Source organism: Streptomyces sp. NPDC002138 (assembly GCF_040296485.1).
Taxonomy (GTDB): domain Bacteria; phylum Actinomycetota; class Actinomycetes; order Streptomycetales; family Streptomycetaceae; genus Streptomyces.
Map to the genome: position 1 here is coordinate 1 of NZ_JBEOXE010000020.1, position 110,402 is coordinate 110,402.

Consider the following 110,402-nt stretch of genomic DNA (forward strand, 5'->3'; position numbering starts at 1 on the left):
CCCGGGCGGGGCCGGCGGCCCGCGCCGCCGCCGTCGTGCGCCCGGCCAGCCAGAGGGCGTCGGCCAGCTCCTCGGCGGACGGGTCGAGCCCGGCGGCGCGCAGCAGCGCGGCCAGCTCACGGATCGCGGGCGGCGGCGGACCGGGGGCGGCGGCGGTCACGGGGCCCTACCTCGAGCGGTCGAGCCGTTGGATGAGCAGGTCGGCGAGGTCCTCCCGGGTGGGCGGCGCCGCGTAGTGGGTGAGGTAGATGGCGTTCAGGAGCTGGTCGGCGGCGACGAGCTCGCTCTGGGAGCGGCTGAGGAACTCCCGGATGAGGTCGGCGCCGAGCGTGGCCGCCTCCTCGCCCAGATGGGCCCTGACCATGGTGGCGAGCCGCTTCTCGCCGGGCGGGCCGAGCTTGAGCTGGATGCAGCGGCGCAGCAGGGCGGCGGGGAAGTCCCGTTCGCCGTTGCTGGTCAGGATGATGAAGGGGAAGGCCCGGCAGCGGACCCGGCCGTCCCGGACGGCGGCCTTCGCGCCGTCGTCGGTCAGCACCCGCACCTCGGGTTCGCGGTCGGCGACCCGCTCCAGCTCGGGGAGCGCGAACTCGCCCTCCTCCAGCACGTTCAGGAGGTCGTTGGGCAGGTCGATGTCGCTCTTGTCCAGCTCGTCGATGAGCAGCACCCGCGGCCGGTCGGTGGGCAGCAGCGCGGTCCCGAGGGGGCCGAGCCGGATGTACTTGCCGATCCCGGGCGCCCCGCCGGGCTCCGCGCCCCCGGCGGCGATCTGTACGTCCTGCAGCCGGGCGATGGCGTCGTAGCGGTAGAGGCCCTCCTGGAGCACGGTCCGCGAGACCACGGGCCAGCGCAGCACGCGGCCGAGCTTCAGCTCGTGCGCGACGGCGTGCGCGAGCGTGGACTTGCCGGTGCCGGGATATCCGGTCACCAGCAGGGGCCGCCGCAGGTACAACGCGGCGTTGATGGCTTCGAGTTCCTCCGGCTCGGGCCGGTGCAGCGCGGCGGCGTGCCGGTGGGCACCGAGCCGCCGGGTGGCCGCGCTGTCGGCGGCCGCGGCCGCTTCCCCCGGATCGATGACGGGTCCGCCGTCGAAGTCCCGCCAGGGCGGCGGGTCGGGCAGCGCGTCGATCCCGTCGTGGGGCTCGCCGATCCCCCGGTAGATGAGCCACTCGTCATTCATGGCCGCTCGCCGCCTTCACTGGTCGCTCCCCGCGTTCATGGCCGCTCCCCGCTCCCGTTCCCGCGCGCCGCGCCGGCCGCGGCGCGCGCACTCCCCGGGGCCCACTCCCCGGCGCGCACCACCGCCCGCCCGACCCCGCCCGCTCACAGGTCCCCCTGCAGCGGCTCGTCGTCCGGCAGGGGTCGGCCCGGGTCGTCCCAGACCAGCCCGAGCCCCGCGGCCCAGTACGCGTCGGGGTCCCGCCCGTGCGCCCGCCCCCGCAGGGACTGGAGCCGCAGCGCCAGCACCCCGGCGCGCCCGGCGTCGGCGAGCTCCTCGCGCAGCCCGCGGTGGAACGGCGCGCACGGCAGCGCCGGGTCCGCCGGGGGCCGCCGACACAGCACGACCCCGTACCCGGCGCGGTGGGCCAGGTGCAGCGACCCGAGGGTGGGGTCCGCCTTCGTGGTCCGGCAGTGCACCGGCACGGTGTTGTCGGGCTGCCCGTCGAGCCAGGCGTACGTCGGGGTGCGTCCCCGCCCCCGGTCGCAGTCGGCCCGTTCGTCGAGCAGCGGTCCCGCCTGTACGCGCGCCCAGCGGTCGGCCCTGCGGTGGCCGGTCTCGGGGTCGGGCGGCCCGTCCTCGGGCGGGTGGCGCAGCACCACGGGCCGCTGGGTGCCCAGCGGGGCCGTGCCGCTCACCACCCACTCGTCCACGGGCAGGCCGAACAGCTCGGGGGCGACGACGGCCTCCAGCAGCGCGGCCCCCTCGTGCGTGTCGCAGCGCCGGAAGGCCTCGGCGAGCGGGGCCCGCAGCAGCTCGGGCAGGGCGGCGAGGGTGGCCCGCTCCCCCGCGTCGACCGGGCTCACGTGCTCCGGCCCGAGGAAGACGGAGACCCGCCAGTCGTAGACGTCCTCCCAGCAGTGCGCCCACACCTCCAGCAGCACCGAGGGGCCGGGCGGCAGGACCTCGGCGGCGCGGGCGGGCCCGATCCGCACGGCCTGCCCGGCGGCGGCCAGCCGGCCGCGCTCGCGCGCGGCCTCGCGCTCGGCCAGGCCCCGCTCGTGGCGCTCGCCCAGCTCCCGGCGCAGGGGCCGCCAGAGCCGCTCGGCGGTGGCCCGGACCCAGTCCCAGAGCTCCTCGTCGGCGCCGGGGGCGGGCGGCTCGCGGTGTTCGGCCACGCTCACGTCGGTGGCGTAGCGCAGCATCGCGGCGGCCTCGCTGACCCCGCCGGGCGGGTCGTAGAGCAGGCCGAGCCCGTCGCGCCAGCTCAGCGGCGCCAGCGGGCCGGGGTCCGGCTCCTCGCCGCGGGCCGCCTCGACCAGGACCCGTACGGCCTCGGAGGAGCCGGGCGGGGGCAGCTCGGCGAGTAACCCGCACAGGGTGGTGCGCTCGCCGGGCGTGAGGCGCTGGCGGCCGCCGTAGGGGTCGGGATCGGGGCGCGGGAGTTCGTCGTGCACGTCGGTCCAGGTGCGGCGGTTGTCGACATCGCTGAGGTGCTGGTCGTAGTGGTGCAGGTCGTGGGCCTGCATCACCCGGCGGTAGAGCCCGATCCGGCTCTTGGCGGCCATCGGCAGGGTCCGCAGCTGGACGACGGAGACGGCGAGCCCGCCGCCGCCGCGCCCGCGGGCCTTGACCACGCCGACGACCTCGCCGCGGGCCAGGTCCACGACGGGGCCGCCGGACATGCCGTGCTCGATGTCGTCCTCGGCGCCGAGCCGGATGGCGGCGCCGTTGCCCGCGGTGCCGCGCAGCCGGGTGGTGCGGCCGGTGATCTCGGGGGTGCCGAGGTCCTCGGTGCAGCCGAAGTAGGCGACCTCGTCGAAGCGGGGCCTGGCCCGGTCGGTGAGCCAGACGCAGGCGTGGGAGACGGGAGCCAGGACGCGGACGAGCGCCAGGTCGGGCAGCTCCCACAGGCCCGGCCCGGCCGGGCGGCGCCGCTCCAGGCGCTCGGGCAGGACGCACTCCACGCGCCCGGCGACGGTGCCGGTGGCGCCGTCCCCGCCGGAGGAAAAGGTGATGCCGACCTCCCGGCCCGCCAGCCGCATGCCGCCGCCCCCTTCCCCCACCACGTGCGCGCACGTCAGGACCCAGCCGGGAGCGATGAAGAACCCGCTCCCCCACGTGGCACCGGTCCCGGGGTCCTCATACCCGCTCGGCGGGGCGTGGACGCGCACGGTCGCGGCCTGGACGAGGGGCTCGAGGAGCTCGAAGGCGCGCGCGGAGTCGCCCGTGCGCCCGTCCGCCATCCCCCGCCCCCGGTCCCGGTGAATCAGCACCCAGCAGCAACCAACGACTGCGCCCGCCAAGCGTGTTGAGGTAATCAAGGCTATCCCCGGCCGCTGTCCGGCGGGAGGTGTCCGGCCGACGCGGATTATCCTGGCCGGTAACTACCCCCCTTTCACGCACGGAGCCTGTCTTGTACTTCACCGATCGCGGCATCGAGGAGCTGGAGAAGCGGCGCGGCTCGGAGGAGGTCACCTTCGAGTGGCTCGCCGAGCAGCTCCGGACCTTCGTGGACCTCAACCCGGACTTCGAGGTCCCGGTCGAGCGGCTGGCCACCTGGCTGGCCCGGCTCGACGACGAGGACGAGTAGGACGAGTAGGACGAGCGGGACGGCCCCCGCCGCGTACGCCGAAGGCCCCGCCGGATCGTTCCGGCGGGGCCTTCGGCGTGTGTGCTCGGTCGGGTGACCGCGTCCTCAGGCGAGGCGCGCCACTCCGTCCGCGCGGGCCGCGGCGGCGACGGCCGCGGTGACGGCCTCGGCGACGCGCTCGTCGAACGGCGACGGGATCACGTAGTCGGCGGCCAGCTCGTCACCGACGACACCGGCGATGGCGTCGGCGGCGGCGATCTTCATGTTCTCGGTGATCCGGGTGGCCCGGACCTTGAGGGCGCCCGCGAAGATGCCGGGGAACGCCAGCACGTTGTTGATCTGGTTCGGGAAGTCCGAGCGGCCCGTGGCCACGACCGCCGCGTACTTGTGCGCGACGTCGGGGTGGACCTCCGGGTTCGGGTTGGCCATGGCGAAGACGAAGCAGTCCTTCGCCATCGTCGCCACCGCGGCCTCGGGGACCGTACCGCCGGAGACGCCGATGAAGACGTCCGCGCCGACGAGGGCGTCCTCCAGGGATCCCGTCAGGCCGCTCTTGTTGGTGAGGCCCGCGATCTCCGCCTTGACGTCCGTCAGGTCGGAGCGGTCGGCGGAGACGACACCCTTGCGGTCGGTGACGCAGACGTCACCGATGCCCGCGTCCACCAGGATCTTGGCGATGGCGATGCCCGCCGCGCCCGCGCCCGAGATCACGGCGCGCAGGTCCGCGAGGGTGCGGCCCGTCAGCTTGGCGGAGTTGCGCAGGGCGGCCAGCGACACGATGGCGGTGCCGTGCTGGTCGTCGTGGAAGATCGGGATGTCCAGGGCTTCCTGGAGCCGGCGCTCGATCTCGAAGCACCGGGGGGCGGAGATGTCCTCCAGGTTCACCCCGCCGAAGGACGGCGCGAGGCGGATCACGGTCTCGATGATCTCGTCCGTGTCCTTGGTGGCGAGCGCGATCGGGACCGCGTCGACACCGCCGAACTGCTTGAAGAGGATGGCCTTGCCCTCCATCACGGGGAGGGAGGCTTCCGGCCCGATGTCACCGAGTCCGAGCACGGCCGTACCGTCGGTGACGACGGCGACCACGTTGGACTTCCAGGTGTACTCGTTCACGAGGTCGGGCTGCTCGGCGATGGCCGTGCACACCTTGGCCACGCCGGGCGTGTATGCGAGGGACAGGTCGTCCTTGTCCCGGACGGGGACGGTGGCCACGATGGCCATCTTGCCGCCCCGGTGGAGCGCGAACACCGCATCCGGGTTGTTGTCCGTAACGCTGTCGCTGCGAGGATTGACGATCTCCGCTGCCACTTTCTTGACCCCTTAAGTCTTTGAATCGTTGAGGGTGACCACTCCTGGTTAAGGGGTGGGCGGGCACCGCGTCCGTACTCCGCATCGACGGTTGGCCCGTCTCCGCGAAGGGGAGGTTCGTACGCGCGGGCGCGCCGCACGCGCGCCCTGAGCCCCGGATGAGGGGTGTAAGGATCTGTTCTACCCGAAGAACGCTCACCCAGACGAGTCGATTCCTGCTCGACCATAAGCTTCTTGTCCTGGTTTTGGCGAAAAGTCCAAGAGTCTGTGTCCAGTACCCGAGACGGGCCGCAAAAACTCCGGTAAAGAGGCTCCCGCACGGCGCATAGTCCTGCCGCGACAGCCCATACCCGCAGTGATGTTGGGTTCCCGGGGTCGCCCGTTATGCGATTTTGACCTGATGGGCAGCCTGAATGCGTCAGTCCGAATGGCAAGATGCCGTAATCACACAAGGTCGCGACACTCGAAGCTGCGTGCCGGACCGCCATCGGATGCTTTCCACCCCTGTCGGAGGAACCAGCTCATGACCGCAAGCACCACCCGCCGCACGACTGCCGCCCGGTCCCGTATCGCCGCGGTCGGCGCGATCGCGGTCGCCGGCGCCCTGATCCTCACCGGCTGCGGCGACCAGACCGACAAGGGCTCCGACACGGGCGGCAAGACGAGCAGCGCCCCGCTGTTCTCGAAGCTCCCGAAGAAGATCCAGGACGCGGGCGTGATCAAGGTCGGCACGGACGCCACCTACGCTCCGATGGAGTTCAAGCAGGGCGAGAAGATCGTCGGTGTCGACCCCGACATCGCCGAGGCCCTCGGCAAGCAGCTCGGCGTGAAGTTCGAGTTCACCTCCGGCACCTTCGCCACGCTGCTGGGCGGTCTGCCCACCGGCCGCACCGACGTCGTCATGTCCTCCATGAGCGACACCAAGGCCCGCCAGCAGGGTCTCGACGACAAGGGCCAGAAGACCGGTAACGGTGTCGACTTCGTCGACTACTTCACCGCCTCGACCGGCATCCTGGTCAAGAAGGGCAACCCCGAGGGCATCAAGACCCTCGACGACCTGTGCGGCAAGAAGCTCGCCGTCCAGCGCGGCACGACGTACGAGCAGTCCGCGAAGGACCAGAGCGCCAAGTGTGAGAAGGACGGCAAGGCGAAGCTCTCCATCGAGGCCTTCGACACCGACGCCGAGGCCCAGACCCGCGTGAAGGCCGGCGGCGCCGTCGCCGACCTGAACGACTCCCCGGTCGCCGCGTACATCGCGCAGACCGCCGGCGGCGGCAACGACTTCGAGGCCGTCGCCAACCCGGGCGACGCCGGCCTCTTCGGCATCGCCATCGACAAGAAGAACACCGAGCTGCGCGACGCCCTGTCCGCCGCCGTCGACGCCACCATCAAGGACGGCAGCTACAAGGCCGCCCTCGACAAGTGGAACGCGGCCTCCGGCGCCGTTACCAAGGCCCAGGTCAACGCAGGTCAGTGACCCCCACGCAGCACTGAAGGGCAGTCACTGTGACTGACAAGCTCGAAAAGGTCCCCGGACCGGCGGCCACCCCGCCGGCCGGGTCCGTACCTCCCGAAATGATCCGCGCCATCCCCGTCCGGCATTACGGACGCTGGGTCAGCGGAGTCATCGCGCTCGTCCTGTTCGGCGCGATCATCTACGCCTTCTCCCAGGGCAACGTGCGCTGGCAGACCGTCCCCGAGAAGCTCTTCGACGCGAGCATCCTCAGCGGTCTGTGGCACACGGTCCTGATCAGCGTCGCGGCCATGGCGCTCGGTCTGGTCCTGGGCGTCGCCTTCGCGGTGATGCGGCTCTCGAAGAACCCGGTGACCAGCACCATCTCCTGGTTCTACATCTGGTTCTTCCGCGGCACCCCGGTCTACGTCCAGCTGCTCATCTGGTTCAACCTCGCCCTGATCTTCCCGATCCTGAACCTCGGGTTCTACAAGGACGAGATGACCCAGGTCATGACCCCCTTCCTGGCCGCCCTGCTGGGTCTCGGCCTCAACGAGGGCGCGTACATGGCGGAGATCGTCCGGGCTGGCATCCAGTCGGTCGACGAGGGCCAGTCGGAGGCCTCGCACGCGCTGGGCATGACCCGTACGCAGACCATGCGCCGGGTCGTGCTGCCGCAGGCGATGCGCGTGATCGTGCCGCCGACGGGCAACGAGTTCATCAACATGCTCAAGACCTCGTCGCTGGTCGTCGCCGTGCAGTACGCCGACCTGCTGCGGGCCGCTCAGGACATCGCGGCCACCTCGTTCGCGGTGATGGAGATGTTCATCGTCGCGTCGATCTGGTACCTCGCCCTGACCAGCGTGTTCAGCGTCGGCCAGTACTACCTGGAGCGCCGTTTCGCGCGCGGCTCGCTGCGCAGCCTGCCGCCGACGCCGTTCCAGCGGCTGCGCTCCAACCTGAACATGTTCCGCCGTACGGAGGTGGCGAAGTGACCGCCCAGCCGATGGTCAAAGCCGAGGCCGTGCACAAGTCCTACGGCGCCGCCCACATCCTGCGGGGCATCGACCTCGAGGTCGCTCCGCGGGAGGTGTTCTGCCTGGTCGGCCCGTCCGGCTCCGGCAAGTCCACCTTCCTGCGGTGCATCAACCACCTGGAGCAGGTCAACGCCGGCCGGCTCTACGTGGACGGCCAGCTGGTGGGGTACCGCCAGAAGGGCGACAAGCTCTACGAGCTGAAGGACAGCGAGGTCGCGGCCCAGCGCCGGGACATCGGCATGGTCTTCCAGCGCTTCAACCTGTTCCCGCACATGACGGCCATAGAGAACGTCATGGAAGCCCCCGTCATGGTCAAGGGCGAGAGCAAGGCGGTCGCGCGGGCGCGCGCCGTCAAGCTGCTCGACCGGGTGGGCCTGGGCGACAAGGGCGGGAACTACCCTTCGCAGCTCTCCGGCGGCCAGCAGCAGCGCGTGGCGATCGCCCGCGCGCTGGCCATGGAGCCGAAGCTGATGCTCTTCGACGAGCCCACCTCGGCGCTCGACCCGGAGCTCGTCGGTGACGTCCTCGACGTCATGCGGGACCTGGCCGAGTCGGGCATGACCATGATCGTGGTCACCCACGAGATGGGCTTCGCCCGCGAGGTCGGCGACAGCCTGGTGTTCATGGACGGCGGCGTGGTCGTCGAGGCGGGCAACCCGCGCGACGTCCTCGGCAACCCGCAGCACGACCGGACGAAGGCGTTCCTGTCCAAGGTGCTGTAGCCGCGGACGCGACGCGAAGAGGGGCGGTACGGGGATCCCCCGTACCGCCCCTCTCGCCGTCCCCCCGGGTCTCCCCTATTTCCCGCTCGAGTTCCCGCTCGATTTCCTACTTCAGTCCTAGGACCAGGGCGTCGGACGGGGAGCGCCAGACCGTACGGGCCTCCGAGAAGCCCGCCTCGCGCAGGGTGCGGGCGTGCCAGGCGTCGTCCGGGGTGTCGCCGTCGGCGTGCTCGCCGTAGATCTCGTACCGCTTCTTCGTGGGCTCGGCGAGCAGCGGGTCGGCGGCGGCCAGGGCCCACCAGTCGGCCCAGTCGAGCACTCCCTCGGCGCGGGCCCGGTCCATGCCCGCGTGGCGGTGGGCCCGCTCGGCGGCGTTGATCAGCGGGGTCGTGGGGTCGGGCATGTGGTCGGCGTTCATGAAGACGCCGCCGGTGCGCACCAGGGGCGCGAGCTGCCCGTAGAGCACGGCGAGGCGCGGGCTGTGCAGCCAGTGCAGGGCGGTGGCCGTGAGGACGGCGTCGTAGCTGTCGTACGGGAGCCGCGCGGCCCAGTCGGGGTCCTTGAGGTCCGCGGTGACGAAGGTGACCCGGTCGTCGCCCGCGAAGTGGCCCTCGGCGATGGTCAACAGGGCGGGGTCGAGATCGACGCCCGTACTGATGGCGTCCGGGAACCGTTTGAGGACGCGGTCCGTGATACTTCCCGTACCGCACGCCAGATCGAGCACCCGGGGCGCCGCGCCGACGACCGCCTCGACCATGTCCAGCATGACCCGGAAGCGTTCCTCGCGGTCGGGCATGTACCACTCCTGCTGGCGGTCCCAGCTGTCCTGCCAGGCCTGCCAGTCCGTTCCGGTCGCCGCGTCCGTCATCCCGAAGCCTCCATACGCCCGTCCGTAATACCCTTAATACCGAAGCGGCCGTTACCGAACGGCACACCCGCAGACTAATCCGCAGCCGTAAGGACTACAAGTGGAACTGGCCCATTACTCGGACCACGCCGTGCGCCTGGTCAACACCGAGGAGCCGGCCCGCAACACGGACTCGCTGACCTCCGTGGACGCGGCGCGGGCCCTGTTCGGCGCCAGCACACAGGCCGCCCGCCGGGTCACCGACGCGGACGTCACCCGCTTCCGCAACGTCCGCGGACGGCTGCGCTCGGTCTTCGAGGCGGCGGACTCCGGCGACCACGTCCTGGCGGTGGACCTGCTCAACTCGCTGCTGATGGAGTTCCCGGTGAGCCCGCAGATCTCCGGGCACGAGCTGCTCGGCCCGGACGGCGCGCCGAACTGGCACATGCACCTCGCCGACCATCCGTCCAACGCCTCGGCCGGGTACGCCGCGATCGCCTCCATGGGTCTGGCCTTCCACCTCACGGAGTACGGCGCCGACCGGCTGGGCCTGTGCCAGGCGCTGCCGTGCCGCAACGCCTACCTCGACACCTCCACCAACCGGTCCCGGCGCTACTGCTCGGACCGCTGCGCCACCCGCGCGAACGTGGCCGCCTACCGGGCCCGCAAGCGCGAGGAGGCGGACGGGTCCGCGAAGAGCGGGCGCACCGCGCGGGCCAGCCAGGACGCCCGGGCCGCCAGCGAGGTCTGACCGGGAGCGGGCGGTCGCAGGCGCAGCCGCCCGACGCCCAGCACGAGTTCGTCGGGCACCGCGCCGTAGTCCTCGCTGTCCCCGCTCTCGTTGAAACCGTTGTCCCCGAGCACCCACCAGCCGCCCGCGCGCCGCTCGGCGGCGCGCTTGACGACCAGCAGGTCCTGCTGGAGCGGATGGCGCAGCACCACGATGTCACCGGGGCGCACCCGGCCCCCGTAGTGGACGAGCACCTGGTCGCCCGAGTCCAGGGTGGGGGCCATCGAGGGCCCGTACACCTCCACCATCCCGATCCGCACGCGCATGTGACACCTTCCCGCTTCGTCCGTACGTTCGCTCACCGCCCCCATCGTGACGCTGGACTTTTGTCCTAAGCCCACGGGGCCGCCCGCGAAATCCGCTTTCTCACGGAGTAATCTCCCCCTTGAGAAGACGATCACGAGGAGGACCCACCCCCATGCTTTCCCGCTTCTTCGCTCCCAAGGTCAAGGTCAGCGCGCACTGCGACCTGCCGTGCGGCGTCTACGACCCCGCCCAGGCCCGCATCGAGGCCGAGTCCGTCAAGGCCGTGCAGGAGAAGTACCAGGCCAACGACGACGCCGACTTCCGCGCCCGCGCCATCACCATCAAGGAGCAGCGCGCGGAGCTCGCCAAGCACCACGTTTCGGTGCTGTGGAGCGACTACTTCAAGCCGCCGCACTTCGAGAAGTACCCGCAGCTGCACGCGCTGGTCAACGACACCCTGAAGGCCCTCTCGGCCGCCAAGGCGTCGAACGACCCGGCGACCGGCCAGAAGGCCCTCGAGCTGATCGCGGAGATCGACCGCATTTTCTGGGAGACCAAGGCCGCCTGATCACCCAGGTGATCAGCCGGACCCACCCGGTCCACGCACAGAGGGGCCCGGTCGCATGCCGCGACCGGGCCCCTCTGCGTACGCCCCTTGCAGCCCTCCCGACCCCCGTGCCGGGAGGGCTGCATGGTGGTGCATGGCCAGAATCGTACCCTGGTTTCTGGCCTGCCCTTGACGTTCCGGTTCCCCCCTGAGAGCGGGCAAGGGGGCTGTACGCACGGGTAATTGACGATCGAACAAAGGATTCCGCTCACCGGCCGCCGGGCGGCCCGGGAGGCGGCCCCGGAGACCGACCGCGAGGCGGACCGCACCCGCGCGCCGGGGCGGGACCGGAGCCGCGGCGGGGCCGGTCCCGACGTGATCCGATAGACAGGCCGGGAGTGCCGGGAGCTCTGGCGGCGGCGACCTACCGAGCGGTAGCGTCTGGCCGCATGTTCGCTGCCTATGCCGCCCGTATCGACCGTGACCAGCCGCTGAGCGGCCTCGAGCTGGGCGAGCGCCCGGCGCCCGAGGCCCGCCCCGGCTGGGTGACCGTGAACGTCAAGGCCGCCTCCCTCAACCACCACGACCTGTGGTCCCTGCGCGGGGTGGGTCTCGGCCAGGAAAAACTCCCGATGATCCTCGGCTGCGACGCGGCCGGGACCGACCAGGACGGCAACGAGGTCGTCCTGCACTCCGTGATCGGCCAGAGCGGCCACGGGGTGGGCCCGGACGAGCCGCGCTCGATCCTGACCGAGCGCTACCAGGGCACCTTCGCCGAGCAGGTCACCGTCCCGGCCTGGAACGTCCTGCGCAAGCCCGCGCAGCTGTCCTTCGAGGAGGCCGCCTGCCTGCCGACGGCCTGGCTCACCGCCTACCGGATGCTGTTCACCAACGCCGGGGTGCGGCCCGGGGACTCGGTCCTCGTGCAGGGCGCGGGCGGCGGGGTCGCGACCGCCGCGATCGTGCTCGGCAAGGCCGCCGGTCTGCGGGTGTTCGCGACCAGCCGGGACGCGGCGAAGCGCGAGCGCGCGGTGGAGCTGGGCGCGGTCGAGGCGTACGAGCCCGGGGCGCGGCTGCCCGCGCGCGTGGACGCGGTGATCGAGACGGTGGGCGCGGCGACCTGGTCGCACTCGGTGAAGTCCCTGCGCCCGGGCGGCACGCTGGTGATCTCGGGCGCGACCAGCGGCGACCGGCCGGCGCACGCGGAACTGACCCGGATCTTCTTCCTGGAGCTGAACATCGTCGGCTCGACGATGGGCACGAAGGACGAGCTGGAGGACCTGCTGGCGTTCTGCGCGGCCACGGGGGTGCGCCCGGTCATCGACGAGGTGCTGCCGCTGGACCGGGCGCGGGAGGGCTTCGCGAAGCTGGAGTCGGGTGAGCTGTTCGGCAAGGTGGTGCTGACGGTCTGACGTCTGACGGGCCGACGGGTCGCTCCCCCTCCCCCCTCCCCGGCCCTCCGGATGTCAATGTGGGTTGACAGCCCTCCCCCGTCAACCTAAATTGACAGCATGACGGAAGCAACCGATCTCGCCGAGCGGGCCGGTGACCGTGACCCGCGCGTGGGTCTGCGGGCCGTGGCCGCCCTCCGCAGGCTGCTGGAGCAGCTGGAGGCCGTACAGGTACGCAGCGCGCGCCACCAGGGGTGGTCCTGGCAGGACATCGCGGCCGAGCTGGGCGTCAGCCGGCAGGCCGTGCACAAGAAGCACGGGAGGCTCTGATGTTCGAAAGGTTCACGGACGACGCGCGTGAGACGGTCACGGGCGCGGTCACCGAAGCGCGGCGCTGCGGCGCCGGCGCGGTGACCGAGGAGCACCTGCTGCTGGCCCTGCTGGAGCTGGGCACCCTCGACCCGCTGGGCGTGGACCGGGGTTCGGCCGTGGCCGCCCTGGCCGAGGCCCGGCGCCGGGGCGGCATGTCGAAGGCGGACGAGGAGGCCCTGGCGGGCCTCGGCATCGACCTGTCCGAGATCCTCGCCCGGGTCGAGGAGAGCCACGGCGAGGGCGCGCTGGCCACGGCGGCCGCCCGCCCGCGGGCCGGCGGCCGCGTCCGCTTCGCACCGGGCGCGAAGAAGACCCTGGAGCGGTCGCTCCGCATCGCCCTGGGCGGCCGGGAGAAGACCATCACCCGGACCCACCTCCTCCTGGCCCTGCTCACCGCCCCGGGCCCGGTGGCGGACGTCCTCACCGCACACGGCGTCACCTACGCCCGCGTGGAGGAGTCCACCCGCACCGCCTGACGGGCACACACCCCGACCGGGCCGCGCACCGCACCCCAGTGCCGCCCACCCCAGCCTCGCCGGCGTGTGAGGCGCGGGGTCCGGGGCGGAGCCCCAGGGGATCCGCTCCGCCGGGACCCGCCGCCTCACCCCCACTAGCGCGGCGCGCGGACCGTGGTGGTGATGCGGGACGCGGCCGTGGCCAGGTCGGCGCGGATCTCCTCCAGCTGGGCAGCGCTCAGCCCGTGGTCACGGGCCGCGTCCCGCACCTCGTCGCGGAAGCGGTCGAGCAGCCGGTCGAGGTCGCGCGCCGGGTCCCCGGTGGGGTGGAGGTCCTCGGCCCAGCCGGAGGGCGCGGACCGCTCCCTCGCGTCCCTGGCGCCGTCATGGGTCGCGGCGGAGCCGAGCCAGACACCCGCCAGACTGCCGATCTTGTCGGTGAAGTCGGACAGCCCCTCGCGGACCCCGGACTTCGCGAACTGGTCCTGCAGCTGGCTCGCGATCCGCTGGACCTCTTCGCGGGCCCGGTCCTGGGCCTCCTTCGCCTGGCGACGGGCCTGCTGGGCCTCCTCGCGGGCCCGGCGGCTCTCGTCCTTCGCCCGGCGGGCCTGCTCCTTCCACTCCTGGCGGGCCCGGCGCAGCTCCTCCTTGGCCAGCCGCCAGGTCTCGTCCTCCACCCGCGTGCCGGACGCGGAGGCGGCCGCCGCCGCCCGCATCTCGCGGCGCAGGTCACCCGCGGCGCCCCGGACGTCGTCGCGCATCTCCGCGGCCAGCTCGGAGACCGAGTCGCGGATCTCCAGCTCCAGGTCGGCGAGTTCACCGCTGCGGTCGGCCAGCTCGGCGCGGCCCGCCTCGGTGATCGAGTACACCTTGCGCCCGCCCTCGGTGGCGTGCGTGACGAGCCCCTCGGCCTCCAGCTTGGCCAGCCGCGGGTACACGGTGCCCGCCGAGGGCGCGTAGAGCCCCTGGAAGCGCTCCTCCAGCAGGCGGATCACCTCGTACCCGTGCCGCGGGGCCTCGTCGAGCAGCTTCAGCAAATACAGCCGCAGGCGGCCGTGGGCGAAGACGGGCGGCATGTCAGAGCACCTTCTTGTCGAGCTCGAGGGGGGCGGACGGGGCGGCCGCCTCGCTCGGTTCGCGGCGCAGCAGCGCGATCGAACCGGAGACGGTCGTGGCCCGCAGCGTGCCGGTCCCGGCCCCGAGGGTGCCGGTGATGCGCTTCGCGCCCAGCTGGCCGGAGACCCGCAGGTCCTCGAAGGCGTTGGAGACCCCGCCGGTGGCGGTGTTGGCCTCGACGCGAGCGTCCGTGGGGTGCGGGAGCCGGATCGCGACCTGGCCGGAGACCGAGTTGAGCGCGATGTCCACCGGCTGCGGGGCGCTCTGGTCCGGGTCCAGGTCCAGGAGCATGTCGCCGCTGACCGAGTCGGCCCGGACGCTGCCGCCCGCGCCCTCGACCACGGTCAGACCGCCGGAGACGGAGTGGAAGCCGAGGGTGCCGCTGAGGGCCTGCGCCTCCACGCTGCCGGACACGGTGTGCGCCTTGACGGCCCCGGACAGCCCCACCAGCGTGGCGTCGCCGGAGACGCCGTTGACATCGGTCGTCCCCGCGATGCCCGAGACGAAGGCCGTGGCGCTGACGGTGGCCACCTGCACCCGGGTGGCGGCGGGCAGGGTCAGCGAGATGACGGCGCTGCGCTCCCAGGCCTTGGCGCCGCCGGCGGATCCGGAGCCCGTCCAGGCCTTCCACGGCTTGGAGTCGAACCACTTGCGCAGGTTCTGCGAGCCGTTCCAGGGCAGGTCCTCGTAGGAGATGGTCAGGGTGTCGCCCTCCTGCACCACGTGCAGGGGCGGACCGCTGACCTCGCTGACCTCCAGCTGCGCCGGACCCTCCGCCGCGACGACGTTCACCGTGCCGCCCACGACGCGGACGCGGAGCTCGGCGACCGGCTCCTCGAAGGTGAGCTGCTGGGGTTCGGCGATGGACCAGGTCGTCTGGTGTGCCATGGTGCTGATCCTCCTCGGGCGAGCGCGTGGGTGCCGGGGTTCGGCGTGACGCAACATATCGCGTCTTCTGAGTAACACGATATATCGCGGATATCGGAAGTCAAGCGACTCCGTCGACCCTCGCGCGCCCGAGCGTCACTTTGTGATGGTTAGGGCGGTAGGAGCGATTTGCCTTAGCGTGAGGGCATGTCGATCTCCGAGACCACGGCGGGCGGACTGCTGCTCTGCCGCGCCGAGCCCACCGCCGTCCGACCCGCCGCCGCCCACATCCTGCGCGAGCGCCTGCTGCTCGCCCCGGCGGGCGAGTGGACCTCCCTGGTCCCCGAGGGCGCGCCGTGGGCCGGGGCGGAGGAGTCCGTGGACGAGGTGCTGGCCGGCTGGACCTCGGCGCTGGCGATCGGCGCCAACTGGCCGGTGCTGGGCCTGTGGTGGGAGTCCGGGGAGAGCGGCTTCGCCCTCGCGTCCGGTCCGCGTCGGCCCGTCTCCTACGGGTGGGCGGCGGACGGGACGCCGCTGGGCGACCCGGACACCATGCGGACGCTCACCGCGCGCCTCGGCCTGGACCCCGTGCTCGACCTGGAGGAGCTGGAGCGGCTCACCCGGCCCGACGAGGCCGCCGACGGCGGGACCCGGCTGCTGGGGCTGATCGCGCTCCTCGCCCGGGCCGGGCTGGCACTGCCCGCCGGCCTCTCCCCCGGCGAGCCCGCCGACCGGCTGCGGCAGGCCGCGCGGGTCGCCCCGGGCGCGGGTGCCGTGGAGTGGTCCGGCTGGCGCGACGCGGTGCGGGCCGAGCTCGACGAGGTGGAGGGCGGGCCGCTGGGCCCCTGGCTGCGCGGGCCCCGCGCCCGGTGCGCGGGCGCCGCCCAGGTCGCCGCCGGAGCCCCCCTGATGCTGTGGGCGGCCCGCCGCCGCAGCCCCGGCTGGCTGGCCGCGGGCGCGCTCCTGGTCACCCACGGGGCGCTGGGCCTCGCGTACGACCGGGCCCGCGACCACGGCCGGGCCGAGCGGGACCGCGCCCGGGCGTGAGGCCCGGGGCCCCGGCCCTCACCCCGCAGCCCGCAGCCCGCAGCCCGCCCGGCGGTCCCGGCGGACTGAAGAATCGTTACGCCGCCTCCGCGCCCGGCTCCGTGTCCGTGTCCGTATCCGGGCCCGGACCCACGCCCCCACCCATGCCCGCGCCCGCGCCCGCGTCCGCGTCCAGCAGGGGGCTCTCGTGGTGGTGCAGCCAGGCGCGGTACGGCGGGGTGCCGAGGGCCGCCTCGCGGTAGGCCGCGCGCAGGTCGTCGTACACCTCCGCGTGCGCCCCGGGGCGGGTGGCCAGCAGGAGGCGCACGGCGAGCGGGTCCCCGTACAGCGGCCGGATCGCCATGTCATCGCGCGGGCCGGACGTCGGCTGGCAGGGCGCGACCGCCTCGCCGGAGACGATCAGGGAGGCGGCGGTGTGGTAGTCGGCGTGGAGTACCGCGGGGCGCAGTCCGGCGCCCGCGAGGACCCGGCGGAGACCGTCCCACTCGCCGTCGACCGACGGGTCCACCGTCCACCGGTCGGCGGCGAACTCCCGTAACTCCACGACCGGTCGGCGCGCCGCGGGGTGGTCCCGGGCCATCGAGACGAACTGCGGCTCGCGCTCCATCAGCACGTGCACCTCCAGCCCCGGCGGCACCCGCAGCGGGAAGCCCTCCACCTCGTGCACGAAGGCCACGTCAAGCCGTCCCGAAGCCACCATCCGCAGCAGCGCGTTGGCCGAGACGTCCACCACGAGCGAGGTCTCCGTGTCCGGCAGCCGCCGGTGCAGCCTGCGCAGCCAGCCCGGCAGCGCGCGGCTGGCGGTGGAGCCGATCCGCAGCCGCGGCCCGTGCGCGAGCGCCCTCGCCTCGGCCACCAGGGCCGCCATCTCCTCCAGCAGGGGGCGGGCCCGGCCGAGTACTGTCCGCCCGAAGGGGGTGGGGCGGCACCCGGTGCGTTCGCGCAGGAACAGCTCGCCGTCCAGGGCGCGTTCGATCCGGCGCAGCTGGGTCGTCAGGGAGGGCTGGCTCACCCCGAGCTGCCGCGCCGCCTTGTGCAGACTGCCGGCGTCGGCGATGGCGCACAGCGCGCGCAAGTGCCTCACCTCGAGCTCCATGTCCCGAGAGTAGGGCGGTCCCCGTGGACCGCACCAGCCACTGATAGCCCCCCGAATCCCGCCATTCTCACGGAAGTTGCCCTGCCGAAAACTCGCCGATAGCCCCGCGCTATCGGCCCCTGACATCATCCGCGACCCGCTCCGGCTCCCGCAGAATCCGGTAACCGAACCACCAACCCCCCACACCGGATGAGCAGGAGCACCCCACATGCGCCACTCCCGAAGGACCGCGCTCGCCTCCGTCGTCGGACTCGGCATGACCGCCGCGCTCGGCATCCTCCCCGTCGCCACCGCCAGCGCCGCCCCGGCCGCCGTCCCCACCGGCAGCCCCGCCTCGTACGCCGCGTACGAGGGCTCGCAGGAGAACGCCGCCGCGAACCGCGCCTTCTTCGAGGCCGTGCAGCGCTCGGTCGCCGAACAGCGCGCCGCGAACCCGGGCCTGAAGGCGGTCACGGTCACCTACAACACCCGCAGCGCGCCCAGCTTCCGCAGCCAGATATCCCGCTCCACCCAGATCTGGAACTCCTCGGTGTCCAACGTCAAGCTGCAGGAGGTGTCCTCGGGCGGGAACTTCGCCTACTACGAGGGCAGCGACTCGCGCGGCTCGTACGCCAGCACCGACGGGCACGGCCGGGGGTACATCTTCCTCGACTACGCGCAGAACCAGCAGTACAACTCGACCCGCGTGACGGCCCACGAGACCGGGCACGTCCTCGGCCTCCCGGACCACTACTCGGGGCCGTGCAGCGAGCTGATGTCCGGCGGCGGGCCCGGCACGTCCTGCCAGAACACCAACCCGAACTCCGCCGAGCGCGCCCGCGTGAACCAGCTGTGGGCCAACGGCCTCGTCGCCTCGGGCCTCGGCACCAAGGGCTGATCAGGCCCGGCCGCACGGGGGGCGGCCCGGGCTCCCGCCAGGAGCCCGGGCCGTCCGCGGCCTCCGGTTTCCACCGCGCCCGCATCTCACGCCCGACCGCGTACGACGCGCCGGCCCGGCCCCGCCGCGGGCCGTGACCCCGGTCAGCGCGGCTTGCGCCACATCGGCCACATCAGGGGGCCGTCCGGCAGGCGTACCGGCGTCCCCGTGAACTCCCAGCCGAGCCGCTCGTAGAGCCGCATGCTCCGCTCGCTGCTCGCCTCCAGGTACGCGGGGACGCCGTCCCGGTCGCAGCGTTCCAGCACCGGGCGCATCAACTCGCTGCCCAGCCCCTCCCCCTGACGGTCCGGCGAGACCGCGATCATCAGCAGGTACTCGTGCTCCTCGGCGGTGGGGTGCACCTCGCCCATGAGCCGGCCCACCAGCTCGCACCGCTCGTTGTCCGGGTCCGCGACCTCCCGCATGCGCGCCGGGACCTCGTCCTCGCCCTCGGGCTCCCCGGCCGGGATCCGCAGCCACAGCGCCGCCGCCGAGCCGTCCGCCGCGCGGTCGATCCGGCCCTCGGCCAGGGCCACGTCGACGAAGACGCCGAGGAACTTTCCGTGGACGGCGCGCCGGTGCTCGGGATCCGGGAAGACCCAGCTGCTCACCGGGTCGTCGAAGAAGGCCGCGTCGAGCAGCCGCGCCACCGCGTCCCGGTCCGCCGCGCCGCCGGTCCGTATCTCCATGACCCCATCCGCACCCATCAGCCTCACCCTTCGTCACGCGTAACAGCCTTGCGCGATCCTAGAGTTGGCCCGGACGTGCGGAAAGGCCGGTTCCGGCACCTTGCGGGTACCGGAACCGGCCGTCTCGCCCCCTCGCCCCCTCTCCCCCGTCTCCCCCGTCTCCCCCCGGGGCCGACGCGCCTCAGCGCGCCTCAGCGCGCCTCAGCGCGCCTCAGCGCGCCTCAGCGCGCCTCAGCGCGTCCTGCGGGTCACGAACTCGGCCAGTGCCAGCAGCCCGTCCGCCGCTCCGGGGTCCGGCACGGCCCGCGCGAGCTGCTGCACGGCCCGTCCCATCCGGTCGGCGGCATGGGCCTGCGCCCAGTCCCGCCCGCCGGCCCGTTCCACCGCGTCCGCCGCCCGGCGTACGTCGCCGATCTCCATCGGCCCCGCGTACAGGGCGGCCAGCTCCGCGCCCGCCCCGGTGCCCGAGGTGAGCGCGGCCACGACCGGCAGGGACTTCTTGCGCGCCCGCAGATCGGCGCCCGCGGCCTTCCCCGTGTGCTCCGGGTCCCCCCAGATGCCGATCAGGTCGTCGATCAGCTGGAAGGCCAGCCCGGCCTCGCGGCCGAAGGCGTCCATCGCGTCGACCTCCTCGGGCCCGGCCCCGGCGTACAGCGCGCCGAGCGCGCAGGCGCACCCGAGCAGCGCCCCGGTCTTGGCCATCGCCATGGACAGGCACTCGTCCAGCGAAACGTCTTCGCGACGCTCGAAGGCGATGTCCGCCTGCTGTCCGCCGCACAGCTCGATGACACAGGCCGCGAGCCGGGCCGAGGCCCGGGCCGAGGCCGGATGGGCATCCTCCGCGAGCTGCTGGAGCGCCAGCGCCATCATCGCGTCCCCGGAGATGATCGCCTCCGGTATCCCGAACACGCTCCAGGCCGTGGCTCTGCCACGCCTGCGCACGTCCTCGTCGATCACGTCGTCGTGCAACAGCGTGAAGTTGTGGGCCAGTTCCACGGCGACCGCCGCCGGCACGGCGTCCTCACCGCGCCCGCCGAGCGCCTGGGCGGACGCGAGGACCAGGGCGGGCCGGATGGCCTTGCCCGCCTGGCCCGCGGCCGGGGTCCCGTCTGCCTGCTCCCAGCCGAAGTGGTACATGGCCACGCGCCGCATCGGACCGGGCAGGCTCTCGACCGTACGGCGCAGTCGCGGGTTGACCGTTTCTCTTGTCCTGGCCAGCAGGACGGCGGCCTCCTGGCCCGGATCGGCCGGAGGCTCGCCGCGGACGGGAACCCCGTCGCCGACCGGCCGTTCCTCGGTGGCCGTCATGCCGTCGTCTCCCCCGGCCGCCCGCTCAGCGCCAGCGCCCGATCTCGACGTTCTCCAGCACACCGAGGGCGTCCGGCACCAGGACGGCCGCCGAGAAGTAGGCGGTGACCAGGTAGGAGATGATCGCCTGCTCGCTGATCCCCATGAAGCGGACCGACAGGCTCGGCTCGATCTCGTCCGGGATGCCGGGCTGGTGCAGGCCGATCACACCGCCGTCGTCCTCGCCGGTGCGCATGCAGAGGATGGAGGTCGTACGGGCCTCACTGACCGGGATCTTGCTGCTCGGGAAGATCGGCACCCCGCGCCAGGACGGCACCCGGTGACCGCCGATGTCGATCGACTCGGGGTACAGGCCGCGCTTGTTGCACTCGCGGCCGAAGGCGGCGATGGCCTTGGGGTGCGCGAGGAACATCTTGGAGCCGCGCCGCATGCTGAGCAGCTGGTCCATGTCGTCCGGGCTGGGCGCGCCGTCGTGCGGCTGGATGCGCTGGTCGTACTCGGCGTTGTGGAGCAGGCCGAAGTCGCGGTTGTTGAGCATCTCGAATTCCTGGCGCTCGCGCAGCGCCTCGACCGTGAGCCGCAACTGCTCCTCGGTCTGGTTCATCGGCTGGTTGTAGAGGTCCGCGACGCGGGTGTGCACGCGCAGGACGGTCTGGGCGATGCTCAGCTCGTACTCGCGGGGCCTGGCCTCGTAGTCCACGAAGGTGCCGGGCAGGACGGCCTCGCCGCTGTGACCGGCGGAGAGGTCGATGGCGGCCTCGCCGTGCTTGTTGGTCTCGTGGGCCGGCTGGGAGCGTACGTGCTCCACGTGCGCCCGGAGGGAGTCCACCCGGTCGGCGAGCAGCTGGAAGTCCTGGCGGGTCAGGACGAGCACGGTGCCGGAGGTGGCGGTGCGGGCGGTGTACTCCCAGATGGCCTCCTCGTCGACGAGGGCGCCCTCGCCGAAGTACGCGCCGTCGGCGACCGTGCGCAGGACGGCGTCCTCGCCGTAGGGGCCCGGGCCGATCTGGTCGATCCGGCCGTGGGCGAGCAGGAACACCTTGTCCGCGGGGTTGCCGAAGGAGGTCAGCTCCTGGCCGGCCTCGAAGTCGACCTGGTTGCAGCGCTGGGCGAGTTCGGTGAGGACGTCGATGTCCTCGTACGCGCGCAGCAGGGGCAGCTCGCCCAGCTCGGCCGGGATCACCTGGACCTGGGTCCCGGTCTTGATGAACTCCACGCGGCCGTCGCCGACGGTGTAGGTGAGGCGGCGGTTCACCCGGTAGGTGCCACCCTGCACCGACACCCACGGCAGCATCTTCAGCAGCCACCGCGAGGTGATCTCCTGCATCTGCGGCTTGGACTTGGTGGTGGTTGCCAAGTTCCGCGCGGCTGCTGTCGCGAGACTGCGCTGCGGCTGCTGAGGCTGGGCCTCGGACTCGGAACCTGCCTGGACCGACATGTGTTTCCCTTTCGATCACTCCATGGGTCTGCAGTGGCAGCCTTTCAGCACGGTGCGTGGTGAGACCATTACACAAAAGGGTGGGACTACTCCGTCCGAGGGATGGGCACTCTCTTGGGTTCACCCGAGTCCCAGGGGTCTCGGCGACCCCGTGCGTTCCGGCCGTTAACTTGCCTTAGAGATGCAACTTTTCTAGAGTCGAGCGCATGCGGCTCACCCGATTCACCGACCTGGCCCTGCGCGTCCTGATGCGCCTCGCCGTCGAGGAGGCGGACCTCCCCACCACCCGCGAGGTGGCGGGCGCCATGGAGGTGCCGTACACGCACACCGCCAAGGTGGTCGCGAAACTCCAGCACCTGGGCCTGGTCGAGGCCCGGCGCGGCCGCGGCGGCGGGCTGGCGCTCACCGCCGCCGGGCGCCGGGCGTCGGTCGGCGGGCTCGTCCGCGAGCTGGAGGGGGCGGGGGACGTCGTCGACTGCGACGGCACCACCCCCTGCCCGCTGCGCTCCGCGTGCATCCTGCGCGGCGCGCTGCGTGGGGCCCAGGAGGCGTTCTTCGCCGCACTGGACCCGCTGACGGTGGAGAGCCTGGTGGCGGCCCCGACCGGGCCGCTCCTGCTGGGCATCGGGACCACCCGAACGAGTTGACGCGCGACGGGGCCGCTCGAGGACACCCGAGGGGCACCCGGCGGCCGCGCGCCCTTTAATGCGATTACTAGATACCATTTTCCATTACCACGCGAGGTGCACAGGTGCTTTCCGAGAAGTCGACCGCGACCGTCCGCGCCACCCTTCCCGCCGTCGGGGCGGCCATCGGTGACATCACGGAGCTCTTCTACACGAAGCTGTTCGAGGCCCACCCGGAGCTGCTCCGCGACCTCTTCAACCGCGGCAACCAGGCCGCCGGCCTGCAGAAGCAGGCGCTCGCCGGCTCCATCGCCGCCTTCGCCGCGCACCTGATGGAGCGCCCGGACACCCGCCCCGACGTGATGCTGCACCGCATCGCCCACAAGCACGCCTCGCTCGGCGTCACCCGCGCGCAGTACCCGGTCGTCCGCACCCACCTCTTCGCGGCCATCGCAGAGGTGCTGGGCGAAGCCGTCACCCCCGAGGTGGCGGAGGCCTGGGACGAGGTCTACTGGCTGATGGCGAACGCCCTCGTCGCGATCGAGGAGCGCCTGTACGAGGGCGCGCGGGTCGCCGCCGGTGACGTCTGGCGCGAGTGGACGGTCACGGACCGGACCGAGGAGACGGCGGACTGCGCCACCTTCCGCCTCGCCCCCGCCGACGGCGCCCCCGCCCCGGACTTCGCGCCCGGCCAGTACGTCTCCGTCCAGGTCACCCTGGCCGACGGCGCGCGCCAGATCCGCCAGTACAGCCTCTCCAGCGCCCCCGGCTCGCCCGTGCGCGCGATCACCGTCAAGCGGGTGCACGGCCCGGCGGCCGCGGGCCCCGACGGCGAGGTCTCCGGCCACCTGCACGCCCACGTCCGCCCCGGCGACCGGCTGCGCGTCTCGGTCCCGTACGGCGACCTGGTCCTGCGGGACACCACGGCGCCGCTCCTGCTCGCCTCGGCGGGGATCGGCTGCACCCCGATGCTGTCGATGCTGGAGCACCTCGCCGACACCGGGCACGACGGCCCCGTCACCGTCGTCCACGCCGACCGCTCCCCCGCCGACCACGCCCTGGCCGCCGACCACCGGGCGCTCGCGGGCAAGCTCGCGGGCCCCGAGGCCCTGTTCTGGTACGAGGAGGCGCCCGAGCCGGGTGACCGTGCGGGCCGGGTCGACCTGACCGACGTACACGTCGCGCCCGGCACGCGGGTGTACCTGTGCGGTCCGCTGCCCTTCATGCGGGCGGTGCGCGAGCAGCTGCTCGCCAAGGGCGTGGCGGCCGCCGACCTCCACTACGAGGTGTTCGGCCCGGACCTGTGGCTGGCCGCGGGGTGACGCCCGGGGCGGGTGGGGCGGGCGGGTCGCGCGGGGCCGGCGGGACCGGTGGCCGGATCCGCTCGTACGGCGCTCGCACACCGTACGAGCGCCATAGCCAGGGCGGGAGCGCCTCCGCTACACCCGTTGCGTAATCGGACGGATACGCAAGGTGACCGTCCACGCACGGGAAGGAGGCGCTCATGTCCGCACCCATGTCCGCCGATCGTTTCCTCGCGGCACTCCGGGCCGAGGAACTGACCGTCGTCGAAGTCGGGTCCTGGCGCACCCACAACCGCAACCACAAGGGCCCCTGGGGCCCGGTCAACGGCGTGATGATCCATCACACGGTCACCCGCGGCGCGGACTACACCGTCGAGATCTGCCGCGACGGCTACAGCGAACTCCCGGGCCCGCTGTGCCACGGGGTCATCACCAAGGACGGCGAGGTCCACCTCGTCGGCTACGGCCGGGCCAACCACGCGGGCGCGGGCGACGCGGACGTCCTGGCCGCCGTGGTGGCGGAGAAGGCCCTGCCGCCGGACCGCCAGGCGAACACGGACGGCAACAGGCACTTCTACGGCTTCGAGTGCGAGAACCTCGGCGACGGCGAGGACCCCTGGCCCGAGGCCCAGCTCGACGCCATCGCCCGCGCCGCGGCGGCGATCTGCCGCTTCCACGGCTGGACGGCCCGCTCGGTGATCGGCCACCTGGAATGGCAACCGGGCAAGATCGACCCGAAGGGCTTCACGATGTCGTCGATGCGCGAGCGCGTAGCCGAACGCCTCAAGTCCGACGCCTGAGAACCACCGCCCGGACCACCCGCCGGGGCCGCGGGGCCACCCGCCCGCCCCGCGCCCCCGGCGGCCACAATGGGCGGGTGGACCCTTCCGTGAACCCTGACCTGCTGCTTCGGCCCCGGCCGGCCTCGCCGTTGTGGGAGGTGGAGGACGGGCGGTTCGGGCGGTGCGGGGTGCGGTTGCTGCTCAAGCGGGACGACCTGGTCCATCCCGAGCTGCCCGAGAGTAAACCCACTGGTGTTTGCGGGCCTGACCAGCAGAAATAATCGGTTTGGCCCGTGATCACCCCAACCTAGGGTGGCTCTCATGGGCATAGCGACCGACCCGGCCAAGTTGTGTGACCTCTACCTGCGCCGCAGCACCTTGCAGGACAACAAGGACACCTTGAAGGCGCACGAACGCGACCTCAGGGACCGGGCGCAGCGGGAAGGACTGATCGTCCGGGAGGTCTGGACAGACGAGGCGTCGGCCTTCAAGGCCGGCGTCACGCGCGAGAAGTTCGACAAGGCCATTGCCGCCGTGGTCGCTGGCGAGGTCCGCCACCTCCTGGTGTGGAAGCTGGACCGCCTGAGCCGCCGGGGCATGCGGCAGGTGGGCGACGTACTCGACACCTTCGAGAGCCGCGACGCCCGGCTGGTCGCACACATGGACGGCCTGGACAGCTCCGTACCGCAGCACCGTGGACTGTTCGCGTGGCTGGCCGAACAGGCGCGCGCCGAGTCGTACAACACCAGCGTGCGGACCCGGACGACGAAGGCGGAGAAGAAGCGCCAAGGTGCGTGGCCAGGCGGTCAGCCGCCCTACGGGCTGCGGGTCCGGAAGGGCCGGACAACCACGGAGCACCACCCCAAGGAGTACGCCACATCCCGCCGTATCGCGGACCTCCTGCTGTCCGCCGAGTCCGCCAGCGCGATAGCGGAGAAGCTGAACGCCGACGGTCTCATGACCCGACGGGGCGGCAAGTGGCGCTCCTCCACGATCACGCAGCTCGCCCACTCCCCCGCGTGGGCCGGCCTGATGCCCACGCATGACCGGTACACGGACGACCAAGGCCGGGAACGGTGGCGTGCGACGCAGGAACCCATGCTGGGCGAGGACGGACAGCCCGTCAGCGTGGGCGAGGGAGTCATCACGTCCGGCGAGCGGGCACGCATCCAGGCCGCCCTGAGGCTGCGCACGTCCGAGTCCATGGCGAACGGACGCCGAGGCAAGCCGGCGGCACAGTCGCTTCTGTCGGGACTTCTCAAGTGCGGGCGCTGCGGCGGCAACATGGTCAAGGGCGGACCGTCGTACCGCTGCTACCGGCGGATCAACCTGGGCAAGAGCACCTGCCAAGGTATGTCCGTCCTGGTCGACGCTGCGGACGACGCCATGACCCACGCGTTCATCTCGCGCGTCTCCGCGCTGCCTGATGACGACGACCTCCTGGTGGACCTCGCCATCCGCTGGTTGGCCGTGGAGGACCCGGAGAAGGACGTCCGCCGCACGGAACTCACGCTCGCCGTGGACGACGCCCAAGCCCGCTTGGACAGCCTGGACGAAGCGCACTTCGTACAGGGCCGCTTCAAGGGCCCGAAGGGACAGCAGCGCTACGACCAACTACGGGACGCGATCACCGCTCAGTTCGACGCGCTGGAAACAGAACTGGCCGAACTGACGCGCGCCATCGACATAACGGTCCTGCGAGAGGGCGAGATGCTGCACCAAGCGTGGATGGCAGCAGACCAGGAACGCGCCCGCATGCTGCTGCGCGTGATCCTCCACTCCGTAGCGCTCCTCCCATCCCGAGGCCAGGGCTGCAAGGACCCGGTTCTCACGCGCTTCAGGTTCCACTGGGTAGGCGAGGAACCTCAGCCCGTATAAGCCGCCCGACAGGGCCTCAGAGGGCCCTCTGAGGCGTCCGCACTGCCTGCTGCCGGAAAGGCCCTCTACATCGGATAGTTCGCCCCTCCTGCGTGCAGCGACGGGCACGGCCACCCCTGGCCGGAGTGACGAAGTGACGGAATGACGCACAGCGCCGGTTACCTCTTATGTATAGATTTTTTCGTCGCCATGCATGGAACAGAACTAAACGTCATTCCGTCACTTCGTCACTCATGGCGTTCAGAGGCTGTGGCCACCTGCCGCCCCCGCACCCTTCGCCGACACCGGCACGGCTGCTTCCCGGCATCCCCGGCCACACTCGCCGGGGCCACCCCCAGCAAGAGCCGACCTCTACTCCATACCGGCGAGGATCTCAGCGACAGGAAGATGACAGTGTCCCGTCTGGCTCGCATGCTCCTTCTTGCGCCGGATTAGATCATCGAGGCGGATACGGCGCTCCAGGACGGCCATGAAGTCACCGCCCTCCATCGTGATGAAGGGCGTGCTGTACCCGTACACGTCGAGAGCGTCCGAGGTGAATCCACCCACGCTGACATAGAGCCCCAGCGTGTTCTTTCCCTTCCGCTCGATGTTCGCCTTGAACACATCAAGCATGGGACGCCCTATCCTCCCCTGACACCACTTCGCCTCGATCACGTAGTGGTCGGTGTTGAAGGTGAAGGCTCCGTCGACCTGTTCGTGTTCCATCACGTAGGAGGCACGCGGTTCCATGTCGTACAGACGGAACAGATCGTTGATGAAGCCTTCAAAGTCTCGCCCCCTCTGATGAGGGTCCGGCATGGCGTGCATCTCGATGAAGCGCTGCCTGAGCGCATCGTGGTCGCCGGCGAAGGCGCGGTCACCTTCGGAGCGTTGCGCACGAGCGATGATCTCAGCGGCGATCCTCTCGTGGTCCCTGATCGACCTCTGCTGACCACTGGTCCAGCGCCGCAGCTCCTCCACAGCCGCAGTTGCCCGGGCGACCAAGACTTCCCGGTCAACCTGCTGCTCCAGATTGGGAAAGCGGTCCATCTCAGCAACGTCGAGCATCAGCTCGATCGCCAGGTCCGCATACCGACCTTCATTGGCACGGAGGTAGTCGACCAGCAGCCCGGCTGTCTCCCGCTTCGTTACGCTGAAATCGAGCTGCGCTAGTAGCTCGCTGTACTTGGCCAGCATGCCGCGCAGATATCGCTGGAACGGAGGCTTGTTCCAGAACACGACCGCCAATGCGTCCGCCAATGCGTTGTACGCGCTGGGGTTGATGACCTTGCCTGTAGCGCCGGACTGCTGCTGCACCGGAGCCCCCCTTCACCTCGACACAGAACGTGACTGCCTCAGTACGTTAGCGGCAGGCACCCCTCTCCCACAGGCGGATGGCGACACAACGTCCGCGCGAAGATGGGTCCCAGAAACGATGGTTTGTGAGACGGCCGCACTGACGCCCCCTGCCGCCCCGATCGACGTTCAAAACCCGTCTCAAAACCTGCCGGAAACCCATGGTGTTGTGAGACGGGTTTTGAGACGATGTGGTCATGGACGCGAACACGGGGCACCTCATCGGATACGCAAGGGTCAGCACGGATGATCAGGAAGCGCAGTTGCAGCACGACGCGCTGACGGCAGCGGGCTGCACTCGGGTCTTCACGGACAAGGCGAGCGGGAAGAACACGGAGCGTCCGGAGCTTGCCGCCGTTCTCGACTACGTGCGCCCCGGGGACACGCTGTGCGTGTGGAAGCTGGACCGGTTCGCTCGCTCGCTGATCGACCTGGTGAACATGGTGGACGCTCTCGCTGCCCGGGGAGTTGGCTTCAAGGTGCTGACGGGTGCGCTGGCGTCCATCGATCCGAACACACCGGACGGGCGGCTCATGCTCCAGGTGGTGGGCGCCATGGCGGAGTTCGAGCGCAGCCTGATCAAAGACCGGACCCGCGCGGGTTTGGACGCTGCCAGGGCGCAGGGGCGTGTGGGCGGCCGTCCGGCGGTGATGGATGCTGACAAGCTCGCTGCGGCCAAGGCCCGCAAGGCCAAGGGGGAGAGCGTAACGGCCATCGCGAAGGCCCTCGGGGTCTCCCGCGCGACGCTGTACCGGGCGCTGAGCGAAGCCGAGTAACCGGATCGTTCGTACCTGAGAGGCCGTCTGCCCCGCTGCGGGTGGGCGGTCCTTCTGCTGTCTGGGCGGGGCGGGGCTGCACTTCCGCACTCACGGGGAGGTCGGCAGGTGCGGTGAAGTGGTGGTTCTTTGGATTTTTGGGATTCCCCTAAGAAACATATGAGGGAAACGGGAAACGGCGTACAACCACCGCTTCACCGCACCCGGGAGGGAGGGCGCAGCGAAAGTTCAGCGCACATACCTTCCGGCGATCCCGGCCCCAGCACGAAGTACGCGGGCTGGGTGTAGGCCCGTTTTTGGGCTGCCCCCTGCGGCCTGGCCAGCAGCAACGTGCACCACGCCTCCCGAGAACGGGCCCCGTAAGGGCCCCTGAACCCCTACCAAGTGGCTGTCAGCGCATGGTTAGCCGAGGTATGGCGCGGGACGGCGCTCCAAGAAGTGTTGGAGGCGGAGGCGTTGAGTGTGGTGCATGGGCAGTGCGTCGAGATCCGCCGGCGCCACGAATCGCAGTTCCGTGCTCTCGTTCGAGAGGGACAGTTCTCCGCCGGTGATGCGGGCCGTGAAGCAGACGTTGAACTGTCGCCTGACCTCGCCGTCGGTGTACTCGATGATGTGCCGGGGGTCCGTGTACGTGCCGACCAGTCCCGTGATCTCCACGTCGAGGCCGGTCTCCTCCTTGACCTCGCGGACGGCCGTGCCGGGCAGTGAGTCGCCCAGGTCCATCCCTCCGCCGGGCAGCGCCCACAGGTCGTTGTCCGTGCGCCGTTGCAGCAGGATGCGGCCCTCGCCGTCGGTGACCACCGCCGAGGCGGCCACGACCATGCTGTTCGGCTCCGGAGCGTGGGGATCGTCGTAGTACTCGGTCCGGGCCATCCGGTCATGCCTCCACAGGGTGGGCTGTCTCCCACACGGCATTGAAGCTGTCCGCGTAGGTGTCGAACATGCCGCCGGAGTCCTGGCGGCGAAGGTGCCACACGGGCGCACCGTACGCGTTCACACCCCAGACGTGGGCATTGACCAACACCTGATCATCAGCCCGGTACAAGCTGTTGTAGAGCGTCGTGCCGTGTGTCCGAAGCTCGATGCCCGGCACGCTCGCCAACGGCCGGTAGTGCAAGAGAGCGAGGCGACAGCGGGATTCGATGCCATGCCCGAACTTCTCTTCCTGTCCTCGCTGCTGGACGTTCTCGCTGTCCGCGTCGCCGACTGCGATGCGTACCGCGCACCCGTCGGCAGCACGCTCCCGCAGGAGATCGTTCAGCCGGGGATACGCCTCGTGCAGGAACACCGCCGCGTAGACCAGGACGTCGATGCGCTCGCGCGCTGCCGCAAGGAGATCCACGAACACGGATACGGGAAGGTCTGCCCGCTGGTCGTACAGAGCGACCAGTTCCGGACTGACGGCCCGCGCTGCCCGTGCTTGCCGGAGCGCCGGCCACAGGGCGTGGATGTCCTCGCCCAACGTCTCCGCCGCCTTGAGTGCGGTTGCCCGGCGTGGGGTGCGCCCGAGGTTCACCCAGCGTTCCACGCTCTTCGGGTCCACGCCGGTCACGCTGGCCAATGAGGCATGAGTCCAGCCGCCGGATGCCATGACAGCCCTTAACCGCTCGTTCTGCATGGGGACGTTCTACAGGCTGTGGGACGTCCCGAAGTGCCGAACGTACGAGGTTCCCCCGTCCTGATCATCGGCGGGACGATCGCGGCACCAGCGGACGGTGAAGGGGTTTTCGGTATGGCGCCGGGATTGTGGCAACAAGTCGAACAGCGGCATCCGTTCCCCGTGCCCGACCCCGATCCAGCAGACCCTGACTGCGACGTGTGCGGGGCACTGGTCGCTCAGCGCACTGAGTGCTACCGGCGCCGGGACCTCTCGGGGGTCGTGGACTGCAACGTGGAGATCCGCCAGCACCCGCACACGGAGGTGAGTCGATGACCCGCGCCGTGCTCCGCTACGTCCCCCACACGATCCGGCACGCCCCCGAAGGTGGGGTGACGTACGAGGCGTTTTGCGTCGCCCAAGGCTGTGGAGCCGAGTCCGGCGCTCACGACGAACAGGCGGACGCGCAGGACTGGGCGCTCCGGCACGCCGGGCGGACGGGGCACGACCTGTTCAGGCGGGTGTTCACGGATCACGCGCGCGTCACCCGCCAGACGTAGACCCCGGCCCGCTGGGCGACGGCGATCAGGACAGTCCAGCGCGCCGGCTCCGGCCCCGCTCACACCACCCGAATGGCGTGGGCGGGGCTCTGACGTGCGACGGCACGGGCAGGAGCGCCCCACAATGGACGGGTGAATCGCCCCGCGAACGTTGACGTGCTCTTGCAGCCACGCCCGCCGTCCCCGTTGCAGGAGATCCGTGACGACAGGTTCGAGCGGTACGGCGTCCGCTTGCTACTGAAGCGGGATGACCTGATCCACACCAACGTCCCGTGGGACACGGACATACTTGGACCAGTGGACCTGTACCCTCCCGGCAACAAGTGGCGCAAGCTCGCGCCGAACCTGCGGGCCGCGGTGGCCGGGGGGTACGGGTCGCTCGTGACCTTCGGCGGGGCGTACTCGAACCACCTGCGGGCCACCGCCGCCGCCGGGCGGCTCGTCGGGATGGCGACCATCGGGGTGGTCCGCGGCGACGAGCTGGCCGCGCGCCCGCTGAACGCGTCCCTGGCCCGGTGCGCGGCGGACGGCATGCGGCTGCACTTCGTGACCCGGGCGGCGTACCGGCGCAAGGCGGAGCCGGAGGTACGGGACGCGCTGCTGGCCGAGGCCGGCGCCGTGGGGGCGTACGTCGTCCCCGAGGGCGGCAGCAACGCCCTCGCGCTGGCGGGCTGCGAGGAGCTGGGCTGCGAGCTGCGGGGGCTGACCGACGTGGCGGCCGTGGCGTGCGGGACGGGCGGGACCCTGGCGGGGCTGGCGGCCGGGCTCGCCCCGGAGCAGCGGGCGCTCGGGGTTCCGGTGCTGCGCGGCGGGTTCCTGGGCGCGGAGATACGTTCCCTCCAGGCGGCGGCGTACGGCGGTCCGCGCGGGGACTGGAGCCTGGCCGAGGAGTTCCACCACGGGGGCTACGGCAAGGTCCCGCCCGAGCTGGACGCCTTCGCGGCCGACTTCGAGGACCGGCACGCGGTCCCCGTCGAGCGGGTCTACGTCGCCAAGCTGCTGTGGGCGCTGACCGAGCTCGCGGCGCGGGGCGCCTTCCCCCCGGCCACCCGCCTGACGGCCGTCGTCACGGGCCGCCCCTGACCGCGCGGGCCGGGCCCGGAAGCGGCGCTCACACCGTGTCCTCGCGGTACGCCGCCGCCTCCTCCAGGTCCAGGCGCCGCAGCAGCGCCCGCAGCATCTCGTCGTCGATGCGCCGCTGGTCGCGCAGGGTGACGAAGACCTCCCGCTCGGCCGCGATCATCTCCCGCGACAGGCGCCGGTAGACGTCGTCCGCCGACTCCCCCGTCACCGCGTTGACCTCGCCGAGCCGCTCCCAGACCGCGTTGCGGCGGCGCTCCAGCACCGTCCGCAGCCGTTCGGCCAGCGGCGGCGGCAGCGCGTTCGACGGCTCGTCCAGCAGCTCGGCCAGCCGCTCCTCCGCCGCCCGCGAGGCCTCGCTCTGGGCCTGGGCCTCCGCGAGGGTCTCGGCGTGCGCGTCCCGCGCCGGCAGCCGCAGCAGGCGGATCAGCGGCGGCAGGGTCAGGCCCTGCACCACCAGCGTGCCGATCACCGTCGTGAAGGTCAGGAACAGGATCAGGTTCCGGTGCGGCACCCAGACCGGCACGGAGAACGCGATGGCCAGCGACACCACCCCCCGCATCCCGGCCCACCCCACGACCACGGGCGCCTTCCAGTTCGTATCCGGTTCCCGCCCGCGGATCCGCTCCGACAGCACCCTCGGCAGGAAGGTGGCCGGGAAGACCCAGGCGAACCGCGCCACGACCACCGCGAGGAACACCGCGAGCGCGTACCAGGCCGCGTGCAGGCCCTCGTACTCCGCCAGCCCCTTGAGGACCACCGGCAGCTGGAGCCCGATCAGCGCGAAGACGACCGACTCCAGCACGAAGGCGACCACCTTCCACACCGCCTCCTCTTGCAGCCGGGTGGCGAAGTCGACCTGCCAGTTCCGGTGTCCCAGGTACAGGCCGACGACCACCACGGCGAGCACTCCGGAGGCGTGCACCCGCTCGGCCGCCGCGTACGCGACGAACGGGATCAGCAGCGAGAGCGTGTTCTGCAGCAGCGGCTCCCGCAGCCGGGTCCGCAGGTGGTGGATCGGCACCATCAGCACCAGGCCGACCCCGATCCCGCCCACCGAGGCCAGCAGGAACTCCGTGACGCCCTCGGCCCAGCCCGCGCCGACGCCGACGACCGCGGCCAGGGCCACCTTGTAGGCGGTGATCGCGGTGGCGTCGTTGACCAGGGACTCACCCTGAAGGATGGTCGTGATCCGGTTCGGCAGCCCGAGCCGCCGCGCGATCGCCGTGGCCGCCACCGCGTCCGGCGGGGCGATCACCGCGCCCAGCACCAGCGCCACGGGCAGCGAGAGGCCGGGTACGACCAGGTAGGCGGCGTAGCCCACGGCCACCGTCGCGAAGAGCACGTACCCCACCGACAGCAGCGCGACCGGCCGGATGTTGGCCCGCAGGTCCAGGTACGAGCTGTCCACGGCCGCGGTGTGCAGCAGCGGCGGGAGCAGCAGCGGCAGCACGATGTGCGGGTCGAGGGCGTACGGCGGCACGCCCGGGAGGTAGGCGGCGATCAGCCCGGCCGCGACGAGCAGCAGCGGCGCCGGTACCGGTGTCCGGCGGGCCAGCCCGGCCACGGCGGCGCTCCCCGCCACCAGTGCCACCAGGGGCAATACCTCCATCGAAGATCCATTCTGAGTCGTCGCGCGCCCGCACCGTCGTCGTACGCTGGCCATCATGAGCGAGTGCACGCACGTTCCGGAATTGCCGCGCCCCGAGCCCGCCCCACATGCCCCGACCTGCCCGGAATGCGAGGCGCTCGGCAGCCACCCGGTGCAGCTGCGGATGTGCCTGGAGTGCGGGTGGGTGGCCTGCTGCGATTCCTCCCCCCACCGGCACGCCACGGCGCACCACGAGAGCACCGGCCATCCGGTCATGCGGAGCTTCGAGCCGGGTGAGAGCTGGCGCTGGTGTTTCGTGGACGGTTCGATCGTCTGAGGAGGGGTAGGTCAACCCTCCGCCGCTTCCCCCGATTTGGGCCCGCAGACCCCTAGGCACTGTGCGTACCTATTGGCCTACCATCAGTCACTGGCCGTAGGCGGGGGCGCTCCGGGAGTGCTCCGCTGCCGGTCCGCGAGGGGTGCCGCGACACAATCGCCCGGATCGCGATAGCGTCACCGGCGAACACAGCTCGTACCACCTTGGAGGTGAGGGTGTCCCAGATCGCAGGCGAGCCCGGGACCCAGGACTTCGTGGAAGTCCGGCTGCCGGCTGCGGGTGCCTACCTGTCGGTGCTGCGTACGGCCACGGCCGGACTCGCGGCACGTTTGGACTTCACCCTCGACGAGATCGAGGACCTCCGCATCGCGGTGGACGAAGCCTGCGCGATCCTGCTCCAGCAGGCCGTGCCAGGATCCGTCCTCAGCTGCGTCTTCCGCTTGGTGGAAGGCTCGCTGGAGGTGACCGTGTCGGCGCCGACCACGGACGGGCGCGCGCCGGAGCGCGACACGTTCGCGTGGACGGTGCTGTCGGCCCTGGCCGGCAAGGTCGAGGCCACGGTCGAGGAGGACCGCACGGTCAGCATCAGCCTTTACAAACAGCGCGGCGCGGGACCAGGCCCGGCGTGAGCGGCGGGGAGACCCCTGTACGGGGCGGGGAACGGCCCCGAGTGCGGCACGAGGTCGACGGCGGCATCCCGGAGCAGCAGAACGCCCGGCCGCACCCGGCCGAGGCGGATGCGGAAGACGGCTTTTCGGACTCGGCGGAGCGACGGGCGGGCCCTATGAGCGAGACCCAGCAGGACGAGCCACAGCAGAACGGGCCACAGGCGGGCGCGCCGCACGCGGACGGGCCGCGGGAGGCCGCCCCGGCGGTGGACGCCGCCGCGGTGGACGCCGCTGCGGCGGACTCCGCCGCGGTGGACGCCGCCGCGCCGGACGTGGCATCGGCCGGGATCACGGCGGCCGACCTCTCGGACATCGTGGCGGAGCCCGAGGAGGTACGGGAGGTCCGCGACACGCGCGACCCGCGCGACCGCAGCGCCGCCCGCGCCCTCTTCGTCCAACTCCGCACCCTCCCGGAGGGTTCCCCGGAGCGGGCGGAGCTGCGCAACCGGCTGGTCCGGATGCACCTGCCCCTGGTCGAGCACCTGGCGCGGCGCTTCCGCAACCGCGGGGAGCCGCTGGACGACCTGACCCAGGTGGCGACGATCGGCCTGATCAAGTCGGTGGACCGGTTCGACCCGGAGCGGGGGGTCGAGTTCTCGACGTACGCCACGCCGACGGTGGTCGGCGAGATCAAGCGGCACTTCCGTGACAAGGGATGGGCGGTACGGGTCCCCCGCCGCCTCCAGGAGCTGCGCCTGGCCCTGACCACGGCCACCGCGGAGCTGTCGCAGCAGCACCAGCGCTCGCCCACCGTGCACGAACTGGCGGAGCGCCTCGGGATCTCCGAGGAGGACGTGCTGGAGGGCCTGGAGTCCGCCAACGCCTACAGCACGCTCTCGCTCGACGTCCCGGACACGGACGACGAGTCCCCGGCGGTCGCGGACACGCTGGGCTCGGAGGACGAGGCGCTGGAGGGCGTCGAGTACCGCGAGTCCCTCAAGCCGCTGCTGGAGGGGCTGCCGCCCCGGGAGAAGCGGATCCTGCTGCTTCGGTTCTTCGGCAACATGACCCAGTCGCAGATCGCCCAGGAGGTCGGCATCTCCCAGATGCACGTGTCCCGGCTGCTGGCCCGCACCCTGGCCCAGCTCCGCGAAAAGCTCCTCGTCGAGGAGTGAGCGCGGGACCGCTCGCGCGCAGGACCGCGCCGGGGCCGTACGTCGCTCAGGCGTACGTCGCTCAGGCGGCGTCGCGCGGCCCGATACCCAGGGCCTCCGTCGTCGCCGGGTTGAGCAGGAGCGCACCGACGGCCACCGCCGTCAGCACCAGCGCCACCCCGGCGGCCATCATCGCGCCGCCGGTGTTGAACAGCGTCCACGCCACCGGCAGCGCCATCAGCTGGGTGATCAGCGCCGGGCCGCGGCTCCAGCGGCGGCCCAGGCGCAGACCACGGGCCGCGATCAGCGGCAGCGCCGCGAGGGCCAGCAGGGTGATCCCGCCGGTTTCGGCCTGCCGCGGGGAGTCCGGGTCTCCGGCGATGCCCACGAACAGCATGTAGACACCGAGCCCGGCCAGGGCCAGGCCCTCCAGCGCGGTGAGCGCGGCGGCGGCGGTCAGCCGGCCGGACGGGGTGGCGGCGGGCGGTCCGGCGGCGGGGGTCTGCTTCGTACTCACCCCAGCAGGGTAGCCGCGCGCCGCCCACCCCCGACGGGACGGTCCCGACCGGGCAGTGCGGTGAGCATTACTGGGGGTGGGTAGTCTGCTGCTCATGCGTGCACTTCTCGTGGCCAACCCAGCAGCGACGACCACCAGTGCGCGCACGCGCGATGTCCTGACCCACGCCCTGGCCAGCGAGATGAAGCTGGAGTCGATCACCACGGAGTACCGCGGCCACGCCCGGGACCTGGGACGGCAGGCGGCCGAGAGCGACGACATCGACCTCGTGGTGGCCCTGGGCGGCGACGGCACGGTCAACGAGGTGGTCAACGGACTGCTGCACAACGGACCGGATCCGGAGGCCCTGCCCCGGCTGGCCGTGGTGCCGGGCGGCTCCACCAACGTCTTCGCGCGCGCCCTCGGACTGCCCAACGACGCGGTCGAGGCGACCGGCGCGCTGCTGGACGCGCTGCGCGAGCGCCGGGAGCGGACCGTCGGGCTCGGCCTGGCGGAGGGCACGCCGGGCACGGAGGACGAATCGGTGCCGGCCCGCTGGTTCACGTTCTGTGCGGGCTTCGGCTTCGACGCGGGTGTGGTCGGCCGGGTGGAGCAGCAGCGGGAGCGCGGCAAGCGTTCGACGCATGCCCTCTATGTACGACAGCTCCTGCGCCAGTATTTCGAGGAGCCGAACCGGCGGCACGGCACGGTGACGCTGGAGCGTCCCGGCGCGGATCCCGTGACGGATCTGGTGCTGTCGATAGTGTGCAACACCTCGCCGTGGACGTATCTGGGCAATCGGCCCCTTTATGCCTCTCCCGAGGCGTCGTTCGATACCGCGCTTGACGTACTCGCGCTCGACCGTTTGTCAACTCCGTCGGTCGCCCGGTACGCGACACAGCTCCTGACCTCGACTCCTGAGCGGGGTCCGCGCGGCAAGCATGCGGTGTCTCTGCACGATCTGACCGACTTCACCTTGCATTCGAAGGTTCCGCTCCCCTTCCAGATGGACGGCGACCACCTCGGCCTGCGCACCAGCGTTCGGTTCACAGGCGTACGCCGTGCACTGCGTGTGATTGTGTGAGTGGAAGGGCCGAAAGTCCTTCCACTCGAACGTTTTAACGTCGGTCCACCCCTAGGAAGTACGGCTGTGACCTACTAGACACCGACGAATCCAAAAAAACTTTCCGGAAGGGGTTGTATCCCCGTCCGAGGTTTGCGAATCTCTACATGGCGATCGGGACAGCCCGCACAACCCGGCACCCACACAGATCGCCAGAACCCCTCCACGAAACAAGGACCACACCAGGTAACTGGGCGTCGGCCCTTCCCCCATCAAGGGATTCGTGAAAGCGTTCACATTCACAAGCAACCTGCCCGCAATACAAGGAGATGGAGCAGCCATGGACTGGCGTCACAACGCCGTTTGCCGCGAAGAAGACCCCGAGCTCTTCTTCCCCATCGGCAACACCGGTCCTGCGCTGCTGCAGATCGAGGAAGCCAAGGCCGTCTGCCGCCGTTGCCCCGTCATGGAGCAGTGCCTGCAGTGGGCGCTCGAGTCCGGTCAGGACTCCGGCGTCTGGGGCGGTCTCAGCGAGGACGAGCGCCGCGCGATGAAGCGCCGCGCCGCTCGCAACCGGGCGCGCAACGCCACCGCCTGATTTCGACTTTCGAGCCTCGAGCCGCAGCGCGTAGTACCCCGCACCAGCGCTCAGCACCATGCTCTTGAGCCCCGGACCGATAACCAATCGGTCCGGGGCTCAGTGCTGTGCCCACTCGGCGCTGTGCCGACTCGGCGCTGTGCCGACTCAGCGCCGCGCCGACTCGCTACGCACGGTTACTTCTGCGGGCTGGCCGGGACGTCCAGGACGACCTTGGTGCCGCGCGGCTCGCCCGGCACCATGTCGAAGGTGCCGCCGAGTTCGCCCTCGACCAGCGTCCGTACGATCTGCAGTCCGAGATTGCCGGCCCGCTGGGGATCGAAGCCCTCGGGCAGACCGCACCCGTCGTCGAGCACGGTGATCAACAGCCGCATGTCGTCGCGCCGGCTGCCGCTGCGGCTCGCGGACACCTCGACCGTGCCGCCCTCGCCCTGGACGAAGGCGTGTTCCAGGGCGTTCTGCAGGATCTCGGTCAGCACCATGGACAGCGGGGTCGCCACCTCGGCGTCCAGGATGCCGAACCGGCCGGTGCGGCGGCAGGCCACGTTGCCCGGCGAGATCTCGGCGACCATCGCGATCACGCGGTCGGCGATCTCGTCGAACTCGACCCGCTCGTCCAGGTTCTGAGACAGCGTCTCATGCACGATCGCGATCGAACCGACCCGGCGGACCGCCTCGTTGAGGGCTTCCCGGCCCTGCGGGGAGTCCATCCGGCGGGCCTGGAGCCGCAGCAGCGCGGCCACCGTCTGGAGATTGTTCTTCACCCGGTGGTGGATCTCCCGGATGGTCGCGTCCTTCGTAATCAATTCCCGTTCGCGACGGCGCAGTTCGGTGACGTCGCGGCACAGGACGAGCGAGCCGATCCGGGTGCCCTTGGGCTTGAGCGGGATGGCGCGCAGCTGGATGACCCCGGTGCTGCCTTCGACCTCGGTCTCGCGCGGGGCCCAGCCGCTGGCCAGTTTGACCAGGGCCTCGTCCACCGGCCCCCGGGACGGAGCGAGTTCGGCGGTCGTGTTGCCCAGGTGCTGGCCCACCAGGTCGGAGGCGAGGCCGAGCCGGTGGTAGGCCGAGAGGGCGTTGGGCGACGCGTACGTCACCACGCCCTCGGCATCGAGCCGGATCAGGCCGTCACCCACCCGGGGGGACGCGTCCATGTCGACCTGCTGCCCCGGGTAGGGGAAGGAGCCGGCCGCGATCATCTGGGCCAGGTCGGAGGCGGACTGGAGGTAGGTCAGCTCCAGCCGGCTGGGTGTACGCACAGTGAGCAGGTTGGTGTTCCGGGCGATCACGCCCAGGACCCGCCCCTCGCGCCGGACCGGGATCGACTCGACGCGGACCGGCACCTCCTCGCGCCACTCCGGGTCGCCCTCGCGCACGATCCGGCCCTCGTCGAGGGCCGCGTCCAGCAGCGGGCGGCGGCCGCGCGGCACCAGGTGGCCGACCATGTCGTCCTGGTAGGAGGTGGGGCCGGTGTTCGGGCGCATCTGGGCGACCGAGACGTACCGGGCCCCGTCGAGCGTGGGCACCCACAGCACGAGGTCCGCGAAGGACAGGTCGGAGAGCAGCTGCCACTCCGAGACCAGCAGGTGGAGCCACTCCAGGTCGGTTTCACTGAGAGCGGTGTGCTGGCGTACGAGGTCGTTCATGGAGGGCACGCTGCGAGGGTACCCCGGGCTTGGGCCATGACTTTCCCCACCGAGATTACCCAGGAGTACCCAGGAGGGGCGGAGTCCGCGTAATGTTGGAGGAAGTGACGGGGTCGCAGTACCCGCCATTGGATGGACAGAACAGAATGGTCTAGTCCACAATTGACAGAAGACTTCCGCCCTCCCCGCACAGGAGGACGGATCGAGGTAACCCGCCGCGTTCTGCCCTGACCGCGTCGGTGCCTCCCACCGGCCGCCGGGCACCGCACACCCGACCGGCCGTAAGTACTCCGGGCTGCGGTGCCGGACGGGCTGAGGGTCCCGTCCCGGCACCGTGGCCCTGAGGAATGTGCTGGTGGAATACCGGGTGCGGGCCGCCGTCGAGCACCGCTCCGGTCGGCCACTACCGCGGCCAGGCCCCCATCGCGAGCACCGCCACCGCTTCCAGCTCCGCCCGCGTCGCCCCGTCCCGCGACTGCTGCGACATCCCCTGGAGCACCGCACCGCAGTACCGCGCCAGCGCCACCGCGTCGGTGTCCGCGGGCAGCGCGCCGGTGGCGACGTCCGCCCGGATCCGGCTCTCGAACAACGTCAGGTTGGCCTGGCGCCTCACCCGTAGCGCTTCGGCCACCTCGTCGGCGGTGGTGTTGACGGCCGCGCTGATCACCATGCAGCCCGGCGGGTGGGCCGGGTCCGTGTACACCTCGGCCGCCTCGTGCAGGATCCGCGCCAGGGCGGCGCGGGCGGTGGGCTCCTCGGAGAGGGCCACGGCCGCGAAGTCCCCGTACCGGCTGCCGTAGACCACGACGACCTCGTCGAAGAGCTTGCGCTTGTCGCCGAAGGCGGCGTAGAGGCTGGGCGCGCCGATGCCGAGGGCGCGGGTCAGGTCGGCGATGGAGGTGGCCTCGTAGCCACGCTCCCAGAAGGCGAACATCGCCTTGTCGAGGGCCTCGTCGCGGTCGAAGGAGCGGGGCCTGCCGCGCTGTCCGGTCACCATGCGTCCATTCTATAGCGGGCGCTAGGGAATCTGATACGGTCCTTTCTGTAGCGACCACTAGCGATTGCGGAGGGGGGCACCCCATGGGCGTGCTCGAAGGAAAGACGGCGCTGGTCACGGGCGGTAGCCGGGGGATCGGCCGGGCGGTGGCGCAGCGGCTGGCCCGGGACGGGGCGCTCGTGGCCGTGCACTACGGCCGGGACGGGGCAGCGGCGAAGGAGACGGTCGACGCGATCGTGTCGGCGGGCGGACGGGCCTTCGCCATCGGGGCGGAATTCGGGCTGCCGGGTGACGCGGAGGCGCTCTGGGCGGCGTACGACGCGCATCCGGAGCACACCGAGGGGGTCGACATCCTGGTCAACAACGCGGGGGCGGCCACCTTCGCGGGGATCGAGGAGACCGACGAGGAGACGTGGGACCGGGTCCAGGCGGTGAACGCGAAGGCGCCGTTCTTCGTCATCAAGCACGGGCTGGGGCGGCTGCGCGAGGGCGGGCGGATCGTGAACGTGACCGGGACGCCGGACATCGCGCTGCCGGCGATCCTGGCCACGATCACGGCCAAGGGGGCCGTGAACGCGTTGACGCGCTCGCTGGCGGCGCACCTCGCGCCGCGCGGGATCACCGTGAACTCGGTGGGGCCGGGGATCACCGACACCGACCTGAACAGCGCGTGGCTGGCCGATCCGGGGGCCCGGGCGCACGCGGCCTCCCGGTCGGTCTTCGACCGGGTGGGCACGGCGGCGGAGGTGGCCGACGTGGTGGCCTTCCTGGCCTCCCCGGACTCCCGCTGGCTGACGGGCCAACACCTGAACGCCACGGGCGGCCTCCAACTGGCCCTCCTGTAACCCCGACCCCGCCATTTCAACCTCGCCGACGCCGGGGGCCCCCGCCAATCCAGCCTCGCCGACGCCCGAGGCCCCGCCAACCCGGCCTCGCCGACGCCGGGGGCCCCGCCAATCCAGCCTCGTCGGCGTTCGAGGCGCCCGCCAATCCAGCCTCGTCGGCGTTCGAGGCGCCGCCGGAGGCACCGACAGCCGGGGACCGGCCCTCACCGCACACGCCACCCCTCAAGCGCCGGGCGGCTGGTCTGCCTCCGGCGGCGCCTCAAACGCCGGCGAGGCTGAAACGGGCCACCCCCGGACGGGAGCAAGCCAAGGGTCGGGAGCTCGGCGCAGGCCAGGCGGCGGCATCGCCTCAAACGCCGGCGAGGCTGAATGGGCACCGCCGACGAGGCTGGACAGGGGCACCCCGCAGGGTCCGGAGGCGGGGGGCGCAAGGGTTGGGGTTGCGCAGGACGGGGGCGGGAAAAGCGCTCACCATGGAGGGGGCGGCAGGGCTCGGCTCTGCTAGATTGGTCTATACCATACGCACCTTCTCAGATCGGCAGGCCCCGCGTGGAAGTTGTCATCGTCCCGAACGCCAAGGCAGGCGGAGAACTCATCGCGGAGGCCATGGCGGCTCTCGTCCGCCGCAAGCCCGACGCCCTGCTCGGCGTGGCGACCGGCTCCACCCCCCTGCCGATCTACGAGGCCCTCGCGGCCAAGGTCAAGGCCGGTGAGGTCGACGCCACCCGCGCCCGGATCTGCCAGCTCGACGAGTACGTCGGGCTCCCCGCCGGCCACCCCGAGTCCTACCGCGCCGTCGTGCTCCGCGAGGTCGTCGAGCCGCTCGGCCTCTCCGAGGCCTCCTTCATGGGCCCCGACGGCTCCGCCGAGGACATCGTGGGCGCGTGCGAGGCGTACGACCACGCGCTCGCCGCCGCCGGTGGCGTGGACCTCCAGCTGCTCGGCATCGGCACGGACGGCCACATCGGCTTCAACGAGCCCTGCTCCTCCCTCGCCTCCCGCACCCGGATCAAGACGCTGACGGAGCAGACCCGCGTCGACAACGCGCGCTTCTTCGACAACGACATAGACCAGGTCCCCCACCACGTCATCACCCAGGGCATCGGCACCATCCTGGACGCCCGCCACCTGGTCCTGCTGGCCACCGGCGAGGGCAAGGCCGAGGCGGTCGCGCAGACCGTCGAGGGCCCGCTGTCGGCGCTGGTCCCGGCGTCCGCGCTGCAGCTGCACCGGCACGCGACCGTCGTCGTCGACGAGGCCGCCGCCTCGAAGCTGAAGCTGGCCGACTACTTCCGCCACACCTTCGCCAACAAGCCCGCCTGGCAGGGCCTGTAAGAGCGCGCCGCAGAACGCGGAAGGCCGGGCATCCCTGTCACGGGGGTGCCCGGCCTTCCGCGTACGCGGGGAGGGTGTCGCCGGTCAGGCCCCCGCGATGACCTCCGCCGCCGCCTGTCCGCAGACCCGCGACGCGCCGTGCGTCGCGATGTGGAAGGCACCGCGCGCCCGCTCCCGCGGCAGGCCCATCTCGACCACGACCGTGTCGGGCCGGGCCGCGACCAGCGCGTCCAGGGCCGCGGCCATCCACGGGTGCCGGTGGGCGTCGCGGACCACGGCGACGACCGTACGGGCCCCCGCCGCGGCCAGGATCTCCGCGACCGGGGCGTCCTCCCCGAACTCGCCCGCGGCGGTGCCGGGGAGCAGCTCGGCCAGCGCCGCCGCCACCCCCCACGGGGTCTCGTCGCCCACGGCCATGTTCGGCGCGGGGGCGAGCGTGGCGACGTAGGGCGCGGTGACGGGCACCGGGGTGCCGCTCACGCGCAGGGCGCGGCGGGCCGCTTCGAGGCCGATGCCGGGCGCACTCCCCTCCTGGTGCGCGCCCGGCGCGACGGCTTCCCGGGCCTGCCGGGTCCATGTGGCGAGGGCGCGCACCCGAGCGGCGGCGTCGGCGAGCCGCTCCTCGGGGAGGGCGCCCTCCCGGACGGCCTCGACGAGCGCGTCGCGCAGCCCGAGCACTGTCGCCTCGTCGCACAGGCCGCCGCCGACGCAGATCGCGTCGGCGCCCGCGGCGATGGCGAGCACGGTGCCGCGCTCGATGCCGTAGGTGGCGGCGATGGCCTGCATCTCCATGCCGTCGGTGATGATCAGGCCGTCGTAGCCGAGTTCCTTGCGCAGCAGACCGGTGAGGATCTGCGGGCTCAGGGTGGCGGGCCGGGTCGGGTCGAGCGCGGGCACGAGGATGTGCGCGCTCATCACGGCCTTGGTCCCGGCGGCGATGGCGGCCTTGAAGGGCACCAGTTCGCGGGCGTAGAGGGTGTCGAGGTCGGCGTCGATGCGGGGCATCGCGTGGTGGGAGTCCACGTTGGTGTCGCCGTGCCCCGGGAAGTGCTTGGTGCAGGCGGCGACTCCGGCGGCCTGGAGCCCCTCGACGTAGGCGGCGGTGTGCCGGGCCGCGAGGTCGGTGTCGGCGCCGAAGGACCGTACGCCGATGACGGGGTTGTCCGGGTTGGAGTTGACGTCCGCGGACGGGGCCCAGTTGAGGTTGACCCCGCACTCGGCGAGGCGCCGGCCCAGCTCGCGGGCGACGTCGCGGGTGAGCGTGGTGTCGTCGACGGCGCCGAGCGCCAGGTTTCCGGGGAAGGACGAACCGCCGCGGACCTCCAGGCGCGTGACGTCGCCGCCCTCCTCGTCGATCGCGACGAGTACGTCGTCCCGCACGGCCCGCAGCTCGGCGGTGAGGGCGGAGAGCTGCTCGGGCGAGACGATGTTGCGGCCGAAGAGGCCGACGGAGGTGAGGCCTTCGCCGACCAGGCGCAGCACCCAGGCGGGGGCGGTGGTGCCTTCGAAGCCGGGCTGGAGGACCGCGAGGGCGTCACGGGTGACCGTGTCGGTGCGGTGCGCGAGGATGGTCATGGGCCGTTATCCCTTCACAGCGCCGGCGGTGAGACCCGCGGCCATCTTCCGCTGGACGATGAGGAACAGCACGACGATCGGCAGCGCCATCATGGTGGAGCCGGCCATCATCGGGGCGAATTCGGTGCCGTGCTTGGTGGTGAAGTTGCCGAGCCAGACGGTGGCGGTCTGGTTCTGCTGGCTCATCAGCATCAGGGCGTAGAGGTACTCGTTCCACGCCTGGATGAAGGCGTAGACGGAGGTGGCGACCATGCCGGGGGCGAGCAGCGGGAAGACCACCCGCAGGAACGCGCCGGTCGGCGTGCAGCCGTCGACCATGGCCGCTTCCTCCAGCTCCTTCGGGATGTTGACGATGAAGCCGCGCAACGTCCAGACGGTGAAGGGGAGGATGAAGGTCAGGTAGGTGATGATCAGGCCGGTGAGCTTGTCGTACTGACCGAGGTCGTTCAGCAGCAGGAAGACCGGGATGATCATCGCGACGAGCGGGATCATCTGGACGGCGAGGATGCCGACGATGACGACCTTGCGGCCGCGGAAGGCGAAGCGGGAGATGGCGAGGGCCGCCAGCATGCCGACCGCGATGCCGATGACGACGACGACCGAGGCGACGACCAGGCTCCGGCCGACCGGTCCCCAGAAGTCGGAGATCTCCAGCGCGCGCTTGAAGTTCTCCAGCGTGAAGGTGGTCGGGAAGAAGTGCGGGTTCGGGTCGATCGCGTCCTTGGACGGCTTGAAGGCCGTGTTGAGCATCCAGTAGACCGGGAAGCCGACGGTGGCGGCGACCAGCAGGCCGACCAGGTTCCAGCCGAGCCTGGACTTCTTCCGGTTCGCCCTCGGGACGCGGCGCGCGGCGGACGGTGTCGCGGGGGGCGCGGTGGTGGCGGTCATTCCACCTCTCCGATCTTGAGCATCTGGCGCATGTAGACGGCGACCACTCCGAGCAGCAGCAGGACGGTCACCAGGGCGATCGCGGAGCCGCCCGAGTAGTCGTTGACCACGAAGGCCTGCTGGTAGGAGTACGTCGTCAGCAGCTGGAACTCGGCCTCGGGATTGCCGTTGCGCATCACGAAGACCTGCGGGAAGACACCCATGTCCCAGATCACCGAGAGGGTCGTCAGCATCACGATGATCGGCTTCAGGATGGGCAGGGTGACGTGGCGGAAGACGCCCCAGGCACCGGCGCCGTCGAGGCGCGCGGCCTCTTCCAGCTCCTTGGGCACCTGGGTCAGGCCCGCGCTGAGGGTGATGACCACGAAGGGCACCGCTCCCCAGACCACCAGCAGCATGATGACCGCGAGGCCCTCGGGGCCGCTGGCGAACCAGTTGTGGCCGATCATGTCCACGCCGGGGAGCTTGCTCAGCAGGTAGTTGAGGACGCCGTAGCCGGTGTCGAAGAGCCACTTGAAGACGGCGGTGGCGACGATGATCGGCATGCCCCAGCTCGCCACGAGCGCGATGTTGATGAGGGCCTTGACCCAGCCCGAGACCCTCTGCAGCAGCAGCGCGATCAGCATGCCGATGACCATGGTCAGGATGACCGCACCGGCCGCGAAGATCACCGTACGCAGCACCACGGTCCAGAAGACCCCGTCGCCGAGGACCTTCGAGAAGTTGTCGAAGCCGACGAACTCGGCGTCCTTGAAGCCCCACAGCTCGGACTTGCCGAAGCTCTGGAAGGAGAGCGTGACGAGTCTGAAGAAGGGGTACCCCATCACCAGGGCGATGATCAGCAGGCACGGGGTCAGCAACAGCCAGGGCGTGAATCCGGGACCCTTGCGGGCGCCCGTCTTCCCCGGCTTGCCCGTGTTCCCGGCCTTCACTGCGGAGGAAGGCGTCTGCTTCGCCGACGGCAGGTCGGCGGTGGTTGTCTGTGCGGCACTCATCGCGTGCTCCTCGGGGGTCCCTCTCTTGACGGGCAGCAGGGCCCCGCCGGTCCGGCGGGGCCCTGCTCACTCAGGTCACTTGGTGTTGATGACCTTGTCGATCGCGGCGTCGGCGTCCTTCGCCGCGGCCTCGACCGTCTTCTTGCCGGTACCGATCTCCGTGAGCATCGTCTGCAGGAGCTTGCCCTTCTCGACCTGGCCCCAGCCCGGAGCGGTCGGGACGAACCAGGAGGACTCGGCCGCGGTGGCCGGGACCGCCGTCTTCGGGTCGGCCTTCAGCGGGCCGAGGTCCGTCTTGTTGTTGGGCAGGTTGCCCTTGGCGATCAGGCCCTTCTGGCCCTGCGCGCCGGTGAAGACGTTGATCCACTCGGCAGCGATGTCCTTGGCCTTGGACTTGGACGGGACCGCGAGGTCCGAACCACCGAGGAAGACCGGCAGGTTCTTGCCGTTCGGGCCGGGCATCACGAAGCTTTCGAGCTTGTCCTTCAGCCCGCCGACCTTGTCGTTCTTCGGGGTGGCGGCGTCGGCGCCCTCCCACGCGGCGGCGAAGATCGACGCGGCGTTGCCCTGGCCGAAGACGATCGGACGGTCGGACTCGTCCTTGGTCTTGTCGGCGTGCATGTACTTGTCGAGGAGCTCCTTGTACTGCTTCAGCCCCTTCAGCGACTCGGGGGAGGACAGGTTCGCCTTCCACTTGTCGCCGTCCTTCTTGGCGATGCTGCCGTTCGCGTCGTAGACGAAGGACATCGCGGCGTACCAGTCCGGCGAGGGCTGGTACAGGGCGCTGAACTTGTCGCCCTTGGCGGTCTGGATCTTGTCCAGGGCGCCGGTCAGGTCGGCCCAGGTCTTCGGGGCGGCGGTGACGCCGGCCTCCGCGGCCAGGTCCTTGCGCCAGGCGCCGACGCGGCCACCGGCGTAGTAGGGGACGCCGTAGGTCTTGCCGTCGTAAGTGACGGATTCCTTCAGGGCGTCCAGCCAGGTGCCGGAGTTCTCGAACTTCGACGCCTCGAGCTCGGAGAAGGCGCCGGTCGACATGTAGCCGATCATCTCGGAGTTGCCCATTTCGACAACGTCCGGGGCCTTGTCCGTGGCGAGCACGGCGTCCAGCTTGGCGTTCTTGTCCGGCCAGCCGTAGTACTCGTGCTTGATCGTGAGACCCGGGTGCTTCGCGACAATCGCGTCGTCGGCCGCCTTCACCAGGTCGGGCCAGTTGTTCTGGGCGTCAACCGTCAGCCAGACGGTCAGCTCCTTGGCACCCGACGCCTTGTCGGTGCCGGTGCCCCCCTTGCTGTCGGAGCCACCGCACGCCGCCAGGCCGATAACCATGCCCGCGACTCCAACCGCCGCGATGAGCTTGCGCTTCACGCCACCCTCCTCAGGGATGCCTGCCTGCACTTCCCTTGCCCGCCGCGGCGACATACGCGAAGTACTGCACGTGGGGCCGGGATCTGATCCATATTGGTTTAGACCAGTAGTCGGAGCTTGGCCTAGACCTTTAGGGGTGTCAAGGGTCTAATGAGCGGGTGCTCGGTCCGTTATCGGACCGACACCTCGGGTGGGGGCGAGGCCCGCCCCACGGCCCGTGTCACGATGTGACCGCACATATCGGAGGAGCCGGTGACGGCAGCGAAACTGGAGTCGGGAAGGCGGGCGGCGATGGCCACCGAAGGGGCGACCACGGAGCCGGAGGGCGGGGCGGCCACCCGCACCGCACGCGTGCCCAAGTACTACCGCCTCAAGCGGCACTTGCTCGACATGACCGAGACCCTGCCGCCCGGCACACCGGTGCCTCCGGAGCGCACCCTGGCGGCCGAATTCGACACCTCCAGGACCACGGTCCGCCAGGCCCTCCAGGAGCTGGTGGTCGAGGGCCGGCTGGAGCGCATCCAGGGCAAGGGCACCTTCGTGGCCAAGCCCAAGGTCTCCCAGCCGCTCCAACTCTCCTCGTACACCGAGGACATGCGGGCGCAGGGCCTGGAGCCGACCTCCCAGCTCCTCGACATCGGCTATGTGACGGCCGATGACACGCTCGCCGGGCTGCTCAAGATCACCACCGGCGGACGGGTGCTGCGCATCGAGCGGCTGCGCCTCGCGAGCGGGGAACCGATGGCCATCGAGACCACGCACCTTTCGGCCAAGCGCTTTCCCGCGCTGCGCCGCTCGCTGGTCAAGTACACCTCGCTCTACACCGCCCTCGCCGAGGTGTACGACGTACGGCTGGCCGAGGCCGAGGAGACCATCGAGACCTCGCTGGCCACCCCGCGCGAGGCGGGGCTGCTGGGCACCGACGTCGGCCTGCCGATGCTGATGCTCTCCCGGCACTCCCTGGACGCCGACGGCGAACCCGTCGAATGGGTGCGCTCGGTGTACCGCGGCGACCGCTACAAGTTCGTGGCCCGCCTCAAGCGGCCCGCGGTCTGATTCCGGCCGGGAACGCGGCGCGCTCCGCGTTCCCGGATCGCGTCCACCGCTCGCGCGCACCGTCGACACCCCCCGGTCATCGTTATACGTTCGAGGCCCCGCGGCGTCGACCGGTCCGGCGAACCGTAGTTGACTCACGTACCGCTATGCGGACGGGGGCTTTCGTTCACCGGGTGGTCCCCGTAGATTCCCTGCGCTCGCGCAGATGATCAACGAGGGGACGAGGATCATGCCGGAAGCTGGACCCGAAGCAACAGCCGGGCGGTCGGGAGGCGGGGGACTCACCCCGAAATCCATCGCCGTCTGGGCCGCGGTCGCCCTCGTCGGCGCCGTCGGCTGGGGCGCGCTCGCCCTCTCCCGCGGCGAGGAGATCTCCGCCGCCTGGCTGCTCGCCGCCGCGCTGGGCTCGTACGCGATCGGCTACCGCTTCTACGCGCGTTTCATCGCGGACCGCGTGCTGAAGGTGGACAAGACGCGCGCGACCCCGGCCGAACGCCTCGACAACGGTGTCGATTTCCACCCGACCGACCGCCGCGTGCTGTTCGGCCACCACTTCGCGGCCGTCGCCGGCGCGGGCCCGCTGGTCGGCCCGGTGCTCGCCTCGCAGATGGGCTACCTGCCGGGCACGATCTGGATCGTCGCGGGCGTGATCTTCGCCGGTGCGGTCCAGGACATGGTGACGCTGTTCTTCTCCACCCGGCGCAACGGGCGTTCGCTCGGACAGATGGCCCGGGACGAGATCGGCCCCGTCGGCGGCGCCGCCGCCCTGATCGCGGTCTTCATGATCATGATCATCCTGCTGGCGGTCCTCGCCCTGGTCATCGTCAACGCCCTGGCGGACTCCCCCTGGGGTGTCTTCTCCATCGGCATGACCATCCCGATCGCCCTCTTCATGGGCTTCTACCTGCGGGTGCTGCGGCCGGGCCGGATCACCGAGGTCTCCCTCATCGGCGTCGCGCTGCTGCTGCTCGCCATCGTCGCGGGCGGCTGGGTCGCCGACTCCTCCTTCGCCGACGTCTTCACGCTCGACAAGGAGACCCTGGTCATCTGGATGGTCGGGTACGGCTTCCTCGCCTCGGTGCTGCCGGTGTGGATGCTGCTCGCCCCGCGCGACTACCTCTCCACCTTCATGAAGGTCGGCACCATCGCGCTGATGGCCATCGGCGTGGTCATCGCCGTCCCGACGCTGAAGATGCCCGCCGTGACCGACTTCGCCTCGCGCGGTGACGGCCCGGTCTTCGCCGGGTCGATGTTCCCCTTCGTCTTCATCACCATCGCGTGCGGCGCCCTGTCCGGCTTCCACGCGCTGGTCTCCTCGGGCACCACCCCGAAGATGATCCAGAAGGAGACCCAGGTCCGGGTCATCGGATACGGCGCGATGCTGACCGAGTCCTTCGTGGCGATCATGGCGGTCATCGCGGCCTGCATCATCGAGCCCGGCCTCTTCTTCGCCGTGAACGCCCCCAGCGGCCGGATCGGCACCACCGCGCTGGAGGCCTCCCAGGCCATCAGCGGCCTCGGCTTCTCGATCACTCCGGAGGCGCTGACCCAGGCGGCCAAGGACATCGGCGAGACCAGCCTGCTCTCCCGCACCGGCGGCGCGCCGACCTTCGCACTCGGAATGTCGGAGATCTTCTCGTCGGTCGTGGGCGGCACCGCGATGAAGGCGTTCTGGTACCACTTCGCCATCATGTTCGAGGCCCTCTTCATCCTGACCACGGTCGACGCGGGCACCCGGGTCGGCCGGTTCATGCTCCAGGACACCCTGGGCAACGTGCACAAGTCCTTCAAGGACATCAGCTGGAAGCCGGGCGTCTGGTTCGCGAGCGCGATCGTCGTCGGCGGCTGGGGCTACTTCCTGTGGGTCGGCGTGAAGGACCCGCTGGGCGGCATCAACCAGCTCTTCCCGCTCTTCGGCATCGCGAACCAGCTGCTCGCCGCCGTCGCGCTCGCCGTCTGCACCACGCTGCTGGTGAAGTCGGGGCGGCTCAAGTGGGCCTGGGTGACGGCTGTTCCGCTGGCCTGGGACGTGGCCGTGACGCTCACCGCCAGCTACCAGAAGATCTTCTCCGACGACGCGACGATCGGCTTCTTCGCCCAGCGCGACAAGTACCTGGACGGAATCGACGCGGGCAAGGTGCTCAAGCCCGCGAAGACCATGGACCAGATGCACACCGTGGTCACCAACGCCACGGTCGACGGGGTCCTCTCCGCCCTCTTCGCGCTCCTGATCGTCATCGTCCTGCTGGACGCGGTCCGGACCTGCCTGAAGGCCGTCCGCGACCCGGGGAGCACCGTGCTCTCCGAGGTCCCGTGGACCGAGTCGAAGATCGTCGCTCCGGCCGGTCTGATCCCGACGGCCGCGGAGAAGGCGGAGCTGGCCGCCGCCGGCCTGGACTCCGGCGGCGGCCGGGTCAAGGAACCGGTGGCGTGAGCACCGTCCGGGCGGCGCTGGGGCGGATCCGGTTCTACGTCCGCGAGTTCTCGGGCGAGAGCGCCTACGACCGGTACGTCGCCCACGCGCGCTCCCACGACCCGGCCGCCGAGGTCCCCACCCGCCGGGACTTCGAGCGGGCCCGCACCGACTCCCGCGAGGCGGACCCCCGCGAGGGCTTCCGCTGCTGCTGAGAGGTGCCCGCGGGGCCCCCGTCCACCCAGGACGGGGGCCCCGCGGCGCGCTCAGCGCACCCAGTCCTTGAGGGGCTCGGTGTGGAGGGTGATGCTGACGGGGTCGGGGAGCTCGACGTCCTTACCGAAGGGCAGGGTGCGCACGGTCACGTACCGCTGCCCGTCGGGCTCACTGTGCACCGAGATCTCGCACTTGTCCCGATCGATCAGCAGGTAGACCGGGATGCCTGTAGCCGCGTAGGCACGGGGCTTCTCCACCCGGTCGCGCCGGTCGGTGTCAGAGTCCCACGAGGTCACCTCGACAACCATGAGCACCGGATCCGGGTCCACCCACTCGCCCTGCCCGGCGAACGCTCCCGAGGAAGCCAGCACCGCATCCGGAATCGCCCGGCCGGCCCGGTACTCCTCCGCTTTGATCCCCTGTCCCGGATGCAGCCAGAGTTCGGGGCGGTGCTGCATGCAGATCCGCGTGAGCCACTGAATGATCATCCCGTGGTCGCCGTCCGGCAACCCCTTGCTCCTCAGCTTCCCGTCGATGAACTCCAGCCTCAGCCCCTCCATCCGGTTGCGAGCCATCAGCGCGAGTTCCTCGAACTCCTTGGTCAGCATGTGGGGCCGGCCGGTCATCACGTCATGGCCTCGCTCGCCTTCCTCGACGGTGCTCCTTCCGACGATAGCGCCGTGCACCGACACCCGTGCTCCACACTCGACGCCATGGACATCACCATCCGGGCGGCGCTGCCCGCCGAATACGAAGAGCTGGGCGAGATCACGGCGCGGGCCTACCTGGACGACGGGCTGCTCGACCCGGAGGCCAACGGCTTCTACCTGACCGTGCTGCGCGATGTGGCGGGGCGGGCCGCCGACGCCGAGGTGCTCGTGGCCACCCACGACGGGCAGTTGCTCGGTGGAGTGGCCTTCGCCGCACCCGGCAGCCGGCTGGCCGAAATCGCCGGTCCCCACGAGGCCGAATTCCGGATGCTGGCGGTCTCCCCCGCGGCGCGGGGCCGCGGGGCCGGGGAGGCCCTCGTACGCGCCTGCATGGACCGCGCACGGGCCCTGGAGGGGGTCACCCACCTGGTCCTGTCCACGAAAGCGGCCATGCTGGGGGCCCACAGGATCTACGGGCGCCTGGGCTTCACCCGGACGCCGGAGCGGGACTGGGCACCGGTCCCGGCGGTCCCCTTGCTCACGTACCGCGTGGAGTTGTAGCCACGCCGACACAACATGTGGTGGGTCGCGCAACGAGCGGCCCCCACATGTATGCTCATGCTCGCTGTCGCCGCAGGGGAATCCGGTGCGAATCCGGAACTGTCCCGCAACGGTATGAACTGCACCCAACCACCCATTGGTGCCGCCGCAAGTCCGAGGACCTGCCGACAGTGCGCCCGGACCGACCGGTCCGGACGCCGAGACGTCCGGGCCTCGCGGTTGGGCCGGTGGACGCCATGTGGTGACGCGTGACTGCCCTGCCCGGGTCCGCACGTCCAGACGCCCTCATGGCAGCCTCCCCGCCCCGCCTCCGAGCCATCCGGAGCCGAGCGAGGGAGAGCCCCCCACGTGACCATCGCGCCTGCCGCACCGCGCGCCGAGTCCGCCCAGCCCGAGGCCACCGAGGGTCCTGGCGCCGCGCTGCTGCGCACCCTCACCGACCTCACCGCCGACCTGGCCGACACCGACCCCGGCCGGGTCGCCGCCGCCGCGCTGCGGGGCCGCAGCGCCGTCGCCGACGAGGCCGAACTGCGCGGGCTGGCCACCGAGGCGGCCGCGGGTCTGATCTCGGAGGACCCCGCGTACTCCCGGCTGGCCGCGCGTCTGCTGACGCTGACGATCGCCGACGAGGCCGCGGGCCAGGGGGCCACCTCCTTCTCGGCGTCCGTCGCGGTCGGTCACCGCGAGGGCCTGATCGCCGACCGCACCGCCGAGTTCGTCGAGGCGCACGCCGCCCGGCTGAACGCGCTGGTCGAGCACGCCACCACCGAGGGCGCCGACGACCGCTTCGGCTTCTTCGGTCTGCGCACCCTGCACAGCCGTTACCTGCTGCGCCACCCGATCACCCGCCAGGTCATCGAGACCCCGCAGCACTTCATGCTGCGCGTGGCCTGCGGCCTCGCCGAGTCTGGTCCCCATGGTGAGATCGGCGGCGTCCAGGCCGTCGAGGAAGTGGCCTCGCTCTACCGGCTGATGAGCCGCCTCGACTACCTGCCGTCCTCCCCCACGCTCTTCAACTCCGGCACCCGGCACCCGCAGATGTCCTCGTGCTACCTGCTGGACTCCCCGCTCGACGAGCTGGACTCGATCTACGACCGCTACCACCAGGTCGCGCGCCTGTCGAAGCACGCGGGCGGCATCGGCCTCTCGTACTCCCGCATCCGCGCCCGCGGTTCCCTGATCCGCGGCACCAACGGGCACTCCAACGGCATCGTGCCGTTCCTCAAGACCCTCGACGCCTCGGTCGCCGCCGTGAACCAGGGCGGCCGCCGCAAGGGCGCCGCCGCGGTCTACCTGGAGACCTGGCACGCGGACATCGAGGAGTTCCTCGAGCTGCGCGACAACACCGGTGAGGACCAGCGCCGTACGCACAACCTGAACCTCGCCCACTGGGTGCCGGACGAGTTCATGCGCCGCGTGAACGCCGACGCCGACTGGTCGCTGTTCTCCCCGGCCGACGTGCCCGAGCTGGTCGACCTGTGGGGCGACGAGTTCGACGCCGCCTACCACAAGGCCGAGGCCGCGGGCCTGGCCCGCAAGACCATGCCCGCGCGCGACCTGTACGGCCGGATGATGCGCACCCTCGCGCAGACCGGCCAGGGCTGGATGACGTTCAAGGACGCCTCCAACCGCACGGCGAACCAGACCGCCGAGCCGGGCACCGTCGTCCACTCCTCGAACCTGTGCACCGAGATCATCGAGGTCACCAACGACGGCGAGACCGCCGTCTGCAACCTGGGCTCGGTCAACCTGGGCGCGTTCGTCCTCACCGAGACCGGTGAGATCGACTGGGAGCGGCTGGACGAGACCGTCCGCACGGCCGTCACCTTCCTCGACCGCGTCGTGGACATCAACTTCTACCCGACCGAGCAGGCCGGCCGCTCCAACGCCCGCTGGCGTCCGGTGGGTCTGGGCGCGATGGGCCTCCAGGACGTCTTCTTCAAGCTGAAGCTGCCGTTCGACTCCCCCGAGGCGAAGGCGCTGTCCACCAAGCTCTCCGAGCGCATCATGCTGGCCGCGTACGAGGCCTCCTGCGACCTCGCCGAGCGCAGCGGCCCGCTCCCGGCCTGGGAGCAGACCCGGACGGCCCGCGGTGTCCTGCACCCGGACCACTACGACGTCGAGCCGAACTGGCCCGAGCGCTGGGACGCCCTGCGCGCCCGCGTCGCGAAGTCCGGCATGCGCAACTCGCTGCTGCTGGCCATCGCGCCGACGGCGACGATCGCCTCCATCGCCGGCGTGTACGAGTGCATCGAGCCGCAGGTCTCCAACCTCTTCAAGCGCGAGACCCTCAGCGGTGAGTTCCTCCAGGTCAACGCCTACCTGGTGGCCGAGCTGAAGAAGCTCGGCGTCTGGGACGCGCAGACCCGCGAGGCGCTGCGCGACGCCAGCGGTTCGGTGCAGGGCTTCGGCTGGATCCCGGCCGAGGTGCGCGCGCTGTACCGCACGGCGTGGGAGATCCCGCAGCGCGGTCTGATCGACATGGCGGCGGCCCGTACGCCGTACCTCGACCAGTCGCAGTCGCTGAACCTGTTCCTGGAGACGCCGACCATCGGGAAGCTCTCCTCGATGTACGCGTACGCCTGGAAGCAGGGCCTGAAGACCACGTACTACCTGCGCTCGCGCCCCGCGACGAAGATCGCCCGGGCCGCGCAGGCCGCCACTCCGGTGGCGCTCCCGCAGGCCGACGCCGACGCCGAGGCGCTCGCCTGCTCCCTTGAGAACCCCGAGTCCTGCGAGGCCTGCCAGTAATGAGCTCCACCCCTGAGAAGAACCTGCTCGACCCGGGCTTCGAACTGACCCTGCGTCCCATGCGCTACCCGGACTTCTACGAGCGCTACCGGGACGCGATCAAGAACACCTGGACCGTCGAGGAGGTCGACCTCCACTCGGACGTCGCCGACCTGGCGAAGCTGACCCCGGGTGAGCAGCACATGATCGGCCGGCTCGTCGCGTTCTTCGCGACGGGTGACTCGATCGTCTCGAACAACCTCGTGCTGACCCTGTACAAGCACATCAACTCGCCCGAGGCGCGCCTGTACCTCTCGCGCCAGCTGTTCGAGGAGGCCGTGCACGTCCAGTTCTACTTGACGCTGCTCGACACCTACCTCCCCGACCCGGACGACCGCGCCGCGGCCTTCGACGCGGTCGAGGAGATCCCCTCGATCCGCGAGAAGGCGCAGTTCTGCTTCAAGTGGATCAACGAGGTCGAGAAGCTGGAGCGGCTGGAGACGCAGGCCGACCGCCGTCGCTTCCTGCTGAACCTGATCTGCTTCGCGGCGTGCATCGAGGGCCTGTTCTTCTACGGCGCCTTCGCCTACGTCTACTGGTTCCGCTCGCGCGGTCTGCTGCACGGCCTGGCGACCGGCACCAACTGGGTGTTCCGCGACGAGACCATGCACATGAACTTCGCCTTCGAGGTCGTGGACACGGTCCGCAAGGAGGAGCCGGAGCTGTTCGACGACGAGCTCCAGCAGCAGGTCGTCGACATGCTGAAGGAAGCGGTCGAGGCGGAGCTGCAGTTCGGCCGCGACCTGTGCGGTGACGGCCTGCCGGGCATGAACACCGAGTCGATGCGCGAGTACCTGGAGTGCGTCGCGGACCAGCGCCTGGTCCGCCTCGGCTTCGCCCCGGTCTACGGCTCGCAGAACCCGTTCTCCTTCATGGAGCTGCAGGGTGTCCAGGAGCTGACGAACTTCTTCGAGCGCCGCCCGTCGGCGTACCAGGTCGCGGTGGAGGGCACCGTCGACCTGGACGAGGACTTCTAGGGGTTCCGGACCCCTGGGTCAGGCAGCCGTCCGGTAGGACGAGGAGCCGGGATGCGACACACGGTCGCGTCCCGGCTCTTCGCGTTCGGCGGCCCCGGCCCGCGCCGCGGCCGCGGCCGCGCTGAGCTGGCGGTCCGTGCGGCGTTCCCGGGCCAGGCCGAGCAGGGCGGGGGCGAGCAGGAGGGCTGCGACGGCGAGGACGGTCAGGTAGTTCAGGAACGTGTTCATGGCTCCACTCTCGCCAGATCGACGGACACCGGACAGTGGCAGGACTGTCATGGAACAGCGAATTACTGCCACACTGGTGGCATGCTGAACAACGTGGCCGTGGCGCTCGTCAACGGAGTCGCCCCCTTCGAGCTGGGCGTCTTCTGCGAGGTCTTCGGGACGGACCGCAGCGAGCAGGGGCTGCCGGTGTACGACTTCGCCGTGTGCGCGGCCGAGGAGGGGCCCCTCGGGTCGGGCGGCGGCGCCTTCGCGATCGTGCCCGCGCACGGCATCGAGCGGCTGGAGGAGGCCGACCTGATCTGCGTGCCCGCCGACCGGGAGGCGCCCGTGCGCGACTACCCGGAGCCGCTGCTGGACGCGCTGCGCCGGGCCGTGGACCGGGGCTCCCGGGTGCTCAGCGTGTGCAGCGGGGCCTTCGTGCTGGGGGCGGCCGGGCTGCTGGACGGGCGGAGCTGCACCACGCACTGGATGCACGCCGAGGCCCTGCGCCGCCGCTTCCCGCGCGCACGGGTGGACCCCGATGTGCTGTACGTCGACCAGGGCCCGGTGATCACGGCCGCGGGCACCGCTTCGGGGATCGACGCCTGCCTGCACCTGGTCCGCGAGGAGCACGGCGCCGAGGTGGCCAACGCCATCGCCCGCCGGATGGTCGTACCGCCCCACCGGGACGGCGGGCAGGCGCAGTTCATCCAGCGGCCGCTGCCGCGCACGGCGTGCGACACCGTCGGCGAGGTGATCGCCTGGATGGCCCGGCACCTGGACGGCGAGATCACGGTGGAACATCTCGCGGAGCGCGCGCACATGTCACCGCGCACCTTCGCGCGCCGGTTCCAGCAGGAGACGGGCACCACCCCCTACCAGTGGGTCCTGCGCCAGCGCGTGCTGCTGGCCCAGGAGTTGCTGGAGGGCACGGACGAGACCGTGGAAGCGATCGCGGGACGCTGCGGCTTCGGGAACGCGGCGGCGCTGCGCCACCACTTCCTGCGCACCCTGGGCACCACCCCCCACTCCTTCCGCCGTGCGTTCCGGGGGCCGCGCGCCGCAGCCTGACCGGAACCAGCCCTTCGTTTGGCTCGATCCTCCACCATTCGTCAAACCCCGTTGACGTACGGTGGTGGCCACCCGGCCCGCACCAGCCGCACGGCGTTCCGGCCCGGACCTCACCGTCATTCACAGGGGTTCCCATGTCTCGTACGCTTCGCACGCTCACGGCCCTCGCCTTCGCCGCCCTGATGCTCGGCGGCACGGCGGCCACCGCCTCCGCCACGGACACGGGCTGGACGATCATCGGCCACGCCCGCCACTGACCGGCCCGGCGCACGCGCGCGAGGCCCCGCTCCTGCTCGGAGCGGGGCCTCGCGCGGTTCTCGGACGGCGGGGCTACGCGTTGGGAACCGTCTCGTAGCGCGGGGTGCCCTCTTCCATCTGGCGCAGCGCGTCCTTGCGGTCGCGCTTGGACAGCCGGTCGATGTACAGGTACCCGTACAGGTGGTCGGTCTCGTGCTGGAGGCAGCGCGCGAAGTAACCGGTGCCCCGCACCTTGATCGGGTTGCCCTGGGCGTCCTGGCCCTCGACCTCGGCGTAGTCGGGGCGGGCCAGCGCGGCGTAGGCGGTCGGGACCGACAGGCAGCCCTCGTTCGAGTCGTCCAGCACGCGGGCGGCGGCGGGCAGCTCGACCAGCTTGGGGTTGACCACGACACCGGTGTGGCGGTTGCCGTCGTCGTCCGGGCAGTCGTAGACGAAGACCTTGGCGTCCACGCCGATCTGGTTCGCGGCCAGGCCCACGCCCTCGGCGGCCTTCTGGCTGGCGAACATGTCGTCGATCAGCTGCGCCAGCTCGTCGCCGAACTCGGTGACGTCCTTGCACTCCCGGTGCAGGACCGGGTTGCCGACCACCGTGATCGGGCGGGCGGTACCGCGCTCGCGGTGGGCGAGCTCACGCTCCGCACAGTCCTCGGTGTCCACGACGTATCCGTCGTTCACGATATCGACGACCTCGTTCTCCTGCTGCGCCATGTCCGCCGTACGCCTTCCCTGAATCACCGATGTGCCTGTGCCGATGTGCCGGTACAGCCTACGGCCCTCATTCAGCAGACTTCCTCGAGATCCCGCCACTCGCGACTGTCCGGGCTGTCCGCGACCCATCCGTCGAGCAGCCCGCGCACCAGTCCGGGCGGGGCCGCGATCCCGCACTCGCGCTCGGGCACCCACAGCGCACCGGAGCCCGTCGTGCGGTGGCCCAGCGGACCGGGGTGGCCGGGCTCGCTGTGATCGTGCGGATCGAGCTGGTCGCCGTCGCCCTCGCCGCTCGGCATCTCGCTCTCGGAGCAGGTCCGGCACAGCAGCCGGACCGAGGAGGACCAGTCCTCGGCGGCGAAGCCCGCGTCCGAGGCCAGCTGCTCCAGGGCGTCGCGGTCGGCCTCGGTGGCCGCCTCCAGCAGCACCACCCAGGTCGGCACCGGGGACGGCGCCCACAGCTCGATCTCGTCGAACACGGGGTACGAGGGACCGGCGGAGGTCACGCGCTCGCCGTGCGGCACCCCGTCGTGCAGCACGACCTCGCCCCAGCGCCGGCCCGAGGAGGGCAGCGGGATCGAGAGGACCTCCATGCGGGCCGGGTCCAGCCTGCGGCCCCAGACCACCTCGGCCTCGCCCTCGGGCGAGAGCCGGACCGCCGCGCTGCCCAGCTCCATGCCGACGGGCTCACCGGATCCGGTGGCCTCCCCCGGCACCTTCAGCCCGTACGCCTGCCAGGCGCGGCGGGCCAGCGGCCAGTCCTGCAGGGCGGTGGCGGCGATCCCCACGTTCCACCAGTCGGGGGCGCCGGACTCGCGGTCCAGCAGGGCCACGGCGCGCAGCCCGGCGGCCCGCGCCTGCTCCCAGTCGTGCCGGAACTTGTGCAGCAGCGCCAGGTTGAACCAGGACTCGGACAGCCAGGGCTCCAGGTCCGCCGCTCTGGTGAGCAGCGCGCCCGCGTCCTCGTACCGCCCGTCGCCGATCAGCGTGAACGCGCGGTCGGTGGCCTGCCGCCACGAGGCGGAGGGCCGATGCCGTACCTTCCCGAAGATCCTCACGATTCCCGCCTGCCGGTCCAACGATGCAACAGTGCAGCCTTGCGGACACTCTCACTTCGCATCCAACCATGCCCACGGATACGACCGCTCATTACCCATGGGTTACCCAGGTCGGCCAGGAACAACTCTGGCACGTCCGCCGCGCCCCCGCCCATCCCGTTTCGGCCGCTCCAGGCGCGCACCATCCCGCCTCGAACTGTTCCGCCGCAAAACGTACGCGAGGCACTCGACGACGTCGGGATGGTGGTCGTGACCCGTGCCCAGGCGCAGCTGCTCCAGGGCGGCCAGTGAGCCGCCCGGGTGACGGTCCCCGCCCACCAGGTCGTCGTAGGCGTTGGCGGTCCGCACGATGCGGGCCAGGACCGGCTGGTCACGGTAGGGATCGGCCTGGCGCTCGACGACCACCGCGACCTCGGGGGGCACCCCGGTCTGGCGGGCCACCTCGCCGCCCAGCACGGCGATCCGGCGGGCCTCGGCGGCGGGCATCGCGGCGGTGGCGCCGGCCGGGACCGGGTCGATCAGCGAGAGCTGCCCGATGTCGTGCATCAGGGCGGCGTACTCCAGCACGGTCAGCTCCCGCTCCGACAGGCCCAGCTCGCGGCCGACGGCGCAGCTCAGGGCGGCGACCCGGCGGGCGTGCCCGGGGCGGGTGTACCCGGCGATCTCGGTGGCCCGGGCCAGCGAGGTGATCGTCTGCCGGTAGGTGGTGCGGATCGCGTTGATCCGGCGGAAGGACATCTGGGTGAGCAGCAGGGGCACGCTCAGGACGGGCAGCGCCCAGAGCCCGGCGACCGCCACGCCCAGGGCCATCACCACGCCGGTGGCGCAGATCGCCGAGCCGATGCCGAGCAGGGCGCGCAGTTCGTCGCGGAGCAGCGGACCGTAGGGCCACCCGGTCCGCAGCCCGGCCAGCGCGGCGGCGAGCACCGCGTCGCACAGGGCGGTCAGGCCGAGCAGGAGGACGAGGAAGAGCACCAGGTACGGGCCCTGGCCGACCCGCTCCTCCAGCCGGCCGGAGTTGTAGAGCGGCTGGAAGCAGGCGGCGGCGAAGCCCACGGTGAGGACCCGGCGGGCCACGTGGTCGAGGGCGGGCCCGTGGCCGCGGGCCACGTGCGCGGCGATCCCGGCCAGGGCGGCCGCGACGACGACCGCGACGGTCTGGAGCACGCCGTGGTGGGTGGGCTGCCCGGCGTTCTGCCCGAGCAGGGCGTAGGCGAGGGCCCCGGCGGAGCCCAGGGGCGCGGGCTGGCGGTCCCCGGCCCGGACCTGCGCTGCCCGGGGGTGCCCGGCCGGGTCGCGGGCGTCACGGGCGTCACGGGAGTCGCCGGAGTCGCGGCGGGCGAGTTCGCCGATGGTGATGAGGATCCCGAAGCAGAGGGCGGTCCCGGGCTCGGTCACCCCGTGCCACAGGGTGTGTCCGAGGGCCACCAGGGTCAGGACGGCCGCCGCCGCGCGGACCGTCCGGGCGCCCCAGGCCCTCACCCGGTCCCCCCGGACGAGGGCCCGGCGGCGGCCCCGCCCGCGTCCGTGTGCGCGCGGGAGTCGCCGCCCTGGGCGGGCATCCCCGACAGGCCGCCGGACGGACCGGGCCGGCCGGGCGGCGGGTGCGGCGCGGGGCCGGGCCCGGGTGCGGGGGCGCGTACGGCCACGGGCGTCGGAGCGGACTGCGGGATCACCTGGAGGTCGTCGTCCGAGGTGACCACGGGACGCCAGCCGTGCCGGCCGATGGCGCGCACCAGGGCGTGGACCATGTCCGGGTCGAACTGGGCCCCCGCGCACCGCTCCAGCTCGCCGAGCGCGGTCGGCACCGGCCGGGCCCGGCTGTAGGAGCGGGTCGAGGTCATCGCGTCGAAGGCGTCGGCCACGGCCACCACCCGGGCCAGCACCGGGATCTGCTCGCCGGTCAGGCCGTAGGGGTAGCCCTTGCCGTCCACCCGCTCGTGGTGGTGCAGGATCGCGGCCCGGGCCTCCCCCAGGAAGCCGATGCCGCGGACCATCTCGTGCCCGTACTCGGGGTGGAGCTCGATGGTCCGGCGCTCCTGCGGGGTCAGTGGGCCGTCCTTGCGCAACAGCCGGGTGGGCACGCCGAGTTTGCCGACGTCGTGCAGGATCCCGGCGATCCGGACCACCTCCAGGCGGTCCTCGGCCATGCCCAGCTCGCGGGCGATCATCGCGGAGGCCTGGCCGACCCGCTCGCTGTGGCCCCGCGTGTAGCGGTCCTTGAGGTCCACGGCCTGGACGAGGGCGCGGATGGTGGCCTGGTGGGCGGCGCGTTCGCGGTGGTACTGGGCGAAGACCCAGCAGGAGATGTACATCGGCAGCAGCACGAGCAGCGCCGCGGGCAGGCCGTACGGGCTGCGCCACATCACGGCCATCATCAGGCCCGCCAGACCGTGCACGCAGTGCGGGGCCAGGGAGCGGGTGAGCGGTCCGCGCCAGGCGGCCGCCGCGGGCAGGCCCTCGGCGGTGGCCAGGACTCCCCCGTCGAGGGCGGTGAGCACCAGGCAGAACACGAGGGCCGCGGCGGCCGCCGGAAGCATCACGTACGGGAAGTCGGCCACCCAGCCGGGACCCGCGGCCCCGGGGTGCGGGCCGCCGAGTGCGGCGGACCCGCCGAGTGCGGCGGGGCCGCCCAGCAGCGCGTACGCCTGTCCGGCGGCCCACGCGGCGATCGCCTGCTGCGCCGCGTGCCACACCCGGCGCACCCCGGCGGGCCGTTGGACCACCGTCCCGGCGAGCGCGCCGGGTGCGGCGACCAGGGCGGCGGCGGAGGGCGGCAGGAGGAAGACGGCGGCGAGGACGACGGGGAAGAAGGACCCGATGCCCTCGGGCACCCGCGCGCGGAGCGGCGGGCAGAGCTTCACCAGCTCACAGCCGAGGTAGAGGCCGCCGAGGAGGGCGACGGCCGGCCAGGGAGCGGCGGAGCCGAGCGGCGCGGGCAGGACACACGCCAGGGCGCCGAGGACGGCACAGAGGATGTAGGCGCGCGCCCCCGGCGGAAGTACCCGCATGGCGCTCTCCTCCCGGGTGCCCGGTGCCTTCGAGCCGGGTACCGGATCGGACCGGTACCGGAAGGGGAGGATAAGTGGAGGCCCGCGCGCGGCGGGCCACATTCTCGCGTTGAGCTGTCCGGGCGCCCCTGGATTAGCACCTTCGGGTGAACGAGGACTCTTTCCAGGGGCGGCGGTTCAAGCGCCCGTTCGACCGGCGGCCCGTTGAGCGGGCGTTCAGCCCGTGGCGGGGCCGGCCGGGCTGGCGGGACTGGCGGGACCGGCCGGGCTCGCCGGAGCGGCGGGACCCGCCGGACCCGCGGTCACGTCGTGATCGGGTACGGCCTGGCCCGAGCGGATCAGCTCGATCCGGCCCATCACCTTCGAGCGCAGGTCCTGCGGGACGTCGTCCGAGCCGCAGCAGCGCTTGACCAGCTTCTTCACGGCCTGTTCCAGGCCGTACTTCTCCAGGCAGGGATTGCATTCGCCGAAGTGCGTCTCGAACTTCGTGCAGTCGCTGTCCGGCATCTCGCGGTCCAGGAACTCGTACAAGTGGTCCAGGACCTCAGAGCAGTCCGTCTCGTGCGGATCTCCGCAGCTCATGAGCCCGAGCCTTTCCGGTCGTTCGACTCCCCCGCGCCCGCGGGAACCAGCCCGCGCTCACGGGCGTAGTCCTCCAGCATTCCGCGGAGTTGACGTCGTCCACGGTGCAGTCGCGACATGACCGTACCGATGGGTGTACCCATGATGTCCGCGATCTCCTTGTACGCAAAGCCCTCTACGTCGGCGAGATAGACCGCGATGCGGAACTCTTCCGGAATGGCCTGGAGCGCTTCCTTCACGTCCGAGTCGGGCAGGTGGTCGAGCGCCTGCGACTCGGCGGAACGCAAGCCGGTCGACATGTGCGACTCGGCGCGCGCCAGCTGCCAGTCCTCGATCTCCTCCGCCGCACTGCGCTGGGGCTCGCGCTGCTTCTTGCGGTAGGAGTTGATGAAGGTGTTCGTCAGAATGCGGTAGAGCCACGCCTTGAGGTTGGTGCCCTCGCGGAACTGGTGGAAGGACGCGTACGCCTTGGCATACGTCTCCTGGACCAGGTCCTCGGCGTCGGCCGGATTGCGCGTCATGCGCAGCGCGGCCGAGTACATCTGGTCGAGGTAGCCGAGGGCGTCCCGCTCGAAGCGCGCGTTGCGCTCCGGGGTCGTCTCCTCCGCGTGGCCTTCGTCGGTCCCAGCGACAGGACCCACCTCCTCCGACTGCGTGGCGGCTCCGAAAGCGGACCCGCTCGAATCGGAGAATAGTCGACCTTCCCGGCCATCCGCCGCCCGAAGGGCGCCGTGCCTGGACCCGGGCAGCACCGTCCACTCCAGGCCGCTGGTGGCATGCGGGCGGTTCTGACTGATGACCTGGGTCATGCGTTCCCTCTCCTGCGGCGAGATCCCGTTCGTTCCGACATCCGGCACAACAGTGGGGCCGGGGCACGGCATTCCCCGGCGCCCGGGCAGTTTTCCCGGGGCGCCGCGACGGCGGGAAAGGGAGGTGCGTCACACGGCCCGGGAATGTGTCAGGTCGCTTCCGCGGCCGGATCTCACAGCGGCAATTCCAGGAGCCATTCGGCCACCGCACCGGTGATCACCGCGAGGGTTTCCTCCTGGGATACCGGCGCCCGCTTCGGCACCGCGAAACCGTGATCGCCGTACGCCACCTCCACCAGCCGGTACGTGTCCCCCGCGCCCGGCGGCGGGAATTCCGCGGGGCCTCCGAAGGGGTCCCGGCCGCCTTGTACCACCAGCGTCGGAATCCCGGCCTCCACCAGCTCCGCCAGCCGGGTCTTCTCGGGCCGGCCCGGCGGGTGCAGCGGGAACGCCAGCGCCAGCACCCCGGCCGCCCCCAGCCCGGCGGCGGTCCGGCAGGCCACCCGGGCCCCCGCGCTGCGCCCGCCCGCGACCACCGGCAGCCCGGGCCCCGCCAGCGCGGGCCACAGCGCCCGCCAGCCCGTGTCCAGCACCTTCGGCGCGGCCGCCACCTTCTTCCCGGCCACCCGCCACGGCTGCTCCACCCGGGCGACGGTGATGCCCCGCGGGGGCAGGGCGGCCGCCAGCGCGGCCAGGTCCCGGGCCTCGATGCCGCCGCCCGCGCCGTGGCCGACGGCCAGCACCAGCCGCGGACGCGCGGCGGGGTGCCAGGTGATCCGGGCCGCGCCCGCCGGGGTCTCGACGCTCTGGACGTGCTGCGCAGGCATGGTCATGCCCCCATCCTGCGGGACGCGTGGGTCGCCGCCCGGCTAGAAGAGCGTGGCTTCCTCGGGCGCTTCCAGCTCCGTCAGCAGCTCGGGGCCGTTGTTGCGGACGCTGCTGACCGCGGTGGAGACGGGATAGGCCCGCATCAGGCCGCCCGGCGGCGGCTCCAGCAGGGCGCGCAGCTCGGCCTCGTCGGTGCGCGCCGGGTCGAGCCAGGCGTCCCAGCGGTCCGGGGTGAGCATGAGCGGCATCCGGGGGTGGATGTCGGAGAGCGAGCGCGGCCCCTCCCCGGTGGCGCCGGGCGCCACGCCGAGCGGGCCGGTCTCGGCCTCGGCGGTGATCACCGAGCAGGTGGCCCACCAGGCGAGCGGGTGGTCGTCGGGCAGGGTCCGGTCGCGCCAGAACTCGTATATCCCGGCCATCGCGAAGACCGAGCCGTCGGCAGGGAGCACGAAGTACGGCTGCTTGCGCGCCCGCTTCTTCTTGCCCTCGACCTCCAGCTGCCGCTCGTCGTGGGCGGTGACCCACTCGTAGTAGCCGTCGGCCGGGACGATGCAGCGGCGCTGCGCGAAGGGGCGGCGGAAGGAGGGCTTCTCGTGCAGGGTCTCGGACCGGGCGTTGATCATCCGGGCGGCGCCCTCGGGGCTCTTGGCCCAGGACGGGACCAGCCCCCACTTCAGGACGCGCAGCTGGCGAACCGGACGCCGCTCGGGCGCGTCTTTCAGTGGACGGTCGAGGACGACGAGGACCTCCTTCGTCGGCGCGACGTTCCAGTCCGGAGCCAGGGCCTCCGCGGGCTCCCACCGCTCCACGCCGAACACGGCCGCCAGGTCCTCCGGCCCACGACTCGCTGCAAACCTTCCGCACATGGCTGCCAGACTGCCATGACACCCGATCACCACCGCAAGGAGCCGGCACCTCCGTGGAAAATACGTACAGCATCTCGGCGGGCAGCCTGTGGGACCGGCTCACCGGTATACAGGCGGCGCCCGCGACCTGGCTGGTGATCACCACGGCCGTCGTCGCGCTGGCCGCGGTGGCGCCCCGCCCGCTCTGGCTCCTCTCCCGCAACGCCGTGACCATCGCGCACGAGGGCGGGCACGGACTGATCGCCGTGCTCACCGGGCGCCGGCTCGACGGGATCCGGCTGCATTCGGACACGAGCGGGCTGACGGTCAGCCGGGGCAGGCCCAGCGGGATCGGCATGATCCTGACGGCCGCCGCCGGGTACACCGCGCCGTCCCTGCTGGGCCTCGGCGGGGCCTGGCTGCTGGCCGCGCACCGGATCACCCTGCTGTTGTGGGTGGCCACCGCGCTGCTGCTGGCGATGCTGGTGATGATCCGCAACGCGTACGGGGTGCTGACGGTCTTCCTCTGCGGCGGGGCGTTCCTGCTGGTGTCCTGGCTGGCTCCGGCGGAGGTGCAGGCGGCGTTCGCGTACGGAGTGGTGTGGTTCCTGCTGCTGGGCGGCGTACGTCCGGTCTTCGAGCTGCAGCACAAGCGGCGCGGTGGCGGGGCGCCGGACTCCGACGCGGACCAGCTCGGCCGGCTCACGCACGTGCACCCGGTGATGTGGCTCCTCCTCTTCCACGCCGTCGCGCTGTGCTCGCTGATCGGCGGCGGACGCTGGCTGCTGGGGCTGTGAGCCGGGGCGCGCGGCCGCGCGCGCCGCGGCCGCCGGTGCCCGTCCGGTGAGACCCGCCCCCTGATCAAGATCTGGGGCGCGCCCGACCAACTAAAGTGAGGGCCATGACCGACACCCCCGCGCCGTCCGCCCTCTGGCCCGCCCCGCTCGCCGACGGGCCCGTCCGGGCCACCGTCACCGTCCCCGGGTCCAAATCGGTCACCAACCGGGCCCTGGTGCTGGCCGCGCTGTCCGCCGAGCCCGGCTGGGTGCGCCGGCCGCTGCGGTCGCGGGACTCCCAGCTGATGGCGGACTCGCTGCGGGCGATGGGCGTGGGCATCGAGGAGACGGTCTCCTCCAGCTCCGCCGGCGGGGGCGAGACCGGCGAGGCGTGGCGGATCATCCCGGCCACCCTGCACGGCCCGGCCACGGTGGACGTCGGCAACGCGGGCACGGTCATGCGCTTCCTGCCGCCCGTGGCCACCCTCGCCGCGGGCGACATCCGGTTCGACGGCGACCCGCGGTCCTACGAGCGCCCGCTCGGCGAGGTCATCAACGCGCTGCGCGCCCTGGGCGCCCGGATCGAGGACGACGGGCGCGGCGCGCTGCCGCTGACCGTCCACGGCGGCGGCGCCCTGGAGGGCGGCTCGGTCGAGATCGACGCCAGCAACTCCTCGCAGTTCGTCTCCGCGCTGCTGCTCTCCGCCCCGCGGTTCAACCAGGGCGTCGAGGTCCGGCACGTGGGCGGCAACCTGCCGTCGATGCCGCACATCCGCATGACGGTGGAGATGCTCCGCGCCGCCGGTGCGCAGGTGGACACCCCCGAGTCGGGCGGCGAGAAGGACGTGTGGCGGGTGACGCCCGGCGCGCTGCTGGGCCGCGACATGGTCGTCGAGCCGGACCTGTCGAACGCGCAGCCCTTCATGGCGGCCGCGCTGATCAGCGGCGGCACGGTGACCATCCCCGACTGGCCGCGGCGCACCACGCAGCCCGGCGACGCGCTGCGCGCGATCTTCACCGAGATGGGCGGCTCGTGCGAGCTGACCGACGCGGGCCTGGTCTTCACCGGCACGGGCAAGATCCACGGCATCGACGTGGACCTCGGTGACGTCGGCGAGCTGACCCCGGGTGTCGCGGCGGTGGCCGCGCTGGCCGACTCCGAGTCGGTCCTGCGCGGGGTCCAGCACCTGCGGATGCACGAGACGGACCGCCTGGCGGCCCTGACCGCGGAGATCAACGGGCTGGGCGGCGACGTCACCGAGACCGCCGACGGCCTGCGCATCCGCCCGCGCCCGCTGCGCGGCGGGACCTTCCACACCTACGACGACCACCGGATGGCCACCGCGGGTGCGGTGATCGGCCTCGCGGTGCCGGGCGTGATGATCGAGAACGTGGCCACGACCGCGAAGACGCTGCCGGACTTCCCGACGATGTGGGCAGAGATGCTGTCGGGAGCGGGAGCGTAGGGGCCGTCATGCGCAGGTACGGCAAGCACACCGACGAGGACGACATCCGCCAGCGGCCCAACCCCAAGGGCAACCGGCCGCGGACCAACATCCGCCCCAAGCACGAGGACGCCGCCGAGGGCTTCGTCCTGACCGTGGACCGGGGCCGGCTGACCTGCCTGGTCGACGGCCGGACGATCCACGCGATGAAGTCCCGCGAGCTGGGCCGCAAGGCCGCGGTGGTCGGGGACCGGGTCTGGATCGTCGGCGATCTGACGGGCAAGAAGGACACCCTGGCCCGGATCGTGCGGATCGAGGAGCGCAAGTCGGTGCTGCGCCGCACCGCCGACGACGACGATCCGTACGAGCGCGTGGTCGTCGCCAACGCCGACCAGCTGGCCATCGTGACCGCCCTGGCGGACCCGGAGCCGCGGCCCCGGATGATCGACCGCTGCCTGGTGGCCGCGTACGACGCGGGGCTGGAACCGCTGCTGGTGCTCACCAAGTCGGACCTGACCTCCGCGGACAAGATCCTGGAGATCTACTCGACCTTCGGCCTGAACTACGTCGTCACCAACCGCGAGGAGCTGGCGACCGGCGACGCGGCCGAGCGCGTGCGCGAGCGGCTGAACGGCCGGATCACCGCCTTCGTCGGGCATTCGGGCGTCGGCAAGACCACCCTGGTGAACTCGCTGGTCGCCGAGGGCCGCCAGCGCGCCACGGGCGTGGTCAACGCGGTCACCGGCCGCGGCCGGCACACCACCACCTCGGCGCTCGCGCTGCCGCTGCCGGGCGGGGACGGCTGGGTCATCGACACCCCGGGCGTGCGCTCCTTCGGCCTGCACCACGTGGATCCGTCCCGGGTGATCCTGGCCTTCCCGGAGCTGGTGCCGGGCACCGAGGGCTGCCCGCGCGCGTGCAGTCACGACGAGGCGGACTGCGCGCTGGACCAGTGGGTGGAGGACGGTCACGCGGATCCGGCGCGGCTGTACTCGCTGCGGCGGCTGCTGGAGACGCGCGAGCGCCGCGAGGGCGACTGACCGGCGGGGTTTGCCGGGCGCCATGTCTGGTAAATGCATAATCGCACCAAGTGGCTTCGGCGTGAGCCGGGCCGCACCAGCGCGGGGAGGCATTCGACATGGCGTGGCTGCTCGTCGTGGTCGCGGGAATCCTGGAGACCGGTTTCGCGGTCTGCCTCAAGCTCTCCCACGGGTTCACCCGGCTGTGGCCGACCATCGCCTTCGCGTGCTTCGCGCTGGGCAGTTTCGGTCTGCTCACCCTGGCCCTGAAGAAGCTCGACGTCGGCCCGGCCTACGCGGTGTGGACGGGCATCGGCGCGGCCGGCACCGCCATCTACGGCATGATCTTCCTGGGCGACCTGGTCTCCACCCTCAAACTCGTCTCGATCTCGCTGGTCATCCTCGGCGTCATCGGCCTCCAGCTGTCCGGTTCGACGCACTGAGCCCCAGCCCCAGCAGGTCCTTCATGGGCGAGTCCCCGGCGGGCGCGACCACGTAGGACAGCGCGAGGCGGACGACCAGCTCGCAGCGGTACGCGCCCCACTCCCCCGGCGCCAGCGCGGCGGCGGCCCGGTCCCGGACCACCCGCGTCAGCTCCTCCGGCCGCGGCCCGGGCACGAGCAGCGGGAGCCGGGCGTCCCAGCATCCGGTGAGCAGGGCCCGTAACAGCGGGCGCGCGCGGGCGGAGAGCACGGTCCAGTCCGCCAGCGCCGCCAGCCGCTCGCGCGCGCCGTCCTCGACGCCGAGCACCCGGTCCACCCCGGCGAGGTACCGGTCGGTCTCGCGGCGGACCAGGGCCCGGCCCAGGCCGTCCTTGCCGCCGAACTCGTTGTAGAGCGTCTGCCGGGACACCCCGGCCGCGGCGGCCACCTCGACCATCCGCACGACCGGCCACGGGCGCGCCGCGAGGGCCGCTCCCGCCGCCTCAAGCAAGGACTCCCGCGCTGCCGGCATCTTCGCCTCCGCTCGTCTGTCCGTCAGGGTTGACGCGTGCGAAGACCCTGTCAAGAGCGGCCGTCGGCCGCCCCGCCGGACCGGGCGGCGAGCGGCCGTGGACACCGTTGGTCCGGCCGATCCGATCTCGATACTGTTCGGCCATGCCCGAGTATGACGATGATCTGCGCCTTGCCCACGAGCTGGCCGACGCCGCCGACGTGGCCACGATGGCCCGCTTCCAGGCCCTCGACCTCGAGGTCGAGACCAAGCCCGACATGACTCCCGTGAGCGAGGCCGACAAGGCCGCGGAGGAGCTCATCCGCGCGGGCATCCTGGCCGCGCGGCCCCGGGACGCCATCCTCGGCGAGGAGTACGGGGTCGAGGGCACGGGCCCCCGGCGCTGGGTCGTCGACCCGATCGACGGGACGAAGAACTACGTGCGCGGGGTCCCGGTGTGGGCCACGCTGATCTCCCTGATGGTGGAGGGCGCGGACGGCACCTGGCGGCCGGTGGTCGGCGTGGTGTCCGCGCCCGCGCTGGGCCGCCGCTGGTGGGCCGCCGAGGGCGGCGGGGCCTACACGGGCCGCGGCCTCGCGGACGGGACCCGGATCGGGGTCTCCAAGGTGGGCTCGCTGGCGGACGCCTCCTTCGCCTACGCCTCGCTGGGCGGCTGGGAGGAGCGCGGGCTGCTGCCCGGGTTCTTGGACCTGACCCGCGAGGTGTGGCGGACCCGGGCGTACGGCGACTTCTGGCCGTACATGCTCGTGGCCGAGGGCGCCGTGGACATCTGTGCGGAGCCGGAGCTGTCGCTGTGGGACATGGCGGCGAACGCGATCGTCGTGCAGGAGGCGGGGGGCCGGTTCACCGGCCTGGACGGGGTGGACGGCGTACACGGCGGGAACGCGGCGGCGTCGAACGGCATCCTGCACGATGAGCTGCTCGGGTACTTGCGCCCGCACGACTGAGTGCGCCCCCTTGATGACACTCCGTGTCCGTGGGAATCTGGGGCTCCTCCGCTTGTGGGTTTGTGAACCGAGTTCGCGGACCGGGCGGGGGGTCTCACCCCTAGGAGGTGGCTGTCTTCATGCTTGTCCGTGACGCCATGAGCACCCTGATCCTCACCCTCGGCCCCACCCACACCCTCCGGCAGGCCGCGACCCTGATGTCCGGCCGGCACGTCGGCGCGGCCGTCGTCCTCGACCCGGAGCACAGCGGAATCGGCATCCTGACCGAACGTGACATCCTCAATTCGATCGGCGCGGGGCACGACCCCGACCGCGAGATCCTGAGCGCGCACGCCACCACCGACGTGGTGTTCTGCACTCCCGAAGCCACCCTGAACGAAGCCGCCGAGGCCATGGTCACCGGCGGCTTCCGGCATCTGATCGTGCTGGAGAACGGCGGTCCGGTGGGCATCGTGTCGGTGCGCGACATCATCCGGTGCTGGCTGCCGCAGCGCCGTACGATCCTGCCCTCCCCTTCCCCCTCGCCCTTGCGCTGAGCCCGGCCGCGCCCGGGGAAAGCCGACGGGCCGGAACCCCCAGTGGGAGTTCCGGCCCGTCGCCTCACGACAAGCGATCCGGTCAGCCGCGAAGGGCCTGGACCGCGGCCTCGAGCCGCTTGCCGAAGTCGCCGTCCGCCTGGCGGAAGTTGTTGATCGCGCGCTCGACGATGTCGTCACGGGAGACCTTGGCGATGAAGCCGGAGAGGTTCTCGATCAGACGGGACTTCTCGTCCTCGGAGTACAGGCGGTAGAGGTTGCCCGCCTGGACGAAGTCGTTGTCCTCGCGGTGCACGGCGGCCGCGTGGTTGCCGGTGCCGCCGGTGAGGGAGACCGGCTGCCACAGCGGACGGTCCGTCTGGTGCGGGCCGCCGAAGCTGTTCGGCTCGTAGTTCTTGGCGCCCGCGTGGCGGCCGTCGTACAGGTAGCCGTCGCGGGAGTTGGTGCGCGCCTCGGTGGCGTGCGGGCGGTTCACCGGCAGGTGGTCGGCGTTGATGCCGACGCGGTAGCGGTGGGCGTCGCCGTAGCCGAAGAGACGGCCCTGGAGCATCTTGTCCGGGGACGGACCAATGCCGGGGACGAAGTGGGCCGGGCTGAAGATGGACTGCTCGACCTCGGCGAAGACGTTCTCCGGGTTGCGGTTGAGCTCCAGCTTGCCGATCTCGATCGGCGGGTAGTCCTCGTGCGGCCACACCTTCGTGAGGTCGAACGGGTTGAAGCGGTACTCCGCCGCCTCGGCCGCGGGCATGATCTGGACCTGCACGGTCCAGGACGGGAACTCGCCGCGCTCGATGGACTCGCGCAGGTCGCGCTGGTGCGAGTCGGGGTCCTCGCCGGCGAGCTGGTTCGCCTCGGCCTGGGTGAGGTTCTTGATGCCCTGGTCGGTCTTGAAGTGGTACTTGACCCAGAAGACCTCGCCCGCCTCGTTGTTCCACTGGAACGTGTGCGAGCCGTAGCCGTTCATGTGGCGGTAGGACGCCGGGATGCCGCGGTCACCGAACAGCCAGGTCACCTGGTGGGTCGACTCGGGCGACAGGCCCCAGAAGTCCCAGACGTTGTCGGCCTCCTGCGAGCCCGTGTACGGGTCGCGCTTCTGGGTGTGGATGAAGTCCGGGAACTTGATGGCGTCCTTGATGAAGAACACCGGGGTGTTGTTGCCGACGAGGTCGTAGTTGCCCTCTTCGGTGTAGAACTTCAGCGCCCAGCCGCGGGGGTCGCGCACCGCGTCCGCGCTGCCGAGGTTGCCCGCGACCGTGGAGAAGCGCAGGAAGGTCTCGGTCTCCTTGCCGACCTCGGACAGGAACTTCGCGCGGGTCCACTGCGAGACGTCACGCGTGAGCGTGAAGGTGCCGTACGCACCCGCGCCGCGGGCGTGCACGACGCGCTCCGGGATGCGCTCGCGGTTGAAGTGCGCGAGCTTCTCCAGCAGCAGCTGGTCCTGGATCAGTACGGGGCCACCGACGCCCGCGGTCTCGCTGTTCTGGTTGTCGGCGACCGGAGCCCCGGCCTCCGTGGTGAGCGGTCCCTGCGTCACGTGCGCCTCCTGCGTCATTCCTGCAAGTCCTGTCCTTGGCGTTTGCCGTCACCGATCCTACGATGGACTTTGTCTAAGTCAAGTAAGCATCCAAGTCCACACTGATTCGGGATCTACACCGAGTCACCTCGCTGTTAGGCTGGTGTCTATGAGTGACCTGCTGGAGAGACTTCGCGGACGTGGCTGGCGCATGACGGCCCAGCGCCGTGTCGTGGCCGAGGTGCTCGATGGTGACCACGTTCACCTGACGGCGGACGAGGTGCACCTGCGTGCCGTGGCCAAGCTCCCGGAGATTTCCCGGGCGACGGTCTACAACACGCTGGGCGAACTCGTCACTCTGGGTGAAGTCCTGGAGGTGTCCACCGACCACCGGCGCGCCAAGCGGTACGACCCCAACGCGCACCGTCCCCACCAGCACCTGGTCTGCGCCCAGTGCGGCGCGATCCGCGACGTCTTCCCGGCGGGCAACCCGCTGGCCGACCTGCCCGACAGCGAGCGCTTCGGCTTCGCCGTCTCGGCGGTGGAGGTCACGTACCGGGGCCTGTGCCCGAACTGCGCGGGGGCGTAGCGCTTGCGACGGCACTTAGACGGCGCGGCGCACACCGCCGTGCTCACGACGCGCGGAAGGGCCGGGGTCTCAGGACCCCGGCCCTTCTCTTTGTGCGCTCTTCCTTTGCGCCCTGCGCAGAGGGAAACGACCGAAGGCCCGGATCCAGGGGATCCGGGCCTTCGGTCATTCAGTAGCGGGGACAGGATTTGAACCTGCGACCTCTGGGTTATGAGCCCAGCGAGCTACCGAGCTGCTCCACCCCGCGTCGGTAAACCTGACTCTACGCGAAGGTCGCCCGCAGGAGCAAATCCATTGAACAGCGGGTGCAGCGGGCACAGCGGGTGCAGCGGGCCCCGGTCAGGCCGAGAGTTCCTCGGCCAGCGCCTCCCGCAGCCGCGCGGCCCGCTCCGAGACCTCCGCCGGTCCCAGCTCCATGGCCCGCGCGCACCACTTCTGCCCCTCGGCCAGGTCCCCGTGCCGCGCGGCGAACAGCCCGAGCCGCAGCGCCGCCCGCCCGTGCCCCGCGACCGCGGCCCGGGTCCACCACAGGGCGGCCTCGGGCTCGCTGCCCTCGCGGGCCAGCAGCACCCCGAGGTTGAAGGCACCGTTGCGGGAACCGGCCTCGGCCGCCTCCCGGTACCAGCGCGCCGCGGCGGCCATGTCCCCGCGCCCGGCCGCCAGCATGCCCACCCGGACCTGGGCCCGGCGGTGGCCCTCCTCGGCCGCCCGCTCGTACCACTCCTCGCTCTCGGACTTGGGCGCGCCGCCGATCGGCTCGCCCAGCGCCACCGGTTCCGCCGGCGGGGCCAGCGACTCCAGCAGCGCGGCCAGCCGGAACGCCGCCTCCGCGCTGCCGCCGCCCGCCGCGCAGCGCAGGTGCCGCTCGGCCGCGCGCTCCTCGCCGTCGCGGACCAGCGCGATGCCGACCTGGAGGGCCGCGTCCGTGTGCCCGGCCGAGGCCGCCCGCTCGTACCACTTGAGCGCCGTCCGGTCCTCGTCGCGGCTGGCGAAGAGGATGCCGAGGTTGAAGGCGGCGTCCACGCTGCCCGCCTCCGCCGCCTTGGAGAACCACGGCTCGGCCCCGGCCGCGTCCCCGCCCTGGAGCAGCAGGATGGCGAGCGCGTTGGCCGCCTCGCGGTGCCCGGCGTACGCGGCGCGGCGGTACCACTGTTCGGCCTGCGCGGTCCGGTCCTGCGCGGCGCAGAGCAGGGCGAGGTTGTACGCCCCGTTCTGATCGCCCGCGTCCATGGCGGTCCGGTACCAGCGCTCGGCGGTCTGGGTCTCCCCGCGCGCGGCGTGCAGCGCGCCCAGGGCGTTGGCCGCGTTGCCGTCGCCGTCCTGGGCGGCGCGGTGCCACCAGGTGACGGCGCTGTCCTCGTCCCCCGCGTCGCGCAGCAGGAAGCCGAGGGCGCAGGCCGCCCGCGCCTCGCCCTGCTTGGCGGAGCTGAGGTACCAGCGGCCGGCCTCCTTCAGCTCTCCGCGCGCCTCCAGCAGGGCGCCCAGGTGCAGCGCGGCGCGCCGGTGTCCGCGCGCGGCGGACTGGCGGTACCACTGCTCGGCCTCGGCGGGATCGCGGCGGCGCAGGTGCCGGGCGAGGCGGTAGGCGGCCTCGCGGTGGCCCTGTTCGGCGGCGGCGCGCAGCCACCGCTCGGCTCCCTTGTCCCCGCGGTGCTCCAGCAGGTCGGCGAGGCCGTAGGCGCCGAGGGCGTGGCCGGATTCCGCCGCCTGGCGCAGCCAGTACTCGGCGGCGGGCTCGTCGCCCCGCTCGCGGTAGTGGCGGCCGAGGGCGTGGGCGGCGGGTGCGGATCCGGCCACGGCGGCGACGCGCCACCAGCCGGCCGCGTCCTCCGGGTAGCCGCGCTGGTGCAGCAGGACGCCGAGGTTGTTGGCGGCCGCGCGGTCGCCCGCGGCGGTGGCTCCGCGCAGATACGGCTCGGCCCCGGCGAGGTCGCCGCGGCGCAGCAGGAGCGCCCCGAGCACGCTCATGGCACCGGGGTCGCCCTTGTCGGCGGCTCCGCGGTGCCGGGCCTCGAGCTCGGCATCGCTCGCCGCGTCGGCCTCGGCTCCGTCGAAGACCTCGTCGGTGCGGTACGTGTTCCGCTGGTCGGCGTCGGTCCATGCGGGGTCCGCGCTCACGACCGCGGCCGGTTCACCGGCTCCCGTGCCCGTTTCGGCCTCCGCCCTCACAAACCGCCCTGTCTCCAGCAGAGTTGACCTGTCCCCCATAAATCCCATCGTCGCATCACCTGCTACCCGCGTACACCTGGTATGTCGCAGCCAGTGAGGTCACTAGAGGTCACTACAGCGCTTTGTCGACTTGCCCGCAGCGGGACAAGTCAAACACGCTCACACCCCAACTCACCCACCCCAGCTACCGCGTGGCGTGTCCCGCGTATGCCGCGGGCAACGGGCCACCGCGGTGCGGCCCCGGACCGGGCATGACGAAGGCCCGGATCCCATGGATCCGGGCCTTCGTCTTCAGTAGCGGGGACAGGATTTGAACCTGCGACCTCTGGGTTATGAGCCCAGCGAGCTACCGAGCTGCTCCACCCCGCGTCGGTGAAACCACAGTATCACGACGCGGGACGGAACCTCTCATCCTTGATCGCCGGGCGGCTAGCCGCCCGGCTTCGGCTGGGCCGCCAGCTTGTTCTCGGCCTCCACCGCGCGCTTGAGCGCCGCCGACAGGTCGGCCTGGGCCTTGCCGTACGCCGTCCAGTCGCCGGCCTTCATCGCCTTGTCGGCGTCGTCGAAGGCCTTCGAGGCGTCCGCGAGGGCCGCCTTGACCGTCGGGTCCTGGCTGCCGGGCGGCTTGGTGGTGCCGTCGCCCGGCGGCTGGTTCGGCGTCGTCGGTGTCGTCGGTGGGGTTGCCGTCTCCGCGCCGAAGACCACGCCGAGAGCCTTGTCCAGGGTGTCCTCGAAGGCCGTCTGACCGCCGTAGGTCACCAGGACCTTGCGCAGCAGCGGGTACTTCAGCCCGGCGCTGCGCACGTACACCGGCTCGACGTAGAGCATGCCGCCGTCGAGCGGCACCGCGAGCAGGTTTCCGTACTCGACCTCCGAGTCACCACCGCGCAGCAGGCGGATCGACTCGGCGATCTTGGGTTCGGAGTTGAACTTGCTCTGGACCTGCTTGGGACCGTCGACCGGCTTGCTGGTCGGCATCTTCAGGATTCGGATCTTGCCGTAGTCCGGGGTGCCCGGATCGGCGTTGACCGCCATGAAGGCGCTCAGGTTGTCCCGCTCGTTCGGCGTGAACGTCGTGGTGAGCGAGAAGACCTGGTCCTTCTCGGGCTGGCCCGGCATCTTCATCGACAGGTAGTACGGCGGGACCGCCGTGCCCTTGGTCGTCGGGTCGTCCGGGACGGCCCAGGCCTCGCTGCCGCTGAGGAAGGTCTGCGGGTCCGTGACGTGGTACCGGGTCAGCAGCTCGCGCTGGACCTTGAAGAGGTCCTGGGGGTAGCGCAGGTGCGCCATGAGGTCCTTGGAGATCTCGCTCTTCTCCTTGACCGTCCCCGGGAACGCCTTCATCCAGGTCTTGAGGACCGGGTCATTGGTGTCCCACTGGAAGAGGTTGACCTTGCCGTCGTACGCGTCGACGGTCGCCTTCACCGAGTTCCGGATGTAGTTGACCTGGTTCTCCTGGGCCACCACCGCGCGCTGGCTGTTGGTCAGCGAGTCCGCGGTGCTGTCGCCCAGCGTGGTGCGCGAGGCGTAGGGGTAACCGTTCGTCGTCGTGTAGGCGTCGACGATCCACACGATCCGGCCGTCCACGACCGCCGGGTAGGGCGCGCCGTCGATGGTCAGCCAGGGGGCGACGGCCTCGACGCGCTCCTTGGGCGTGCGGTTGTACAGGATCCGCGAACCCTCGCCGATGGCACCGGAGTAGAGGATCTGCGGTTCGCTGAACGCCAGCGCGTACGCCGCCCGGTTGACCGGGTTGTCGAGGTTGACGCCGCTGTCGCCCTGGTAGCTGGTCTCCTTCTCGCCCTTGTCGTCGGAGTAGTCCAGCTCCTTCTGCGGTCCGCCGACGATCGAGTACTGCTTCGTCTGCTCGCCGTAGTAGATGCGCTGCTCGAAGTCCGTGCCGAACATTCCCTTGGAGGGCAGGTCGGACTGGGTGAAGTCAGGAGCGCCCTGGTCACCGGCGGTGGTGCCCTTGGCCGCGACCACGCCGTAGCCGTGGGTGTACTTGAAGTGGTCGTTGATCCAGTTGTTCTTCGGGATGCCGCCGATGTTCAGCTCGCGCAGACCGATGACCGTGTCCTGGCCGTTGTACCGGTCCACGGCGAGCGTGGACGGGAAGGCGTAGTAGCCCTTGACCTGCTGGAGCTGCTGGAAGGCCGGGGAGACGATGTTCGGGTCGAGGAGCCGGACGCTGGCCGTGGTGTCGGCGGCCTGGCGCAGCTTCGCCTTGTCCGTACCCGCGGCGGGCACGCCCGCGTAGTCCTTCACCTCGGAGCCGGCGATCCCGTAGGCGTCGCGCGTCGCCTTGATGTTCTTCTCGACGTACGGCGACTCCTTGGCCTGCTCGTTCGGCTGGACCTGGAACTTCTGCACGATCGCCGGGTAGAGCCCGCCGATCAGGATGGCCGAGAGCACCATCAGGCCGAAGCCGATCACCGGAAGCTGCCAGGTCCGGCGCCACAGCGTCGCGAAGAACAGCGCGGCGCAGATCGCGGCGATGCAGAAGAGGATGGTCTTGGCCGGCAGGTAGGCGTTGGCGTCGACGTAGCGCAGGCCGGTCCAGTTGTCCGCCGCCTTGAAGTCGCTGGACTTCACGGCGAGGCCGTACCGGTCGAGCCAGTACGCCACGGCCTTCAGCGAGACGAAGAGGCCGAGCAGCACCGACAGGTGCCCGGTGGCCGCGGCGGTCGCGCGGGCGCCCGGGCTGGTGACGCGCAGGCCGCCGTACAGGTAGTGCACGATGGCCGCGGCGATCAGCGACAGGACGGCGGCGGCGAAGCCGAAGCCGAGCAGGAAGCGGTACCAGGGCAGGTCGAAGGTGTAGAACGACACGTCCAGGTGGAACTGGGGGTCCTGCTGACCGAAGGGCACCCCGTTCACATACATCAGCCAGGTCTTCCACTGGCCCGCCGCCGAGGCGCCCGCGATCAGCCCGACGAGCACGGCGATGCCGAGGAGCAGCCACTTCTTGAACGGCGCGATGCTCATCCGGTAGCGGTCGAGGCTCTGCTGCTCCATCGACATCGCGCTGAGCGGCGGCCGCAGCCGGTGCGCCAGCCAGATGTTGAACCCGACGGCCCCGGCCATGATCAGGCCGAAGACGGCGAAGAGGCCGACCTTCGTCCAGAGCGTGGTGGTGAAGACGGTGGAGTAGTGGACGGAGCGGAACCAGAGCCAGTCGGTCCAGAAGCCCGCGAACATGATGAAGGCCATGGCCAGGACGGCCAGGACGCCCAGGGTCATCAGGAGAGTCCGGGCACGCCGGGAGGGGCGGCCGACTCTCATCCGTGGCCCGGAGGGGCCTCCGCCGCGGTCCGGCATCTGGAAAGCCAAGGTGCGCACCTCGAAAAGTCGCTGTGTGTCGTGTGGTACTGGAAATTTTTCAAATGTAGGGGCCCCCGATGGTAGAGCCCACTCATGCAACTTACTGAGGCTTTAGTCAGTTCCCGGTATCGCGCCGAAAGGAGGCAGGATGTTGTCCATGTCCAACCTTTCCCCCTCCCCCGGCACTCCGATGGCGGCCAGTCCGCTGACCCGCGCCGTGCTCGAGATCGACGAATACGCCGCCGGCCTGGGCTGGGACCGGCCCGCCCGGCTCTTCGCCCTCGTCGACACCGCCCGACTGCGCAAGCAGGAGCCCCGCCTGGCCCGGCAGCTCGGCCTCGACCAGGACGACGCCGGCAAGATCCAGCTGACCCCGATCGAGCAGGACGAACTGCCGAAGGGCATGGCCCTGGACAAGTTCCTCGGCACGCTCGCCTGGCCCGATTCGGTCGTCGGCTGCGCGCTGACGGTGGAGCGGCTGATGCTGCCGCCGTCCGCGGAGGCCGCCGTACCGTCCGACCTGTCCGACAAGCAGCTCGCGAAGTGGGTCGCCGGGCACCCGGAGCGGCAGGAGGTGCGCCTGACCGTGGGCGTGCTGCGCGACGGGTCGCGCGAGTCCGCCGTACGGCTGCGCGAGAAGGACGCCGCGAGCGAGGTGCTGACCGGGGCCAGTCTGGTGCCGGGTCTGGCCGAGGCGCTGGCCGCGACCTTCTCCTGACGCGCCGGGTCGTGCGACGTGGGGACGGGGTCAGGACGTGCCGCACCGCGGCAGTCCGGCCTTGTCCCCCTTGCTGATCTTCTCCAGTGCCTTGACGGCGTCGCCGATGGTGGAGACCTTCACGAGGGTCAGGCCGTCCGGCACGTCCTTGGACGCGGCGGCGCAGTTCTCGGCCGGGGTCAGGAAGTACTGGGCGCCGGCCTTGCGGGCGCCGATGGTCTTCATCTCGATGCCGCCGATCGGGCCGACCGTACCCGCGTCGTCGATGGTGCCGGTGCCCGCGACGAACTTCCCGCCGGTCAGGTCCTCGGGCGTCAGCTTGTCGACGATGCCGAGGGAGAACATCAGGCCCGCGCTGGGGCCGCCGACGTCGGCGAGGTTGATGTCGATGCGGAACGGGAAGGTGTGGTCGGTCCCGGCCCGGATGCCGACGATGGCGTGACCGTCGTCCTCCGCCTTCGCGGTGGTGATCTCGACCTTCTGCGGACCGGCGGGGTCGCGCCCGGCCTTCTTCGCGGCGGCCACCTCGGCCGCCGGGATGACGGTGAACTCGACCTTCGTGCCGGCCTTGTGCGTGGTGACCAGCTTGGCGACGTCCGACGGCTCCTTGACGGGGCTGCCGTCCACGGCGACGACCACGTCTCCAGCGTGCAGCTTGCCCTCGGCGGGGCTGCCCTTGACCACGGTGGCGACGTTCACGCGGGCGGAGACCGGGATGCCCAGCTGCTTGAGGGCGGCCACCTTGGCGCTCTCCTGGGACTGGCTGAACTCCTCCGCGTTCTCCTGCGTGGATTCCTTGTCGGTCTTGCCGTGCGGGTAGAGGTTCTCGTGCGGGACCACGATGTTGTCGTGGGCCATCCAGCCGTAGACCGCTTCCAGCAGGTTCATGTCGTAGTTCGCGCCGGTCACCCGGACCGTGGTCATGTTGAGATGACCGCTGGTCGGGTACGTCTTGCGGCCCGAGATGCTCAGGACCGGCTCACCGCGCGAGTCACCGAGGGTGTTCACCGTCGGGCCGGGGCTCATCTCCGCGTACGGAGCCTTGAAGAACACTCCGGCGCAGAGCAGCGCGAACAGCATGAGGGTGGACGCGAGCATCGTCGCAGTGCGGCGTGGCATGGATCGACAGTACGTGACGGCCCTGTGGGGCGGCCCGCGGGGCCGGTCCGTACGGGGGCGGTGCGCGGCGGGCGCTCACGGGACGCGTCAGACGGCGTCGGAACCGGAGTGCGCCTTGGCCTTGTCGGCCTGGCCCGTGTCCATGACCTCGCGGAATCGTGCGTAGCCGGCGAGCTCGGATATGTCGCCGGAAGTGCGGTCGCGTGCCGCCCAGCTTCCCCATATCGCGGCACCGATGGCGGCGAAAAGCGGAATCAGCAACCACGCCAAAGAACCCATGTGCGTGCTCCCTACCCCGAGACCGAGTCGTTTGTTGCTCCAACGCTCGTGCCCGGGACCGGGTTACGCAAATCGAGGGCGTGTTGCGCGTCCGTCCGGGTGCGATCGGCTTCCGCTCAGCAGGCGCCGACCCACTCCTCGGTGCCGTCCGAGAACGTCTGGTGCTTCCAGATCGGCACCTCGTGCTTGAGGTCGTCGATCAGCATCCGGCAGGCCTCGAAGGCCTCGCCCCGGTGCGGGCACGACACGGCGACCACGACCGCCAGGTCGCCGACGCGGAGGTCGCCGACGCGGTGGACGGCGGCCAGGGCGCGGACCGGGTACTTGGCCGCGACGCGCTCGGCGACGCGGCGCATCTCGGCCTCGGCCGAGGGGTGGCAGGAGTAGCCCAGCCCGTCGACGTCCGCCCCGCCGTCGTGGTCGCGCACGGTGCCGACGAAGAGGGCGGTGCCGCCGGTGGCGTCGTCGCCGACGGCCTGGAAGACCTCGTCGAGCGAGAGCGGGGTCTCACGGATCGCGAGCAGCCGGATCGGGTCCGGAGCGGCCTGCTCGCCGGGGTGGTCGAAGTGCGGAGCCATGCCCTCATCGTGCACCAAGGCTCCGGCATCACGGAATACCAGTTTCCCCCGTCTGCGGGCCCCCCACGTATGGAGCCTCCTACAGCCCCCGGCCCCCACCGGGGGCAGCGCACAGGGCCACCCAACCTCGGCCCGCCCGGCGATTGCGGGCGCGCCAGGGGGACCCGGGCCGGGGCCGGGTCAGAGGCCTCGGCGTCTGCGGGCCGCGCGGACCACGGCGGCCGCACCCAGCAGCGCCACGGTCGCCCCCGCCGCCCCGGCGGCCGTCGCGTCCTTGCGCCCCAGCCGACGCCCCACGACGGTGTGCCGCCCCGCCGCCTCCTTCAGCAGCTCGGCCAGCACCTCCTCGTTGGTCCACCGCGGCCGCCACCCCGCCGCGTGCAGCCGGCTGACGCTGACCACCCACGGGTGCATCGTGTACGCCAGGTCCCCGGCCGGGGAGGGGGTCAGCCCGATCCGGTGCAGCCGGGCGGCCGCGCCGAGTGCGACGGCGGACGGCAGCTCCATCCGGCGGATCCCGCTCAGCTCCTCGACCTCCTCCTGCTCCAGCCACCCCTCGCAGCCCACCGCGAGCTCGCCCTCCACCTTCTCCAGCGCCGCGTACTCCAGGGCACTGACCAGGTCCTCGACGTGGCAGAACTGCCAGGTCGGCCGGGATCCGGCGACCACGAGCAGCCGCGGCGACTCGAAGTAGCGGGTCAGCGCGGTGTCCGTACCGCCGACCAGCACGGCCGGCCGGACCACCGTGACGTTGAGCCCGGGGTGCGCCCGCGGCGCCCGCCGGCCCAGCCGCTCGATCTCCAGCAGGTCGCCGACACCGGTGGCCTCGGCCGTGGCCCGCAGCTCGGAGTCCTCCGTCAGCGGGATGTCGTTGTCCGGGAGGGCGCCGTAGACCATCGCGGAGGTGCAGAGCACGACCCGGTGCACCCCCGCCGCCGCGGCGGCGGTGAGCACGGTCTGGGTCCCGCGCACGTTGTACGCCGTACGGGCCGCCGGGTCGGTCTCGAGGTCGAGGTCGAGCGCGAGGTGGACGACCACGTCCGCGCCGCGCAGTTTCTCGGCGATCGCGGGGTCCCGCACGTCCAGGACGTGCCACTGCGCGGCCGCGCACTCGCCGCGCCGCTCGTCGATCGCGACGACCTGCTTGACCTCGTCCGAGGCCGCGAGTCGGGCGACCAGGGCGGCGCCGACCCCCGCCGCGGCGCCGGTGACGGCGACGACGGGGCCGCGCACCGACGGGTTTCGCGGCCGGCGAACACCGTCGGGGCTGTCGCCGTGGTCAGGGCGGTTTTCGTCGCCGTGCGGCTCTCGAACCTGCGGATCTGGGGAACTCACCGGGCGTCTCCAGCGGTTGTCTTCAGTAGGTGAGCGTCCTGACGCGTACCTACCAGGTGATGTCCATCCTGCCGCAGCCCAGGAGTCGGCGGAGCACCGAGCCCGGATGCGGCTGGGGTGTCTACGCTGGGTGGTGTTGTCGGACCATTGCCCGTCGGCTCCCGCCGGCGGCCCTACGAGCCGAGGAAACCCGTGAGCGACACCCCATTCGGATTCGGCCTTCCGCCGGAGGAGCCGGACAACGGCGACGAGGGCAAGAAGAAGGGCGATCAGGGCGGTCAGGGCGGCCCGGCGAATCCGTTCGGGTTCACCGGGGCCGGCCTGCCGGGCGGTCTGCCGGGCGCCGGCGGCCCCGGCGGCGCGGACAATCCCTTCGCCGCGATGTTCGGTGCGATGAACCCGAACGACCTCGGCGCCGCCTTCCAGCAGCTCGGGCAGATGCTCAGCTACGAGGGCGGTCCCGTGAACTGGGACATGGCCAAGGACATCGCCCGCCAGACCGTCGCCCAGGGCACCGCCGACGGCGTCAAGGACGCGAGCATCGGCCCGGCCGAGAAGTCGGCCGTCCAAGAGGCCGTGCGGCTCGCCGACCTGTGGCTGGACTCCGTCACCTCGCTGCCCTCCGGCGCCGGCACCGCCGTGGCCTGGAGCCGCGCCGAGTGGGTCGAGGCGACCCTGCCGGTGTGGAAGGAGCTGGTCGACCCGGTCGCCGAGCGCGTCGGCGCGGCCATGGGCGACGTACTGCCCGAGGAGATGCAGGCCATGGCGGGCCCGCTGCTCGGCATGATGCGCTCCATGGGCGGCGCCATGTTCGGCCAGCAGATCGGCCAGGCCGTGGGCACCCTCGCGGGCGAGGTCGTCGGCTCCACCGACATCGGGCTGCCGCTGGGCCCGGCGGGCAAGGCCGCGCTGCTCCCGCTGAACGTGGCGGCCTTCGGCAAGGACCTGGGCGTCCCCTCGGACGAGGTCCGCCTCTACCTGGCCCTGCGCGAGGCCGCCCACCAGCGGCTCTTCGCCCACGTGCCGTGGCTGCGCTCGCACCTCTTCGGCGCCGTCGAGGGGTACGCGCGCGGCATCAAGGTCGACACCTCGAAGCTGGAGGACGTGGTCGGCCAGCTCGACCCGTCGAACCCGGAGCAGCTGCAGGAAGCGCTCCAGGGCGGCATGTTCCAGCCGCAGGACACCCCCGAGCAGAAGGCGGCGCTGGCCCGTCTGGAGACCGCGCTCGCGCTGGTCGAGGGCTGGGTGGACGCGGTGGTGCACGCGGCCGCCAAGCCCCGCCTGACCTCGGCGGACGCCCTGCGCGAGACCCTGCGCAGGCGGCGTGCCTCGGGCGGTCCGGCGGAGCAGACCTTCGCGACGCTGATCGGCCTGGAGCTGCGTCCGCGCCGGCTGCGGGACGCCTCGCGGCTGTGGGCCTCGCTGACCGACGCGCGCGGTGTGGACGGGCGCGACGGGCTGTGGGAGCACCCCGACATGCTGCCGACGGCCTCCGACCTGGACGACCCGGACGGCTTCGTGCACCGCGAGCAGCTGGACTTCTCGGAGATCGACAAGATGCTCGGCGAGGCCGCCGCCCAGAACCCTGAACAGAACGGCCGCGAGCAGGACGGCGACGACACCAAGTGAACCTGTACGACGACGCGGTCCTGGTCCTGAAGGGGTACGAGAACCAGGGCGACCAGGGTGATCAGGCCGCGCTCCGCGAGGTCTACCTGGACCACCTGGCGGCCCATCCCGACGGGATGTGGAAGCCGTGCCAGGCCGGGCACCTCACCGGCAGCGCGCTGGTGATCGACCCCGCGCGGGGCCGGGTGCTGCTCACCCTGCACAAGAAGCTCGGCATGTGGCTGCAGATGGGCGGGCACTGCGAGAGCGGTGACACGACGCTCGAGGGTGTGGCGCTGCGCGAGGCCCGCGAGGAGTCCGGCATCGAGACCGGGCTGACGCTGCTGCCCGGCGGTCCGGTGCGCCTGGACCGGCATCCCATTCCGTCGCCCTGCAACTGGCACCTGGACGTGCAGTACGCGGCGCTGGCCCCGGCCGGGGCCGAGGCGGCGATCAGCGACGAGTCGCTGGACCTGCGCTGGTTCGCGTACGACGAGGTGGCCGGCGTGGCCGACGCCTCGGTGGTCAGGCTGCTGGAGGCGACCCGGGCCCGGCTCTGACACCGGAGCCCGGAGCACCGGTCACGGCGTACGGATCAGCGGCGCACGGATCACGGCGTACGGACCGGGGGCCGGGCGGGGACCATGTGGTCGCCGCCCGCCCCCGGTGACCCCGGCGTCAGTTCCAGGCGTTGTTCTGGTTCTGCGCGTGGGCGCCCTGCTGGCCCATGCCGTACTGCGCGGCGAGGCCCTGGCCCAGCTGCGCGTTCTGCGGCGGGAGCAGCTCGCTGGGCTGGACCAGCGCGTACCCCTGGCCCAGGAAGCTCAGCTCCCAGCCCTCGCCGGTGTTGCCGCGGCGCCGCCACACGCCGGTGGAGTGCGTCTGGGCCTGCATCTGCACGCGCAGCGAGGTGGACCAGGCGACGATGGCGTCCGCGTCGACGTTGACGTACTTGTCGGGCGTGATCTGCAGCATCAGCGGCTGCCCCGAGGTCATCAGGGCGACCTTCCCGCGGCCGGTGATGTTGAGCTGGTACTTGCCGGAGCCGGAGATGCCGTACTGGCTGTCGACCGCGATGGCCTCGGCGTGCAGGGTGGAGTCGAGCGCGAGGACGTAACTGCTGTCCACGGTCAGACCGTCCTGGTCGACCTCCACCACATGCACGTCCTGGGCGAGGTTGGCGAAGTACACCGTCCCCTGCCCGGAACAGCGCATGAGGTCGAGGCCCTCGCCGGTGCGGGCGCGGGCGTTGCTCTGCTGGGTGCTCCGGTACTCGCCGTCGAAGTCGATCATCCCCTGGTAGGCGACCATCGAGCCCTTGCGGGCGAGGACGTCGTCCTGGCCGGTGAGGGAGACCCGCAGCATCTGCGGGTTCTGGACGACGTACCGCTCCTGGGACTGCGCTTCGGAGTGGCTGAAAAGTGCGCTCTGCATGATGTGTCCGCTCCCCTCAGCCCCGGGCCCGGAGCCGGTCGGTGCTGTCCTCGCTCGGCTGTACGACGACGATGCCCTGGCCGGAGAAGGCCATCTGGAAGGCCTCCCCGCTGCCCCGGCCGATCATCGACGAGGCCTTGAAGCTGCGCTTGCCCTTGACCTTGAGATTCGGCGACCAGGCGACGAGGGCGTCCGGATCGACGTACGTCTCGTCCTCGCCGCGGCCGCAGTCGACCACGATCGGGGTGCCGCGCGAGGTCAGGGCGACCCAGCCGGTGCCGGAGACCTGCACGTTGAACAGGCCCTGGCCCGCGAATTTGGCCAGGCCCTTGACCCGCTCGACGCCCCAGGTGAGGTGGGCGTCGAAGGCGAGCAGGTTGGTGCCGTTGACGGACAGGGCGTCGTTGTTGAGGTTGATGACGACGACGTCCGCGCCGTAGTCGGCGAGGTACAGCAGGCCGTCGCCGGTGCACTTCATCAGCGGGGCGCCCTCGCCCGTCAGCCACTGCGAGGCCATCTGGCGCACGGCGGGCGGGTTGGGCTCGTACTGCACGAAGCCCTCGTAGGCGACCATCGAGCCGGTGCGCGCGAAGAGGTCGTGGCCGCTCTGCATGGCGACCTTGAGCATGGCGCGCCCGTGGTTCTCCATGCGGGCCGCGACCGGGGTCGGGGCGTAGCCCGCGAGCTGCGGGTTCATGGCGTTCATTGCGTTCATGGCGGGCTCCCTCAGACCTCGTAGGGCTGGACGATGATGAAGTTTCCGGGGGCGCCGCGGAACTGGAGGTTCACGGTCTCCCCGCTGTGGCCGGGATAGGCGTTGCGGCGCAGCCGGACCTGGCTGGAAATGATCACCTGCGCGCCCGCGGACCAGGCGACGATCGCATTGCTGTCGGCGAAGGTCGTCGGGGTGACCGGCAGGACGACGGGGGTGCCGTGCGTCTTGACGACGACCGTGCCGGAGCCCTGGAACTGCATGGTGAACAGGGCGCCGCCCGGGATGCCGTGGCCCTCGATGCGGCGGACTTCGTGCTGGAGCGACTCGTCGAAGGCGAGCACGCTCTCGGCGGAGACGCAGATTCCGTCGCCCTGGAGCTCGATGGCGTGCAGATGGGTGCCGTTCTCCGCGAGGAAGACCTGGCCGCGGCCGCTGCAGCGCATGAGCTGCATCTCCTGGCCGGTGGCGTTGCCGACGATGCGGCCCGCGAAGCCCGCGCCCTTGTAGCTGAAGTCCACCTTGCCCTGGTACAGCACCATGCTGCCCTGGCGGGCGAGGACGGGCTGGCCGCCGATGCCCAGGTCGACGCGCATGAGCTGGGCGTTCTGCGGGGTCCAGCGCGCGCCGGTCGGCGCCTCCTTGTAGATCTGGAGGGCGGAGGTGAGGCCGGGGGCGGCGGGCATCTGCGCGGGCATGCCGGGCTGCTGGCCGTACGGGGCTCCGGGCGCGCCGGGCGGCGGATAACCGCCCGGGACCTGGCCCGGGAGCTGGTGCCCGTACGAGGGCTGCGGCGGCTGGCCGTAGGGACCGGGCGGGGCGGGCGGGGGCGGGTATCCGCCGGGGGCCTGACCCGGGATCTGGCGCCCGTACGACGGGTTCGGCGGGGGCTGCGGCGGGTGCATGGGCTGGCCGTACGGACCGGGCGCGGCCGGGGCGGGCGCGAGGGGCCCGACCATCGTCGGGGCGGCGTGCAGGGAGGCGGCGGGCTGCGGCGGGGCGGCGTACGGCGCGGGGGCCGGCGGCGGCGTGTGCTGCGGCTGCGGGTGCTGCGGCGCCTGCGGCTGCTGGTACTGGGGCTGCTGGTACTGGGGCTGCTGGGGCGGCTGCTGGTACTGCGGCTGCGGCGGGGCGGCCTGCGCGGGCGCGCCCGGGGGCGCGGCGAAGACCGGCGGCGCGAACGACGGCGCGGCCGCCTGCTGCGGAACCGGCTGCTGCGCCTGCTGCTTCGGAGCCGGAGCCTCCTCCTCGGCGACCTCGCCGCCGAAGTTCTTCAGCAGCGCTTCCAGGCCACCGTCGAACCCCTGGCCGACGGCGGCGAAGCGCCAGACGTCCTTGAGGTAGAAGTCGCCCAGCATCACGGCGCGCTCAGTGCTGAACTCCGCGCCGGTGAAGGAGTAGCGGACCACTTCCTCGCCGCCCGCGACGACCCGGATGTAGCCCGGTCCGATCTGCGACATCTGGCCCGCGCCGTCGATCGTCGCCGTGAAGGACAGCTTCTGGATGCCCGCCGGGACGCGGTCCAGCGTCACCCGGAAGGACTCGCTGTCACCGGCCTGTTCGCCGAGGAGCTGGATGGACTCCTCGGGCGATTTCGGCTGGTTGAAGAAGATGAAGTAGCGGTCGTCGGACAGCCGCTCGTCCGCGTCGAGTCCGAAGCAGCTGATGTCGAAGGTCAGCCCGGGCCCGGCGATCTGCACACCCACGTACAGATCGGTGCCCGCGGTGAGATCACTGATCTTGGCCTTGTGGCCGCGCTGGAATTCCCTGGCCATACGTAACGACCGTCCCCCATCCCGACGATGAATGCGTGCCCGTCAGGCTAACGGCTCCCGCCGACATCGAACCAAGCCGGTACCGAGCCGGTACACATCACGGACGGGTCACAGCACGGCGGATCTCCGCGGCTCATTCCTCGCGCGCGGCCGGGACCTTGGGGAGCCGCTCCGCCGCGACCACTCCTTCGAGATAGCCGCGCGCCCGCTCCGTACGGGGATACGCCTCCAGCAGCCGCCAGAAGCTCGGGCCGTGTCCCGGCACCAGCAGGTGGGCCAGCTCGTGGAGCAGGACGTAGTCGAGGACGTACTCCGGCATGCCCTGGAGGCGGTGGGACAGCCGGATGCTGCCCTCGGCGGGGGTGCAGGAGCCCCAGCGGGTGTTCTGGTTGGTGACCCAGCGCACCGAGCTGGGGCGCGCGCGGCCGCCGAAGTACTGCTCGGACAGACGCTCGGCGCGTTCGGTGAGCTCCGCGTCACCGAAGGTCCGCTTGCTCTCCTGAGCGGCGAGCTTGTCGAGCATCACGCCCACCCAGCGCTGCTCCTCGGCCTCGGACATCCGGGCAGGGATGAGCACGACCGTCCGGTCACCCTCGCGGTAGGCGGAGACGGTCCTTCGGCGGCGCGCGCTCCGGCGGACTTCGACGGCGCGGTGCGATGGATCGGCGGACACGGCACGACCGTACCCGGTGGCCAGGGCCGAAGTCCCGCCCCGCGGAGGTTCGAACATGATCGATGCGAGGTTCCCCCTTTTCCTCGTCATCTCATATGCCGAATCGGGTGGGCCTGTGGACAACTTTCCGTGCCGCGGGCGGGATGCGGTCATGCTGCGGGAGCGGCGTCGAGACCGCTCGGCGGAGCAGGCCCGCGAAGAAGGAAGCAGAGAAGGAAGCGGAGAAGGAAGCGGAGAAGGGGGAAGGGCGATGTATCCGAAGGTGAAGCCCGCGCTCGCGCGGGCCTGGCGGGATCTGCAGACGGTGCAGTTCGGGGTGACGCCCGCGCACGCGGTGGTGTTCGGGCCGGTGGACACCGCGACGGGGACCCTGCTCGACCGGCTCGACGGGACCCGGGGCATGGAGCTGCTGCGGGCGGAGGCGGCGGCGCTGGGGCTGCCGGACGGGCAGGTGGATGAGCTGGTGCGGCGGCTGGCGGCGGCGGGGGTGATCGATGACGCCACGGCGGGCGGGCCGCGGGCCCAGTCGCTGCTGCGGCGCCCGGAGGTGCTGGAGCGGCTGGGGCCCGACCGGGGCTCGCTCTCCCTGATGCGCCGGGAGCCGGGGGGTGATCTGCGGGGGATCGCGGCGCGCCGGGCGATACGAGTCCAGGTGCGCGGCAGCGGGCGGGTGGGCGCGCTGATCGCGGCGGTGCTCGCGGGGGCCGGGGTGGGCCGGGTCGAGGTGCTGGACGGCGGCCGGGTGGAGCCGGGGGACGTCGCGCCCGGCGGGCTCGGGCCGGAGAGCGTGGGCCGGCTGCGAGCGGAGGCGGCGGGGGCGCTGGTGCGGGCGGCGGCCCCCGGGCGGGCGCCGCGGGCCGAGGAGCGGGAGGGGCCCGAGCCGGGGCTGGCGCTGGTGGTGGTCGCTCCCCGGGACGGGCTCCAGGCGTGGGCCCCGGATCCGGACACCGCCGTGGACTGGGTGGCCGCGGGGATCCCGCATCTGTACGCGGGCGTGCTGGAGGGGACCGGGCTGGTGGGGCCGCTGGTGCTGCCGGGGACGACGGGGTGCGCGGGGTGCATGGAGCGGGAGCGGGTGGCGCGGGACCGGGCCTGGCCGAGGATGCTGGTGCAGTGGCGCGGGGCCCACCGGCGGCGTGGCTCGGTCGCCTGTGACCTGGGGCTGGCCAGTGCCGTGGCGGGGCTGGCCGCGGCTCACGCGCTGGCCTTCCTCGACGGGGAGTTGCCCGCGTCGACGGGGGCGCGCTGGGAGGCGGCGCTGCCCGCGCTGCACTGGGAGCGGGCGCGGGTGACCCCTCATCCGGAGTGCGGGTGCGGGGCGGTGGGGTCCGCGCGGGGGGACTCCTCCGCCGCCCGAGAGGGACAGGACACAATGGCCGGGTAATCGCCGCTTGCGGCACAGCTGTCTGGGAACTGGAGGGGCGCATGTCTGATCTTCCCCGGAAGGCGGTCACTCGTACCGTCAAGCTGGCCGCTCTGCCGCTCGGCATAGCGGGCCGGGCCACCTGGGGGCTGGGGAAGCGGATCGGGGGCAAGTCGGCGGAGATCGTGGCGCGCGAGCTGCAACAGCGCACCGCCGAGCAGCTCTTCCGCACCCTGGGCGAGCTGAAGGGCGGTGCGATGAAGTTCGGGCAGGCCATGTCGGTCTTCGAAGCGGCGCTGCCCGAAGAGGTCGCCGGGCCCTACCGGGCCGCCCTGACCAAGCTTCAGGAGGCCGCCCCGCCGCTTCCGGCCGCGCGGGTGCACCAGGTGCTGGCGGAGCGGCTCGGCGCGGACTGGCGGGAGTTGTTCACGGAGTTCGAGGACAAGCCCGCGGCGGCCGCGTCCATCGGCCAGGTGCACCGGGCCGTGTGGCACGACGGACGGCAGGTCGCGGTCAAGGTGCAGTACCCGGGGGCCGGAGAGGCGCTGTTGTCGGACCTCAAGCAGCTCGGCCGCTTCGCGGGGCTGTTGGGGCCGCTGATCCCCGGCATGGAGATCAAGCCGCTGATCACGGAGCTGCGCGACCGGGTGTCGGAGGAGCTGGACTACGAGCTGGAGGCGGAGGCCCAGCGGATCCACGCCGAGGCGTTCGAGGGCGATCCCGATGTGGTCGTGCCGGATGTCGTGCACCAGGGCGACGAGGTCCTGGTGACCGAGTGGATCGAGGGGACACCGCTGTCGGAGATCATCTCCAACGGCACCCAGGAGGAGCGCGACCGCGCCGGGCAGTTGCTGGCCCGGTTCCTCTTCTCCGGTCCCGCGCGCACGGGGCTGCTGCACGCGGATCCGCATCCGGGCAACTTCCGGCTGATGGCGGGGGCCGACGGCCGGCTGCGGTTGGGGGTGCTGGACTTCGGTACGGTCGACCGGCTCCCGGGCGGGCTGCCCAAGCCCGTGGGGCGGTCGCTGCGGATGACCCTGGACGGCGATGCCGAGGGGGTCTACGGGCACCTGCGCGCGGAGGGCTTCGTGAAGGAGTCCATCGTTCTGGACCCGGACGCGGTGCTGGACTACCTCCGCCCGATCATCGAGCCCGCCCAGGTCGACGAGTTCACCTTCACCCGGGCATGGATGCGCAGCCAGGCGGCCCGGATAGCCGATCCGCGGTCTCCCGCGCACCAGTTGGGCCGCCAGATCAACCTTCCCCCGGCATACCTGCTGATCCACCGGGTGACGCTGAGCACGATCGGGGTGCTGTGCCAGCTGGGCGCGACGGTGCGGCTGCGGGACGAGCTGGAGGCCTGGCTCCCGGGATTCCTGCCGGAGTCCTGAGCGGGCGCGGGCTGCCAGGGCGCGGGCGGCCTGGGCTCACCACCAGGAGGAGTCGAGTCTGCCCTCGATCGCGCGGATGTTGGCCCGGGCGCAGTCGTGGCAGAAGTACTGCCTGCTGCCGTTTTCCATGGAGCAGGTCCAGGTGGGCGGGGCACCCGCGGGTGACTGCGCGCCGCAGCGCGCGCAGCTGACGGGCGGGGCCTCGGGTCCCTGGGATGCGGGGCGGGGAGTCGGCTGGTCCACCTCCCGACGATACCGCCGCGCGCTCCGCACGACGGGCCGGGCACACCGAGGGGACCGCTCCGTTCGGAGCGGTCCCCTCGGTGTGTTCATTTCGGGTCACGCCGGGGCGTGGCCGGTCAGTTCATGACGGCCATGGCCAGTGCACGGCGGGCGCGCAGCGAAACGCGCTCGGCTCGCCGCTGCATGCGGCGGGCGGCGACCACGCGCAGGGCACGGCGTTCGCCGTCGACCTCGCGCATCCGGTCGGCCATATGGGCACGAGCCAGGGCTTCTGGGATGAGTTGCATCTCGCGGGTCCTGTTCTGACGCGAGGTGTTCGCGCCGGTGGTGATGAAGTCTTCGATGGCGGAGCCGGACGGCTGCTCGCTCGTGGTCTGCGGGGTCATGAGGGCCTGCTTCAGGGGGTCGCGCGTCAGGGGGCGGTCGATGGTTCCGGTGGTGTTCATGCCGAGACAACCGGGTTCTTGCGCGGACGGCCACGCGGCCGCTTGCGGGCGACGACGACACCCTGGACGAACAGCTCGCCACCCCAGACACCCCAGGGCTCGCGGCGCTCGACCGCTCCGGCGAGGCAGGCCTCGACCAGCGGACAGGTGCGGCAGAGCGACTTGGCGTACTCGACGTCGGCCGGGGACTCGGCGAAGAAGACCTCCGGGTCGTAGGTACGGCAGGCGACGGGTACGCCGAGGTTCTCGATGGCGTCGTCGAGCGCGGTGAGCGCGGTGAGGGGAGTCAAGGTGGAGTCCTCCGGGACTGCGGGCGGGGAGATCGTCTGGGTCTGCGGTACGGACGGGGCGTGCGCTTCGAGTTGCACGGTGGTTTTTTCCTCGTCTTGTTCGGCTAGTCGTTCCGGCCGGTCGGCCGGGTTCGGCTGGTACCTGTTCTTGCCAGTCCCGAGGCCCCTTCGCGCTGCCGTCCCCGGTCGGGGACAAACGAAAGGGCCGCGGATCCCGGGTGGGGTTCCGCGGCCCTGAAGGCGCCGGCCTGATCGTGCGATCAGGCTGGATCACTCCAGGGTTCGAGCCCGCGGAAGGCCCACATCAGGTGGTGCTGCGTCGTCTGCTTCGTCTGGTTTCCGGCACCGGCTGCCGCCGCAAAGCCGCCATAGGCATGCGCCTTGGCCTGGCCCGCTGCTACTGCCACCGGTGCCTGCACCGGTCGTTCGTTGCGCTCATTCACCCGGAGGGAGGCCAGGGCGACGGGGCTGACAGCGGAAATCGCGGACAGACCGGTACCCAGGACCGAGGGCGCAGAGGTGGCGAGAAGCAGGCAGGAGGAAGCGGCAACCGAGCGATCGGTCATTTTGGTGAAGGTCATGAAGCTGGTCACTGGTCTCGCCTCCTCTCGGCGTCTCGGGGACCCGGCCCGAGGGCCTGTCCCATGCGTATTCGGATAAGTACAGCACGAATCCGGGGCTTCGGAGAAGCCACCGTTTCCGTTGCTAAGAACCTATGGGGCTTCACAGGGCATGTGCAAACTATTTTTCCGACGAGTTTCTACGCGTCGTCCCCGGCACCGCTCTCAGGCTCTTCACCTGCGCAGATGGCCAGGACATCGGCCCCGAACCGGTCGAGCTTGCGACCACCCACACCGGAGATCATCGACAGCTCGCCCTCCTCGGTGGGCGCGGCCTCCGCGATCGCCATCAGCGTCTTGTCCGTGAAGACGCAGTAGGCGGGCTGGCCCAGCTCCTTCGCCTGGCCCGCGCGCCAGTCCCGCAGCCGCTCGTAGAGGCCTTCGTCCATGTCGGACGGGCAGTCCTCGCACCTCATCAGTTTGATCTCGCCGGCCTCGGTCAGGGTCTTGCCGCAGACCCGGCACAGCGCGGGCCCGCGGCGGCCCCGCTTGCGGGCTCCGCGCTCGGCGACGGCTCCCGCCGCCCGGCTCGCGGCGCCCGAGGAGCCCGGCCGCAGCCCGCTCAGGAAGCGGCTGGGCCTGCGGGCGGCCCGGCCGCCCGGAGCCCGCGACAGGGACCAGGAGAGCGTCAGGTGCACCCGCGCCCGGGTGACCCCGACGTAGAGCAGCCGGCGCTCCTCCTCCACCTGCTCGTCGGTCTTGGCGTAGGTGATCGGCATCATGCCGTCGGTGAGGCCGACGAGGAAGACGGCATCCCACTCCAGGCCCTTGGCCGCGTGCAGCGAGGCGAGGGTGACGCCCTGGACGGTCGGTGCGTGCTGGGCGGCCATCCGCTCGTCCAGCTCGATCGTGAGGTCGGCCAGGGTGGCGCCGGGCCGGCCGCGGCCGAAGTCCTCGGCGAGGCGGACCAGCGCGGCCAGGGATTCCCACTGGTCGCGCACGGCGCCGGAGCCGGCGGGCGGCTCGGTGGTCCAGCCGTGGGAGCTGAGCACGGCGCGGACTTGGGAGGCCATCCCGACGACCTCGTCGAGCAGCGGGTCGTTCCCCCCGGAGCGCGCGGCGCCCTTCAGGGTGAGCATCGCCCGCTTGACCTCGGGGCGCTCGAAGAAACGCTCCGCCCCGCGCAGCTGGTAGGGCACGCCGGCGTCCGCGAGGGCCTGCTCGTAGACCTCGGACTGGGCGTTGATGCGGTAGAGCACGGCGATCTCGCCCGCCGGGACGCCCGCGGCGATCAGGTCCCGGATCCGGCCCGCCACGCCTTCCGCTTCGGCGGGCTCGTCCGGGTATTCGGCATAGACCGGGTCGGGGCCCGTCTCGCGCTGGGAGATCAGCTCCAGGCGGTGCTCGGCGGCCCGGCCGCGGGCCTGGTTCAGCAGGCCGTTGGCCAGGTGCACCACTTGGGGGGTGGAGCGGTAGTCACGGACCAGTTTGACCACGGTGGCCTGCGGATACCGGCTGCGGAAGCTCAGCAGATGGTCCGGGGTGGCACCGGTGAAGGAGTAGATGGTCTGGCTGGCGTCGCCGACGACGCACAGGCTGTCCCGGTCGCCGAGCCACAGCTCCAGCAGGCGCTGCTGGAGGGGGCTGACGTCCTGGTACTCGTCGACCACGAAGTGCTGGTACTGGCTCCGGATCTGGTCGGCGATGTCGTGGCGGTCCTGGAGGATGCCGACGGTGAGCAGCAGGACGTCCTCGAAGTCGATCACCGAGCGGTCGCGCTTGAGCTGCTCGTACGTGCCGTAGATCTGCGCGATTTCAGCCATGTCGCGGGGGGCTTCGCGGCCCGCCTTGAGGGCGGCCGCCGGATAGTCGGCGGGGACGGTCTGGGTGACCTTGGCCCACTCGATCTCGCCGGTGACATCGCGCAGCTCATTGCGGTCGAGCCGGACGCGGCAGCGCGCGCCGGCCTCGGCCACGAGCTGGATCTTGCGTTCGACCAGGCGGGGGACCTCGCCGCCGATGGCCTTGGGCCAGAAGTACTGCAGCTGGCGCAGGGCCGCGGAGTGGAAGGTCCGCGCCTGGACGCCGCCCGCGCCGAGGGTGCGCAGCCGCCCGCGCATCTCGCCGGCCGCGCGATTGGTGAACGTGACGGCGAGCACACTGGTCGGCATCAGCTGGCCGGATCGCACCCCGTAGGCGATGCGGTGGGTGATGGCCCGCGTCTTGCCCGTACCGGCGCCGGCCAGCACGCACACCGGCCCGCTCAGGGTCGTGGCGACCTCGCGCTGCTCCGGGTCCAGGCCCAGGAGCACCGCGTCGGCCGACTCGGCGGCGTCCGGGAAGGATGAGGAGTGCGTTGCTGCTGTCACCCCGCCATGCTGCCAGGTCCGGTGGGTCGGACGAGAAACGTGTCCACAGGCGGGGGGCGCCGGTCGTACGAATGCGGCGCGGGCCCGGCGACGGCCCGCCTTGGCCTCCCGGGAATGGGCTGGCACCCTCGTACGTTCGAGTACTCGGACCTACCGAGGCTCCACCAAGGCTCCGCCCAGACCCCCAGAGGAGAGTTCCCGCCATGCAGGACAAGGGTTCCGTGACGATGTACAGCACCACGTGGTGCGGCTACTGCCGCCGGCTGAAGAGCCAGCTGGACCGGGAAGGCATCGCCTACACCGAGATCAACATCGAGCAGGACCCGACGTCGGCCGCCTTCGTCGAGAAGGCCAACGGCGGCAACCAGACCGTCCCCACGGTCCTGGTAATTTCCTCCGGTGGCACTGAGGCAGTCATGACGAACCCGAGCCTCGCGCAGGTCAAGCAGGCCCTGGCCGTCTGACCCGATCCCCCTCCTTACATACAGAGTGGCCCCCGCTTCGGCGGGGGCCTTCTGCATTCACGCGACTACTCAGGGGCGCGGGAGTACTGCTCAAGCGCAGCCTTCGACGTGGACCGGTCCACTAGCCGCAGCTCCCACGGTCCCGTGTTCACGTCAAAGTCCTTCCCGAACCCGACCCACTTCCCGGCCATGCGTCGGCCGGTCGGCTCGACCAGGAGCTGAATCGCTCCGTGGTACCTGGCGCCGTTGTAGTAGCCGTCCGATGCGGTCTGCTCGACCCACGACCCGGTGACGACGTTCCGATCAACGGTGAGGTCCAGCGTGAGCGGGCTGTCCGGGTTGCTGCTCGCTCCGGGGAGGCTCTGAGCGGTCAGCCGGTTCCCGTGCTGGACGATCACTACGTAGTGCTTGCCCTCGTACGTCTCGGCGCGGCTGGACGAGTAGAACTCGTACCGGCTGAGCCATACCCCCGAGAACGTCTCGGCGGTCGCCTGTGCGGCTACCTGAGCACCTACAGCGGCGGAGGTGACTCCGCCTGTCCCTGCGTCCATGTCATGCCCTCCTGACCCGTCTGTGTGGACTCTCGCCATCGGTACCGGCAAGGAGAACCCGAGGGCCTCGACCGGACGACCCGTGACCCGCTCTAACGCCCTGGCGTACACGCTGCGGGGTGTCTTGCTCGTACCCGACTCCCAGCGCTGTACCAGTCGCTTCGAAGCTTCGTTGGGTTCTCCTAGGTCTGTGCCTGCCTGCCTGATGGCCTTGGCAAAGTCGTCTTGGCTCATCCGCAGGCCGATACGCACGGCCCGCAGCACATCATTCGGCACCACGGCGGTCGTCGTCATGACGTCAAAGCTAGACCGAACTCACGCCCAATGACACCCAATTGACGCCCTCCGGGGTGTCATTGACGCCCCTCCGAGTGACGCCCCGACGACGCCTCTTCCGTCGTCGCTCCGACGCGGCCCCGAGCGGGAGCATCAGCGCACATCAGGGAACGACACGGCGAGGGGACGGCAAGGCACATGACGAGTCCGACCGACTACCAGACGGCGCCGATAGAGCTGCCGTTGCGGGTGACCCTCGAACCCGTACCCGTAGAGGGCTGCGATGTGTGCGCTGCACTGGACAAGCAGCGTTCTCGTCACCGGTTGATGCGGAACGGCAGCGGCGTGACCGACTGCAACATCGAGATCCGCAACCACCCCCACGCTGAGCGGAAGTGCTCGTGAGCGCTGTTCTCCGCTTCGTCACTCACCGGATCATCAGGCACCCCGGACACAAGCCGACCGTGGCCGCGCGGTGCCTGTGGGAGGCGTGCGAGTGGGCTGCCGACCCCGGCCCCGACCTTGCCGAGGTGGACCGGCAGTGCATGGCCCACACCGGCCGCCATGCGCAGCACACGAAGTTCCTCCGGTCGTTCGAGGACGTTGCCCTCGTGTCGCCCGTCAGCCCCTGACCCACAGTCCCCATCCCTTAACGGTTAAGGGGTGGTCTCGGAACGCTCACGCACCATCCGCAGGGACCGGCTACCGCCATCCCTTGACCAGGAAGGCACAGACGTGACGATCACGCAGTACAGCCCGACCGAGGTCCTGAACCTCATCAGCCCGGAGGTTCGGGCCCAGCTCATCAAGGACGTACGCAAGGACTGGCCGGAGCTGACCGACGATCTCGGCGAGCGCGGCGTGGACCAGATGGCGGCCTTCCTGGCCACCAGCACCGTGACGGACGAGCCGCTGACGCCCTCGCTCCGCGTGGACTCGCTCTGGCACAAGTTCCTCAACCGGAGTGTCCCCTACCTCGCCTTCTCGCGGGCCCTCGGCGTGGACTACATCCACCACGTCCCCGACGAGGACGAGGACGGCACAGACCCCGAGGCCGGACGCGCCGCCATTGCCGTGACGACGGCCGCGCTCCGTACGGCCGGGTTCACCGTGGACGCCGAGTTCTGGCCCAACGAGGGCGCGGCGGATTGCTCGCAGTGCCACGCTGGCTGCACCGACAGCCCGGTCGGCGGGAAGAAGTAGCTCCACCTAGTCGGCCAGCCGCCCGGTTCCCCATGCCGGGCGGCTGCGCCCGTGAACGAGAACGGAAGCGAAGTGTCTGACACCCGTAGCGCGGCCTGGGACGAGTACGCGCACAGCAAGCCCCAGAGGCGCCCGACGAACGCCCGGGGCGAGACCACGTGGTTCAACTGGACCCAGTACGCCGACCACGGGCCCGGGGCCGAAGTGCTGGCCTTGAAGCCAGGGGACAGCGTGCTCGACCTTGGGTGCGGGTCCGGCGGGAACGCCGCCCACCTCGCCACCCTCGGGATGAAGGCCGAAGGCGTCGACCTCTCCCCGAAGCAGCTCGCGAAGGCACGTGAACGGTGGCCCGACGCGGACGGGATGGAGCTGCACCAGGGCGACGCCCTGCACTACCTCGGGGAGACCTTCACGGTCTTCGATGCGATCTACAGCGTCTTCGGCGCTGCCTGGTTCACCGACCCGGGTCTACTGCTGCCGATCGTGCACGCGAACCTCAAGCCGGGCGGCGTGTTCGCCTTCTCCCAGCGGCCTCCTGTCGAAGGCTGCTACGGCTGTCAGGCGTCCTACATCCCCAAGGGCCCGGACGAAGACCCGGCCATCGTGAAGCGGTGGGACTACGAGCCCGACATCTGGTCTTCGCTTCTCAAGGAGTACGGGTTCCCCGAAGTGACCGCTACCGTCCTCCCTGCCTCGGAGACAGACAAGCGCTCCACAGGCACGCTGCTGGTCCGTGCCGTACGCGGTGAACAGGCTCAGCTGTTCTAGGGCCAATCGCCTTGGAAATTTCCATCGAAGTGACCAACAACCTGACTGGGGAAGTGACCACGCTCCCTCTCCCCTGGGGGGATCGGGAGCCTGGCCCAGGTCAAGCAGGCCCTCGCCGTCTGACCCGGCTGCCGGCACGCAGAATGGCCCCCGCTCCGGCGGGGGCCTTCTGCTGTCCGCCGTGCCCGGCCCCCGCCGCGGTGGGCGGGGTCAGGCGGTGGGCTTCGGGAGGGGGGTGCCGTACCAGAGTTCGATCAGGCGGGCCGCGATGGAGATGCCCGACGGGGGCAGGACCTCGCCGGCCTCGATCGCGCGGCGCAGGTCCTCGCGGGAGAACCAGCGGGCCTCCTGGATCTCCTCGCCGTCCACGGTGATCTCCGAGGAGGTCGCGCGGGCGTTGAAGCCCAGCATCAGGCTGGACGGGAAGGGCCAGGGCTGGCTGGCGACGTACTCGACCGTGCCGACCTTGACGCCCGCCTCCTCCCAGACCTCGCGGATCACCGACTGCTCGATGGCCTCGCCCGGCTCCACGAACCCGGCCAGGGTCGAGAAGCGGCCCTCCGGCCAGTGCACCTGGCGGCCCAGCAGCGCGCGGTCCTGGTCGTCGGTGACCAGCATGATCACGGCCGGGTCGGTGCGCGGGTAGTGCTCCGCGCCGCAGCCCGGGCAGCGCCGGATGTGGCCGGCGGCCGCGACCACCGTGCGCTCGCCGCAGCGGGAGCAGAAGCGGTGCATGCGCTGCCAGTTCTCCAGGGCCACGGCGTGCACCATCAGTCCGGCGTCGCGCGGGGAGAGCAGCATGCCCGCCTCGCGCAGGCCGGCCGGGCGGGCCGACTGGTCCATGCGCCCGGGCAGCGAGTCCTTCTGGAGCGCGAAGTACCGCACGCCGTCCTCGCCGGTGCCCAGGAAGTACCGGTGGGTCTCGGTGACCGGGGCCTCGAAGGCCGGGGTCATGACGATCTCCGTGCCCCCGTCCGGGGTGTCGTCGATCAGCACCTGGCCGCCGGAGACGACGAAGACGCGGGTCGACGGGTGGCTCCAGGCCGCCGCGAGCCAGGCCTCGTCGAGGCGGTGGTGCGCGGCGCGGTCGATGCCGCTGGGCGCGGTCAGCGAGACCGGCCGGTCGGCGGGCAGGCCGGCGTCTGCGGCCGCCGCGGCGACGGCGGCGTGCTCGGTCGAGATGCTCACTAGTACTTCCAACTCCCCCGGAGTGGTGGGACGGGCACAGGCAGGATCAGGGGTTCCAGGTTTCGGCGAGGTCGGCCCACAGGTAGGCGGTCGTTTCGACGCCCTTGAGCAGCAGGTCCAGCTCGACCTTCTCGTTCGGCGCATGCCAGCCGTCGGAGGGGACGGAGATCCCGAGGAAGAGCACGGGCGCGCCCAGCACGTCCTGGAGGTCCGCCGCCGGGCCCGAGCCGCCCTCGCGGGTGAAGCGGATCTTCTCCCCGAAGGCGCGCCCCATGGCCCGGACGACCGACCGCAGCGCCGGGTGGTCCAGCGGGGTCAGGCAGGGCCGGGTGGGGGCGCCCCAGACGATGGAGTGGCGGATCCCGTCGGGGACGCGGGCCGCGACCCAGTCCGTGACGGCCTTCTGGACCTCGTACGGGTCCTGGCCGGACACGAGCCGGAACGAGAGCTTCAGCTGGGCGGAGGCGGGGACGATGGTCTTCCCGCCGGGGCCCTGGTAGCCGCCGCCGATGCCGTTGACCTCGGCCGTCGGGCGGGCCCAGACCCGCTCCAGGGTGGAGTAGCCGGCCTCCCCCGAGGCCGCGTGGGACTTGGCCGTGCGCAGCCATTCGGCCTCGTCGAAGGGCAGCTCGGCGATCAGCGCGCGCTCGGCGTCCGTCAGGACGGCGATGTCGTCGTAGAACCCGGGGACGGTGACCCGCTCGTCGGCGTCGTGCAGCGCCGCGACCAGGCGGGCGGCCACGGTCGCCGGGTTGGGCACGGCGCCGCCGAAGGCACCGGAGTGGATGTCCTGGTCCGGCCCGTTCAGCTCGATCTCGCAGTCGGCGATGCCGCGCATGCCGGTGCAGACCGTCGGGGTGGTCTCCGACCACATGCCGGTGTCGGAGACGATCACGACGTCCGCGGCGAGGCGGGCGGCCTCGGCCTCGACGAGGGCGCGGAAGTGCGTCGAACCGGACTCCTCCTCGCCCTCGATCAGCAGCTTGAGGTGCACGGCGGGGGCGGAGGCGCCGGTGGCGGCGAGGTGGGCGCGTACGCCGAGGGTGTGGAAGAACACCTGGCCCTTGTCGTCGGCCGCGCCCCGCGCGTACATCCGGTTGCCCTTGATCACCGGCTCGAACGGCTCGGTGTGCCAGCCGTCGGCGAGCGCGGCGGGCTGTACGTCGTGGTGCCCGTAGACCAGGACGACCGGCGCGGCCGGGTCCTCGCTCGGCCACTCGGCGAAGACGGCCGGGGCGCCCGGGGTGGGCCAGATCTCGGCGACCGGGAAGCCGGTCTCCTTCAGCGACGACACCAGCCACCGCGCACTGCGCTCCACATCCTCCGCGTGCTCGGGCTGGGCCGAGACGGAGGGGATGCGCAGCCACTCGGCGAGGTCGTCGAGGAAGGCGGCGCGGTGCGTGTCGATGTAGGTGCGGACGACGCTGTCCGGGGTCTGACTCATACCCCCGAGCCTAACTGTCTGCCTGTTGGGCACGGTCCGTGTCCGATTTGCCTTGGAGGATCCGCTCAAGCCGGTCCCTGGTCGGGAGGTTCGCGGGCCGGATCACGCGGCCGCTGCGGACGTGCAGGAAGGCCACGGTGATCCGGTCGAGGGGGGTTCCGGTGGCTTCCGCCCAGGCCAGCCGGTAGACGGCGAGCTGGAGCGGATCGGCTTCGGCGGACCGGCCGGTCTTCCAGTCGACGATCTCGAACGAGCCGTCGTCGTTGCGGTAGACCGCGTCGATCCGGCCGCGGATGACCCGGCCCGCGAGGGTGAACTGGACGGGGACCTCCATCCGGTACGGGGTGCGGTCGGCGTACGGGCTGCGCTCGAAGGCGGCCTTGAGCGCGTCCAGGTCCCGCTCGTCGGCCACCTCCTGGTCGGATCCGGGCAGTTCGGTGACGGGGTCGAGCACGTCGAGCAGGGGGAGCGGCAGGTCGTCGAAGCGGGACTCCACCCAGGCGTGGAAGCGGGTGCCCTGGCGGGCGGCGGGCTGGGGGGGCTTGGGGAGGGGGCGGGCGAGGTCGCGTACGAAGCCGTCCTCGTCGGCTGCGAGGCGGAGCAGTTGGCTGGCGGAGAGGGTGGCGGGCAGGACGACATCGCGGACGGCCGCGCGGGAACGGCGCAGCTCGCCCTCCAGGGCGTCCAGGTCCCGGTCCCAGGAGGCCAGGGTTCGGGTCTCCTCCGGAGTGAGGGGGCTTCCCTGGGGGGCGGGGGGGCCGTCCTCGGGGTCGGGGGCGGCGTCCGGTGCGGGCGGGTGGGCGGGTGCGGCGTCCGGCGCGGGGGCCAGCCGGTGTACGGGTGCGGCTCGGGGACCCTGCGGGGCTTCGGGGCTCCGCCCCGGACCCCGCGCCTCGAACGCCGGCGAGGCTGGATGTGCCCCCGGAGGTGCCTCCGCGGACGGCGCGGCGGGGATCGCCTCGGCAGGGTCGTCCGGCCAGGGGGCGTCTTCCTCGTCCGGCCAGGGGTCCTCGCAGTCCGGGGGCCAGAGGTAGTCGCCCTCGGCTTCCGGGTCCGGGTCCGGTACGGGTTCGGGCTCGGGCGGGGCCGCGAGGTGGGCCGCCACCAGGGCCGCCGCGCGGCGGCGGAGGGCCAGGGAGGCCGGGTCCAGGGGGAGGGGCCAGGAGTGGTCCGGGGTGTCGTCGGTGGCCAGGGCCGGGTTCACGGCGTCCGGCTCGGGCTCCTCGGCCCAGGCCTCGATCTCGCCGAAACCGGCCGCGCAGTGCTCGTACAGCGCGGTCAGGAAGGAGGACGGGCCGCGGCGCTTCTTCTGGGTCGGGCCCCACCAGTGGCCGGAGGCCAGCAGCAGCGACCGGGGGCGGGTGAAGGTGACGTACCCGAGGCGCAGCTCCTCGGTGGCCTGGTGGGCGCGCAGCTGCGTCTTGAAATTCTTCAGACCGGCCGCGGTCCACTCCGGGTCGCCGGGCAGGGTCTCGGCATCGCCGCGCAGCGCGTGCGGGAGGACCTTCGCGTACGAGGTCCAGGACTCGCGGGAGCGCTCGCTCGGGAAGGCGCCCTTGTACAGCCCCGGGACGGCCACGACGTCCCACTCCAGGCCCTTGGACTTGTGGGCGGTCAGCACCTTCACCGTGTTCTCCCCGCCGGGGAGGGCGTGGTCGAGGCCCTTCTCGTACTGGGCGGCGGTGCGCAGGAAGCCGAGGAAGGCCAGCAGCGAGGCCTCGCCGTCGAGGGCGGCGAAACCGGCCGCCACGTCCATGAATCCGGACAGGGTCTCGCGGCGCCGGGCCGCCAGCGCGTGCGGGGACGCGGAGAGTTCGACATCGAGCCCGGTGGTGGCCAGCACCCGGTGCAGAACGTCCATCAGCGGGTCCGACAGGGACCGGCGCAGGTCGCGCAGCTCCTGGGCGAGGTGCGCGAAGCGGACCCGGGCCTCCGCGGAGAAGGGCAGCGCGTCCTGCTGCGGGGCGTCCCCGAGGAAGGTCTCCAGCGCGTCCGCGAGCGAGACGACCTCGGCCGGGTCGACCCCCTCGACGGCCGCGGCGAGCCGGTGGTCCGGATCGTCGCCCGCGGCCGGGGCGCGGGCCACCAGCAGCCGGGCCCGCTGTCCGAGCAGGGCCAGGTCGCGGGCGCCGATCCGCCAGCGCGGGCCGATCAGCAGCCGGACGAGGGAGGCGTTGGCGCCGGGGTCCTGGAGGACTTCGCAGACGGCGACCAGGTCGGCGACCTCCGGCAGGTGCAGCAGCCCGGACAGGCCCACGACCTCGACGGGGACGTCGCGGGCCACCAGCGCGCCCTGGATCGCGGCGAAGTCACCGGCGGAGCGGCACAGCACGGCGATCTCCCCCGGTTCCTTGCCGGTGCGCACCAGGTGGGCGATGGAGTCGGCGAGCCACTCCAGCTCCTGGGCGTGCGTCTCCAGCAGCGCGCAGCGCACGAACCCGTCGCGCTCGGCGCCCGGCGCGGGGCGCAGGGCCTCCACCCCCTCGTGGAGGGCGCGCAGCGGCGCGGCCAGGCCGTTGGCCAGGTCGAGGAGGCGGCCGCCGCTGCGCCGGTTCTCGCTGAGGGAGAGCCGGGCGGCGGGGGCGCCGTCGGTGTGCGGGAAGTGCTCCGGGAAGTCGTCGAGGTTGGCGACGGAGGCGCCGCGCCAGCCGTAGATGGCCTGGCAGGGGTCGCCGACGGCGGTCACGGCGTGGCCGGTGCCGGCGCCGAAGAGGCCGGAGAGCAGCAGCCGCTGGGCGACCGAGGTGTCCTGGTACTCGTCGAGCAGGACGACGCGGAACTCGTCCCGCAGCAGGGCGCCGACCTCGGGCCGGGTGGTCGCGAGCTGCGCGGAGCGGGCTATCTGGTCGCTGAAGTCGAGGAGGTCGCGGGAGGCCTTGGCGGCGCGGTAGCGGCCGACCAGCTCCAGCAGTTCGAGCCGGCCGCGGGCGGCCTCGGGGACCTTGCGGAGGTCTTCGTTGCCGAGCTTCACGTCCGCGAGGGCGTCGAGCAGGGCGGTGTCGTACGCCCGCAGCGTGGCTGGGTCGACCAGGTGCTCGGACAGCTCGCTGTCCAGCGCGAGCAGGTCGCTGACCAGGTCGGGGACGGACTTGGTGAGCGAGGGGTAGGGGCCGGGCGCCTCGCGCAGCACGCGGGCGGCGAGCTGGAAGCGGGTGGCGTCGGCGAGCAGCCGGGAGCTGGGCTCCAGCCCGATGCGCATCCCGTGGTCCTTGAGGAGCTGCCCGGCGAAGGAGTGGTAGGTGGAGATCCGGGGCTCGCCCCCGGCGGTGTCGTCGGCCGGGGAGGGGTCGGGGTCGCTGATGCCGGCCCGCGCGAGAGCCGTCCGTACGCGCTCGGCCAGCTCGCCCGCGGCCTTGTTGGTGAAGGTCAGGCCGAGGACCTGCTCGGGCGCGACCGTGCCCGTGCCGACCAGCCAGACCACGCGCGCGGCCATCACCGTCGTCTTGCCGGAGCCGGCGCCCGCGACGATCACCTGGGGGGCGGGCGGCGCGGTGACGCAGGCCAGCTGTTCGGGCGTGAAGGGGATACCGAGGAGCTGCTTGAGCTGTTCGGGGTCGGTGAGGACGGCCTTGCGCGCGGACACGTGAAAAGGCTAGCGGGCCGCACCGACACCGCCGACCGGCCGCGGGGGGGGGCTGGTGCGAGTGCGGGTGCTGGTCGGGGGCCCTGCGGGGCTTCGGGGCTCCGCCCCGGACCCCGCGCCTCAAACGCCGGCGGGGCTGGATGCGCGGGGTCGGGGCTACTCCACGGTCTGGCGGCCCTCGGGGCGGGCGCTGCAGGCCGCGCGGAAGGAGCAGCGGGAGCAGTGGTCGCCGGTGGCGGGGGCGAACCGTTCGTCCAGGACCCGGCCCGCGGCGGTGGCCAGCAGGCCGCCGACCCAGTCGCCCGCGGGGCCGCCGCCGAGCGGCTGCTGGGCCTGCACCTTGGGGACCTCGTCGCCGCCGTCCTTCTTCGCGGCGCCCTGGCGCAGCTGGACGAGCTCGGCGCCGCCGGGCTCGGGGCGGCGGCCGTCGAAGACCTCGTCGAGCGCGCCCTCGCGCACGGCGAGCTGGTAGACGGCGAGCTGCGGGTGGCGGGCGACCTCCTCGCGGGTGGGGGCTGCCTTGCCGGTCTTGAAGTCGACGACGTACGCCCGGCCCTGCGCGTCGGTCTCGACGCGGTCCATGGAGCCGCGGATGCGGACCTCGTACTCGCCGGCGTCGAGGGTGACGTCGAAGTCGTGCTCGGTGGCCACGGCGGTGCGGCCGCCGCGGTCGGAGTTGTGCCAGCGGATGAACCGCTCCAGGGCGGCCCGGGCGTTCTCCTTCTCCTGGCGGGACTTCCAGGGCGCGTCGAAGGCGAGCGCGTCCCACACCGAGTCGAGCCGCTCCATGAGGACGGCCAGGTCGGCGGGGGTACGTCCGGACGCGACCTCGTCGGCGAGGACGTGGACGACGTTGCCGAAGCCCTGGGCGGCCGTGGAGGGAGCGTCGGCCTTGACCTCGCGTCCTAGGAACCACTGGAGGGAGCAGGTGTTGGCCAGCTGGTCCAGGGCGCTGCCGGACAGGGCGACGGGGCGGTCCCGGTCGCGCAGCGGAGCCGTGGCCCGGGTGGGCTCGTACAGGCCCCACCAGCGCTGCGGGTGCGCGGCCGGTACGAGCGGGCGGTCCTCGTCGTCGGTGAGCGCGGCGAGCCGGGCGAGGCGGCGGGCGGCGGCGTCGCGCAGGGCCTCGGAGACGTCCGGGTCGACGGTGGTGGCGCGCAGCTCGGCGACCAGTGCCGGGACGGCGAGGGGGCGGCGGGGGCGGCCGGTGACGTCCTTCGGGGTGACGCCGAGTTCGGTGAGGAAGCGGGAGGGCTGGTCGCCGTCCTCGGCGGGGGCCTTGACGGCGGTGACGACGAGGCGCTCGCGGGCGCGGGTGGCGGCGACGTAGAAGAGGCGGCGTTCCTCGGCGAGGAGGGCGCCGGGGGTCAGCGGCTCGGCGAGGCCGTCGCGGCCGATCCTGTCCGCCTCCAGGAGGGAGCCGCGGCGGCGCAGGTCCGGCCAGAGGCCTTCCTGGACCCCGGCGACGACGACGAGGCCCCACTCCAGGCCCTTGGAGCGGTGCACGGTCATGAGCCGGACCGCCTCGGGGCGGGTGGCGCGGTGGCTGAGGGTGTCGGCCGCGATGTCCTCGGCCTCGAGCTGTTCGAGGAAGTTGAGGGCGCCGCGGCCGCCGGTACGTTCTTCCGCGCGGGCGGCGGTGTCGAAGAGGGCGCAGACCGCGTCGAGGTCGCGGTCGGCGTTGCGGCCCGCGGCGCCGCCGCGGCGGGCGCCGCGCTCCAGGCGCTGCGGCCAGGGGGTGCCGTCCCAGAGGATCCACAGGGCCTCCTCGGCGGTGCCGCCGCCCTGGAGGAGCTCGCGGGCCTTGCGCAGGAGGGTGCCGAGACGCTGGGCGCCGCGGGCGTAGGCGGGGTCGTGGGTGGTGAGGCGTTCCGGCTCGGCGAGGGCGCGGGCCAGCAGTACGTCGGAGGGTGCGGGCACCTTGACGCCCGCGGCGCGCTCCTCGTCGCGCAGGGCCCGGCCGAGGCGGCGCAGGTCGGTGGCGTCCATCCCGCCGAGCGGCGAGGTCAACAGCCCGATGGCGGCCTCGACCCCGACCCAGCCGGGGTCGACGGGGGCCGATGCCTCCGGCCCGGCCGGGGGGAGGCCGGGCTCCGCGGGGTCCTGGGCCACAGCGCCACCCTGCGGGACCGTACCCGCCACCGGCGGCGCCTCACACGCCGGCGAGGCCGAATGCGCTCCCGCCGGGGCCGCATCCGGCTCGCCGGGCGGGGCCGCATCTCCAGCCGGGGCCGCACCCAGCTCTCCGGCCGGGGCCATCTCCGGCCCCGCCGGCGATCGAGGTGCCGCCGGAGGCACCACGGCTCCCGCCGGGGCTGCCGTCGCGGCCGCCGGGGTGGCTGCTGCGCGGAGGGCGGTGAGGAGGGGAGTTACGGCTGGTTCGTGGCGGAGGGGGGTGTCCGCGCCGTCCGTTTCGGCGGGGACGCCCGCCGCGATCAGGGCGCGCCGCATCTGCGGCAGGGTGCGGCCGCCGGCGCGGACCAGGACGGCCATGTCCTGCCACGGCACCCCGTCCTCGAGGTGCGCCCGGCGCAGGATGTCGGCGATGTTCTCCAGCTCGGTGGCGGCGGTCGGGTAGGTGTGGACCTCCACGCGCCCACCCTCCCGCGTCGCCCGCAGCTCCCGGTGCGCACGCACCGCGGCGGCCGGCAGTCGGGTCATCGGCATCCGGGTGGCGAGCAGCCGGGTGGCCGCGAGGAGGCCCGCGCCGGAGCGCCGGGACACGGTCAGGGACCGGATCTGGGCCCCGGGGAAGACCGAGGCGAAGTCCAGGATGCCGTTGACGTCACCGCCGCGGAACGCGTAGATCGACTGGTCCGGATCGCCGAAGGCGACCAGCGTGCCGGCGGGCCCGTTCAGCGCGCGCAGCAGCCGCACCTGGGACGCGTCGGTGTCCTGGTACTCGTCGACGTAGATCGCGTCGTACGCCGCGGACAGCGCCGGGGTGCGCTCCGCCAGCAGCACCGCCCGGTGCAGGAGTTCGGCGTAGTCCAGCGTCCCCTGCATGTCCAGGACGTCGAGGTACTCGGAGAGGAAGGCGGCGGCCGCCTTCCAGTCGGGCCGTCCGGTCCGGGAGGCGAAGGCGTCCAGCGCGGCGGGCCCCAGGCCCAGCTCGCGGGAGCGGGCGAGCACCGCGCGCACCTCGTCCGCGAATCCGCGCGTGGTGAGCGCGGCCCGCAGGTCGTCGGGCCACTGGATCGACTTCAGCGCGCGCTGGCCCTCGAGCAGGGCCCGTACGGTCACGTCCTGCTCGGGGCCGGACAGCAGCCGCAGCGGTTCGGTGAAGAGCTCGCTGTCCTGGTGGGCGCGGACCAGGCCGTAGCAGAAGGAGTGGAAGGTGGTGGCCTGCGGAGCGCGCGCCCCGCCGAGCCGGAGCGCGGCCCGGTCGCGCAGCTCCACCGCCGCCTTGCGGCTGAAGGTGAGGACGAGGATGCGCGCGGGGTCGGCTCCGGCCTCGACCCGGGCCGCGACCGCCTCGACCAGCGTCGTCGTCTTCCCGGTGCCCGGTCCGGCGAGGACGAGCAGCGGTCCCGAAGTGTGGTCAACCACGGCCTGCTGCGCTGCGTCCAGGACAGGGGGATCCAGCCGCGCCGGTCCGCCGCGGACCAGCCGGTACGCGTGCGGGGCCCGCGTACGACGGTCCGAAGGAGAGCTGATCACGTGGGGTGCCGGTCCTGGTGGGTCTGGGTTCCCGGCCGCGCGGTGCGGGTTCCGGGGCTGAGGCGAAGGCTCAACGCTACGCCAAGCGGGGGCGCCCGCGCAGTCGCCCCGGGGCCCCCGCGTCCCCCGTACGGGCCTTCGAGCGCCCACCCGGGCGTCCGATGGCCGAAGCTGGCAGGTGTGACCCTGCACACGTCCGCGAAGCGGCCCGGGGCGAGGCCCCGGCCGCTGCCCGGAGCGTGGCCCGCGGCGGCGCCGGAGCGCGCGCCGGACCGGACGTCAACCATCCGCCGCCCGGTGTCCGTCCCAGCGCGCGCGTTTCATGTCGAGGCGCGGTACGTGCCCGGCGGCGGCCCGGGACGCCTCGCGCAGCGGCGTGCCCTCGTCCCGGTACCGCGCCAGCGCGCGCAGTTCGCTGCCGGGCAGCAGGACGCCGTCCGAGCGGACCACGCGCCACCACGGGACCGGGCCGCCGTACAGCGCCATGACGCGCCCGACCTGGCGCGGACCGCCTTCGCCGAGCCATTCCGCGACGTCCCCGTAGGTCATCACCCGGCCGGGGGGAATCTCCTCGGCGACCGCGAGGACTCGTTCCGCGTACTCGGGCAGCTCCGGTTCATCGGTCATGCGGCACATGGTGCCGCACCCCGTCGGCGGCGTTGCGAAATGGTTCGTTCCGCCGGGACGCGCACCCTGCTGCCTCGCGCCCCCGCTCCGCCGTGCCACCATCTTGCGGGCGGTGACAGGTGATACGTGATCAAGAAGATACGGATGTGACGGCGAAGGAGCAGGGTGTGAGCCCTCCCGAGAGCAGTCCGGAAGGCACCCCGGGGCCCACCGGATCCCCGGGCCTCCCCGGGCCGGGCCCCGGCGCCGGGCGCGCGAAGGCGGACGGCACGGCGCGAGCGGACGGCGCCGCCGCTCCCGCACGCCCGCACGCCCCCGCTCCGGAGGCGGTCGCCGGACCCACCGGCACCAGCCCGTCGGACCTCGCGGACCTCGCGGACCACGCGGACCACGCGGACCACGCGGAGAGCACCCACACCGCGCACACCGCCGACCGCGTCGAGGTCGACGAGCCCCTGCTCGCCGCCCGCGTCCACCGGCCCTCCGACCTGGTCCGGCTGCTCGTCGGCATCCTCGGCATCGCCGTCGTCCTCGGCATCGCGGCCTTCGCGCACGGCACGACCGTCGGCCTCGAAGCGGACATCAACAAGGGCACCGGCCAGGCACCCGACCTGCTGATCAAGGTCGCCGGACTGGTGTCGAGCATCGCGATCCTGCTGGTGCCGGTCGCCTTCGCCATCGAGCGGCTGATCAAACGCGACGGTCTGCGCATCGCGGACGGCGTGCTCGCCGCGGTGCTCGCGCACGGCGTCACCCTCGCCATCGACCTCTGGGTCTCGCGCGCCGCCTCGGGCACCATCCAGGAGGCCCTGACCCGCCCCACCGGCATCGGCGAGGTCCTCACCGATCCCGTGCACGGCTATCTGGCGCCCGTCATCGCGTACATGACCGCCGTCGGGATGACCCGCAGACCCCGCTGGCGAGTGGCGCTGTGGGCCGTGCTGCTCCTCGACGCCTTCGCGATGCTCGTCGGCGGGTACACCACCCCCTTCTCGATCATCCTGACCGTGCTCATCGGCTGGACCGTCGCCTACGGCACGCTGTACGCCGTCGGCTCCCCCAACGTCCGCCCCACCGGCCAGAACCTGCTCGCGGGCCTGCGCCGGGTCGGCTTCCAGCCGGTCAGCGCGACCCGGGCGGAGGTGCCGGAGAGCCCGGAGGGCAAGGAGTCCTCGGAGCAGAACGACCGCGGCCGCCGCTACCACGTCACCCTGGCGGACGGCCCGCCGCTGGACGTCACGGTCGTGGACCGCGAGCAGCAGGCCCAGGGCTTCTTCTACCGGGTCTGGCGCCGGCTCACCCTGCGCGGGATCACCACCCGGCGGAGCCTGCAGTCGCTGCGGCAGGCGCTGGAGCAGGAGGCGCTGCTCGCGTACGCCGCGATCGCCGCCGGGGCGAACGCGCCCAAGCTGATCGCCACCTCCGAGCTCGGCCCGGATGCCGTGATGCTCGTGTACGAGCACCTGGGCGGCCGCACCCTGGACTCGCTCGCCGACGAGGAGATCACCGACGAGCTGAGCCGCAACGCCTGGGAGCAGGTCCGGGCCCTGCAGTCGCGGCGGATCGCGCACCGGCGGCTGACCGGTGACGCCCTCGTGGTGGATC

General features: G+C 71.9%; 107 protein-coding genes, 2 tRNA genes and 1 riboswitch (1 of these 110 running past the window's edge). Of the genes, 52 read left to right on the forward strand and 57 right to left on the reverse strand.

Going from position 1 to position 110,402, the window contains the following annotated elements; all coding sequences use genetic code 11:
* Positions 1-166: 166 nt before the first annotated feature.
* Together ABT084_RS15335 and ABT084_RS15340 are read right to left on the reverse strand one after the other, a co-directional pair.
* A complete protein-coding gene (locus ABT084_RS15335) occupies positions 167-1,177 on the reverse strand; it encodes an AAA family ATPase (RefSeq protein WP_351043084.1) in 1,011 nt (336 codons plus the stop codon).
* Between the two features lie 143 nt (positions 1,178-1,320).
* Complete coding sequence (locus ABT084_RS15340; protein ID WP_351043086.1) at positions 1,321-3,402, reverse strand: VMAP-C domain-containing protein; 2,082 nt, start codon at positions 3,400-3,402, stop codon at positions 1,321-1,323.
* A 170-nt stretch (positions 3,403-3,572) separates the two neighbouring features.
* Here ABT084_RS15340 and ABT084_RS15345 point away from each other — a divergent pair, with 170 nt between their 5' ends.
* Entirely contained in the window at positions 3,573-3,749 is a 177-nt protein-coding gene (locus ABT084_RS15345; protein WP_351043089.1) for a DUF6104 family protein, read from the forward strand.
* A 105-nt stretch (positions 3,750-3,854) separates the two neighbouring features.
* Here the strand turns inward: ABT084_RS15345 and ABT084_RS15350 are convergent, their stop codons facing one another.
* Positions 3,855-5,057: an NAD(P)-dependent malic enzyme gene (locus tag ABT084_RS15350; protein ID WP_351043091.1), complete on the reverse strand. Its 1,203-nt coding sequence runs from the start codon at positions 5,055-5,057 to the stop codon at positions 3,855-3,857.
* Between the two features lie 523 nt (positions 5,058-5,580).
* On the opposite strand from ABT084_RS15350, the gene ABT084_RS15355 reads away from it, so the two are divergent.
* From ABT084_RS15355 to ABT084_RS15365, 3 genes are read left to right on the forward strand one after another with little or no spacing between them, the layout of a single operon-like run.
* Positions 5,581-6,534 (forward strand): ABC transporter substrate-binding protein, encoded by a 954-nt coding sequence (locus ABT084_RS15355; RefSeq protein ID WP_351043093.1) that lies wholly within the window; start codon positions 5,581-5,583, stop codon positions 6,532-6,534.
* Positions 6,535-6,563: 29 nt separating this feature from the next.
* Positions 6,564-7,505 carry an amino acid ABC transporter permease gene (locus ABT084_RS15360; protein ID WP_502968941.1) on the forward strand — a complete coding sequence of 314 codons (942 nt, stop codon included), beginning with the start codon at positions 6,564-6,566 and terminating at the stop codon, positions 7,503-7,505.
* 11 nt (positions 7,506-7,516) lie between these two features.
* Positions 7,517-8,269: an amino acid ABC transporter ATP-binding protein gene (locus ABT084_RS15365; protein ID WP_330335186.1), complete on the forward strand. Its 753-nt coding sequence runs from the start codon at positions 7,517-7,519 to the stop codon at positions 8,267-8,269.
* A gap of 106 nt (positions 8,270-8,375) precedes the next feature.
* On the opposite strand, the gene ABT084_RS15370 is transcribed toward ABT084_RS15365, so the two are convergent.
* Positions 8,376-9,137 (reverse strand): class I SAM-dependent methyltransferase, encoded by a 762-nt coding sequence (locus ABT084_RS15370; protein WP_351043095.1) that lies wholly within the window; start codon positions 9,135-9,137, stop codon positions 8,376-8,378.
* A gap of 100 nt (positions 9,138-9,237) precedes the next feature.
* Here ABT084_RS15370 and ABT084_RS15375 point away from each other — a divergent pair, with 100 nt between their 5' ends.
* Positions 9,238-9,867: a CGNR zinc finger domain-containing protein gene (locus ABT084_RS15375; RefSeq protein ID WP_351043098.1), complete on the forward strand. Its 630-nt coding sequence runs from the start codon at positions 9,238-9,240 to the stop codon at positions 9,865-9,867.
* Here ABT084_RS15375 and sodX read toward each other — a convergent pair.
* On the reverse strand, positions 9,771-10,217 hold the full coding sequence (gene sodX / locus ABT084_RS15380; RefSeq protein WP_351043353.1) for a nickel-type superoxide dismutase maturation protease: 447 nt from the start codon (positions 10,215-10,217) through the stop codon (positions 9,771-9,773). The two genes, ABT084_RS15375 and sodX, sit on opposite strands and share 97 nt — an antisense overlap.
* 107 nt (positions 10,218-10,324) lie before the next feature.
* Here sodX and sodN point away from each other — a divergent pair, with 107 nt between their 5' ends.
* The 5 genes from sodN to ABT084_RS15405 all read left to right on the forward strand — a co-directional run bounded on the left by sodN (position 10,325) and on the right by ABT084_RS15405 (position 12,938).
* The gene (gene sodN / locus ABT084_RS15385; RefSeq protein ID WP_351043101.1) at positions 10,325-10,720 is read left to right on the forward strand and encodes a superoxide dismutase, Ni; all 396 of its coding nucleotides are present in this window, start codon (positions 10,325-10,327) and stop codon (positions 10,718-10,720) included.
* 222 nt (positions 10,721-10,942) lie between these two features.
* Complete coding sequence (locus ABT084_RS15390; protein ID WP_351043104.1) at positions 10,943-11,086, forward strand: hypothetical protein; 144 nt, start codon at positions 10,943-10,945, stop codon at positions 11,084-11,086.
* 62 nt (positions 11,087-11,148) lie between these two features.
* On the forward strand, positions 11,149-12,111 hold the full coding sequence (locus ABT084_RS15395; protein WP_351043106.1) for a zinc-binding dehydrogenase: 963 nt from the start codon (positions 11,149-11,151) through the stop codon (positions 12,109-12,111).
* 99 nt (positions 12,112-12,210) lie between these two features.
* Positions 12,211-12,420, forward strand: a complete 210-nt coding sequence (locus ABT084_RS15400; RefSeq protein ID WP_351043109.1) for a helix-turn-helix domain-containing protein — start codon at positions 12,211-12,213, stop codon at positions 12,418-12,420.
* A complete protein-coding gene (locus tag ABT084_RS15405; protein WP_351043111.1) occupies positions 12,420-12,938 on the forward strand; it encodes a Clp protease N-terminal domain-containing protein in 519 nt (172 codons plus the stop codon). Before ABT084_RS15400 ends, ABT084_RS15405 begins: the two co-directional genes overlap by 1 nt.
* A 134-nt stretch (positions 12,939-13,072) precedes the next feature.
* Here the strand turns inward: ABT084_RS15405 and ABT084_RS15410 are convergent, their stop codons facing one another.
* Positions 13,073-13,993 (reverse strand): PadR family transcriptional regulator, encoded by a 921-nt coding sequence (locus ABT084_RS15410; RefSeq protein WP_351043114.1) that lies wholly within the window; start codon positions 13,991-13,993, stop codon positions 13,073-13,075.
* A 1-nt stretch (position 13,994) separates the two neighbouring features.
* Positions 13,995-14,921, reverse strand: a complete 927-nt coding sequence (locus ABT084_RS15415; RefSeq protein ID WP_351043117.1) for a DUF4097 family beta strand repeat-containing protein — start codon at positions 14,919-14,921, stop codon at positions 13,995-13,997.
* Positions 14,922-15,107: 186 nt separating this feature from the next.
* Between ABT084_RS15415 and ABT084_RS15420 the strand changes: the two genes are divergently transcribed.
* A complete protein-coding gene (locus ABT084_RS15420) occupies positions 15,108-15,947 on the forward strand; it encodes a hypothetical protein (RefSeq protein ID WP_502968942.1) in 840 nt (279 codons plus the stop codon).
* Positions 15,948-16,023: 76 nt separating this feature from the next.
* Here ABT084_RS15420 and ABT084_RS15425 read toward each other — a convergent pair whose 3' ends face one another.
* Positions 16,024-17,043 carry a LysR family transcriptional regulator gene (locus ABT084_RS15425; RefSeq protein WP_351043120.1) on the reverse strand — a complete coding sequence of 340 codons (1,020 nt, stop codon included), beginning with the start codon at positions 17,041-17,043 and terminating at the stop codon, positions 16,024-16,026.
* A 208-nt stretch (positions 17,044-17,251) separates the two neighbouring features.
* Between ABT084_RS15425 and snpA the strand changes: the two genes are divergently transcribed.
* The gene (gene snpA, locus ABT084_RS15430; protein WP_351043123.1) at positions 17,252-17,920 is read left to right on the forward strand and encodes a snapalysin; all 669 of its coding nucleotides are present in this window, start codon (positions 17,252-17,254) and stop codon (positions 17,918-17,920) included.
* A gap of 143 nt (positions 17,921-18,063) precedes the next feature.
* Here the strand turns inward: snpA and ABT084_RS15435 are convergent, their stop codons facing one another.
* The 3 genes from ABT084_RS15435 to ABT084_RS15445 form a co-directional block, all read right to left on the reverse strand.
* Entirely contained in the window at positions 18,064-18,648 is a 585-nt protein-coding gene (locus ABT084_RS15435; RefSeq protein ID WP_351043125.1) for a GNAT family N-acetyltransferase, read from the reverse strand.
* A gap of 231 nt (positions 18,649-18,879) precedes the next feature.
* Positions 18,880-19,956 carry a family 2 encapsulin nanocompartment cargo protein polyprenyl transferase gene (locus ABT084_RS15440; RefSeq protein ID WP_351043127.1) on the reverse strand — a complete coding sequence of 359 codons (1,077 nt, stop codon included), beginning with the start codon at positions 19,954-19,956 and terminating at the stop codon, positions 18,880-18,882.
* Positions 19,957-19,981: 25 nt separating this feature from the next.
* Positions 19,982-21,394, reverse strand: a complete 1,413-nt coding sequence (locus ABT084_RS15445; RefSeq protein ID WP_351043130.1) for a family 2B encapsulin nanocompartment shell protein — start codon at positions 21,392-21,394, stop codon at positions 19,982-19,984.
* A gap of 206 nt (positions 21,395-21,600) precedes the next feature.
* Here ABT084_RS15445 and ABT084_RS15450 point away from each other — a divergent pair, with 206 nt between their 5' ends.
* The 4 genes from ABT084_RS15450 to ABT084_RS15470 all read left to right on the forward strand — a co-directional run bounded on the left by ABT084_RS15450 (position 21,601) and on the right by ABT084_RS15470 (position 25,984).
* Entirely contained in the window at positions 21,601-22,041 is a 441-nt protein-coding gene (locus ABT084_RS15450) for an RrF2 family transcriptional regulator (protein ID WP_351043133.1), read from the forward strand.
* A 104-nt stretch (positions 22,042-22,145) separates the two neighbouring features.
* Entirely contained in the window at positions 22,146-23,342 is a 1,197-nt protein-coding gene (locus ABT084_RS15455; protein WP_351043136.1) for a globin domain-containing protein, read from the forward strand.
* 182 nt (positions 23,343-23,524) lie between these two features.
* The gene (locus ABT084_RS15460; protein ID WP_351043138.1) at positions 23,525-24,124 is read left to right on the forward strand and encodes an N-acetylmuramoyl-L-alanine amidase; all 600 of its coding nucleotides are present in this window, start codon (positions 23,525-23,527) and stop codon (positions 24,122-24,124) included.
* A gap of 303 nt (positions 24,125-24,427) precedes the next feature.
* Positions 24,428-25,984: a recombinase family protein gene (locus tag ABT084_RS15470; protein WP_351043141.1), complete on the forward strand. Its 1,557-nt coding sequence runs from the start codon at positions 24,428-24,430 to the stop codon at positions 25,982-25,984.
* A gap of 351 nt (positions 25,985-26,335) precedes the next feature.
* Here ABT084_RS15470 and ABT084_RS15475 read toward each other — a convergent pair whose 3' ends face one another.
* Positions 26,336-27,283: a restriction endonuclease gene (locus ABT084_RS15475; protein ID WP_351043144.1), complete on the reverse strand. Its 948-nt coding sequence runs from the start codon at positions 27,281-27,283 to the stop codon at positions 26,336-26,338.
* 236 nt (positions 27,284-27,519) lie between these two features.
* Here ABT084_RS15475 and ABT084_RS15480 point away from each other — a divergent pair, with 236 nt between their 5' ends.
* On the forward strand, positions 27,520-28,098 hold the full coding sequence (locus ABT084_RS15480; RefSeq protein WP_351043147.1) for a recombinase family protein: 579 nt from the start codon (positions 27,520-27,522) through the stop codon (positions 28,096-28,098).
* Between the two features lie 402 nt (positions 28,099-28,500).
* Here the strand turns inward: ABT084_RS15480 and ABT084_RS15485 are convergent, their stop codons facing one another.
* Both ABT084_RS15485 and ABT084_RS15490 read right to left on the reverse strand, forming a co-directional pair.
* Complete coding sequence (locus ABT084_RS15485) at positions 28,501-28,971, reverse strand: NUDIX domain-containing protein (protein WP_351043150.1); 471 nt, start codon at positions 28,969-28,971, stop codon at positions 28,501-28,503.
* Between the two features lie 4 nt (positions 28,972-28,975).
* A complete protein-coding gene (locus tag ABT084_RS15490) occupies positions 28,976-29,716 on the reverse strand; it encodes a helix-turn-helix domain-containing protein (protein ID WP_351043152.1) in 741 nt (246 codons plus the stop codon).
* 311 nt (positions 29,717-30,027) lie between these two features.
* Between ABT084_RS15490 and ABT084_RS15495 the strand changes: the two genes are divergently transcribed.
* Together ABT084_RS15495 and ABT084_RS15500 are read left to right on the forward strand one after the other, a co-directional pair.
* On the forward strand, positions 30,028-30,255 hold the full coding sequence (locus ABT084_RS15495) for a DUF7848 domain-containing protein (RefSeq protein WP_351043155.1): 228 nt from the start codon (positions 30,028-30,030) through the stop codon (positions 30,253-30,255).
* 132 nt (positions 30,256-30,387) lie between these two features.
* Positions 30,388-31,338 (forward strand): 1-aminocyclopropane-1-carboxylate deaminase/D-cysteine desulfhydrase, encoded by a 951-nt coding sequence (locus tag ABT084_RS15500; RefSeq protein ID WP_351043157.1) that lies wholly within the window; start codon positions 30,388-30,390, stop codon positions 31,336-31,338.
* A gap of 28 nt (positions 31,339-31,366) precedes the next feature.
* Here ABT084_RS15500 and ABT084_RS15505 read toward each other — a convergent pair whose 3' ends face one another.
* Positions 31,367-32,947, reverse strand: a complete 1,581-nt coding sequence (locus tag ABT084_RS15505) for a Na+/H+ antiporter (RefSeq protein ID WP_351043159.1) — start codon at positions 32,945-32,947, stop codon at positions 31,367-31,369.
* A gap of 55 nt (positions 32,948-33,002) precedes the next feature.
* Here ABT084_RS15505 and ABT084_RS15510 point away from each other — a divergent pair, with 55 nt between their 5' ends.
* The 3 genes from ABT084_RS15510 (at position 33,003) to ABT084_RS15520 (ending at position 35,046) form a co-directional block, all read left to right on the forward strand.
* On the forward strand, positions 33,003-33,263 hold the full coding sequence (locus ABT084_RS15510) for a UBP-type zinc finger domain-containing protein (RefSeq protein WP_351043162.1): 261 nt from the start codon (positions 33,003-33,005) through the stop codon (positions 33,261-33,263).
* 215 nt (positions 33,264-33,478) lie between these two features.
* Positions 33,479-33,892 carry an ATP-binding protein gene (locus tag ABT084_RS15515; RefSeq protein WP_283448400.1) on the forward strand — a complete coding sequence of 138 codons (414 nt, stop codon included), beginning with the start codon at positions 33,479-33,481 and terminating at the stop codon, positions 33,890-33,892.
* Positions 33,889-35,046 carry an RNA polymerase sigma factor SigF gene (locus tag ABT084_RS15520; RefSeq protein WP_351043165.1) on the forward strand — a complete coding sequence of 386 codons (1,158 nt, stop codon included), beginning with the start codon at positions 33,889-33,891 and terminating at the stop codon, positions 35,044-35,046. Before ABT084_RS15515 ends, ABT084_RS15520 begins: the two co-directional genes overlap by 4 nt.
* Before the next feature lie 61 nt (positions 35,047-35,107).
* On the opposite strand, the gene ABT084_RS15525 is transcribed toward ABT084_RS15520, so the two are convergent.
* Positions 35,108-35,542, reverse strand: coding sequence for a hypothetical protein (locus ABT084_RS15525; protein WP_351043168.1), 435 nt, complete (start codon positions 35,540-35,542; stop codon positions 35,108-35,110).
* Positions 35,543-35,636: 94 nt separating this feature from the next.
* Between ABT084_RS15525 and ABT084_RS15530 the strand changes: the two genes are divergently transcribed.
* Positions 35,637-36,605, forward strand: coding sequence for a diacylglycerol/lipid kinase family protein (locus ABT084_RS15530; protein ID WP_351043170.1), 969 nt, complete (start codon positions 35,637-35,639; stop codon positions 36,603-36,605).
* Between the two features lie 319 nt (positions 36,606-36,924).
* Complete coding sequence (locus ABT084_RS15535) at positions 36,925-37,182, forward strand: WhiB family transcriptional regulator (RefSeq protein WP_004937597.1); 258 nt, start codon at positions 36,925-36,927, stop codon at positions 37,180-37,182.
* 176 nt (positions 37,183-37,358) lie between these two features.
* Here ABT084_RS15535 and ABT084_RS15540 read toward each other — a convergent pair whose 3' ends face one another.
* Both ABT084_RS15540 and ABT084_RS15545 read right to left on the reverse strand, forming a co-directional pair.
* The gene (locus ABT084_RS15540; protein ID WP_351043359.1) at positions 37,359-38,828 is read right to left on the reverse strand and encodes a sensor histidine kinase; all 1,470 of its coding nucleotides are present in this window, start codon (positions 38,826-38,828) and stop codon (positions 37,359-37,361) included.
* Between the two features lie 403 nt (positions 38,829-39,231).
* A complete protein-coding gene (locus tag ABT084_RS15545; protein ID WP_351043174.1) occupies positions 39,232-39,825 on the reverse strand; it encodes a TetR/AcrR family transcriptional regulator in 594 nt (197 codons plus the stop codon).
* An 83-nt stretch (positions 39,826-39,908) separates the two neighbouring features.
* Between ABT084_RS15545 and ABT084_RS15550 the strand changes: the two genes are divergently transcribed.
* Positions 39,909-40,670 carry an SDR family oxidoreductase gene (locus ABT084_RS15550; protein WP_351043177.1) on the forward strand — a complete coding sequence of 254 codons (762 nt, stop codon included), beginning with the start codon at positions 39,909-39,911 and terminating at the stop codon, positions 40,668-40,670.
* 549 nt (positions 40,671-41,219) lie between these two features.
* The gene (nagB, locus tag ABT084_RS15555) at positions 41,220-42,005 is read left to right on the forward strand and encodes a glucosamine-6-phosphate deaminase (protein WP_351043180.1); all 786 of its coding nucleotides are present in this window, start codon (positions 41,220-41,222) and stop codon (positions 42,003-42,005) included.
* A gap of 84 nt (positions 42,006-42,089) precedes the next feature.
* Here nagB and ABT084_RS15560 read toward each other — a convergent pair whose 3' ends face one another.
* The 4 genes from ABT084_RS15560 to ABT084_RS15575 form a co-directional block, all read right to left on the reverse strand.
* Positions 42,090-43,580, reverse strand: coding sequence for a glycoside hydrolase family 3 protein (locus ABT084_RS15560; protein ID WP_351043183.1), 1,491 nt, complete (start codon positions 43,578-43,580; stop codon positions 42,090-42,092).
* A gap of 6 nt (positions 43,581-43,586) precedes the next feature.
* Complete coding sequence (locus ABT084_RS15565; RefSeq protein ID WP_351043186.1) at positions 43,587-44,468, reverse strand: carbohydrate ABC transporter permease; 882 nt, start codon at positions 44,466-44,468, stop codon at positions 43,587-43,589.
* The gene (locus ABT084_RS15570) at positions 44,465-45,463 is read right to left on the reverse strand and encodes a carbohydrate ABC transporter permease (protein WP_351043189.1); all 999 of its coding nucleotides are present in this window, start codon (positions 45,461-45,463) and stop codon (positions 44,465-44,467) included. Before ABT084_RS15570 ends, ABT084_RS15565 begins: the two co-directional genes overlap by 4 nt.
* 75 nt (positions 45,464-45,538) lie before the next feature.
* Positions 45,539-46,828 (reverse strand): extracellular solute-binding protein, encoded by a 1,290-nt coding sequence (locus tag ABT084_RS15575; protein WP_351043192.1) that lies wholly within the window; start codon positions 46,826-46,828, stop codon positions 45,539-45,541.
* A gap of 291 nt (positions 46,829-47,119) precedes the next feature.
* On the opposite strand from ABT084_RS15575, the gene ABT084_RS15580 reads away from it, so the two are divergent.
* The 3 genes from ABT084_RS15580 (at position 47,120) to ABT084_RS15590 (ending at position 50,512) form a co-directional block, all read left to right on the forward strand.
* Positions 47,120-47,884 (forward strand): GntR family transcriptional regulator, encoded by a 765-nt coding sequence (locus tag ABT084_RS15580; RefSeq protein WP_330332537.1) that lies wholly within the window; start codon positions 47,120-47,122, stop codon positions 47,882-47,884.
* Between the two features lie 229 nt (positions 47,885-48,113).
* Positions 48,114-50,318, forward strand: a complete 2,205-nt coding sequence (locus ABT084_RS15585) for a carbon starvation CstA family protein (RefSeq protein ID WP_351043195.1) — start codon at positions 48,114-48,116, stop codon at positions 50,316-50,318.
* Positions 50,315-50,512, forward strand: a complete 198-nt coding sequence (locus ABT084_RS15590) for a CstA-like transporter-associated (seleno)protein (RefSeq protein ID WP_351043197.1) — start codon at positions 50,315-50,317, stop codon at positions 50,510-50,512. The genes ABT084_RS15585 and ABT084_RS15590 overlap by 4 nt, the downstream gene beginning before the upstream one ends.
* Before the next feature lie 51 nt (positions 50,513-50,563).
* Here ABT084_RS15590 and ABT084_RS15595 read toward each other — a convergent pair whose 3' ends face one another.
* Entirely contained in the window at positions 50,564-51,139 is a 576-nt protein-coding gene (locus tag ABT084_RS15595; RefSeq protein WP_351043362.1) for a Uma2 family endonuclease, read from the reverse strand.
* Positions 51,140-51,226: 87 nt separating this feature from the next.
* Between ABT084_RS15595 and ABT084_RS15600 the strand changes: the two genes are divergently transcribed.
* The 3 genes from ABT084_RS15600 (at position 51,227) to ABT084_RS15610 (ending at position 55,491) form a co-directional block, all read left to right on the forward strand.
* Positions 51,227-51,724, forward strand: a complete 498-nt coding sequence (locus tag ABT084_RS15600; RefSeq protein WP_351043200.1) for a GNAT family N-acetyltransferase — start codon at positions 51,227-51,229, stop codon at positions 51,722-51,724.
* A 51-nt stretch (positions 51,725-51,775) separates the two neighbouring features.
* Positions 51,776-51,907, forward strand: a riboswitch (cobalamin riboswitch).
* Positions 51,908-52,072: 165 nt separating this feature from the next.
* On the forward strand, positions 52,073-54,475 hold the full coding sequence (locus ABT084_RS15605; RefSeq protein ID WP_351043202.1) for a ribonucleoside-diphosphate reductase subunit alpha: 2,403 nt from the start codon (positions 52,073-52,075) through the stop codon (positions 54,473-54,475).
* The gene (locus ABT084_RS15610; RefSeq protein ID WP_351043205.1) at positions 54,475-55,491 is read left to right on the forward strand and encodes a ribonucleotide-diphosphate reductase subunit beta; all 1,017 of its coding nucleotides are present in this window, start codon (positions 54,475-54,477) and stop codon (positions 55,489-55,491) included. Before ABT084_RS15605 ends, ABT084_RS15610 begins: the two co-directional genes overlap by 1 nt.
* Positions 55,492-55,509: 18 nt before the next feature.
* Here the strand turns inward: ABT084_RS15610 and ABT084_RS15615 are convergent, their stop codons facing one another.
* Complete coding sequence (locus ABT084_RS15615; protein WP_351043208.1) at positions 55,510-55,719, reverse strand: hypothetical protein; 210 nt, start codon at positions 55,717-55,719, stop codon at positions 55,510-55,512.
* An 81-nt stretch (positions 55,720-55,800) separates the two neighbouring features.
* Here ABT084_RS15615 and ABT084_RS15620 point away from each other — a divergent pair, with 81 nt between their 5' ends.
* Positions 55,801-56,769 carry a helix-turn-helix domain-containing protein gene (locus ABT084_RS15620; RefSeq protein ID WP_351043211.1) on the forward strand — a complete coding sequence of 323 codons (969 nt, stop codon included), beginning with the start codon at positions 55,801-55,803 and terminating at the stop codon, positions 56,767-56,769.
* 134 nt (positions 56,770-56,903) lie between these two features.
* Entirely contained in the window at positions 56,904-57,026 is a 123-nt protein-coding gene (locus ABT084_RS15625) for a hypothetical protein (RefSeq protein ID WP_351043214.1), read from the forward strand.
* 73 nt (positions 57,027-57,099) lie between these two features.
* Here the strand turns inward: ABT084_RS15625 and def are convergent, their stop codons facing one another.
* The 8 genes from def to ABT084_RS15665 all read right to left on the reverse strand — a co-directional run bounded on the left by def (position 57,100) and on the right by ABT084_RS15665 (position 64,889).
* Positions 57,100-57,735, reverse strand: a complete 636-nt coding sequence (gene def / locus ABT084_RS15630; RefSeq protein ID WP_351043217.1) for a peptide deformylase — start codon at positions 57,733-57,735, stop codon at positions 57,100-57,102.
* Between the two features lie 71 nt (positions 57,736-57,806).
* The gene (locus tag ABT084_RS15635) at positions 57,807-58,793 is read right to left on the reverse strand and encodes a tetratricopeptide repeat protein (RefSeq protein ID WP_351043220.1); all 987 of its coding nucleotides are present in this window, start codon (positions 58,791-58,793) and stop codon (positions 57,807-57,809) included.
* Between the two features lie 102 nt (positions 58,794-58,895).
* Complete coding sequence (locus tag ABT084_RS15640) at positions 58,896-60,275, reverse strand: HD-GYP domain-containing protein (RefSeq protein WP_351043223.1); 1,380 nt, start codon at positions 60,273-60,275, stop codon at positions 58,896-58,898.
* The gene (locus tag ABT084_RS15645) at positions 60,272-61,804 is read right to left on the reverse strand and encodes an HD-GYP domain-containing protein (protein WP_351043226.1); all 1,533 of its coding nucleotides are present in this window, start codon (positions 61,802-61,804) and stop codon (positions 60,272-60,274) included. The genes ABT084_RS15640 and ABT084_RS15645 overlap by 4 nt, the downstream gene beginning before the upstream one ends.
* 216 nt (positions 61,805-62,020) lie before the next feature.
* Complete coding sequence (gene rsrA, locus ABT084_RS15650) at positions 62,021-62,386, reverse strand: mycothiol system anti-sigma-R factor (protein ID WP_351043229.1); 366 nt, start codon at positions 62,384-62,386, stop codon at positions 62,021-62,023.
* Positions 62,383-63,027, reverse strand: coding sequence for a sigma-70 family RNA polymerase sigma factor (locus ABT084_RS15655; RefSeq protein WP_030709911.1), 645 nt, complete (start codon positions 63,025-63,027; stop codon positions 62,383-62,385). The genes rsrA and ABT084_RS15655 overlap by 4 nt, the downstream gene beginning before the upstream one ends.
* A gap of 341 nt (positions 63,028-63,368) precedes the next feature.
* The gene (locus ABT084_RS15660) at positions 63,369-64,028 is read right to left on the reverse strand and encodes an alpha/beta hydrolase family protein (RefSeq protein ID WP_351043232.1); all 660 of its coding nucleotides are present in this window, start codon (positions 64,026-64,028) and stop codon (positions 63,369-63,371) included.
* Between the two features lie 36 nt (positions 64,029-64,064).
* Positions 64,065-64,889 (reverse strand): SOS response-associated peptidase, encoded by an 825-nt coding sequence (locus tag ABT084_RS15665; RefSeq protein WP_351043235.1) that lies wholly within the window; start codon positions 64,887-64,889, stop codon positions 64,065-64,067.
* Between the two features lie 53 nt (positions 64,890-64,942).
* Between ABT084_RS15665 and ABT084_RS15670 the strand changes: the two genes are divergently transcribed.
* The 4 genes from ABT084_RS15670 to ABT084_RS15685 all read left to right on the forward strand — a co-directional run bounded on the left by ABT084_RS15670 (position 64,943) and on the right by ABT084_RS15685 (position 68,551).
* Complete coding sequence (locus ABT084_RS15670) at positions 64,943-65,665, forward strand: M50 family metallopeptidase (RefSeq protein WP_502968943.1); 723 nt, start codon at positions 64,943-64,945, stop codon at positions 65,663-65,665.
* Between the two features lie 104 nt (positions 65,666-65,769).
* Positions 65,770-67,110 carry a 3-phosphoshikimate 1-carboxyvinyltransferase gene (aroA, locus tag ABT084_RS15675; RefSeq protein WP_351043238.1) on the forward strand — a complete coding sequence of 447 codons (1,341 nt, stop codon included), beginning with the start codon at positions 65,770-65,772 and terminating at the stop codon, positions 67,108-67,110.
* A gap of 8 nt (positions 67,111-67,118) precedes the next feature.
* Entirely contained in the window at positions 67,119-68,129 is a 1,011-nt protein-coding gene (rsgA, locus tag ABT084_RS15680) for a ribosome small subunit-dependent GTPase A (RefSeq protein WP_351043241.1), read from the forward strand.
* Between the two features lie 98 nt (positions 68,130-68,227).
* On the forward strand, positions 68,228-68,551 hold the full coding sequence (locus ABT084_RS15685) for a DMT family transporter (protein WP_351043244.1): 324 nt from the start codon (positions 68,228-68,230) through the stop codon (positions 68,549-68,551).
* Here ABT084_RS15685 and ABT084_RS15690 read toward each other — a convergent pair.
* On the reverse strand, positions 68,517-69,062 hold the full coding sequence (locus ABT084_RS15690) for a TetR/AcrR family transcriptional regulator (RefSeq protein ID WP_351043247.1): 546 nt from the start codon (positions 69,060-69,062) through the stop codon (positions 68,517-68,519). The two genes, ABT084_RS15685 and ABT084_RS15690, sit on opposite strands and share 35 nt — an antisense overlap.
* A gap of 143 nt (positions 69,063-69,205) precedes the next feature.
* Between ABT084_RS15690 and hisN the strand changes: the two genes are divergently transcribed.
* Positions 69,206-70,009, forward strand: coding sequence for a histidinol-phosphatase (gene hisN, locus ABT084_RS15695; RefSeq protein WP_351043250.1), 804 nt, complete (start codon positions 69,206-69,208; stop codon positions 70,007-70,009).
* A gap of 119 nt (positions 70,010-70,128) precedes the next feature.
* Positions 70,129-70,545: a CBS domain-containing protein gene (locus ABT084_RS15700; protein WP_351043253.1), complete on the forward strand. Its 417-nt coding sequence runs from the start codon at positions 70,129-70,131 to the stop codon at positions 70,543-70,545.
* Positions 70,546-70,627: 82 nt separating this feature from the next.
* Here ABT084_RS15700 and ABT084_RS15705 read toward each other — a convergent pair whose 3' ends face one another.
* Positions 70,628-72,097, reverse strand: a complete 1,470-nt coding sequence (locus ABT084_RS15705; protein WP_351043256.1) for a catalase — start codon at positions 72,095-72,097, stop codon at positions 70,628-70,630.
* Between the two features lie 130 nt (positions 72,098-72,227).
* Here ABT084_RS15705 and ABT084_RS15710 point away from each other — a divergent pair, with 130 nt between their 5' ends.
* Positions 72,228-72,647, forward strand: coding sequence for a Fur family transcriptional regulator (locus ABT084_RS15710; RefSeq protein WP_351043258.1), 420 nt, complete (start codon positions 72,228-72,230; stop codon positions 72,645-72,647).
* Positions 72,648-72,820: 173 nt separating this feature from the next.
* Here ABT084_RS15710 and ABT084_RS15715 read toward each other — a convergent pair.
* The 4 genes from ABT084_RS15715 to ABT084_RS15730 all read right to left on the reverse strand — a co-directional run bounded on the left by ABT084_RS15715 (position 72,821) and on the right by ABT084_RS15730 (position 78,137).
* Positions 72,821-72,894: transfer RNA gene (locus ABT084_RS15715), tRNA-Met, on the reverse strand.
* 92 nt (positions 72,895-72,986) lie between these two features.
* A complete protein-coding gene (locus tag ABT084_RS15720) occupies positions 72,987-74,864 on the reverse strand; it encodes a tetratricopeptide repeat protein (protein WP_351043261.1) in 1,878 nt (625 codons plus the stop codon).
* A 247-nt stretch (positions 74,865-75,111) separates the two neighbouring features.
* A tRNA-Met gene (locus ABT084_RS15725) sits at positions 75,112-75,185 on the reverse strand.
* Between the two features lie 60 nt (positions 75,186-75,245).
* The gene (locus ABT084_RS15730; protein WP_351043372.1) at positions 75,246-78,137 is read right to left on the reverse strand and encodes a UPF0182 family membrane protein; all 2,892 of its coding nucleotides are present in this window, start codon (positions 78,135-78,137) and stop codon (positions 75,246-75,248) included.
* Between the two features lie 151 nt (positions 78,138-78,288).
* On the opposite strand from ABT084_RS15730, the gene ABT084_RS15735 reads away from it, so the two are divergent.
* A complete protein-coding gene (locus ABT084_RS15735) occupies positions 78,289-78,858 on the forward strand; it encodes a PPA1309 family protein (RefSeq protein ID WP_351043263.1) in 570 nt (189 codons plus the stop codon).
* Positions 78,859-78,888: 30 nt separating this feature from the next.
* On the opposite strand, the gene ABT084_RS15740 is transcribed toward ABT084_RS15735, so the two are convergent.
* The 4 genes from ABT084_RS15740 to ABT084_RS15755 form a co-directional block, all read right to left on the reverse strand.
* Positions 78,889-79,977 (reverse strand): YlbL family protein, encoded by a 1,089-nt coding sequence (locus ABT084_RS15740; RefSeq protein ID WP_351043265.1) that lies wholly within the window; start codon positions 79,975-79,977, stop codon positions 78,889-78,891.
* 87 nt (positions 79,978-80,064) lie between these two features.
* The gene (locus ABT084_RS15745) at positions 80,065-80,256 is read right to left on the reverse strand and encodes a hypothetical protein (protein ID WP_351043268.1); all 192 of its coding nucleotides are present in this window, start codon (positions 80,254-80,256) and stop codon (positions 80,065-80,067) included.
* 116 nt (positions 80,257-80,372) lie between these two features.
* Positions 80,373-80,834, reverse strand: a complete 462-nt coding sequence (locus ABT084_RS15750) for a molybdenum cofactor biosynthesis protein MoaE (protein WP_351043269.1) — start codon at positions 80,832-80,834, stop codon at positions 80,373-80,375.
* A gap of 180 nt (positions 80,835-81,014) precedes the next feature.
* On the reverse strand, positions 81,015-82,169 hold the full coding sequence (locus ABT084_RS15755) for an SDR family oxidoreductase (protein WP_502968944.1): 1,155 nt from the start codon (positions 82,167-82,169) through the stop codon (positions 81,015-81,017).
* Between the two features lie 192 nt (positions 82,170-82,361).
* Between ABT084_RS15755 and ABT084_RS15760 the strand changes: the two genes are divergently transcribed.
* Both ABT084_RS15760 and ABT084_RS15765 read left to right on the forward strand, forming a co-directional pair.
* Positions 82,362-83,798, forward strand: a complete 1,437-nt coding sequence (locus tag ABT084_RS15760) for a zinc-dependent metalloprotease (protein WP_351043274.1) — start codon at positions 82,362-82,364, stop codon at positions 83,796-83,798.
* The gene (locus ABT084_RS15765; protein ID WP_351043277.1) at positions 83,795-84,337 is read left to right on the forward strand and encodes an NUDIX hydrolase; all 543 of its coding nucleotides are present in this window, start codon (positions 83,795-83,797) and stop codon (positions 84,335-84,337) included. The genes ABT084_RS15760 and ABT084_RS15765 overlap by 4 nt, the downstream gene beginning before the upstream one ends.
* A 118-nt stretch (positions 84,338-84,455) precedes the next feature.
* On the opposite strand, the gene ABT084_RS15770 is transcribed toward ABT084_RS15765, so the two are convergent.
* From ABT084_RS15770 to ABT084_RS15785, 4 genes are all read right to left on the reverse strand, one after another.
* Positions 84,456-85,211: an AIM24 family protein gene (locus tag ABT084_RS15770; protein ID WP_351043280.1), complete on the reverse strand. Its 756-nt coding sequence runs from the start codon at positions 85,209-85,211 to the stop codon at positions 84,456-84,458.
* A gap of 16 nt (positions 85,212-85,227) precedes the next feature.
* Positions 85,228-85,908 (reverse strand): AIM24 family protein, encoded by a 681-nt coding sequence (locus tag ABT084_RS15775; RefSeq protein WP_351043374.1) that lies wholly within the window; start codon positions 85,906-85,908, stop codon positions 85,228-85,230.
* A 29-nt stretch (positions 85,909-85,937) separates the two neighbouring features.
* The gene (locus tag ABT084_RS15780) at positions 85,938-87,698 is read right to left on the reverse strand and encodes a TerD family protein (RefSeq protein WP_351043283.1); all 1,761 of its coding nucleotides are present in this window, start codon (positions 87,696-87,698) and stop codon (positions 85,938-85,940) included.
* Between the two features lie 133 nt (positions 87,699-87,831).
* Positions 87,832-88,428, reverse strand: coding sequence for a M48 metallopeptidase family protein (locus tag ABT084_RS15785; protein ID WP_502968945.1), 597 nt, complete (start codon positions 88,426-88,428; stop codon positions 87,832-87,834).
* A gap of 193 nt (positions 88,429-88,621) precedes the next feature.
* Between ABT084_RS15785 and ABT084_RS15790 the strand changes: the two genes are divergently transcribed.
* Both ABT084_RS15790 and ABT084_RS15795 read left to right on the forward strand, forming a co-directional pair.
* Positions 88,622-89,755, forward strand: coding sequence for a TOMM precursor leader peptide-binding protein (locus tag ABT084_RS15790; protein WP_351043289.1), 1,134 nt, complete (start codon positions 88,622-88,624; stop codon positions 89,753-89,755).
* A 41-nt stretch (positions 89,756-89,796) separates the two neighbouring features.
* Positions 89,797-91,125: an ABC1 kinase family protein gene (locus tag ABT084_RS15795; protein WP_351043292.1), complete on the forward strand. Its 1,329-nt coding sequence runs from the start codon at positions 89,797-89,799 to the stop codon at positions 91,123-91,125.
* A gap of 36 nt (positions 91,126-91,161) precedes the next feature.
* Here the strand turns inward: ABT084_RS15795 and ABT084_RS15800 are convergent, their stop codons facing one another.
* From ABT084_RS15800 to ABT084_RS15820, 5 genes are all read right to left on the reverse strand, one after another.
* Positions 91,162-91,368, reverse strand: coding sequence for a hypothetical protein (locus ABT084_RS15800; RefSeq protein WP_351043295.1), 207 nt, complete (start codon positions 91,366-91,368; stop codon positions 91,162-91,164).
* 116 nt (positions 91,369-91,484) lie between these two features.
* A complete protein-coding gene (locus tag ABT084_RS15805; protein WP_351043298.1) occupies positions 91,485-91,814 on the reverse strand; it encodes a putative WhiB-interacting protein in 330 nt (109 codons plus the stop codon).
* Positions 91,811-92,182 (reverse strand): WhiB family transcriptional regulator, encoded by a 372-nt coding sequence (locus ABT084_RS15810; protein ID WP_351043301.1) that lies wholly within the window; start codon positions 92,180-92,182, stop codon positions 91,811-91,813. Before ABT084_RS15810 ends, ABT084_RS15805 begins: the two co-directional genes overlap by 4 nt.
* Positions 92,183-92,364: 182 nt before the next feature.
* A complete protein-coding gene (locus tag ABT084_RS15815) occupies positions 92,365-92,697 on the reverse strand; it encodes a hypothetical protein (RefSeq protein ID WP_502968946.1) in 333 nt (110 codons plus the stop codon).
* 167 nt (positions 92,698-92,864) lie between these two features.
* Entirely contained in the window at positions 92,865-95,033 is a 2,169-nt protein-coding gene (locus ABT084_RS15820) for an ATP-dependent DNA helicase UvrD2 (protein ID WP_351043304.1), read from the reverse strand.
* Positions 95,034-95,236: 203 nt separating this feature from the next.
* On the opposite strand from ABT084_RS15820, the gene ABT084_RS15825 reads away from it, so the two are divergent.
* Positions 95,237-95,497, forward strand: coding sequence for a mycoredoxin (locus ABT084_RS15825; protein ID WP_351043307.1), 261 nt, complete (start codon positions 95,237-95,239; stop codon positions 95,495-95,497).
* A gap of 65 nt (positions 95,498-95,562) precedes the next feature.
* On the opposite strand, the gene ABT084_RS15830 is transcribed toward ABT084_RS15825, so the two are convergent.
* Positions 95,563-96,342 (reverse strand): helix-turn-helix domain-containing protein, encoded by a 780-nt coding sequence (locus ABT084_RS15830; RefSeq protein WP_351043310.1) that lies wholly within the window; start codon positions 96,340-96,342, stop codon positions 95,563-95,565.
* A gap of 180 nt (positions 96,343-96,522) precedes the next feature.
* Here ABT084_RS15830 and ABT084_RS15835 point away from each other — a divergent pair, with 180 nt between their 5' ends.
* The 4 genes from ABT084_RS15835 (at position 96,523) to ABT084_RS15850 (ending at position 98,295) form a co-directional block, all read left to right on the forward strand.
* Positions 96,523-96,729 (forward strand): hypothetical protein, encoded by a 207-nt coding sequence (locus ABT084_RS15835; RefSeq protein WP_351043313.1) that lies wholly within the window; start codon positions 96,523-96,525, stop codon positions 96,727-96,729.
* Positions 96,726-96,956 carry a DUF7848 domain-containing protein gene (locus ABT084_RS15840; protein WP_351043316.1) on the forward strand — a complete coding sequence of 77 codons (231 nt, stop codon included), beginning with the start codon at positions 96,726-96,728 and terminating at the stop codon, positions 96,954-96,956. The genes ABT084_RS15835 and ABT084_RS15840 overlap by 4 nt, the downstream gene beginning before the upstream one ends.
* Positions 96,957-97,059: 103 nt before the next feature.
* Positions 97,060-97,527, forward strand: a complete 468-nt coding sequence (locus tag ABT084_RS15845; RefSeq protein ID WP_351043318.1) for a glycine-rich domain-containing protein — start codon at positions 97,060-97,062, stop codon at positions 97,525-97,527.
* Between the two features lie 72 nt (positions 97,528-97,599).
* The gene (locus ABT084_RS15850) at positions 97,600-98,295 is read left to right on the forward strand and encodes a class I SAM-dependent methyltransferase (protein ID WP_351043321.1); all 696 of its coding nucleotides are present in this window, start codon (positions 97,600-97,602) and stop codon (positions 98,293-98,295) included.
* Between the two features lie 210 nt (positions 98,296-98,505).
* On the opposite strand, the gene nudC is transcribed toward ABT084_RS15850, so the two are convergent.
* From nudC to ABT084_RS15875, 5 genes are all read right to left on the reverse strand, one after another.
* On the reverse strand, positions 98,506-99,477 hold the full coding sequence (gene nudC, locus ABT084_RS15855; RefSeq protein WP_351043380.1) for an NAD(+) diphosphatase: 972 nt from the start codon (positions 99,475-99,477) through the stop codon (positions 98,506-98,508).
* Between the two features lie 52 nt (positions 99,478-99,529).
* Positions 99,530-100,927: a dipeptidase gene (locus ABT084_RS15860; protein WP_351043324.1), complete on the reverse strand. Its 1,398-nt coding sequence runs from the start codon at positions 100,925-100,927 to the stop codon at positions 99,530-99,532.
* Between the two features lie 10 nt (positions 100,928-100,937).
* Positions 100,938-104,510, reverse strand: a complete 3,573-nt coding sequence (locus ABT084_RS15865) for an ATP-dependent DNA helicase (RefSeq protein ID WP_351043326.1) — start codon at positions 104,508-104,510, stop codon at positions 100,938-100,940.
* A gap of 156 nt (positions 104,511-104,666) precedes the next feature.
* Positions 104,667-108,170 (reverse strand): ATP-dependent helicase, encoded by a 3,504-nt coding sequence (locus ABT084_RS15870; RefSeq protein ID WP_351043329.1) that lies wholly within the window; start codon positions 108,168-108,170, stop codon positions 104,667-104,669.
* A 279-nt stretch (positions 108,171-108,449) separates the two neighbouring features.
* Complete coding sequence (locus ABT084_RS15875; protein ID WP_351043331.1) at positions 108,450-108,797, reverse strand: MGMT family protein; 348 nt, start codon at positions 108,795-108,797, stop codon at positions 108,450-108,452.
* Between the two features lie 167 nt (positions 108,798-108,964).
* On the opposite strand from ABT084_RS15875, the gene ABT084_RS15880 reads away from it, so the two are divergent.
* On the forward strand, positions 108,965-110,402 hold the 5' portion of the coding sequence (locus ABT084_RS15880; protein WP_502968947.1) for a lysylphosphatidylglycerol synthase transmembrane domain-containing protein. The gene runs 1,433 nt beyond the window's last position; 1,438 of the gene's 2,871 nt are visible here — the first part of the coding sequence; its start codon is at positions 108,965-108,967; its stop codon lies beyond the right edge, outside the window.

What these genes read in the sequence shown, in the direction of transcription:
- ABT084_RS15335 (WP_351043084.1), bottom strand. Translation starts at nt 1,177, where the DNA reads ATGAATGACGAGTGGCTCATCTACCGGGGGATCGGCGAGCCCCACGAC.
- ABT084_RS15340 (WP_351043086.1), bottom strand. Translation starts at nt 3,402, where the DNA reads ATGGCGGACGGGCGCACGGGCGACTCCGCGCGCGCCTTCGAGCTCCTC.
- ABT084_RS15355 (WP_351043093.1), top strand. Translation starts at nt 5,581, where the DNA reads ATGACCGCAAGCACCACCCGCCGCACGACTGCCGCCCGGTCCCGTATC.
- ABT084_RS15365 (WP_330335186.1), top strand. Translation starts at nt 7,517, where the DNA reads ATGGTCAAAGCCGAGGCCGTGCACAAGTCCTACGGCGCCGCCCACATC.
- ABT084_RS15370 (WP_351043095.1), bottom strand. Translation starts at nt 9,137, where the DNA reads ATGACGGACGCGGCGACCGGAACGGACTGGCAGGCCTGGCAGGACAGC.
- sodX (WP_351043353.1), bottom strand. Translation starts at nt 10,217, where the DNA reads ATGGGGGCGGTGAGCGAACGTACGGACGAAGCGGGAAGGTGTCACATG.
- sodN (WP_351043101.1), top strand. Translation starts at nt 10,325, where the DNA reads ATGCTTTCCCGCTTCTTCGCTCCCAAGGTCAAGGTCAGCGCGCACTGC.
- ABT084_RS15395 (WP_351043106.1), top strand. Translation starts at nt 11,149, where the DNA reads ATGTTCGCTGCCTATGCCGCCCGTATCGACCGTGACCAGCCGCTGAGC.
- ABT084_RS15400 (WP_351043109.1), top strand. Translation starts at nt 12,211, where the DNA reads ATGACGGAAGCAACCGATCTCGCCGAGCGGGCCGGTGACCGTGACCCG.
- ABT084_RS15405 (WP_351043111.1), top strand. Translation starts at nt 12,420, where the DNA reads ATGTTCGAAAGGTTCACGGACGACGCGCGTGAGACGGTCACGGGCGCG.
- ABT084_RS15410 (WP_351043114.1), bottom strand. Translation starts at nt 13,993, where the DNA reads ATGCCGCCCGTCTTCGCCCACGGCCGCCTGCGGCTGTATTTGCTGAAG.
- ABT084_RS15415 (WP_351043117.1), bottom strand. Translation starts at nt 14,921, where the DNA reads ATGGCACACCAGACGACCTGGTCCATCGCCGAACCCCAGCAGCTCACC.
- ABT084_RS15420 (WP_502968942.1), top strand. Translation starts at nt 15,108, where the DNA reads ATGTCGATCTCCGAGACCACGGCGGGCGGACTGCTGCTCTGCCGCGCC.
- ABT084_RS15425 (WP_351043120.1), bottom strand. Translation starts at nt 17,043, where the DNA reads ATGGAGCTCGAGGTGAGGCACTTGCGCGCGCTGTGCGCCATCGCCGAC.
- snpA (WP_351043123.1), top strand. Translation starts at nt 17,252, where the DNA reads ATGCGCCACTCCCGAAGGACCGCGCTCGCCTCCGTCGTCGGACTCGGC.
- ABT084_RS15435 (WP_351043125.1), bottom strand. Translation starts at nt 18,648, where the DNA reads ATGGAGATACGGACCGGCGGCGCGGCGGACCGGGACGCGGTGGCGCGG.
- ABT084_RS15440 (WP_351043127.1), bottom strand. Translation starts at nt 19,956, where the DNA reads ATGACGGCCACCGAGGAACGGCCGGTCGGCGACGGGGTTCCCGTCCGC.
- ABT084_RS15445 (WP_351043130.1), bottom strand. Translation starts at nt 21,394, where the DNA reads ATGTCGGTCCAGGCAGGTTCCGAGTCCGAGGCCCAGCCTCAGCAGCCG.
- ABT084_RS15450 (WP_351043133.1), top strand. Translation starts at nt 21,601, where the DNA reads ATGCGGCTCACCCGATTCACCGACCTGGCCCTGCGCGTCCTGATGCGC.
- ABT084_RS15460 (WP_351043138.1), top strand. Translation starts at nt 23,525, where the DNA reads ATGTCCGCACCCATGTCCGCCGATCGTTTCCTCGCGGCACTCCGGGCC.
- ABT084_RS15470 (WP_351043141.1), top strand. Translation starts at nt 24,428, where the DNA reads ATGGGCATAGCGACCGACCCGGCCAAGTTGTGTGACCTCTACCTGCGC.
- ABT084_RS15480 (WP_351043147.1), top strand. Translation starts at nt 27,520, where the DNA reads ATGGACGCGAACACGGGGCACCTCATCGGATACGCAAGGGTCAGCACG.
- ABT084_RS15485 (WP_351043150.1), bottom strand. Translation starts at nt 28,971, where the DNA reads ATGGCCCGGACCGAGTACTACGACGATCCCCACGCTCCGGAGCCGAAC.
- ABT084_RS15490 (WP_351043152.1), bottom strand. Translation starts at nt 29,716, where the DNA reads ATGCAGAACGAGCGGTTAAGGGCTGTCATGGCATCCGGCGGCTGGACT.
- ABT084_RS15495 (WP_351043155.1), top strand. Translation starts at nt 30,028, where the DNA reads ATGACCCGCGCCGTGCTCCGCTACGTCCCCCACACGATCCGGCACGCC.
- ABT084_RS15505 (WP_351043159.1), bottom strand. Translation starts at nt 32,947, where the DNA reads ATGGAGGTATTGCCCCTGGTGGCACTGGTGGCGGGGAGCGCCGCCGTG.
- ABT084_RS15510 (WP_351043162.1), top strand. Translation starts at nt 33,003, where the DNA reads ATGAGCGAGTGCACGCACGTTCCGGAATTGCCGCGCCCCGAGCCCGCC.
- ABT084_RS15530 (WP_351043170.1), top strand. Translation starts at nt 35,637, where the DNA reads ATGCGTGCACTTCTCGTGGCCAACCCAGCAGCGACGACCACCAGTGCG.
- ABT084_RS15535 (WP_004937597.1), top strand. Translation starts at nt 36,925, where the DNA reads ATGGACTGGCGTCACAACGCCGTTTGCCGCGAAGAAGACCCCGAGCTC.
- ABT084_RS15540 (WP_351043359.1), bottom strand. Translation starts at nt 38,828, where the DNA reads ATGAACGACCTCGTACGCCAGCACACCGCTCTCAGTGAAACCGACCTG.
- ABT084_RS15545 (WP_351043174.1), bottom strand. Translation starts at nt 39,825, where the DNA reads ATGGTGACCGGACAGCGCGGCAGGCCCCGCTCCTTCGACCGCGACGAG.
- ABT084_RS15550 (WP_351043177.1), top strand. Translation starts at nt 39,909, where the DNA reads ATGGGCGTGCTCGAAGGAAAGACGGCGCTGGTCACGGGCGGTAGCCGG.
- ABT084_RS15560 (WP_351043183.1), bottom strand. Translation starts at nt 43,580, where the DNA reads ATGACCATCCTCGCGCACCGCACCGACACGGTCACCCGTGACGCCCTC.
- ABT084_RS15565 (WP_351043186.1), bottom strand. Translation starts at nt 44,468, where the DNA reads ATGACCGCCACCACCGCGCCCCCCGCGACACCGTCCGCCGCGCGCCGC.
- ABT084_RS15570 (WP_351043189.1), bottom strand. Translation starts at nt 45,463, where the DNA reads ATGAGTGCCGCACAGACAACCACCGCCGACCTGCCGTCGGCGAAGCAG.
- ABT084_RS15580 (WP_330332537.1), top strand. Translation starts at nt 47,120, where the DNA reads ATGGCCACCGAAGGGGCGACCACGGAGCCGGAGGGCGGGGCGGCCACC.
- ABT084_RS15585 (WP_351043195.1), top strand. Translation starts at nt 48,114, where the DNA reads ATGCCGGAAGCTGGACCCGAAGCAACAGCCGGGCGGTCGGGAGGCGGG.
- ABT084_RS15595 (WP_351043362.1), bottom strand. Translation starts at nt 51,139, where the DNA reads ATGACCGGCCGGCCCCACATGCTGACCAAGGAGTTCGAGGAACTCGCG.
- ABT084_RS15600 (WP_351043200.1), top strand. Translation starts at nt 51,227, where the DNA reads ATGGACATCACCATCCGGGCGGCGCTGCCCGCCGAATACGAAGAGCTG.
- ABT084_RS15610 (WP_351043205.1), top strand. Translation starts at nt 54,475, where the DNA reads ATGAGCTCCACCCCTGAGAAGAACCTGCTCGACCCGGGCTTCGAACTG.
- ABT084_RS15615 (WP_351043208.1), bottom strand. Translation starts at nt 55,719, where the DNA reads ATGAACACGTTCCTGAACTACCTGACCGTCCTCGCCGTCGCAGCCCTC.
- ABT084_RS15620 (WP_351043211.1), top strand. Translation starts at nt 55,801, where the DNA reads ATGCTGAACAACGTGGCCGTGGCGCTCGTCAACGGAGTCGCCCCCTTC.
- ABT084_RS15625 (WP_351043214.1), top strand. Translation starts at nt 56,904, where the DNA reads ATGTCTCGTACGCTTCGCACGCTCACGGCCCTCGCCTTCGCCGCCCTG.
- def (WP_351043217.1), bottom strand. Translation starts at nt 57,735, where the DNA reads ATGGCGCAGCAGGAGAACGAGGTCGTCGATATCGTGAACGACGGATAC.
- ABT084_RS15645 (WP_351043226.1), bottom strand. Translation starts at nt 61,804, where the DNA reads ATGCGGGTACTTCCGCCGGGGGCGCGCGCCTACATCCTCTGTGCCGTC.
- rsrA (WP_351043229.1), bottom strand. Translation starts at nt 62,386, where the DNA reads ATGAGCTGCGGAGATCCGCACGAGACGGACTGCTCTGAGGTCCTGGAC.
- ABT084_RS15660 (WP_351043232.1), bottom strand. Translation starts at nt 64,028, where the DNA reads ATGACCATGCCTGCGCAGCACGTCCAGAGCGTCGAGACCCCGGCGGGC.
- ABT084_RS15665 (WP_351043235.1), bottom strand. Translation starts at nt 64,889, where the DNA reads ATGTGCGGAAGGTTTGCAGCGAGTCGTGGGCCGGAGGACCTGGCGGCC.
- aroA (WP_351043238.1), top strand. Translation starts at nt 65,770, where the DNA reads ATGACCGACACCCCCGCGCCGTCCGCCCTCTGGCCCGCCCCGCTCGCC.
- rsgA (WP_351043241.1), top strand. Translation starts at nt 67,119, where the DNA reads ATGCGCAGGTACGGCAAGCACACCGACGAGGACGACATCCGCCAGCGG.
- ABT084_RS15685 (WP_351043244.1), top strand. Translation starts at nt 68,228, where the DNA reads ATGGCGTGGCTGCTCGTCGTGGTCGCGGGAATCCTGGAGACCGGTTTC.
- ABT084_RS15690 (WP_351043247.1), bottom strand. Translation starts at nt 69,062, where the DNA reads ATGCCGGCAGCGCGGGAGTCCTTGCTTGAGGCGGCGGGAGCGGCCCTC.
- hisN (WP_351043250.1), top strand. Translation starts at nt 69,206, where the DNA reads ATGCCCGAGTATGACGATGATCTGCGCCTTGCCCACGAGCTGGCCGAC.
- ABT084_RS15700 (WP_351043253.1), top strand. Translation starts at nt 70,129, where the DNA reads ATGCTTGTCCGTGACGCCATGAGCACCCTGATCCTCACCCTCGGCCCC.
- ABT084_RS15705 (WP_351043256.1), bottom strand. Translation starts at nt 72,097, where the DNA reads ATGACGCAGGAGGCGCACGTGACGCAGGGACCGCTCACCACGGAGGCC.
- ABT084_RS15710 (WP_351043258.1), top strand. Translation starts at nt 72,228, where the DNA reads ATGAGTGACCTGCTGGAGAGACTTCGCGGACGTGGCTGGCGCATGACG.
- ABT084_RS15720 (WP_351043261.1), bottom strand. Translation starts at nt 74,864, where the DNA reads ATGGGATTTATGGGGGACAGGTCAACTCTGCTGGAGACAGGGCGGTTT.
- ABT084_RS15730 (WP_351043372.1), bottom strand. Translation starts at nt 78,137, where the DNA reads ATGCCGGACCGCGGCGGAGGCCCCTCCGGGCCACGGATGAGAGTCGGC.
- ABT084_RS15735 (WP_351043263.1), top strand. Translation starts at nt 78,289, where the DNA reads ATGTTGTCCATGTCCAACCTTTCCCCCTCCCCCGGCACTCCGATGGCG.
- ABT084_RS15740 (WP_351043265.1), bottom strand. Translation starts at nt 79,977, where the DNA reads ATGCCACGCCGCACTGCGACGATGCTCGCGTCCACCCTCATGCTGTTC.
- ABT084_RS15745 (WP_351043268.1), bottom strand. Translation starts at nt 80,256, where the DNA reads ATGGGTTCTTTGGCGTGGTTGCTGATTCCGCTTTTCGCCGCCATCGGT.
- ABT084_RS15750 (WP_351043269.1), bottom strand. Translation starts at nt 80,834, where the DNA reads ATGGCTCCGCACTTCGACCACCCCGGCGAGCAGGCCGCTCCGGACCCG.
- ABT084_RS15770 (WP_351043280.1), bottom strand. Translation starts at nt 85,211, where the DNA reads ATGCAGAGCGCACTTTTCAGCCACTCCGAAGCGCAGTCCCAGGAGCGG.
- ABT084_RS15775 (WP_351043374.1), bottom strand. Translation starts at nt 85,908, where the DNA reads ATGAACCCGCAGCTCGCGGGCTACGCCCCGACCCCGGTCGCGGCCCGC.
- ABT084_RS15780 (WP_351043283.1), bottom strand. Translation starts at nt 87,698, where the DNA reads ATGGCCAGGGAATTCCAGCGCGGCCACAAGGCCAAGATCAGTGATCTC.
- ABT084_RS15785 (WP_502968945.1), bottom strand. Translation starts at nt 88,428, where the DNA reads ATGTTCGAACCTCCGCGGGGCGGGACTTCGGCCCTGGCCACCGGGTAC.
- ABT084_RS15790 (WP_351043289.1), top strand. Translation starts at nt 88,622, where the DNA reads ATGTATCCGAAGGTGAAGCCCGCGCTCGCGCGGGCCTGGCGGGATCTG.
- ABT084_RS15795 (WP_351043292.1), top strand. Translation starts at nt 89,797, where the DNA reads ATGTCTGATCTTCCCCGGAAGGCGGTCACTCGTACCGTCAAGCTGGCC.
- ABT084_RS15805 (WP_351043298.1), bottom strand. Translation starts at nt 91,814, where the DNA reads ATGAACACCACCGGAACCATCGACCGCCCCCTGACGCGCGACCCCCTG.
- ABT084_RS15825 (WP_351043307.1), top strand. Translation starts at nt 95,237, where the DNA reads ATGCAGGACAAGGGTTCCGTGACGATGTACAGCACCACGTGGTGCGGC.
- ABT084_RS15830 (WP_351043310.1), bottom strand. Translation starts at nt 96,342, where the DNA reads ATGACGACGACCGCCGTGGTGCCGAATGATGTGCTGCGGGCCGTGCGT.
- ABT084_RS15835 (WP_351043313.1), top strand. Translation starts at nt 96,523, where the DNA reads ATGACGAGTCCGACCGACTACCAGACGGCGCCGATAGAGCTGCCGTTG.
- ABT084_RS15860 (WP_351043324.1), bottom strand. Translation starts at nt 100,927, where the DNA reads ATGAGTCAGACCCCGGACAGCGTCGTCCGCACCTACATCGACACGCAC.
- ABT084_RS15875 (WP_351043331.1), bottom strand. Translation starts at nt 108,797, where the DNA reads ATGACCGATGAACCGGAGCTGCCCGAGTACGCGGAACGAGTCCTCGCG.